Genomic DNA, 112,386 nt, shown 5'->3' with positions numbered 1-112,386 from the left:
AATACGCCTGTACCCAACCGGTTTCGCTGTATCCGTCGCTGCTCTGGTACAACCAGCCGGCCATCGGTGCCGAGTGGCTGTTCAACGGCACCGGGATTGGCGCCAGCAACCAGTTCGAGGCTGGCGGTTTCATCCGCACCCGTCCGGAATTCGATTGGCCGAACATCCAGTATCACTTCCTGCCGGTGGCGATTAACTACAACGGCAGCAACGGGGTGAAGGAACACGGTTTCCAGGCGCACATGGGTTCCATGCGCTCGCCAAGCCGCGGCCGGATCCGGGCCAAGTCCAAGGACCCACGCCAGTACCCGAGCATCCTGTTCAACTACATGGCGACCGAGCAGGACTGGCAGGAATTTCGCGATGGCATCCGCCTGACCCGCGAGATCATGCAGCAGCCGGCGCTCGATCCGTTCCGTGGCCGCGAGATCAGCCCGGGCATCGAGGTGCAGACGGACGAGCAGTTGGACCAGTTCATCCGCGAGCATGCCGAAACCGCGTTCCACCCGTCCTGCTCGTGCAAGATGGGCACCGACGACATGGCGGTGGTGGACGGCGAAGGCCGCGTGCATGGCATGCAAGGGTTGCGCGTGGTGGATGCCTCGATCATGCCGATCATCACCACCGGCAACCTCAACGCGCCGACGATCATGATCGCCGAGAAAATCGCCGACAAGATCCGCGGCCGCCAGCCTCTGCCACGCAGCACCGCACCGTACTTCGTGGCCGGCGATGCGCCGGTGCGTGGCAGGCCAATGCGTGAAGTCGGGCCTACCGCCCAGTAAGACTCAGGGCCGCATCGCGAGCAGGCTCGCTCCCACAGGGGATTGGTGGTGAACACAGATTTTGTGACCACCCAAGATCCACTGTGGGAGCGAGCCTGCTCGCGATTGCGTCCACCCTGACACCCCAAATGCCTATCTGCCTTGATCCCTCCCCCGCCCAGGCCTAATCTAGAGCCGCCGCGTCAACGCGCCGCACCTCGCTGCACCGCCACTCCAGACAAGGAGGTTCCATGTTCGACTTCCACCCCCAGCTCAAGCAGCGTTTTGCTGCCTTGCGCACGGGCGCTGAATTCTTTTCCCTGCGTTACGTGCGCGAGTCCGGCCAGCACCTGTCGGTGCGCAAGAATGTCGCCGAACCGCCCAGCCTGGGCCGTGATGAAGGGGCGATGCTCACCGTGCGGGTCAACGGGGTCGAGGCGTATGCCGCTACCAACGACCTGTCCCAGGCCGGCCTGCAAGCGGCACTGGAACGCGCCGAGCAACATGCCCGCGGCCTCAAGCCCCATGCCCTGCTGGACCTGCGCGAGCAAGCGGTGTCCAGCGACCGCGCCGATTACTTCTCGCCGAATTTCGACCAGGCCTTCCCGGCACTGAGCGATTGCTATCAATTGCTCGGTGACGAGTCAGCCGCAGTGCCTCAGGACGAGCGCCTGGTGAACTGGCAAGCCAGCATCGGCCTGACCCAGGTCGAGCAGATCTACCTCAACAGTGCCGGCGCTGAACTGCGCCAGGCCCAACGCTTCATCTACCCGGCCCTGGAAGTCACCGCCTTCGACGGCAACGACAGCCAGACCCGTACCCTGGGCCGGGAAAACTTCGGCCAGCAAGGCGGCTTCGATGTGATCAGCCGCAGCGGCCTGATCGGCGCCGGGCTGAAAATCGCCGACCAGGCCCTGCAATTGCTGCTGGCACCGAACACCCCGCAAGGCCCCCGCGACCTGCTGCTGATGCCCGACCAGATGATGTTGCAGATCCACGAATCCATCGGTCACCCGCTGGAACTGGACCGCATCCTCGGGGACGAACGCAATTACGCCGGCACCAGCTTCGTCAAGGCCAGTGATTTCGGCCACCTGCAATACGGCTCCAGCCTGCTGAACGTGACCTTCGACCCGAACATTCCCGAGGAGCTGGCGAGCTACAGCCATGACGACGACGGCAGCGCCGCCAGCAAGCAGTTCCTGATTCGTGAAGGCCTGTTGCTGCGTCCACTGGGCGGCGCGCTGTCACAATTCCGGGCTGGCCTGGACGGTGTCGCCAACAGCCGCGCCTGCGGCTGGAATCGTCCGCCCATCGACCGCATGGCGAACCTGAACATCGAACCCGGCGACCAGTCCCTGGAACAATTGATCCAAGGCACCGAGCACGGCGTGCTGATGCGCACCAACCGCTCCTGGTCCATCGACGACGCCCGCAACAAATTCCAGTTCGGCTGCGAGTGGGGCCAGTTGATCGAGAACGGCGAGCTCAAGGGCGTGGTGAAGAACCCCAACTACCGGGGTATTTCCGCGCAATTCTGGAAGAGCCTGCGCGCCGTGGGCGATGCCAGTACCTCCCGGGTCCTGGGCACGCCGAACTGTGGCAAGGGCGAACCGAACCAGGTCATCCGTGTCGGCCATGCGTCGCCGGCCTGTGTGTTCAGCAACGTTGATGTGTTTGGAGGGGATGCCTGATATGAGCACCGTCAATAATCAGGCCGAGGCATTCAAGGTATTGGTCGACTGGCTGCGCGATGCCCTGCATGAGCAGGAACAGTTCACCTTGGGTTACGCCGCCGAGTCCTCGGCCTTCGTGCGTTTCAACCACGCCAAGGTGCGTCAGGCCGGGCAGGTGCAGCAGGCCAATGTGAGTTTCAAATTGATCGACGACGGACGCCACGCCGACTTGCAGATCACCTTGTCCGGCGACACCGAGACCGACCTGCAACGCCTGTCCGAAGGCCTGCAACAACTGCGCGAAACCTTGCCGCTGCTGCCCCGCGATCCGTACCTGTTGCTCAACCACAACCACTGGCAAAGCCATAACGTGCAGGACCATCCGCTGCCGGACACCGAGCAGGCCGTGGCTGAAATCAGCCGCGCCGCCGAAGGCCTGGACCTGGTGGGGTTCTATGCGGCCGGGCCCATCAGCCGCGGTTTCGCCAGTTCGTCGGGAGCGTTCGGCTGGCATCAGGCCAACAGCTTCAACTTCGATTTCAGCCTGTTCCATGAAAACGGCCAGGCGGTAAAAGCCAGCTATGCCGGGCATGCGTGGAGTAGCGAAGGGTTTGCCCGGCGCTTCGAGCAGGCCCGCGAGCAGCTGGCATTTCTCGGCCTGCCGCTGCGCACGTTGCCGCCCGGCGAATACCGCGCCTACCTGGCACCGGCCGCCCTGGAAGAGATCATGGGCATGCTCAGTTGGGGCGGGTTCTCGGCCCGCGCGATTGCCAGCAAGCAGAGCCCGTTGCAGAAGTTCTACGCCAACGAAGCAAGCTTGAGCCCCAACGTGTGGCTGAGCGAGCAGGTCAGCGGTTCCTTGAGCCCGGCGTTTTCCGACGAAGGTTATCCCCGCGATGACCTGGGGCTGATCGCCAAGGGCACGGCCAATGCGCAGTTGGTCAACTCCCGCAGCGCCGCCGAATACGGCCTCACCGCCAACGGTGCCAGCAGCTACGAATACCCCACGGCGCTGGACATGCAGGGCGGGCAACTGGAGCACAAATACATCCTCGAACAACTTGGCACCGGGCTATACATCAGCAACCTCTGGTACCTGAACTACTCGGACCAACCGGCCGCCCGCCTGACCGGCATGACCCGCTTCGCCACGTTCTGGGTCGAGAACGGCCAGATCGTAGCGCCGGTCAGCACCATGCGCTTCGACGACAGCGTCTACAGCCTGCTCGGCTCGCAACTCGAAGGCCTGACCCGGGAGCGGGAACTGCTGCTCTCGGCCAGCACTTACAGCCAGCGGGCCACGGCCTCGATGTTGCTGCCGGGGGCGCTGGTCAAGCGGTTGACCTTGACGCTGTAAAAAAGCATCGCGGGCAAGCCTTGCTCCCACAGGATGTACGCCGTACATGTGGGAGCAAGGCTTGCCCGCGATGAAGCCAACAGACACCCGAACACAAACAAGAGGTCCCATGCCCAACCGTGCACCGCTCGACGCCGTCACCGCCCGCTGGCTTCCGTGGGTGGTGGCGATTGCCTTCTTCATGCAGTCCCTGGACGGGACCATCCTCAACACGGCCCTGCCCGCCATGGCCAGCGACCTGGCGGAAAACCCGCTGCGCATGCAGGGCGTGATCATTGCCTACATGCTCACCGTTGCGTTGCTGATCCCGGCCTCGGGCTGGATCGCCGACCGCTTCGGCACCAAGAAGATTTTCTTCGGGGCGATCCTGCTGTTCAGCTTCGGCTCGTTGCTGTGCGCCCTGTCCAGTTCGTTGAGCATGCTGATCGGCGCCCGGGTCATCCAGGGCCTCGGTGGAGCGCTGATGCTGCCGGTGGGCAGGCTGGTGGTGCTGCGGGCGTATCCGCGCTCGGAACTGGTGCGGATCATGGGCTTCATCACCATCCCAGGCCTGCTCGGCCCACTGATCGGGCCGACCATGGGCGGCTGGATGGTCGAGTACCTGACCTGGCACTGGATCTTCATCATCAACCTGCCGGTGGGCGTGCTCGGCTGTTATGCCGTGTGGAAGTTCATCCCCGACCTGCGGGGTAGCGAGCGCACGCGGTTCGATGGGTTGGGGTTCCTGCTGTTCGGCGCGGCGATGGTGCTGATCACCATCGCCATGGAAGGCCTGGGTGAACTGCACCTGCCGCACCTGCGCGTGATGTTGCTGCTGTTCGGCGGCATGGCCTGCCTGGCGGCCTATTGGCTGCGGGCCGGGCACGTCGAGAACGCGCTGTTCCCGCCGTCACTGTTCAAGACCCGGACCTTCGCCGTGGGCATTCTTGGCAACCTGTTCGCGCGCCTGGGCAGCGGTGCGCTGCCATTCCTGGTGCCGTTGCTGCTGCAAGTCGCCCTGGGCTATTCACCGTCCCAGGCCGGGATGAGCATGCTGCCCCTGGCGGCGGCGGCCATGGTCGCCAAGTCCGTGGCCCGGCCGCTGATCGAACGCCTGGGCTATCGCATCGTCCTGACCGGCAACACCCTGGCCCTGGGCCTGATGCTGGCGAGCATGGGCCTGGTCAGTGAACAGACGCCGTACTGGCTGCTGCTGGCGCAACTGGCGGTGCTGGGGGCGATCAACTCGCTGCAATTCACCGCGATGAACACCGTGACCCTGATCGACCTGGACGACGCCAGCGCCAGCAGCGGCAACAGCCTGCTGTCGGTGGTGGCGCAACTGTCCCTGAGCCTCGGCGTGGCCTGCGCCGGCGCCCTGCTCGGCGGCTTTACCGCCCAGGTGGGTAACGATGGGGTGGAGACCGTACTGGGGGCGTTCCAGCTGACGTTCGTCACGGTGGGGATCATGGCGATGCTGGCGGCGACGATTTTTTCCCAGTTGTCACGCGAAGACGGGCGACGGGTGAAACGCCCGGATGAGCATATCGAACACTAAGTCGCTTCGTGGCTTGGAGATTTTGTGGGAGCAAGGCTTGCCCGCGATACAGGCGACTCGGTTTTCCTGGGGGAAATGCGTCGCCTGCATCGCGAGCAAGCTTTGCTCCCACAGTTTCACAGTTTCACAGTTCCACAGTTCCACAGTTCCACAGTTCCACAGTTCCAGAGCTCCCACAGTTTCTGGAATTGCCAGCCCCCCAGGGCAGGCCCTGCCCTCACAGCTCGTCCAGAACTTTCGAAGAAAGTGGCACGAGACTGCTACACTGCGCGACATTTTGTTTTGCAGGCCAGTCCCGTGACCACCATTGCCACCGCTTTTAATACTTTGCCGCTGTCCGCCGCCATGCTGGCTAACCTCGAATCACTCGGTTATGCCCAGATGACGCCGATCCAGGCGCAAAGCTTGCCGGTGATCCTCAAGGGCATGGACCTGATCGCCCAGGCCAAGACCGGCAGTGGCAAGACCGCCGCCTTTGGCATCGGCCTGCTGAACCCGATCAACCCGCGTTTCTTCGGCTGCCAGGCCCTGGTGATGTGCCCGACCCGCGAGCTGGCCGACCAGGTCGCCAAGGAAATCCGTCGCCTGGCCCGCGCCGAAGACAACATCAAGGTCCTGACCCTGTGCGGCGGTGTGTCCTTCGGCCCGCAGATCGCCTCCCTGGAACACGGCGCCCACATCATCGTCGGCACGCCAGGACGCATCCAGCAGCACCTGCGCAAGGGTTCGCTGGTCCTGGACGGCCTCAACACGCTGATCCTCGACGAAGCCGACCGCATGCTCGACATGGGTTTCTACGACGCCATCGAAGACATCATCCAGCAGACCCCGGAACGCCGCCAGACGCTGCTGTTCTCCGCCACCTACCCGGTGGGCATCAAGCAACTGTCGTCCAAGTTCATGCGTAACCCGCAGCAAGTGAAGGCCGAGGCGTTCCACTCCGACGCGCAGATCGAGCAGCGCTTCTACGAGATCTCCCCCGAGGAACGCATGGACGCAGTGGTCAAGGTCCTGGCGCATTTCCGCCCGGCCTCCTGCGTGGCGTTCTGCTTCACCAAGCAGCAGGTCCAGGAAACCGTCGATCACCTGACGTCCAAGGGCATCTCGGCCGTCGGCCTGCACGGTGACCTGGAACAGCGCGACCGCGACCAGGTTCTGGCGATGTTCGCCAACCGCAGCACCTCGGTGCTGGTGGCCACCGACGTGGCGGCCCGCGGCCTGGACATCGATGCCCTGGACATGGTGATCAACGTCGAACTGGCCCGGGACTCTGAAATCCACATCCACCGCGTCGGCCGCACTGGCCGCGCCGGGGAGAAAGGCATCGCCATCAGCCTGGTGGCGCCGTCCGAAGCCCACCGCGCCCAGGCCATCGAGCAACTGCAGAAGTCGCCGCTGAGCTGGGACCAACTGGACAACCTCAAGTCTCAAGGCGGTGGCCCGCTGTTGCCGGCCATGAGCACCCTGTGCATCGGCGCCGGGCGCAAGGACAAAGTCCGCCCCGGCGACATCCTCGGCGCCTTGACTGGCGAGGCCGGCATCCCCGGCACCCAGGTCGGCAAAATCGCGATCTTCGATTTCCAGGCCTACGTGGCAGTGGAACGCGGCATCGCCAAACAGGCCCTGCAACGCCTGAACGATGGCAAGATCAAGGGCCGCTCGTTGCGGGTGCGGATCCTGTAACCGATCGCCTGAAGAACAGAGATCAAACTGTGGGAGCGAGCTGTGTGGGAGCAAGGCTTGCCCGCGATGAAAACGCCGCGGTCTCTTGAGGACCGCAGCGCCTGGATCGCGAGCAAGCTTTGCTCCCACAAAGCTCGCTCCCACATTCAGTTATGTGGGAAAACTGAGAGGACACCGTTTTGCGCTCTACCGAAGTCGTGATCATTGGCGCTGGCGCCGCGGGGTTGATGTGCGCGCTGACCGCGGCCGCGCGCGGACGGCAGGTGATGTTGCTGGACCACGCCAACAAGGCCGGCAAGAAAATCCTCATGTCGGGCGGTGGGCGCTGCAATTTCACCAACATGTACACCGAGCCAGGCAATTTCCTCTCGCAGAACCCGCACTTCTGCAAGTCGGCCCTGGCCCGCTACACCCAGTGGGATTTCATCGCGCTGGTGGCCAAGCACGGCGTGCCCTATCACGAGAAAAAGCTCGGCCAGTTGTTCTGCGATAACAAGTCCAGTGACATCCTCGGCCTGCTGTTGGATGAGTGCGACCAGGCCGGCGTCAGCCTGCATCTGGACACCTCGATTACGCAGATCGAAAAAGCCGACGGCGGCTACCTGCTGCAAACCACCCTCGGCGCCCTCGTCTGCCAGTCCCTGGTGATCGCCACGGGCGGACTGTCGATCCCGACCCTGGGGGCGACCGGTTTCGGCTATCAGGTGGCAAAACAGTTTGGCCATGAACTGCTGCCAACCCGCGCCGGCCTGGTGCCGTTCACCATCACCGATCAGCTCAAGACCCTCTGCACCGAACTCTCGGGCACATCGGTGGATTGCCTGGTGAGCTGCAACGACCAGAGCTTTCGCGAGAACATCCTGTTCACCCACCGCGGCCTGAGCGGTCCGGCGATCCTGCAGATTTCGTCGTTCTGGGAATCGGGGGACACGGTGCAGATCAACCTGTTGCCCGACCACGACGTGCCGCAATGGCTGCAACAGCAGCAGGCCGAACGCCCCAACAGCGAACTCAAGACGTTGCTGGGCGAGTTGTTCACCAAGAAAATGGCCAACCTGCTGGCGGACACCTGGTTCGTGTCCAAACCCATGAAGCAATACACCCATGCGGAGCTGGCAGACATCGCCGAAAAACTGGCGAGCTGGAACGTCGTCCCCGCCGGCACCGAAGGCTACCGCACCGCCGAAGTCACCCTGGGCGGCGTCGACACTCGGGAAGTCTCGTCCAAGACCATGGAATCGCTGAAAAGCCCCGGGCTGTATTTCATCGGCGAAGTGCTGGATGTCACCGGGCACCTGGGCGGGTTCAACTTCCAGTGGGCGTGGGCGTCGGGGTATGCGGCGGCGCAATACGTCTGACCCGACACGACTCGAATGCGGGCAATAACCCTGTGGGAGCGAGCTTGCTCGCGAAAGCGGTGTGTCAGCCACTATTGAATTGCCTGAGACACCGCTATCGCGAGCAAGCTCGCTCCCACAGAGGTTCGGGGGTATACCCCGGAACACTTTTTGCTGTCAGATGTGATCGCCGCCATTGCGTCGGCGTCATTACTGCCTCAATTTAGCGTCATTGCCCGTCAGGCCCGTGCACTTCATGTCAGCGAATTCGTTTAGCCAGTCTTTGCGTCGCCTTTGGGCGTTGGATAAGTTCAGTTATAGCGTGCGGGTCTTCATCGCCCTGACCGGCAGCATGGGGCTGTGCTGGTACCTGGACGAAATGGTGCTGCTGATTCCCTTGTTCCTGGGCATCATCGCCAGCGCCCTGGCCGAGACGGACGACAGTTGGCAGGGCCGCCTCAACGCGCTGGCCGTGACCCTGGTGTGCTTCACCGTCGCAGCACTGTCGGTTGAGTTATTGTTCCCCTACCCCGTCCTGTTCATCATCGCCCTGGCACTGGCGGCCTTTGGCCTGACCATGCTGGGCGCGCTGGGTGAGCGCTATGGCGCCATCGCCTCGGCCACGCTGATTCTTTCGGTCTACACCATGATCGGCGTGGACCAACGCGGTGGCGCAGTCAACGATTTCTGGCATGAACCCCTGCTGCTGGTCGCTGGTGCCGCGTGGTACGGCTTGCTGTCGGTGTTGTGGCAGGCGTTGTTTTCCAACCAACCGGTGCAACAAAGCCTGGCGCGGCTGTTTCGCGAACTGGGGCGCTACCTGAAACTCAAATCGTCGCTCCTGGAGCCGATCCGCCAACTGGACGTCGAAGCCCGCCGCCTGGAACTGGCCCAGCAAAACGGCCGGGTGGTCGCTGCGCTCAACAGTGCCAAGGAAATCATCCTGCACCGCGTGGGCAATGGCCGCCCCGGCTCGAAAGTCAGCCGGTACCTGAAACTGTACTTCCTGGCCCAGGACATCCACGAACGCGCCAGCTCTTCTCACTATCCCTACAACGCCCTGGCCGAGGCCTTCTTCCACAGCGACGTGCTGTTCCGCTGCCAGCGCCTGCTGCGTCAGCAAGGCAAGGCCTGCCAGGCACTGGCCGAGTCGATCCAACTGCGTCAGCCGTTCGTCTACGACGACACCTTCGCCGAGGCCCTCAACGACCTGCATGCGTCCCTCGAACACCTGCGCATCCAGAGCAACCCGGCCTGGCGCGGCCTGCTGCGTTCGTTGCGGGCACTGTCAGTGAATCTTGCCACCATGGACCGCCTGCTCAGCGATGCCAGCAACCCCGACGCCCTGGCCGACGCCACCGACAGCAGCCTGCTCGACCGCTCGCCGCGCAACCTCAAGGATGTCTGGCTGCGCTTGCGCACGCAGCTGACGCCCACTTCGCTGCTGTTCCGGCATGCCCTGCGTTTGCCCCTGGCTCTGAGCGTGGGCTACGCCATGGTGCATCTGATCCACCCGTCCCAGGGTTATTGGATCATCCTCACCACGCTGTTCGTCTGCCAACCCAACTACGGCGCCACCCGGCGCAAGCTCGGCCAGCGGATCATCGGCACCGCCATCGGCCTGACAGTGGCCTGGGCGCTGTTCGATCTGTTTCCCAACCCGCTGGTGCAATCGAGCTTCGCCATTGCCGCCGGGGTGGTGTTCTTTACCAACCGCACGACCCGCTACACCCTGGCGACGGCGGCGATCACCATCATGGTGCTGTTCTGCTTCAACCAGGTGGGCGACGGCTACGGGCTGCTGTTGCCGCGGCTGTTCGATACCTTGCTCGGCAGCCTGATTGCCGGGCTTGCGGTCTTCCTGTTCCTGCCCGACTGGCAGGGCCGACGGCTGAACAAGGTGCTGGCCAACACGCTGACCTGCAACAGCATCTACCTGCGGCAGATCATGCAGCAGTACGCCGCCGGCAAAAGCGACGACCTGGCCTATCGCCTGGCCCGACGCAACGCCCACAACGCCGATGCCGCGTTGTCCACCACGCTGGCCAACATGCTGATGGAGCCGGGGCATTTCCGTAAGGAAGCCGATGTTGGGTTCCGCTTCCTGGTGTTGTCCCACACCCTGCTCAGCTACCTGTCGGGCCTGGGCGCCCACCGGGGCACCGAACTGCCGGCGCAGGTACGCGAGCAACTGATCGATGGCGCGGGGGTGAAGCTGGCGACGAGCATCGACGAAATCGCCCAGGGCCTGGCGAGTAAAACGCCGATTGTGGTCCAAAGCGACGAGGAGGAGGCCCTGGCCAATGAGCTTGAGCAGATGCCCGATGAGATCGACGAAGGCCAGCGGCTGGTGCAGACACAGTTGGGGTTGATCTGCCGTCAGCTCGGTCCGTTGCGAACCTTGGCGGCGCATTTGGTCAAGGACACCAGCGAGGCTTGAGGGCTGTGGTGTTTACACTGTCGCCATCGCGAGCAAGCTCGCGATGAGGCCAGCCCGGGCACCCTACATCCCGTGAGCTTTCAATAACCGCGCGTAACTCCCATCCGCCTTCATCGCCGCGATCTCCCGGTCAAACCCCGCCACGATCTGCTCATGCTCCGGGTTCTTCAAGCTGACCAGGATGTGCAGGCTGTTTTCACTCAATGCCTTGGGCAAAAATTCCACGGCGTTACGCACCTTGGCGGATTCGCGGGCCAGGTAATAGCGGGCGACGTACTCGTCTTCCAGGGTCAACTTCACGCGATCGGCAGCCAGCATGCGCACCGCCATCGCGAAGTTATGCACCGGGACTTTTTGCATTTGCGGGTCTTCGTCGAAGTCCTTGGAATAGGCGTAGCCGCGAACCACGGCGATGGGATAGGCACGCAGCTGTTGCAGGCTGTCAAACTGGATCGCTTCGTCCTTGCGCTTGATGAAGCGCACACGGTTGAGCAGATACTCGGCCGAGAACTGGCCGATGTGAGTGCGCTCCTCGCTGTACCAGGCGTTGACCAGCACGTCATAGCGGCCCTCGCCGATGCCCAGCATCGCCCGGGCCCAGGGCACCTGTTCGAAGTCCGAGGCATAGCCGGCCCGTGCCAGGGCCGTGCTGACGATATCGGTCGCCAGGCCACCATTGATCAACGTGGAGTCGGTAAAGGGTGGCCAGCCATCGGCGACCAGACGCAGCTTTTGCGCGCAGGCCTCGTAGCTCAGTAACAACAACCCGATCAATGCAAGAGCTCGATGCAATCGCGGCATGCCAAACGTCCTTGACGGGTTCAAAGCCCGGTTTGTTTTTAGCCGAAACTCAACAGGCATCCTCAGACACCCGGTCCTAACATTAGCTCATTGGAACCGCTGCGCAGCGCTGTCACGAAGATTACACAAAGACGACAACGCCGCGACAGAGGAATGATGGCATTTTGGTATTTATCACAGATTTTCCGGTCGACCGAGAAAGAGACTTCCGGGCCAAGCACGCTTAATATCGGCATCAGGTTCTTCAGGAAATTCAAAAAAATGGATATCGAGTGGGTCTGTAAACATCACAGTGACCTGAGCAAGGAACAGCTGTATGCCATCCTCAAATTGCGTGCCGAAGTGTTCGTTGTCGAGCAGAACTGCGCCTACCCGGATGTTGACGGCCTGGACCTTGAAGGCGACACGTGCCATTTGATGGCCTGGCAGGACAACCACCTGATGGCCTACCTGCGCCTGCTCGACCCGCACTCGCAAAACAGTGACGTGGTGATCGGGCGCGTGATCATCGCGCCGCAAGCGCGCGGCCAGGGGCTGGGCCACACGTTGATGGAACAGGCGCTCAAGCAGGCCGAGAAATATTGGCCCGGTACGTCTATCTCATTGTCGGCCCAGGCGCATTTGCAGGGGTATTACGGGCGGTACGGGTTTGAAGTGGTGGGTGTGGAGTATATGGAGGATGGGATTCCGCACATCGGCATGCATCGGCCCTGAGGACGCCATCGCGAGCAAGCTCGCTCCCACAGGGATCTTCAGTGAACAACGATCAAATGTGGGAGCGAGCTTGCTCGCGATAGGGCCGGCCCAGGCAAATCCAATATTCAGGGATACTCCAGTACCGCCTTGATCCGCGGCAAATTCCCCTCGATCCACCCCCGATCGATCGCCCCCCAATCGCGAATCCGATACCGCCCGGCATGATTGCGAGCGCCGTCCTCTTGCTCGAACTCACAAACGATATCCAGGTCAGCCAGCGCGGCGATGGTGTCCTGGGCCGTACGCCGTGGCATGCCGGTGGTTTCGGTGAGGGCCGGGACGTTGCTGGCCACACCGCTGTCGATCAGGTAAGCCACGTACAAGCGACGGTAGAAGCTGGTCTTGGTCTTGCTGACATCCATTCGGTCATTCCTTGTGGGGTTGCAGGTCCCGCCAGGTCAGGTACACCCGCAGGTCGAATTCCAACTGGTGATACCCCGGAAGCATGTGCTCGCAGAGTTGGTAGAACGCCTTGTTGTGGTCCGACTCCTTGAAGTGCGCCAGCTCGTGCACCACGATCATCTTCAGGAACTCGGGCGCCGCGTCCTTGAACAACGCAGCGATGCGGATTTCCTTCTTGGCCTTGAGCTTGCCACCCTGCACCCGCGACACCGCGGTATGCAGGCCGAGGGCGCGGTGGGTCAGGTCCAGGCGACTGTCGAACAGCACCTTGTCGATGGCTGGCGCGTTACGCAAGTACTGCTGCTTGAGGTCCAGCGCATAACCGTACAGGGCCTTGTCGCTCTGGATCGGATGTCGGCCCGGATAGCGCTGTTGCAGGTAATCGCCCAGTCGGTCCTGGGCGATCAATTGCTGCACCTGGGCTTGCAGGGCGGCGGGGTAGGCCTGGAGGTATTTGAGCGCGGTCATCAAGGGGCAACACAGTCACAAGAGGCCACCAGTGTAGCGAATTCAAGCCTGCACCGCGCTCCAGTCAAACGGCGTGGCGAAGGCATTGGTGTCTTCGGCCATCAAGGGCCGCGCCACGAGGAACCCCTGCACGTACTCACAGCCATGGGCCTGCAGCCACTCATATTGCTCGCGGGTTTCCACCCCTTCGGCAATCACCCGCAAGCCCAGTTGTCCACACAGGTCGATCACCGAAGCGGCCAACGCGGCATCCCGGGGCGATCCCGGCACGCGGGCGATCAAGTGCCGGTCGAGCTTGAGGGTATCGAGCTCAAGGTCACGCAGATGCGTCAGCGAACAGGGCCCCGAACCAAAGTCATCCAATGCCACCCGCACTCCGAGGTGACGCAGCAGTCGCAGTTGCTTGTGGGTTTCATCGGGATTGCGCATCAGCGCATCCTCGGTCACCTCCACCTCCAGTTGCCGGGGCTTCAAGGCATGGCGTTCCAGGACCTGGCGCAACTCGGTCACCAGGTTGGGCATGCCGAACTGGGTGCTACTCAGGCTCACCCCCAACACCAGGTCGTCAGCGAACAAGCGTTCCCAGACTTTGCGCTGGGCGGCGCTGCGATGATAAATCCAGCTGCCCAACCGGCTGATCAACCGCGCCTCTTCCAGCAAGGGCAGGAACAGGCCCGGCGGAACATCACCGACACTGGGGTGCTGCCAGCGCAACAGCGCCTCGAACCCGCGGATCCGCCCATCGATGATGCTTACCTGCGGTTGATAGACCATATTGAAGTCGCGGTTCTCGATGGCCGAGCGCACGCTCTCTTCCAGCATCAGCCGTGAACGGGCTCGACCGTTCATTTCATGATCGTAAAAACGGTATTGCTGGCGGCCGGCACGCTTGGCTTCGTACATGGCGATGTCGGACGCCCGCAGCAACCCATCGAGATTGGCGCCGCAATCCGGGTACGTCGCGATGCCGATGCTGGCCCCCAGTGCCACATCCATGCCTTCAATCTGCTGGCAGATCGCGACTCGCTCGATGAGTTTCTCGGCGATCTTGGCCGCTTGCTCGGGGAACTCCAGGTCCAGCAGCGCGGTGAACTCGTCCCCGCCCAGCCGCGCCAGGATATCGAACGGGCGCAGGCACGCCTTCAACTGTTCCGACACCCAGCGCAATACCCGGTCCCCGGCATCGTGCCCCAGCGAGTCATTGACCCGCTTGAAACCATCGAGGTCCAGGTACAGCAGCACCCAGTTGCTTTCCAGGCGCTCGCTGCGCATCAACAGGTTTTCGGCGGTCTGGTAGAACCCCCGGCGGTTGAGCAAACCGGTCAGCGGGTCCGTGACAGCCTGGTATTCGAGTTGCTGATGCAAGTGGCGAACCACGGACATGTCCTGGAGTGTCACCACCATCGCCTTCTGCTCCGACGGCAACGGCGCACAGGACAAGGCCACCGACACCTGCTGGCCGGGCGCCGTGCGCAGGACCGCGTCATGCAATCGCCAGGTTTCACCCCGACGATAGGCGTTGTGGATATCGGAATCGAGCCACTCGGGGATATGCGGTTTCTGCAGGAAATCCAGGAACGGCATGCCCTGCAATTGCTCGGCGGTGGCATTGAGCAAGCGGCAGGTAGAGGGGTTGGCGAAGCGGATACAGCCATTCTCGTCCACCACCAGGATGCCTTCGGCGGCGTTGTCCAGCACCGAGGCATTGAAGGCCCTGGCCGCTTCGAGATCCTGGCTCAGGCGCTGCAAGGCCCGGCGATTGCGCTGGTGCTCGAGCAGCGCCTGGACCTTGGGCTTGAGGATTTGCGGATCGAAGGGTTTGAACAGGTAATCCACGGCGCCACTGGCGTAGCCCTTGATGACCGCGTCCTGGGATTGCTCATTGGCCGTCAGGAAAATGATCGGCGTGAGCCGCGTGCGCTGGCTACCGCGCATCAGGCGCGCCACTTCGAAACCGTCCATGTCGGGCATCTGCACATCCAGCAGAACCAGATCGATGTCGTGTTCAAGCAGCAGGTTAAGCGCCTCGACCCCCGAGGACGCGGTCATGACTTGCCAATCCTGACGCTGCAACAAGGCTCGCATGCTGAGCAGGTTTTCAGGGTAATCATCAACAATCAAAAGGACAGAGCTGTCTTCGCCGAGCGGTGGTTGCGCGCATTCCATGCTGCTTCTCTTATCGGGCGCCACGTCCGTTTTTACGTAGCAAAGCGGACAAATACTGTCCCCTCACTCTAGACCGGGATTGTGAAAAGCAGTAGGTGTCAACGCGCCATCATCCAGACAAAGCCCGAAATAGCCGACTAACGGTCACCCTCCTCGGGCACAAAAGCTGCACAGACGACTTCGACGGACAATTGACGTCAGCCATCCGCCGAAAGGTTGCCAGCCAGTTTCTTCCGTCGCTCATCCGTACGCCCCGAAAAGACCGGCCTAGAGCCTTGCTTTGTGGTGTGCAGCTTTTTCATCGAGTGACATAGGATCCCACCATGATCGATCTCTCAACCTGGAACCTGAGCATCCCCGAAGGCAGCCCTCCGGCCACCATCGAAACGTCTCAACTCGTGCAGGGGTTCCAGGACCAGTATTTCCACTCCGATTCCGGCACGGTTTTTTTCTGGGCACCGGTGACCGGCGCCACGACCACTAATGCTATTTATCCGCGCAGTGAACTCCGTGAAACCTATAGCAACGGCACCTTGCGCAATTGGCTGTACCCGGCGGCGGACAACAAGCTGGCAGCCACCCTGGCCGTCAGCCAGGTGCCCAGCACCGGCAAGGTCGTGATTGGTCAGATCCATGCCAAGGACAGCACTAGCCCCATGGTGAAGTTGGAATACCAATATAAAACCTACAGTTCCACCGGCAACATTGTCGCCAAGGTGCGCATGCGCCCGGACGACGAAACAGGCCAGGTCATCACCATCGCCACGGGCATCAAACTGAATCAATCCTTCTCTTACCTGATCCATCTCAGCCCCGCCGGCGTCCTGACCATCAATGGCGCGGGTTACCAGTGGAGCTCCCCCATCAGCTCCACTTGGAGCGACAAGCCGCTGTACTTCAAGGCGGGCGTGTACGTGCAGGACAACACCGGTTATCCCACCGAAGGCGGAACCGTGACGTTCAGCTTGCTGGATATCGATCACATCTAGGTGCTTTGCGTGACGCCAGGGCAGCAACGGAATGCCGCCCGCCCAACGCGACACTATCGATGCGCCATAGTTCATGTCTAGCTCGAAACTACCGACTAACGGTCATCCATCCAGGCATAGATGCTGCAATTGACATGTTTGACGAACAATTGACGTCAAACATCCGCCGGATGGTTACTCAAAAAGACCCCTTCCTGCGTGATCAACCCATTCCAAATGCTCGGAGTAGAGCCTCCCGCTTTGGTACTCAGCACTTTTACGCCCGTTACGCAGGATCCGACCATGATCGATCTCAACACTTGGAACTTGAGCATTCCCGAAGGCAGCCCCGCCACCACCATCGAAACGCCTCGGCTGGCCCAAGGGTTCAAGGATGAATATTTCCACTCCGACACCGGCACGCTGTTCTTCTGGGCGCCGGTGACCGGCACCAAGACTGCAAACGCGATCTACCCACGCAGCGAACTGCGCGAAACCTACAGCGACGGTACCCTGCGCAACTGGTTGTACCCGGCGGCGGACAACACCCTGCGTGCCGCCGTCAGCGTCAACCAGGTGCCCAGCTCCGGCAAGATCGTGATCGGTCAGATCCACACCAAAGACAGCACCAGCCCCATGGTGAAACTGGAGTACCAGTACAAAACCTATAGCTCCACCGGCAACATCGTCGCCAAGGTGCGCTTGCGCCCCGACGACGAAACCGGTCAAGTCATCACCATCGCCACCGGCGTGAAGCTCAACCAGAGCTTTACCTACATGATCCACCTCAGCCCGAAGGGCGCACTGGGCATCAGTGCGGCAGGCTACAACTGGAGAACCACTGTCGACGCTACCTGGAAGGTCAAACCGCTGTATTTCAAAGCGGGCGTCTACGTTCAGGACAACACCGGCTACACCACCGAAGGCGGCAAAGTGACGTTCAGCCTGCTAGAAATCAAACACGCCACCCTTTGAGCACTCCCCCGCCCGTATTAGCAGCATGGAACGCTGCTATCGACCCACCTTCGAAGCACCCATTCAGGGTGTTTTTTTGTCCGCGCATGGCGAAAGAGTCAAATAGCCATCGCACAAGGTTCCGAAAAAAATCGGAATAGTCGACCAACGGTCGTTTGTCTCGGGCACAAAACCGACAAACGCAACTCTGACGGACTGTTGACGCCAACCCTCCGCCAGACGAACGTGCCAAACATTCGCCTGCACCCCCTTCTGGCCTCAGCAAAAGCGCGTCTTAGAGCCTCCGGCTGTGGCGTAAATCATTTCTTCTTCTCAGAAAGGATCCGAACATGGTCGATCTTGCAACCTGGAACCTGAGCATCCCCGAAGGCAGTCCGCCGAAAACCATCGAAACCCCTCGGCTAGTGGATGGGTTCCAGGACAAATATTTCAACTCCGAAGGCAGCACGGTGTATTTCTGGTCACCGGTGACCGGCACCAAGACTGAAAACGCGATCTACCCGCGCAGCGAATTGCGTGAGACCTACAAAGACGGCACCTTGCGCAACTGGCTGTACCCCGATGCCGACAACCAATTGCGTGCAAACCTGGTCGTCAGCCAGGTGCCCAGTAGCGGCAAGATCGTGATCGGTCAGATTCATGCCAAGGACAGCAGCAAACCCTTGGTGAAGCTGGAATACCAATACAAGGATGCCACCAGCACCGGGGACATCGTCGCCAAGGTGCGCATGCGCCCCGATGACGATGAAGGCCGGGTCATCACCGTCGCCTCCGGCGTGAAACTCAATCAGTCCTTCAGTTACCGGATCCACCTTGATCGTACCGGCGACCTGGGCATTACTGCGGCGGGTCGTAGCTGGTACACCACCATCAGCTCCACTTGGCGGGTCAAGCCGTTGTACTTCAAGGCTGGGGTGTACGTGCAGGACAACACTGGCTACACCAGTGAAGGCGGGAAAGTGACGTTCAGCGTGCTGGATATCGATCACAACACCTGAAATTTCACTTCCGATAATCTCGTAGGAAACCCCCTCTTGTGGCGAGGGGGATTTATCCCCGTTGGGCGTGAAGCAGCCCCCTCTTTCCGTCAGCCCCACCGCATGTGCCGACTTTACGGCGGCTGCGCCCCCGAGCGGGAGCAAGCTCCCTCGCCACAGGGGGTTGTGGGCGTCCTACAGGTCGATTTTGGCTTCGAAAATCTCCTCTATAGTTCGGCTTGTCTGCTGGCTTTGGTCAGTGGGCAAGGGTTTCGCAGCCCGACAGAGAACAATGACTTTGCACCGCAAAATGAAAACTCAGGCAAAATTGCCGACATTCATTTTATGGCGGTTGCGCGTGGGAGGCCTTTGGGTCTGCCGGGTTTGGTCATTCTCGGTCTGCGAACCCGCGCGTAGCTGCCACCCACTTTGTTTCGCAGCAAAAAAGGTGGCAATTTTTTTTCTATAGGGAATTTCATCTATGACCACGCATCAATCGATTAACCGCTTCACGCCCTTGACCCCGATCGCCACCACACAACCTGTGCTGTTCATTGACAAGACTGCCCCGCTAACAGAGCTTCACGCCTGCGCCACCCTACGCGATTCGGCCGCCAGCGACTTCAATACCCTCACCAATGTTGCTCGGATCCTGGTTCAGGATGTCACCGACGTGTTCGGCGTCATTGAATAGCGTGGGCTCGAAGACCAAGCCCTCCCGGTGGGAGATGATCCCCTGTGGGAGCGAGCTTGCTCGCGATAGCGATCGATCAGCTTGCATCAGCGCTGGATGTGCCACCGTCTTCGCGAGCAAGCTTTGCTCCCACAGGTCCTGCTCCCACAGATCTGACGGGAGTACGACCGGGAGAGTCAGGTCGGCTATAAGGCCGCCTCGGGGCGGACGTTGATCTCGGCGCCCCGTTAACCACGATGGCTGAACGCAGGCATTGTGGAGTGGGCACCTCGGCATGGATGCCGAGGTAGCCGCGCTGGGCCATGGATGGCCCTTCGCGGCGGGCCCACGGAGCAATGCCTTCGTTCAGGCATGCCGAGCCCTAGCGAGGCACCGAGTGGTGGGGCAGGAGCGTTTTGCTTACTTTTGCGCTCTTCAAAAGTGAGCCGCCGTAAGGGCGGAACCATAAGCCGCCGTCACCCAAAAAAACGGATACACACACAAACCCCACTCATAAAAAAACCCGCATCACTGCGGGTTTCTCAAAACGCTAAAACATCAATTAACCTTAGCGTTCAACTCACCTTTCAGATACCGCTGATACATAGCCTCCAGAGAGATCGGCTTGATCTTGGAAGCATTACCCGCAGTACCAAACGCCTCATAACGCGCAATACACACATCACGCATCGCAGTCACGGTCGCACCGAAGAACTTACGCGGATCAAACTCGCTCGGATTGGTCGCCATCAAACGACGCATCGCACCAGTAGAAGCCAGGCGCAGATCGGTATCGATGTTGACCTTGCGCACGCCGTACTTGATACCTTCGACGATTTCTTCAACCGGCACGCCATAGGTCTCTTTGATGTCGCCACCGTACTGGTTGATGATCGCCAGCCACTCTTGTGGAACCGAGGAAGAACCGTGCATCACCAAGTGGGTGTTGGGAATGCGCTTGTGGATTTCCTTGATGCGGTCGATCGCCAGCACGTCGCCGGTTGGCGGCTTGGTGAACTTGTAGGCGCCGTGGCTGGTGCCGATGGCGATGGCCAGGGCGTCGACCTGGGTCTTCTTGACGAAGTCCGCGGCTTCTTCCGGGTCGGTCAGCATCTGGCTGTGGTCCAGCACGCCTTCGGCGCCGATGCCGTCTTCTTCACCGGCCATGCCGGTTTCCAACGAACCCAGGCAACCCAACTCACCTTCCACCGACACGCCGCAGGCGTGGGCCATGGCCACGGTCTGCTGGGTGACGCGTACGTTGTATTCGTAGTCGGTCGGGGTCTTGCCGTCTTCGCCGAGGGAACCGTCCATCATCACCGAGCTGAAGCCCAGCTGGATGGAGCGCTGGCAGACGTCCGGGCTGGTGCCGTGGTCCTGGTGCATGCACACCGGGATGTGCGGGAATTCTTCGATCGCAGCCAGGATCAGGTGACGCAGGAACGGCGCGCCGGCGTATTTGCGGGCACCGGCCGAAGCCTGGACGATCACCGGAGAGTCAGTCTTGTCAGCGGCTTCCATGATGGCGCGCATCTGCTCAAGGTTGTTGACGTTAAAGGCTGGAACGCCGTAGCCGAACTCGGCTGCGTGGTCCAGCATCTGACGCATGCTGATAAGTGCCATTGTGTCTCTCTCCCGGTCGAGGGTCGTTAATCGTGCCAGCCTGCCGGAGCGGCGGCGGCTATTCAAGTCATTGCGGATCGGGGGTCGGCCCGAGCTGCGTGTTCGGTATCGCTAAACGCAGATACTGACGCAATCCCTGTGGGAGCGGGCTTGCTCGCGATCAGGGTGGCACATGCAACATCACTGTCGCCTGATACACCGCTATCGCGAGCAAGCTCGCTTCCACATTGGTTCTGTTCCAGCCTCTGGATCCGTGTGGATCAATCTTGTCACTCGGCCTTGCAGCCACGCCCAATCAAATCATTGGTGGCGACCCAATACACCAGGCCTTCCTCACCCTTGACGTGAAACGCCAGCATGTCATCGCTGTACAGTGAACCTTCAGCACCCGGCTCAAGCTTGAGGCGATAAACCTTATCGGCGCCACCCAGGCGTACATCGACTTCCTTGTGGGCGGCGTCGGTGTAGCGCCAGAGCACTTTGGCCTCGCTGTCACAAGTCCAGGTCGTCCAACCTTCAACAGGTTCGGACGTGTGCAAAAAGTCCAACTGTGCACAACCGCCCAGCAATACCAACGCCACGACGGCGATCAAGCCTTTCATCCGTGTTCCTCGACTGACGGCACACGCCGCCAGCCATGAGTTAAGAGTCAGACCCGTCAAGGACAGCCATGTTCCTTGGTCGGGGTTTGCGTCTCGTATTTGTCCAGGCCGTCCGGTCCGGAACGCTTGTTCAGCACCGGGTTGGTCTCGGCCTGCCAGTCGGCCTGATAACAGCCGTCTTCAGGAGCCGGCGTGCCGGGTTGCGGGGCCGGAGCCTGCGGGCTGCTTGAGCAAGCCACCAGCATCGTCGCCGCCAACAGCAACGGGATCGTCTTGACCATCAGAACACTCCTTTGCCTGGTCAATGCAGCTTCAGGCCTTGGCCCGGCTTTCCAGGACTTCCACGGCAGGCAACACCTTGCCTTCGACGAACTCGAGGAATGCGCCGCCACCGGTAGAAATGTAGGATATCTGCTCGGCCACGCCATACTTGTCGATCGCGGCCAGGGTGTCGCCACCACCGGCGATGGAGAACGCAGCGCTGTCGGCGATGGCCTGGGCCAGTACCTTGGTGCCGTTGCCGAACTGGTCGAACTCGAACACGCCGACCGGGCCATTCCACAGTATGGTCTTGGAAGATTTCAGCAGTTCGGCGAAGTTGGCTGCGGTTTGCGGGCCGATGTCGAGGATCATGTCGTCCTCGGCTACGTCATCGATCAGCTTGACGGTGGCGGTGGCGCTTTCAGCGAACTCCTTGGCCACGACCACGTCCACCGGCAACGGTACGCTGACCTTGGCGGCGATTTCCCGGGCGGTGTCCAGCAGATCCGGTTCGTACAGGGATTTGCCGACCGGGTGACCCGCAGCGGCGAGGAACGTGTTGGCGATGCCGCCACCGACGATCAACTGGTTGCAGACCTGGCTCAGGCTGTTGAGCACGTCCAGCTTGGTGGAGACCTTGGAGCCGGCGACGATGGCAGCCATCGGCTGGGCCGGGGAGCCCAGGGCCTTGCCCAGTGCGTCCAGCTCGGCAGCCAGCAACGGGCCTGCGGCAGCGACTTTGGCGAACTTCGCCACGCCATGGGTCGAACCCTCGGCGCGGTGGGCGGTGCCGAAAGCGTCCATCACGAACACGTCGCACAGGGCGGCGTATTGCTGGGCCAGTTCGTCAGCGTTCTTTTTCTCGCCCTTGTTGAAGCGCACGTTTTCGAACAGCACGACATCGCCGGCCTTCACGTCCACGCCGCCCAGGTAATCAGCGACCAATGGCACTTCGCGGCCCAGGGCACGGCTCAGGTAATCGGCCACAGGCTTGAGGCTGTTTTCCGCCGAGAACTCGCCTTCGGTCGGACGGCCCAGGTGGGAGCAGACCATCACGGCCGCACCTTTTTCCAGGGCCAGCTTGATGGTCGGCAGCGAAGCCAGGATACGCGCGTCGCTGGTGACAACACCGTCCTTGACGGGGACGTTGAGGTCTTCGCGGATCAGTACGCGCTTACCTTGCAGATCGAGGTCGGACATCTTCAACACGGTCATGGGTCGCAATTCCTGGGTAACTGTTTAGAGAGCAGGTTTTTTAGAAGCGGTTTGCAGGTAATGCTCGGCAACGTCCAGCATTCGGTTGGCAAACCCCCATTCGTTGTCGAACCAGGCCAGGATGTTCACAAGCCGCGGCCCGGAAACACGGGTCTGGCTGGCATCGACGATGGCCGAATGTGGGTCATGGTTAAAATCACAACTGGCATGAGGCAACTCGGTGTAGGCCAGAAGGCCTTTGAGCGGACCGCTGGTGGCGGCTTCGCGCAGGATCCGGTTGACCTCGGTGGCGTCGGTATCGCTCACGGTCTGCATCGTAATGTCGAGGCAGGACACGTTGACCGTCGGCACCCGCACGGCTTTGGCCTGAATTCGCCCCGCAAGTTCCGGCAACAGCCGTTCGATGCCGCGCGCCAGACCAGTGGACACCGGAATCACCGATTGGAACGCCGAACGGGTGCGGCGCAAGTCCTCATGATGGTAGGCGTCGATCACCGGCTGGTCGTTCATCGCCGAGTGAATGGTGGTGATCGACACATATTCCAGGCCAATGGCTTGGTCCAGCAGGCGCAACAGCGGCACGCCGCAGTTGGTGGTGCAGGACGCGTTGGACACCAGCAGCTCTTCGCCGGTCAGGCAATCCTGGTTCACGCCATAGACGATAGTGGCGTCCACGTCCACTTCACTGGCCATTGGCTGGGAGAACAGCACCCTTGGCGCGCCGGCAGCGAGAAAACGCTGGCCGTCTTCGCGGGTGTGGTAGGCGCCGGAGCATTCGAGCACCAGGTCGACGTCCAGGGACGCCCAGTCGATGCCTTCGGGGGTGGCACTGCGCAGGACCTTCACGCAGTCGCCATTGATATGCAGACAATCGCCCTCGACCCGCACTTCGCCGGGGAACCGGCCGTGGGTGGAGTCAAAGCGTGTCAGGTATTCGATGCTGGCCATGTCGGCCAGATCATTGATCGCCACAATTTCGAAACCGGCCTTGGCCCCTCGCTCGAACAACGCACGCAAGACGCAACGACCTATCCGGCCGTAGCCGTTGAGTGCAACTTTGTAGGGACGCGGTTGGGGCATGGGGGGTTCTCTGACCAGAGTGAATCCATGGAGTACAGCGCTGAATGTTCCGCAGTCATCGCGGGCAAGCCTTGCTCCCACAGACTGGCACTTTCCCAGTGGGGGTATGCACATCCTGTGGGAGCAAGGCTTGCCCGCGATAGCGTCAGAACAGGCAATACATGCCTGGACTTAGTCTTCCAGCAGCTCTTCAGCCTGACCCAGGATGTTTTCCAGGGTGAAGCCGAATTCCTCGAACAGCGCCGGCGCAGGTGCCGATTCGCCGTAGGTGGTCATGCCGATCACGCGGCCTTCCAGGCCCACGTACTTGTACCAGTAATCAGCGTGAGCAGCCTCGATGGCGATCCGCGCACTGACCTGCAGCGGCAACACCGCTTGCTTGTAGCCAGCATCCTGGGCGTCGAACACGCTGGTGCAAGGCATGGACACTACGCGTACGTTGCGGCCCTGCTCGGTCAGCTTGTCGTAGGCCTGGACGGCCAGGCCGACTTCGGAACCGGTGGCGATCAGGATCAGTTCAGGCTCGCCGATGCAGTCCTTGAGCACGTAGCCGCCGCGAGTGATGTCACCGATCTGGTCGGCATCGCGGTTCTGGTGCTGCAGGTTCTGGCGGGAGAAGATCAGCGCCGACGGGCCGTCGTTACGCTCGATCGCGTACTTCCACGCCACTGCCGATTCCACGGCATCGCATGGACGCCAGGTGTCCAGGTTCGGCGTGCAACGCAGGCTCGCCAGTTGCTCGATCGGCTGGTGAGTCGGGCCGTCTTCGCCCAGGCCGATGGAGTCGTGGGTGAACACATACAGGATGCGTTTTTTCATCAGCGCCGACATGCGCACGGCATTGCGGGCGTATTCCATGAACATCAGGAAGGTCGCGCCGTAAGGCACCAGGCCGCCGTGCAGCGCCACGCCGTTCATGATCGCGCTCATGCCGAACTCGCGAACGCCGTAGTACATGTAGTTGCCGCTGGCATCTTCAGCGCTGACACCTTTGCAGCCTTTCCACAGGGTCAGGTTGGAACCGGCCAGGTCGGCCGAACCGCCCAGCAGTTCCGGCAGCAACGGGCCGAAGGCGTTCAGGGTGTTCTGGCTGGCCTTGCGGCTGGCGATGGTTTCGCCCTTGGCGGCGACTTCTGCGATGTACGCCGAGGCTTTTTCGGCGAAGTCAGCCGGCAGCTCGCCGCTGAGACGACGCACCAGCTCGTTTGCCAGCTCAGGGAATTCGGCGGAATACGCGGCGAAACGCTGGTCCCATTCGGCTTCAAGCGCGCGGCCTTTTTCCTTGGCATCCCACTCGGCGTAAATGTCGGCCGGGATTTCGAACGGGCCATGGTTCCACTTCAACGCGGCGCGGGTCAGGGCGATTTCCTCGGCACCCAGTGGCGCGCCGTGGCAGTCTTCCTTGCCTTGCTTGTTCGGCGAGCCGAAACCGATGGTGGTCTTGCAGCAGATCAGGGTCGGCTGCGCGCTTTTGCGGGCAGTCTCGATGGCGGTCTTGATCTCTTCCGGATCGTGGCCGTCGACGTTGCGGATCACCAGCCAGTTATAGGCTTCGAAGCGCTTGGGGGTGTCGTCGGTGAACCAGCCTTCGACTTCGCCATCGATGGAGATGCCGTTGTCGTCATAGAAAGCGATCAGCTTGTCCAGGCCCAGGGTGCCGGCCAAGGAGGCGACTTCATGGGAAATGCCTTCCATCATGCAGCCATCACCCAGGAATACGTAGGTGTGGTGATCGACGACGTTATGGCCGGGGCGGTTGAATTGCGCGGCCAGGACTTTTTCCGCCAGGGCAAAACCCACGGCGTTGGCCAGGCCTTGGCCCAATGGACCGGTGGTCGTTTCCACGCCTGGGGTGTAGCCGTATTCCGGGTGGCCCGGGGTGCGGCTGTGCAGTTGGCGGAAGTTTTTCAGGTCATCGATCGACAGGTCGTAGCCGGTCAGGTGCAGCAGCGAGTAGATCAACATCGAGCCGTGACCGTTGGACAGTACGAAACGGTCACGGTCGGCGAAGGCTGGGTTGCTCGGGCTGTGCTTGAGGTAGTCGCGCCAAAGCACCTCGGCGATATCCGCCATACCCATGGGGGCACCGGGATGGCCGCTGTTGGCTTTCTGCACGGCATCCATGCTGAGGGCACGAATGGCATTGGCACGCTCACGACGGCTGGGCATCGCTGTTCTCCTGCGGGTATTGAATCGAGAATGAATAAAAATGGAACTGAAAAAAGGCGAGCATTTTCCCTCACCCACCCACCCCGGGGCAATGACAGATAGTCATCCTCGGGCGTTTTTCCGGTGGATAAAGTCGCATTCGCCTGGTGAAACCTTTCCGCTGATGGCTTGTAGAGTCAAGCACAGGTTGGGAAGTGCCATTTATCAACCAATATCAAAACTTTTTGATATTGAACTTGCGGTGATCGAAACCCCTCACTAGACTGCCGCACTATGAACTTACCTGCGCCTTCCATTCGCCACGACGACTGCGATGAGCTGGCGGCCCTTTGCAAGGCCGGCGGCGATCCGTTGCGGCTCAATGTATTGCGCGCCCTGGCCAACGACTCGTTCGGCGTGCTGGAACTGGCGCAGATCTTCGGCATCGGCCAATCCGGCATGAGCCACCACCTCAAGGTCCTGGCCCAGGCTGACCTGGTGGCGACCCGCCGCGAAGGCAACGCCATTTTCTATCGCCGTGCCCTGCCCCACACCGACCTGTTGGGCGGCAAGCTGCACGCGGCGCTGCTGGACGAAGTGGACGCGCTGAACCTGCCGATCGACGTACAGGCTCGCATCGCCCAGGTACACGGGCAACGGGCCGCCGCCAGCCAGGACTTTTTCGCCCGGGTCGCCGAGAAATTTCGCGCCCAGCAAGACCTGATCGCCGGGCTGCCGCAATACCGCGAAAGCGTCGTGGCGCTGCTCGACAAACTAAGCTTCGAAGCCACGGCCACGGCGATCGAAGTCGGCCCCGGTGATGGAGCTTTTCTGCCGGAGCTGGCGCGACGCTTCAGCCAGGTGACGGCGCTGGACAACAGCCCGGCCATGCTCGAACTGGCGCGCCAAGTGTGTGAACGCGAGGCCCTGGCTAACGTCAGCCTGCAACTGGCCGATGCCCTGGATGGCATGAGCCTGCAGGCCGACTGCGTGGTCTTGAACATGGTGCTGCATCATTTCGCCGCGCCGGCCGACGCACTCAGGCACATGGCCGGCCTGCTGCAACCGGGCGGCAGCCTGCTGGTGACGGAGTTATGCAGCCACAACCAGAGCTGGGCCAGGGAGGCCTGCGGCGACCTCTGGCTCGGCTTCGAACAGGACGACCTGGCCCGCTGGGCCACCGCTGCGGGCCTCGTGCCCGGGGAAAGCCTCTATGTAGGCTTACGTAATGGTTTCCAGATCCAGGTTCGCCACTTTCAGCGGCCGACTGGCGACACTCACCAACGGTAACTTGTAGGAAAACATCGAGATGAGCGAATACTCCCTTTTCACCTCCGAGTCCGTGTCTGAAGGGCATCCGGACAAAATCGCCGACCAGATTTCTGATGCGGTGCTGGACGCCATCATTGCTGAAGACAAGTTCGCCCGCGTGGCGTGCGAGACTCTGGTGAAAACGGGCGTGGCGATCATCGCCGGCGAAGTCACCACGTCGGCCTGGGTCGACCTGGAGCAGATCGTCCGGGACGTGATCCTGGGCATTGGCTACAACAGCTCCGACGTCGGCTTCGACGGCGCGACCTGTGGCGTGATGAACATCATCGGCAAGCAGTCCCCCGACATCAACCAAGGCGTTGATCGGGCCAAGCCGGAAGACCAGGGTGCCGGCGACCAAGGCCTGATGTTCGGCTACGCCAGCAACGAAACCGACGTGCTGATGCCGGCCCCGATCACCTTCTCGCACCAGTTGGTTCAACGCCAGGCCGAGGCCCGCAAATCCGGCCTGCTGCCTTGGCTGCGCCCGGACGCCAAGTCCCAGGTGACCTGCCGTTACGAAGGCGGCAAGGTGGTGGGTATCGATGCCGTTGTCCTGTCGACCCAGCACAACCCAGAAGTGTCCTACAAAGACCTGCGCGAAGGCGTGATGGAACTGATCGTCAAGCACGTGCTGCCTGCCGAGCTGCTGTCCAAGGACACCCAGTTTCACATCAACCCGACTGGCCAATTCATCATCGGCGGCCCGGTGGGCGACTGCGGCCTGACCGGTCGCAAGATCATCGTCGACAGCTACGGCGGCATGGCTCGTCACGGCGGCGGCGCGTTCTCCGGCAAGGACCCATCGAAGGTTGACCGTTCGGCGGCCTACGCCGGCCGTTATGTCGCCAAGAACATCGTCGCCGCCGGCCTGGCCGAGCGCTGCGAGATCCAGGTTTCCTACGCCATTGGCGTGGCCCAGCCTACGTCGATCTCGCTGAATACCTTCGGCACCGGCAAGATCGGCGATGACAAGATCATCAACCTGGTCCGTGAAGTGTTCGACCTGCGTCCATACGCCATCACCACCATGCTCGACCTGCTGCACCCGATGTACCAGGACACTGCAGCCTATGGCCACTTCGGTCGTACGCCGCAGACCAAGACCGTGGGTGACGATACCTTCACCACGTTCACCTGGGAAAAAACCGACCGCGCCGACTCCCTGCGCGCCGCTGCCGGCCTGTAATACCCGCGTGTAAAGAAAAGCCCCTGGCGACCGGGTCGCCAGGGGCTTTTTCATGCCAGGCTCTTGAGGCGAGAGAATTTATCTGTGGGAGCAAGGCTTGCCCGCGATGAGGACAACGCGGTCCCTGCGGTAACGAGGTGCCTGTATCGCGGGCAAGCCTTGCTCCCACAAAATCCCCTCGTCATGGCGCTCAAGTCCGCCGCGCCACCAGCAAAAACGAAGCCGCACTGGCCAGCAGTCCCGCACACATTCGATTGAACAGGCGCTTGCCACTAGGCCGGGCGAACAGCCGTCGCGCGTAAATGCCCATGTAGCAATACAGGCCGATGGCGATGCACTCCAGTGCCAGGAACAAACCTCCCAGCACGGCGAATTGTTGGGTGACGGTGCCTGTACGGTCGACGAATTGCGGCAGGAACGCGGTAAACAACAGGATCGCCTTCGGATTGCCGATCGCCACCAGGAACTCCTGACGCGCCAGGCCGGCCCGGCTCATCGACGCGACCGCGGCTTCACTGCCGGCCTCAGGCTGGGCCCGCCACAATTGCACGGCCAAATAGAACAGGTAGCCGGCACCGACGAGCTTGATCCCCAGGAACAGCAACTCCGAGGTGTGCAGCACGGCGGTGAGCCCCACCGCTGCCAGGGCGATCATGATCGCAAACGCCAGCAATCGACCAATGCCGCCACTGCACGCCCGGACGAAGCCATAACGCGAGGCGTTACTGATGGACAGCAGATTGTTCGGCCCCGGCGCCATGTTCAGCGCAAAGCAGGCCGGGATGAAAACAGCGAGCGTCGACAGTTCCATCGGGAGCATTCCAGGCAGCGGTGAATCGAAAGCCCATTCTGCGCCGGCCGTTGAGGAGGGCAAGGCACAGTTGCACGGCTAAATCGCCTCGCACTGTACCGCCGCGATTTTGCCACCAGGCCCCGCAAAATCCGGTAACGCTCCGGGCCTCGCAACTTCCGGGACGGTGGCTAGCCTTCAGTACTCAACCAAGCAAGGATGCTTCGATGCCACCGTTTTTGTATGCACTCGCCTGTCTTGTCTTCATTGCCATTCCTGCGCTCGCCGCGCCCTGTCCCGACTGGCCCACTGAACGCGCCCGGGCCGAGATCGCCGCGCTGCAACAGCAAATCGACACCTGGGACGACGGCTATCACCGCCTCGGTCAATCGCCGGTGGCCGACGAACTGTATGATCAGTCCCGCGCACAGTTGGGCCAATGGCGCCGCTGCTTCAACCTCGCGGCACCCGACGATCCGCTGCGCTCAACGGGCGGAAAGGTTCCGCACCCCGTGGTCCATACCGGCCTGGAAAAGCTGAAGGACGCCGACGCCGTGGGGGCCTGGCTGCGCGGTCGGGAGGACGTCTGGGCCCAGCCGAAAGTCGACGGTGTGGCGGTAACCCTGGTCTATCGCAAGGGTCGCCTGCATCAGGCAATCAGCCGTGGCGATGGCGTCCAAGGACATGACTGGACCACGAATGCGCGCAAGATCGGCGCCATCCCCCAGCGACTGCACCAGTCCGTAGACCTGGTCGTCCAGGGCGAGTTGTACTGGCGCCTGGAGGCCCATGTCCAAGCCAGCAGCGGCAGCGTGAACGCCCGCGGGACCATGGCAGGCTTGATGGCACGCAGCAGTTTGACGGTGCACGATGGGGTGTATATCGGCCTGTTTGTCTGGGACTGGCCGGAAGGGCCGGACACCCTGCCCGAGCGAATGGCTGCGCTGAACGCGCTGGGCTTCGCTGACACCCTCGACTACAACCAACCTGTGCGGACATTGGCCGATGCCGAGCAGTGGCGCGATCACTGGTACCGCACGCCGCTGCCATTCGCCAGCGACGGAATCGTCCTGCACCAGAGCCGCCGCCCACCCGCCGACCGCTGGCAGGCCAGGGCGCCGTTCTGGAGCGTGGCCTGGAAATACCCGTATGCCCAGGCGCTGGCCGAAGTGCGCAAGGTGCACTTCAAGGTCGGTCGCACCGGACGCATCACCCCCGTACTGGAGCTTGAACGCATCCGACTCGACGACCGGTGGATTCGCCGGGTAAGTGTCAGCTCCCTCAAGCGTTGGGAAGAGATGGACATTCGCCCCGGCGACCGTGTCGCTATCAGCCTGGCCGGGCTGACCATCCCACGGCTCGACAGCGTCGTGCTGCGCAGCGTCGAGCGGCAGAACCTCAACGTCCCTGCGGAAACCGATCATCACTTCTTGAGTTGCTGGCAACCGACACCCGGCTGTGAAAGCCAGTTCCTCGCGCGACTGGGCTGGCTCAGCGGCAAACAAGGGCTTGCCCTGCCCCACGTCGGCCCCGGCACCTGGGAAAAGCTGCTGGCCGCCGGACGACTCGACGGATTGCTGGATTGGATGACCCTCGATGCCGCCGAGCTTGCTAACATTGCCGGCTTCGGCGAACACAGCAGCACCCGCCTGCTCGCCAGCCTGCACAGCGCCCGACAACGCCCTTTCGAGCAATGGCTCAAGGCCCTGGGCCTGCCGCCCGCTGGTGAGGCCCGGCTGGAGGGGCCGTGGCAGGCGCTGGCCGAGCGCAGCACCGAACAATGGCAAGCCGAGGCCGGCATCGGACCGGGACGCGCCGCGCAACTGAGCGCATTTTTTCGCGACCCGCGGGTGCTGGCCTTGAGTGACGTATTACACACTGCCGGGGTCGACGGTTTTTAATCCGGGCCCTGTGCGGTTGAACCCAAGGGGCAAGCATGCGTTCCAACAGCGCATCTGTACCGACCGCTCGCGATTTTTTACGGAGTTGCTATGAATTTCCTGTCCCCCGTTGCCCTGCTGGTCTTATGCAGTGCCATGGCCGCCCCCTTGATGGCGGACGAGCAAGCCCCGGAGCTCACCGGTTGCGCGGCCAAGCGCCAGGGCATCATCAACCAGATCGAACTGGCCAAGTCCCGTGGCAACCAGGACCAGCAGGCAGGCCTGGAAACCGCGTTGGACGAAGTCACCAGCCATTGCACCGATGCGTCCTTGCGCAAGGAGCGTGAAAACAAGGTGCTCGATGCCAAGCACGAGGTCAGCCGGCGTCAGGCCGACCTGGAAAAGGCCATGAAAAAAGGCGACGCCGAGCGGATCAACAAACGCAAGGACAAGCTGGCAACCTCCCGCAAGGAACTGCAGGAAGCGGTGGACGAGCTGGACAAGTGAACATTGAAAAGATCGCAGGCTCCTGCAGGATGAATGCGATCCCCTGTAGGAGCCTGCGATCTTTCAAGACATGTCAATGATCCCGAAACTCCTTATGACAGGCACTGCACGCATCCTCGACCTTTTGCACCGCCGGCCCCAAGTAACTGGCCTTGTAGGGTTGGACGTTGCTGGCGATCACCAACTCACCAGTGGCGGCTTCAAGGTTGCGGGCCATTTCCTGAAAACGCGCCTGCTTTTGCCAGACCTCATCCCGGGCGCTGGTGTGGTCTTGCTCGCGCACTTGCGGAAAGTGTTTCCACGGCTCATGGGAGAGTTGATCCAGTTGCGCCGCGCCTTCGGCAAATCGTGGGCCATCGAACGGGACTCGCCCACGCAACATGCCGCCCAACTCTTCGTTGGTCTTGAGCATCTGCTTGAAGATCGCCTTGCGCTGGCCAAGGGGAGAATTGGGATCGACGCCGCCACAGGCGGATAACATCAGGCAGGCCAGTACGGCCATGGAAAATCGTTTTACAAACATCTTGGCCTCGGGGCAGGAAACGGCAGTTAGTATCCTCGGGTCATCGGTAAAGACCAATGGCCCTATCAACAATACGGGTTGTTCGAGCGCCTGACAGCGTTCCGAATGACTGCAAAGGAAATCTTCATGAACAGCCGCATCAAGACCTGGCACAAAGGCCTGGCATTGACCCTACCGCTGATCGCACTGTTGGCCGGTTGTAATCGCGGCGAAAAGGTCGAAGAACCTCAGACCCACGCCCTCGCCACCTATGTCAGCGCACCGTGGGAGGCGTTGCCGTCGGTGTCCGATGCAGACCTGCTGGCCGGTTTCGGCTCCTGGCGCAGTGCCTGCACCCGGCTCAAGGCCGATGCGACCTGGGGCCCGACCTGCGCGGCAGCGGCCAATGTGCCGCAAACCGCACAGGATGTACGCAATTTCCTGAAACAGAACCTGGACGTCTATGGCCTGCGCTCGGGAGACAACAGCCCCAACGGCCTGATTACCGGCTACTACGAGCCGGTCTACCCCGGCAGCCTCACCCAGACCGCTACGGCGAATATCCCGGTCTACGGTGTGCCGGAGGACATGATCATTGTGTCGCTGGACAGCATTTACCCTGAACTCAAGGGCAAACGCCTGCGTGGCCGCCTCGAAGGCCGCGTGCTCAAGCCATACGACGACGCGGCCACCATCGAAACCAACGGAGTAAAGGCGCCGGTCATCGCCTGGCTGACCGACCCCATGAACCTGCAATTCCTGCAAATCCAGGGTTCGGGACGCATTCGACTCGCCGATGGCCGCCAACTGCGCATCGGTTATGCCGACCAGAACGGCCATCCTTACCGCCCCATCGGGCGCTGGCTGGTTGAACAGGGCGAGCTGAAGAAAGAAGACGTGACCATGGGCGCCATCAGTGCCTGGGCCAAGGCCAACCCGAACCGTATTCCCGAATTGCTGGGCAGCAACCCCAGCTACGTGTTCTTCAACCGTAACCCCGACAGCAACGAAGGCCCGCGAGGCTCGCTGAATGTACCGCTGACAGCCGGCTACAGCGTGGCGGTGGACCGCAAGGTGATTCCGCTGGGCAGCCTGCTGTGGCTATCCACCACGCGCCCCGACGGCAGCACCTTGAACCGGCCCGTCGCCGCCCAGGACACTGGCGGTGCAATTGCCGGCGAAGTGCGGGCGGACCTGTTCTGGGGCACGGGCGAGGCGGCCGGACAACTGGCCGGGGACATGAAGCAACAGGGCCAGATCTGGATGCTCTGGCCCAAGGGCATGGCGTTGCCGCAAGTGCCGCAGGTGGCGAATGCGGTGACCGCCAATCCCTAGGGCCCCGATCGCGAGCAAGCTCGCTCCCACATTGGATCGGTTGTGTACACAAAATATGTATTCACCGAGATCAACTGTCGGAGCGAGCTTGCTCGCGAAGAGGCCAGCCAAAACGCCAAAAATCCGAAACCAGGCTCAGACCGAAACGAAGAAGAAACTCAAGACCAACCCCACCCCCACGAACCACATCAGCGAACGTAGAATCGCCCAGTCAGCCAGGTAGCAAATGATGTAGAGCAGGCGACTGGTGATGAACAGCACTGCCAGCACATTGATGGTCACCAGCTCGGCATTGCCGGCCAGGTGCGCGACGATCACGGCGGCGGCAAAAAACGGGCTGATTTCAAAGCTGTTCAGTTGCGCGGCGTATGCCCGCCGAGGCGCACCTTCGAGTGAGTCCAGAAAGTCCCGAGGGTCGTGGTTATCTGCCAGCCTGTATCGTCCACCGATCTTGGCAATGGCGACGCACAGGTAAGGCAGGAGAAAGGCAATCAAAATACACCACAGGGCAACCGTCATTGACGCAGTTCCTTCTTTGAGTTTTATAGAATATCGCAAGTCCAGCGCCGGTCAGGACTTCATCACCAGCATGCCAACCAACACCAGCCCGCAGGCTAAGAGCCGCGGCAAGCCGAAAGGTTCTTTCAAGTAACGCATGCCGAACAGCACCACCAGGATCACGCTGATCTCCCGCAGCGCCGCCGCTTCGGCGATCGAGCCCAGTTGCATGGCCCACAGCACCAGAGCGTAGCTGAACAATACGCAGAATCCGACTGCCAACCCCAACCGCCACTGCTCACGCCAGAAGCGCATGAAGGCCGGCCGCTTGCTCACCAGCGCCAGCAACGGGAACGGCCAGGCACTGAGCAGCGTGACCCAGACCAGGTAATCCAGCGGATGGGACCAGCGCCGCAAAGCGTGACCGTCGATAAAGGTGTAGCAACCGATGCACAGGCCGATCAGCGCCACCACCGGCAGCATCGACCAGGGCAGCCGCTCGCCACCACCGCCCTGCCACAACAGGCAAAGCATGCCGAACGGGATCAGCAAAATGCCGATGACCTGCTGGGTCGCCAGGGTTTCACCAGCGAACATAAATGTCAGGGCCAGCACCACCAGCGGCGACAGGCCGCGCATCAGCGGATAGACCAGCCCCAGGTCACCGACCCGATAAGCCTGGATCAGCAAATAGCGGTAGAGCAGCTCGAACGCCGCCGACGCCAGGATCCACGGCCAGATCTCCAACGGCGGCAAGGCCACGAAACCCAGTGCCAACGCGACGAACAGCAAGGCGACGCTGTCCATGCACGCCACCACCAGCAAACGCTCGCCACTGAACTTGATCAGCGTATTCCACGCCGCATGCAACAGCGCCGCGACCAACACCAAGGCCGTTGCAAGCACGGCACGCTCCTTGTCTTATCCCCCGCCCGTAGGAGCTGCCGAAGGCTGCGATCTTTTGATCTTTCACTCCAGACTCAATTGTCGGCGGAAAGATCGCAGCCTCGTTGCACTCGGCAGCTCCTACGCTCAGTAAGGCTCATGAATTGATTCGCTATCGTTTATACTGCAAGCCGACCACGCCGCACTCAGTTGCGCATACACATATTCCAATAATCTCGCTGTTGCCCCGCTCATTCGAATGGGGGCGCCGGCATGCGTATGCCTGATCAGAGCGTCAAGACTACAGACAGAGACCTTGCGCATGCCACTCGCCTTGCTTGCTTTGGCCGTCGCCGCTTTCGGCATCGGCACGACTGAATTCGTCATCATGGGCCTGTTGCCCGATGTCGCCCGGGACCTGGCCGTGAGCATTCCCCAGGCCGGGCTACTGATTACTGGCTACGCCCTGGGCGTGGTGTTCGGCGCGCCGATCCTGGCGATTGGCACCGCCAACATGCCGCGCAAGGCCACGCTGCTGGGCATGACCCTGATGTTCATTCTCGGCAATGTGCTCTGCGCCCTGGCGCCGAACTATGCCACGCTGATGGCCGCCCGAGTCATTACTGCGCTGTGCCACGGAGCGTTCTTTGGCATCGGCTCGGTGGTGGCGGCCGGGTTGGTGGCGCCGAACAAACGGGCCCAGGCGATTGCCATGATGTTCACCGGCCTGACCCTGGCTAACGTGCTGGGCGTACCGTTGGGCACGGCGTTGGGACAATACGCCGGTTGGCGCTCGACGTTCTGGGCGGTATCGGTGATCGGCGTGATCGCCGCCATCGCCCAATGGGCCTGGCTGCCCAAGGAAATCCCCATGGACAAAGCCAACCTGGCCAGCGAGTTCAAGGTGCTGGGCAAGATCAACGTGTTGCTCGCCCTGGGCATGAGCGTGCTGGCCTCCACCAGTTTGTTCAGCGTGTTCACCTACATCGCGCCGATCCTGCAGGACATCACCGGGGTCAGCCCCCACGGCATCACCATCATGTTGCTGTTGTTCGGTGTCGGCCTGACAGCGGGCAGTTTCCTCGGCGGGCGCTTGGCGGACCGGCGCCTGCTACCTTCGCTGGTGGCCATGGCCCTGGCCGTGGTGCTGGTGTTGGCCGCGTTCAGCCAGACCAGCCAATCGGTGATTCCGGCGGCGATCACCCTGGTGCTGTGGGGGATCTTCGCCTTCGCCCTGTGCCCGATCCTGCAACTGCTGATCATCGACCAGGCCTTTGAGGCGCCGAACCTCGGCTCGACCCTGAACCAGAGCGCCTTCAACCTCGGCAACGCGGCCGGAGCATGGATTGGTGGGTTGGTCGTCGCCAGTGGTGCCGACTTGGCGGATTTGCCGTGGACCGGGGCCCTGGTGGGCGGGCTAACCGTACTGGCCGCGCTGTATTTTATTTATCGCCAGCGTCATCTCGGCGCTGCGGCAGGCCTTGCCGACTGAGGGGCGTATTGGTCTCGCTGCGCACCTGTGCGTGGCTGATCAGCGCAAAGATGAAACTGCCGCCGATGATATTCCCCGCCAACGTCGGCCCGGCAAACACCATCCAGAAATCCTCCCATGACAACTGGCCGGCGAACACCAGGTACGACACTTCGGCCGAGCCGACGACGATGTGAGTGAAATCCCCGAGCGCCATGAGGTAGGTGATCAGGATGATGATCCACATCTTGGCGCTTTCCATGGACGGGATCATCCAGACCATGGTGGCGATCATCCAGCCGGAGATGATGCCCTTGGCGAACATCTGGCCGGTGTCGTTTTCCATGACCTTGCGGCCGATCTCCAGGAAAGCCTGGTCAGTGCGCTGATCGAAGATCGGCAAGTGCAACATCACGTACGCCACCAGCAAGGTGCCGCACAGGTTGCCCACCAGCACCACGCCCCAAAGCCGCAACAGCCGGCCGAAATTGCCCAGCGTGGGCTTGCTCATGATCGGCAACACGGCGGTCAGGGTGTTTTCGGTGAACAGTTGCTGGCGGCCCAGGATCACCGCGAGAAAGCCGGCACAGTAACCGAAACTGGCGATCACCTTGAAGCCTTCGTGGTCCGGCAGCCGGGAGTTGAGCAATCCCATTGCCATCAGCGACAGGCCCATGGTCAATCCCGCCGCCAGGGCCGACCACCAGAGCGCGGCGATACTGCGCTCCAGCTCCTGGTTGCCCTGGGTGCGGATGATTTCATGCAACACGGCTGCCCGCGGTGGCTGGCTGCGGTCGACTTCATGCTGCTCCTGAGCCGAAAGGTCAGGGGTCTTGCCTTCTTCATGGGTGTCCATACAGCTCCTGAACCGGTGGCGTGATGTACCTACGACACGCGGCGTTCGGAGCTGTTCAGTTACCTCAGCCTGAAACCGCCATCGCGAGCAAGCTCGCTCCCACAGGGAGACGGCGGTGAGCACAAATCCCGTGAACACACCGAAATCAATGTGGGAGCGAGCTTGCTCGCGATAGCAGCGCCGTCGATCTCACTCGACGACAGCATCCTTGAACTGATCCTTGACGTACTTGATCTCGGTCCGCCCATGAGGCGCGGGCAGGCCGTCTTCGCCGAGATTGACAAAGACCATCTTCTCCACGGTCAGGATGCTCTTGCGGGTGATTTTGTTGCGCACCTCGCAGGTCAGGGTGATGGAAGTACGGCCAAACTCGGTGGCGGTGATGCCCAGCTCGATGATGTCGCCCTGGCGCGAAGCGCTGACGAAATTGATTTCCGAGATGTACTTGGTGACCACGCGCTGGTTACCGAGCTGGACGATGGCGTAGATCGCCGCCTCCTCGTCGATCCAGCGCAACAGGCTGCCGCCGAACAGTGTGCCGTTGGGGTTGAGGTCTTCGGGCTTGACCCATTTGCGGGTGTGGAAATTCATGATCACTCCTGAGTGTCTGGCCGTTGGATTGCTGCATCATGGCAGACCGCACGGTCAGGCTCTACGTCGCGGGCCCTATGACGGTCATCGGCATTTTCGATTTGCCGACAGAAACCCTTTTGGAAGATCCGATTAGCCCGTTATAATCGCAACCGCTTTACCTCGGTCCACCCTTTGGACCGTTCCCGCCACCTGTCCGAGGGGCGCTGCAGCAGGCTCGACCTGTCAGGCTCGGATGGGGCGTTGTTTGTACGGGGGCTCCCCGCACGGACACTAAACGCACAACGGCGCCCATTCGCATACATTACGAATGGAGGCTCTTCATGAGCGCTGTTATCACGCCTGCCGATTTTACCGACTACAAAGTCGCCGACATGTCCCTGGCTGCCTGGGGCCGTCGCGAAATCATCATCGCCGAATCCGAAATGCCAGCCCTGATGGGCCTGCGCCGCAAGTACTCTGGCGAACAGCCATTGAAGGGCGCGAAGATCCTCGGCTGCATCCACATGACCATCCAGACCGCCGTGCTGATCGAAACCCTGGTTGCCCTGGGTGCCGAAGTGCGCTGGTCGTCCTGCAACATCTTCTCGACCCAGGACCAGGCCGCTGCCGCCATCGCCGCCGCCGGTATCCCGGTATTCGCCTGGAAAGGCGAGACCGAGCAAGAGTACGAGTGGTGCCTGGAGCAGACCATCCTCAAGGATGGCCAGCCGTGGGACACCAACATGATCCTCGACGACGGCGGCGACCTGACCGAGCTGCTGCACAAGAAGTACGCAGCCGTGCTGGAAAACGTCCACGGCGTGACCGAAGAAACCACCACTGGCGTGCACCGCCTGCTGGACATGCTGGCCAAGGGCGAACTGAAGATCCCGGCCATCAACGTCAACGACTCGGTAACCAAGAGCAAGAACGACAACAAGTACGGCTGCCGTCACAGCCTCAACGACGCCATCAAGCGCGGCACCGACCACCTGTTGTCGGGCAAGCAGGCGCTGGTGATCGGCTACGGTGACGTGGGCAAGGGTTCGGCCCAGTCCCTGCGTCAGGAAGGCATGATCGTCAAGGTGTCCGAAGTCGATCCGATCTGCGCCATGCAGGCCTGCATGGACGGTTTCGAGCTGGTTTCGCCGTTCATCGACGGGATCAACGACGGCACCGAAGCCAGCATCGACAAGGCCCTGCTGGGCAAGATCGACCTGATCGTGACCACCACCGGCAACGTCAACGTCTGCGACGCCAACATGCTCAAGGCCCTGAAGAAGCGCGCCGTGGTCTGCAACATCGGTCACTTCGACAATGAAATCGACACCGCTTTCATGCGCAAGAACTGGGCATGGGAAGAAGTGAAGCCGCAGGTCCACAAGGTGCACCGCACTGGCACCGGCAGCTTCGACCCACAGAACGATGACTACCTGATCCTGCTGGCTGAAGGCCGCCTGGTTAACCTGGGCAACGCCACCGGCCACCCAAGCCGCATCATGGACGGCTCGTTCGCCAACCAGGTCCTGGCCCAGATCTTCCTGTTCGGCCAGAAATACGCCGACCTGTCGCCGACCCAGAAAGCCGAGCGCCTGACCGTGGAAGTACTGCCCAAGAAACTCGACGAAGAAGTGGCCCTGGAAATGGTCCGCGGTTTCGGCGGCGTGGTCACCAAACTGACCAAGCAACAGGCTGACTACATCGGCGTTACCGTCGAAGGCCCGTTCAAGCCGCACGCTTACCGCTACTAATAGGCGCCCTTCCCTTTGGGGGCAGGCCTGTGGGAGCAAAGCTTGCTCGCGATGCAGACACCTCGATCCAGCTATCGGACCGAGGCGATGCCAATCGCGAGCAGGCTCGCTCCCACATAAACCCGCTCCCACAAGGGATGTGCGAGCCTCTCCGGCTTACGAGCTTCCAAGGATATGACCATGTCCCAAGACCGTCGCTACAGCTTCGAGTTCTTCCCGACGAAGACCGATGCTGGACATGAAAAACTGATCGCCACTGCCCGTCAGCTGGCCAGCTACAACCCCGACTTCTTCTCCTGCACCTATGGCGCCGGCGGTTCGACCCGTGACCGCACCATGAACACCGTGTTGCAGCTCGAAAGCGAAGTCAAAGTTCCCGCCGCCCCCCACCTGTCTTGCGTGGGTGACAGCAAGGACGACCTGCGCAGCCTGCTGACCCAATACAAGGCCGCTGGCATCAAGCGCATCGTTGCCCTGCGCGGCGACCTGCCGTCAGGCATGGGCATGGCCAGCGGCGAGCTGCGCCACGCCAACGAACTGGTGAGTTTCATTCGTGAAGAAACTGGCGAGCACTTCCACATCGAAGTGGCTGCGTATCCGGAAATGCACCCCCAGGCGCGCAATTTCGAAGACGATCTGCGCAACTTCGTGCGCAAAGCCAACGCTGGCGCCAGCAGCGCGATCACCCAGTACTTCTTCAACGCCGACAGTTACTTCTACTTCGTCGAGCGCATACGCCAGTTGGGCGTCGACATTCCTGTGGTGCCGGGCATCATGCCGATCACCAACTACAGCAAGCTGGCGCGCTTCTCCGACGCGTGCGGTGCAGAAATCCCACGCTGGATCCGCAAGCAGCTGGAAGCCTACGGCGACGACTCCTCCAGCATCCAAAGCTTTGGCGAGGAAGTCATCACGCAAATGTGTGAGCGTTTGTTACAAGGTGGTGCACCGGGGCTGCATTTCTATACCCTTAACCAGGCCGAACCCAGCCTCGCGGTATGGAACAACCTCAAGCTGCCGCGCTGAATGACTTAATGCGGTGGTACAAAGAGGCCTTGGCGAAAACCAAGGCTTTTTTTTAAGCAAGGAAATCCGGAGGATTGCAATAGATGCCTAATGGTCACAGGCTAACGACCCCACAACTCATTTACCTGGTCTACGGGGCCGAAACCTATCACCAGGAAGCGTTGTTCAGCATCGCCAGCGCGGTGGCCGGCCTGCGCAAGACGCCGGACGAAGCATTGGATATCCAGGTATTCACCGACAATCCCGCGCCGTACGAAGGGCTGCCGGTGCGTTTGCGCCCGTTGGACAACGAGACCCGCCAGGCCTGGATCGAACCCTACGGTTATCACTTCCGCGCCAAGCATGTGGTGATGCAGAAAGTCCTTGAAGAAGCAGAAGTGGCGCTGCTGATCGACACCGACACTTTTTTCCACTACTCGCCCCTAGAACTGTTCCGCCGTGTGCAGCCTGGCACACTGCTGTGCAACGCCTTCGGCATGAATTATGGCGCCAACAAGGATGCCGGGTTGTACCAGACACTGGCCGACACACTGCGCCAGCGGCAATTGGCAGACGACGACATGCCCCTGTTGAACTCGGGGGTCATTGGGCTCAACTGCGCCGATGCGTCAGTCCTGGGTCGCTCGATCGCCCTGATGGATGAACTGTATCCATTGGCGCAGGGTGCCTACACACTCGAAGAGTTCTGCCTTTCGGTGGCAGCCTATCGCTCGGTGCAGGTGCGCGAATGCCCGGATCTGATCCATCATTACTGGAGTCGCAAGCAACTGTTCCGCGCCAAGACCAAAGCCTGGCTCGACAAACACCGTGACGCGCCGGTCTGCCAACAGGCTTTGGATGAAACCGGCCAAGTGACCGCAACGCTGCCCCGGCCGCCGGGCCTCCAGCGCCTGGCCTACAAGCTCATCACCCTGGCACTGCCCAGCCATAAACGCCAATTCATGCGCGAGATCCTCTACGGCTGCTATCGCCACACCAACCAGTTCGATCAAGCCTGCGCCCCGGTCTGGTGGGAAAAAGCCCTGGAGAACGTCGAACACCGGCTGAAAAAACCATTGCACGACCATGAGCTCAAACGCTGGCTCAATCATCCACTGATTCGCCTGGTACTGGGCGAGCGCCGCGAAACCATCTACGAGCACCTGATGCAGGCGAAGGGCAATTAGTGGCATGTGTGGTTGGCTCGTTAGTTGCCACCAGGGCGCAGGCCAGAGCGCTCTAGCTATTTGATGAGCTCTCGTCGTAACCTCAGGCCATGCCCGTCATTGTCCAGTTGCTGACCACCCTTCTTCTCTTGTGCCTGAGCATGACTGCCCGGGCCGAGAAGTTGCGCATTGTCACCGAACCCTGGGCGCCGTATGTCTACGAAGAGAACGGCAAGATGCTGGGCCTGGACTACGAAACCACGGCCATCGTGTTCAAGCGCCTGGGCATCGACGTGGAATGGCAGTTCCTGCCGTGGAAGCGCTGCCTGGTGATGCTGGAGCAAGGGTTGGCGGACGGTGCGCTGGACATTTTCCACAGCGATGAACGCGATGCCACGCTGCTTTACCCCAGCGAACCGCTGTCGGACGTGGAGTTCGTGATGTTCTACGCCAATGCCCGGCCCCATCCGTTTCGCACGCTCGATGACCTGGGCGGCCTGACCGTCGGCACCTCACCCGGCTATCTCTACAGTCAGGCCTTCAGTGAGTCGACCCTGTTCACCCGGGAAACAGCGCCGACCCACGAAGCCAATTTCGGCAAGCTACAGCTGGGACGCATCGACCTGCTCATCACCGACCGCAGGGTGGGACGACATGTGCTCGAACAAATGCAATTGGGCGACCAGATCACCGAAAACCCGATGGTCGTGAGCCGTCAAAGCCAATACCTGGCGGTGCGGCGCAACGCCGGGATGGATTTGCTGGTGCAACGCTTCAGTGCCGAACTCAAGCGTTTCAAGCGCGAACCCGCCTATGCCGAACTGAGCGCCCGCTACGGCGCCGGCCCAGTGGCCGAGGTCATCTCGCCCGGGCGGGTCAACGTTGAAATAAACCGTTGAGCAGCAGGAAAGCGGCGCACGGCGTTTGCTCTGTTATACTCCGGCCTTCCCGCCAGGCTCACGCCCGGACGCCCGGCCTTGCAAAAGGCATCCCGACACCGCTACAGCGCCGCCTACGGCCCGCGCGAGCCTTGTCCGGATCCGCCTTCTTGGCCCGGCAGGACCGGACGGGATGACGTCTTTTTGTTGAACGTCATTCGCGCCAGGCAAGACTATCCCATTGGGCCAGGCCCTCACTAAAACAGGATTACTCATGTCCTTTGCTTCCCTCGGTCTCTCCGAGGCTTTAGTCGGCGCCATCGAAGCCGCCGGCTATACCCAGCCTACCCCGGTGCAACAGCGGGCCATTCCCGCCGTGTTGCAAGGTCGCGACCTGATGGTCGCGGCGCAGACAGGTACTGGTAAAACCGGCGGTTTCGCCCTTCCGATCCTGGAGCGGTTGTTCCCCAACGGTCACCCAGACAAATCCCAGCGTCATGGCCCGCGCCAACCGCGCGTACTGGTCCTGACCCCAACCCGCGAACTGGCGGCCCAGGTACACGAGAGCTTCAAGGTCTACGCTCGCGACCTGAAGTTCGTCAGCGCCTGCATTTTTGGCGGTGTCGGTATGAACCCCCAGGTCCAGGCCATGTCCCGTGGCGTCGATGTACTGGTTGCCTGCCCCGGTCGCCTGCTGGACCTGGCCGGCCAGGGCAGCGTCGATTTGTCCCACGTGGAAATCCTCGTGCTGGACGAAGCCGACCGCATGCTCGACATGGGCTTTGTCCATGACGTGAAGAAAGTCCTCGCTCGCCTGCCCGCCAAGCGTCAGAACCTGCTGTTTTCGGCGACGTTCTCCAAGGACATCACCGACCTGGCTGGCAAGCTGCTGCATAACCCGGAGCGAATCGAAGTCACGCCACCGAACACCACGGTCGAGCGCATCGAGCAACGCGTCTTCCGCCTGCCGGCCAGCCACAAACGTGCCCTGCTGGCGCACCTGATTACCGCTGGTGCCTGGGAACAGGTCCTGGTGTTCACGCGCACCAAGCACGGCGCCAACCGCCTGGCCGAGTACCTGGACAAGCACGGCCTGCCGGCTGTTGCAATCCACGGTAACAAGAGCCAGAACGCCCGCACCAAGGCCCTCGCCGACTTCAAGGCCGGCGAAGTGCGCATCCTGGTGGCCACCGACATCGCGGCCCGTGGCCTGGACATCGACCAGTTGCCTCACGTGGTCAACTTCGAGCTGCCAAACGTCGATGAGGACTACGTGCACCGTATCGGCCGTACCGGCCGGGCCGGTCGTTCGGGCGAGGCGATCTCGTTGGTCGCACCGGACGAAGAAAAGCTGCTCAAAAGCATCGAGCGCATGACCAAGCAGAAAATTGCCGACGGCGACCTGATGGGCTTCGACGCCAGCACCATCGAGGCCGAGAAGCCTGAAGTACGCGAACGTCCGGACGTGCGCAATCCGCGCAATGCCCGTGGCCCGCGCGGCGACGGTCCGAATGGCGGCGGTGGTGGCGGTGGACGCAAGGACAAAGGCAAGGACAAGGGCAAGGAAAAACCGGCCAGCAACAGCAATGGCCGTGGCGAACGCCCAACCCGCGAGCAGAAGCCTCGCGAAGGCACGCCAGCCCGTGAACAGCAGCGTCCAGCCCCACGCGCCGCAGCCGATCGTGCCCCGGACGAGTTCCTGGACGACGATATCGATAACTTCGGTAACCGAGTCGACTACGTGCCACAGCAGAAACCGGCCCAAGGCCGTGGTCGTCGCCCGGGTGCCCCGGCACAGGGTGCAGCTGCAGGCGCGCCGCGCAGCGGCCAGCCACAAGGTCGCCAGAATGGTCCGCGCAACAGCAATGGCTCGTCCACCGGTACGCCACCGGCCAAGCGCAGCGGCCCACGCAACGGTGCCCCGCGTGACGGCCAGGCTCGCCGCGATGACACCCGCCCGCGCCGTCCGGCCCGTGACGACCAGCCTCGCCAGGAACCCGCCGTGCAGAACCCGCGCAGCAACCAGCCGAAGATCGTGCACAAGGAATCGAAAGCCGATCGCTTCCCGACGCCTGAACAGCTGGATCAACTGCCAAGCCGTCCACGGGGCGAAAAACCGGCATTGCTGACACGCAATCGCTGAGTTTTTCCAAACCTTGAAAAATGCCCCAGGTCTCGCGACCTGGGGCTTTTTTTTGGCCCAACACAATTCCAATGTGGGAGCGAGCTTGCTCGCGATAGCGATATATCAGTCAACATCGAAGTCGGCTGGCATGACGCCATCGCGAGCTAGCTAGCTAGCTAGCTAGCTAGCTAGCTAGCTAGCTAGCTCCCACAGGGTTCTCCGTGTTGCCCGAATCCGGGTAATAAAAAACGCCCCTGATCGCAAGACCAGGGGCGTTTTTTGTCAGGCGCGAAGGTTACTTCGCTTTGACACCTTCAAACGAGATATACAGCTCAACTGCGTCGGATTGTGGCCCCAGGTCCATCATCTTGCCGAAGTCGGAACGCTTGATGCTGGTGGTGCCCTCGAAGCCAGCACGGTAGCCGCCCCATGGATCCTTGCCTTCGCCCAGGAACGTGGCCTTGACCACGATTGGCTTGGTCACGCCGTGCAGCGTCAGGTCACCCGTCACGTCTGCAGTGTCTTTGCCATCAGCGTTCTTGCCGGTGGACTTGACGCTGGTGGACACGAACTTGGCATCGGCAAACTTGCCTACGTCCAGGAAGTCCTTGCTGGCGATGTGCTTGTCGCGCTCGGCGTGGTTGGTGAACACGCTGGCGGTACGTACGTTGAACTCGATCTTGCTGGCCTCAGGCTTGGCGGCGTCAAAGCTGAACTTGCCGTCGATGTCCTTGAATGTACCGGTAATGTAGCTATAGCCCAGGTGGCTGATCTTGAAGTCGACGAAGGCGTGCTGGCCTTCCTTGTCGACTACGTAGTCAGCAGCCATGGCCTGACCGGCCGACAGCAGGGCAGAACCGATTGCCAGGGCGGCGAGCGTCTTTTTCAACATGCTTTCTATTCCTTTGGAGTCGAGGTTGAACATCAGGCTTGGCGCCCCAGCATTCGCTTGAGGGTCGCGTCACGGTCGATAAAGTGGTGTTTCAATGCTGCCAACGCATGAAGGCCGGAGAAAATTACCAACGCCCACGCCAGGTAGAGGTGAATCTGGCCAGCGACGTCTGCCTGATCGGGCAGTCCGGACACCAGCGCGGGTACTTCAAACAAACCAAACACCGGGATCCCGACACCGTCTGCGGTGGAAATCAGGTAACCGGCAATCATCACCGCGAACAACCCGAGATACAGTGCGCTATGACCGAGCTTGGCACCGGCGCGGGTCAGGCGGCCATAGGTCGGCAGGGTCGGTGGCGGCGGGCTGACAACGCGCCAGATCACCCGCAGCAACATGACCGCCAGCAGCACCAGGCCAATGCTCTTGTGCAGGTCCGGTGCGTCTTTGCGCCAGGTGCTGTAGTAATCCAGGCCAACCATCCACAGGCCCAGGGCAAACAGCCCGTAGACCGCCAGCGCAACGCCCCAGTGCAAAGCGATACTGACCCAGCCATAGCGAGAAGAAGAGTTGCGTAGCTGCATTGCTCATTTCCTGTAAAAACTGCGATCAAGACTAGCGAGTTATCTATCGATTTAAAGCGGAAAATTTCGCTTTGAAATATCGAGAAATACGATCATCAGTCTGGAAGGGGTGGGTTAAGGAAAGATTAAAACCAATACAAGGCGTTATATCAGGAAGGGCCTCATCGCGAGCAAGCTCGCTCCCACACTGGCCAAGCGCAATTCCTGTGGGAGCGGGCTTGCTCGCGATAGCAGTTCTACAGGCAAAAAAAAGCGCGGCTGACACGTCGCGCTTTTTTCTGTCACCGAGCCTTACTGAGCCTTGGTCTCAGTCGCCGCCGGTGTTGTCGCTGCCGGCTTGGCCGCCGGTTTCTTCGTCGGAGTGGCTTTCTTCACTGGCGCTTTTTTAGCCGGAGCCTTGGCGGCTGGTTTTTTCGCCGCGGGTTTGGCCGCTGCTTTCTTGGCTGGCTCAACCTTCGCCGGGGCTGGTGCAGGTGGTTCCACCGGTGCCGGCGCAGGAGCGGGTGCAGGCACTGGAGCAGGCGCTACCGGTTCCGGTGCCTTGACCGGCTCTGGCTTCTTGTCGTCATCCGAGCCACCAAACAGGTTGGTGAAGAAGTTGCCCTTCTTCGCCGCCACTGCACCAGCAGCCGCCGCCGTTGCAACTGGCGCGACCTTGGCCGGCTCGAACGACTTGCCCGCCGCCAGGTCTTCAACCTGGCTGGCGGCCCGTTGACCGCTGCGCAGCGCGCCTTCAAGGGTGCCGGGATACAGGGTGTCGGTGTGTTCACCGGCAAAGGCTACGCGCTGCAATGGCTTTTCCCACAGGCGCCAGTACTTGCTGATCTGGCCCGGGCCAAAGGCCAGGTACGCACCGCCCATGGACGGGTCGGTGCTGTAGCGGCGGATTTCGTAGCCGGTGAACGCGCCACGGGCCTGTGGATAAAACGCGTGCAGACGGATCAGCACCTGATCGACCATCTGCTTGTCGCCGAAGGCCTGCATCACCCGGGCGTTGTCGCCGGACAGGTTGATGACTACGTTGGCACCGCCCTTCAAGGCCGGTTCGATCCACATCATGCCCAGGCCGGCATTGCTGTAGATCTCACCCGACATGCGCGCCTTGCTGTCCCAGACCGGGGTCTTGAACTTGAGCATGATCTGGTCGCGCCAGCCGTAGTTGGTGCCCTTGATCGCGCCTTGGTGCTGGGCGTCCAGGGCCGGGGTCAACTGGATCTTGTTCAGCGCCCGCAGCGGCACCGCCAGCACCACGTAGTCAGCCTGATAGCCAACGGCGCCAACCTTGACGGTCACCCCGTCCTTGTCCTGGGAGATGGCCGACACGGGCGAATTGGTCTTGATGGTTTTCAGTTGCTTGACGAACGCCTGGGCCAGGACCGGGCTACCGCCGAGCAGGCGCGAGGCCCGCAGGTCGCGGTCGGACACGCCGCGATAGACGCGATTCTGCTGGGCGAAATACAGCAGCGACAGACGCGAAGGTTCGTCATAACGGGTGCGAATCTCCTGGTTCACCAACTGCCGCGCCGTGGCCGGCAGTTGCAGACGGTCGAGCCAGTTGGACACAGTGATCTGGTCCAGCGCGTGCAGTGTGCTGGTCGCCGCCGGGTTCTGCGGGTCTTCGATGGAGCGCGCCAGGTCGTCCAGGGTGGTTTCGTAGCGCTTGAGGGCTTCGGCGGTGGCCGGCTGTTTGGTCGCCAGGTCCGCGGCGGTGAAGTAAGTGCCGTCGATCAGATAGCTGGGGGTACGCACGAACTCCGGCGCCGGCGTGGTGCTCAGCTTGAAGGTGGAGACGTACTTGTTCAGCACCGGCTGGGTCTTCTCGTTGCCGATCCACTCGCTGGTGGCCATGCCCGAACGACCGCCCAGGTCCGGCTTGGCTTCCAGCAACGTCACGAGCCAGCCTTTGTTCTGCAACTCATAGGCCGCCGTGAGCCCCGCCAGGCCGCCGCCGATGACGATGGCCGTCGGTTGTTTGTCCTTGGCCAGCGCCGAAACGCTGAACAGCCCTATCATCACCAGCGCACAGGCGCGCAGCCAACCAGCAGACATTCAACGAACTCCGGATTAAAACGTGGGAAATTTCAGTTTTCGAGCCAGGCGGCTCTCGGTTTTTCGAGCCAGTCGGCTCAGGGAACGGCGAAGAATACGTCAGCCATCAAAACGCCGCCAGCGACGTCTATCGCCTCGTTCAAAGTAGTGGGAATGACACAATGGGTTGTCCGCGGGGCCGCCATTGCATAGGCTTGCGCGATTGTTTTGCCCGCGCCCGCCGCGAGCCGCCTCGAGGAGACTGTAAATGGGCCTGAATAACCAGTGGATGCAACGCGACCTCGCGGTGCTATGGCATCCCTGCACCCAGATGAAAGACCACGAACAGCTGCCGCTGATCCCCATCAAGCGCGGTGAAGGCGTGTGGCTGGAAGATTTCGAAGGCAAGCGCTATCTCGATGCCGTCAGCTCCTGGTGGGTCAACGTGTTCGGCCACGCCAACCCGCGCATCAACCAGCGCATCAAGGACCAGGTCGATCAGTTGGAGCATGTGATTCTCGCCGGCTTCAGTCACCAGCCGGTGATCGAGCTGTCCGAGCGCCTGGTGAAGATGACGCCCGAAGGCCTGACCCGGTGCTTCTACGCCGATAACGGCTCGTCCTGCATCGAAGTGGCGATGAAGATGAGCTTCCATTACTGGATCAATCGCGGCCGGCCGGACAAGAAGCGCTTCGTCACCCTGAGCAACAGTTACCACGGCGAAACCATCGCGGCGATGTCGGTGGGCGATGTGCCGTTGTTCACTGAAACCTACAAGGCCTTGTTGCTGGACACGATCAAGGTGCCGAGCCCCGACTGCTACCACCGCCCCGAAGGCATGGGCTGGGAAGAACATTCACGCAACATGTTCGCAGCCATGGAACAGACCCTGGCCGAGCACCACGACACGGTGGCGGCAGTGATCGTCGAACCGCTGATCCAGGGCGCCGGCGGCATGCGCATGTACCATCCGGTGTACCTGAAGTTGTTGCGCGAGGCCTGCGACCGCTATGGCGTGCACCTGATCCACGACGAAATCGCCGTCGGCTTTGGCCGTACCGGGACGATGTTCGCCTGTGAGCAGGCCGGCATCACGCCGGATTTCCTCTGCCTGTCCAAGGCCCTGACCGGCGGTTACCTGCCGCTGGCCGCGTGCGTGACCACCGACGAGGTCTACAGCGCGTTCTACGACGACTACCCGACCCTGCGCGCCTTCCTGCATTCCCACAGCTACACCGGCAACCCACTGGCCTGCGCGGCGGCCCTGGCGACGCTGGACATCTTCGAAGAAGACAACGTCATCGAAAACAACAAGGCCCTGGCCCAACGCATGGCGAGCGCCACCGCGCACCTGGCCGACCACCCGAACGTCGCCGAAGTGCGCCAGACCGGCATGGTGCTGGCGATCGAGATGGTCAAGGACAAAGCCAGCAAAACCGCTTATCCGTGGCAGGAACGGCGCGGCCTGAGTGTGTTCCAGCATGCCTTGGAGCGTGGTGCCTTGCTGCGGCCGCTGGGCAGCGTGGTGTATTTCCTGCCGCCGTACGTCATCACCCCGGAGCAGATCGACTTCCTGGCCGAAGTGGCCAGCGAAGGCATCGACATCGCCACCCGGGACAAGGTCAGCGTGGCGGTGCCGAAGGACTTCCACCCGGGTTATCGCGACCCGGGCTGAGCCCTGAACTTCTCGTTCCCACGCTCTGCGTGGGAATGCATCCCGTGACGCTCCGCGTCACATCCACAGCGGACGCAGAGCGTCCATGGCGGCATTCCCACGCAGAGCGTGGGAACGATCGAGAGAACAAAACATGAGACTGTCCCGCTTCTTCATCGACGCGCCCCTGAGCCTCGGCGACCACGAACTGCCTGAAGCCCAGGCCCACTACATCGGCCGTGTGCTGCGCATGGCCGAGGGCGATGCGGTGCAGGTGTTCGATGGCTCGGGCCAGGAGTTTCGCGGCACCCTGGCCGAGGTCGGCAAGAAACGCGTGCGGGTGCAATTGGACGAGCAGTTCGCCGGACAACCTGAATCACCACTGCGCATTCACCTCGGCCAAGGCCTGTCCCGAGGCGAGCGCATGGATTGGGCGATCCAGAAAGCCACGGAGCTGGGGGTCAGTGAGATCACGCCGATTTTCAGCGAACGCTGCGAAGTGCGCCTCAAGGACGAGCGCGCCGACAAGCGCCTGCTGCACTGGCGCCAGGTGGCAATCAGCGCCTGCGAGCAATGCGGGCGCTCGAACGTGCCGGTCATCCACCCGCCCCTGCTACTGGCTGACTGGCTGAAACAGACCGAGGCCGAGCTGAGGCTGGTGCTGCATCCGGTGGCCGAGCCGCTGGTCAGCCATGACAAACCGTCGACATTGGCGTTCCTGATTGGTCCTGAAGGCGGTTTGTCGGACGCCGAAGTCGAACAGGCCAAGACCGCCGGCTACCACGCCGCCCGCCTCGGCCCTCGCGTGCTGCGCACTGAAACCGCGCCAGTAGTGGCGCTGGCGGTGGCGCAGCAGTTGTGGGGGGATTTCTAGAGTCGAATATAGAACCCATGTGGGAACGAGCTTGCTCGCGATAGCAGTGGGTCATTCAACATCGATGCTGACTGATCCGGCGCTATCGCGAGCACGCTCGCTCCCACAGGCCTACTGCACCGGCTCGCTGGTCGGCTTGGCGATGATCGCCTTCAACTCGCTGGTCATCGGGAATTCCAGGTTCAGGCCCTTGGGTGGAATCGGTTTCTGGAACCAACGGTCGTAAATGTCGTTGATCTCCCCCGACTTGTACAAATCAGCCAGGGTCGCATTGACCAGCGCCAGGAATTGCGGGTCGTCCTTGCGCACCATGCAGCTATAGATTTCCCGTGATTGCTCTTGCCCCACCACCACCCATTTGTGCGGGTCGCGGGCCTTGGCCCGTTCACCGTATAGCAACGCATCGTCCATGTAGAATGCCGCCGCCCGGCCTGTCTCGAGCATCTGGAAGGATTCGCCGTGGTCCTTGGCGCTGATGATGAACATCTCGGCGTTGTTGTCCTGGTTGTAGCTTTTCAGGAAGCGTTCGTTGGTGGTGCCGGCGGTGGTGACCACGTTCTTGCCGCGCAGGTCGGCGAAGCTGTGGATGCCACTGTCCTTGGCCGTCAGCAACTGGCCCTTCACATAGATGAAACCGTAGGAAAACGCCACTTGCTTCTGCCGCTCGGCCGTCACCCCGGTAGAGCCGCACTCCAGGTCCACGGTGCCGTTCTGCACCAGTGGAATGCGGGTCTGGGACGTGACTAGGTTGTACTTCACGTCCAGTTGCGGCAACGCCAGCTGGGTCTTGATCCGCTCGACAATCTTGCCCGCCAGTTCCACCGAGTAACCCATCGGCTGGCCGCCGCTGTCACCGACGTAGGAAAACGGTACCGAAGCGTCGCGATAGCCCAGGGTAATGCTGCGGGTGCTGGCGATCTTGTCCAGTGTGCCGGCCGGGGGTGCTTCATTGGCATGGGCCTGGACGCTTAACAACAGGCTCAGGGTGCAGCCGATCAACGTGATTTTTTGCATTGTTATTCTCCGTTGGGTGGGTCAGGCGGCGCGGGGCGTCAGGCCCTGCAAGTCGATGGAAGGCGTGTGCTGGCCGATCAGCTCGCTGAGCAAGCGAGCGCTGCCACACGCCAGGGTAAAGCCCAAGGCCCCATGGCCGAGGTTGAGCCACAGGTTACGGTAGCCGGTGGCGCCGATCAGCGGCACGCCGCTGGGGGTCGCCGGGCGCATGCCGGCCCATTCGACGGCGCGCGAGTAATCCCCACCTTGGGGGAAGGTTTCCAGGGCCTGGCGCTTGATCAGGGCCAGGCGCTTGGGGTCCGGCGTCGGGTCGAAACCGACGATGTCCACCATCGCCGCAACGCGCAGCTGTTCGCCGATGCGCGCGTAGACGACCTTGCGGTCATAGTCGGTGATGCTCAACTGGGGGGCCCGATGCTGTGGACCAATGGGCACGGTCAGGCTGTAGCCCTTGAGCGGATACAGCGGCATCCGCACCCCGGGCAATGCAAGCGCCGCGCTGCGATGGCCGGCGGCAATCACCAGTTGCTCCACCGGCAGCCGCTGACCGTCCAGCACAATGGCCTGCACCGCACCGTCGACGTGTTCGATGCCGCTGACCGGGTGCCCCAACAGGAACTCGCAGCGCCCCGAAGCTCGCAAACGTGCCGCCAATTGCTGGCAGAAGGCATGGCAATCGGCGACCTCCTCAGCCGGCGTGTAGACCCCGCCCACGTACGGCACGCCGGCCAGGGCCGGTTCCAGGTTCGCGCACTCGATGGGGCCAAGCACCTGCTGGTGGGCACTGTCCAGCAACCCCTGCCGCGCACGCTGGAAATGCCTCGCGTCGCGAAACGTCACTAGCTTGCCGTTGCGCCGCCAGTTGAAACCGTCGAGGCGGTCTTGCTCGCGCCAGTCCTGCAAAGTCGCCTGGCTCAACAGCGCCAGGCGCAACAGGTGGGCGCCGTTACGCCGGTTGACCGAGGTCCGGCAGGCGCCGATGAACGCGGCCATCCAGCGCCACTGCGCCGGGTCCAGGCGCGGTCGCAACTTGAGCGGCGAATCACCGCGCAGCATCCATCCCAGCGCCTGCCAGGGCACCCCGGCGTCCGCCAGCGGGGTGACGTAGCGATAGGACAACTGGCCACCGTTGGCGAAACTGGTCTCGCTGCCCAAGGTCTCCCGGGCCTCCACCAGCGTCACGTCGACGCCGTCGCGCACCAGTGCATAAGCCGTCGCCAGCCCGACCACGCCACCACCGATGATGCAAACCCGCTGTGCCATGTCCATCTCACATCCGTTTTCAGTGGCTTGAGGTTAGGGCCAGGTGACAGGCCTCGAACAATGAATAAAGATGGACTCCCTATAAACAAAGGTTATGGGCTCGCCATGCGTCTTCGCCATATCGAGATATTCCAGGCCATCCGCCAGGCCGGCTCCATCAGCGGTGCGGCCCAACTGCTGCATGTTTCGCAACCGGCGGTGACCAAAGTGTTGCAGCATGCCGAGCAGCAATTGGGGTTTGCGTTGTTTCTGCGGGTGCGTGGCAAGTTGCAGGCCACGCCTGAGGCGCTGGAGCTTGAGCGCGAAGTCGATAAGGTCAGCGAGAGCCTGCAAGGTGTCCGGCGCCTTGCCCAGAGCCTGCGGCGCGAGCCGGGCCACAGCCTGCGGATCGGCGCGACACCGGCCCTGGCCCTGTCGCTGCTGCCTGCGGCGGTTCATCAATGGACACAGCGTTATCCGGACATCGCCTGCGAATTGTCCAGCGCCCACAGCCGCGAACTGGTGCAGAACCTGTTGATGCGCGAAATCGACGTCGCCCTGACCCTGCAACCGCCCGATCATCCGGGACTCAAGGCCCAGGCCCTGGCCAGCGGTGTGCTGGTGGCCCTGGCGCCGAGCGGGCATTGGACCGACGCACAGGTGGGCCGGCCGATGCCCTTGCAGGCACTGGCCGGTGCACCGTTGATCGGCCTGTCCAGCGCCGACCCGCTGTCGGCCAGGCTGGACGGCTATCTCAAGGCCGTGGAACCGCCGCCGCGTATCAGCATCGCCGTACAGACGTATTCATTGGCCCGGGCCATGGTCGAGTCCGGTGCCGGGCTGGCGGTGATCGACCCGTTCACTGCCCTCGGTGCCTCGAACACCCGCACGGCCATCCGGCCGTTGTCGCCACCGCTGCCCATTTCCCTGTATGCCGTGACCCGGGCCAACGAGGCGCCGGTGCACACCCTCGGCGCGTTGCTGGACATTTTCGCCAGCCAGGCCCAGGCGCAACTGGATCGCCTATTCGCGGTGGCGGGACGTCGTTAGAGCACGTAGAGCAGGATCGCCACGAAGTGCAACAAGCTGCCGGCGATCACAAACAGGTGCCAGATCCCGTGGGCGTGGCGCAGCCGATGGTCGAGGGCGAAAAATATGATGCCCACGGTGTACAACACGCCGCCCGAGGCCAGCCAGGCAAATCCGGTGCTGCCCAGGGCCGCCAGCAGCGGCTTGACCGCCACCAGCACGATCCAGCCCATCACGGCGTAGATGACGATCGACAGGATCCGCGCTTCGGAACGCGGCTTGATCTCCTGCAGGATCCCGATCAGTGCCAGCCCCCAGACGATCCCGAACAAGGTCCAGCCCCACGGCCCGCGCAGGGTCACCAGGCAGAATGGCGTATAGCTGCCGGCGATCAGCAGGTAGATCGAAAAGTGATCGACCTTCTGCATGATGGCTTTTTTGCGACCGCGCACGCTGTGGTAAACCGTCGAAGCGCTGTACAGCACCAGCAAGGTGAACCCGTAGATCGCCACGCTGACGATCTTCCACGGATCGCCCGCCATCCCGGCAATCACCAGCAACCACACCGCCCCGATAAAAGCCGCCACCGCCCCGACCAAGTGCGTCCAGGCGTTGAGTCGTTCCCCGTGATACATCCAGTCCCACCTCACATTCCAGAACAGACGCCAAGGCTCAGGCCTGGCGCGTCAAAGTGCAATGCTTTGCTTGCTGTGGAAGCAAGGCTAATGATCGTTCCCACGCTCCGCGTGGGAATGCAGCCGGGGACGCTCCGCGTCCCGAAGCGGACGCAGAGCGTCCCTTGAGGCATTCCCACGCAGAGCGTGGGAACGATCACATCCCAAGACCGATTGGGGCACAATCGGGTAATACGAATAAGAGTCCGCCCCATGCTGATCGACGAAGAATTGACCCTGAAGAAACTCGAGGTATTCCTGGCCTTCATGCGCACCGGCAACCTGGCGCGAGCGGCGGCCGAGCTGCAGACCAGCAACGTCAGTGTGCACCGGGCCATTCACTCGCTGGAGAGCGCCCTGCGTTGCCCGTTGTTCAAGCACGAAGGCCGCAACCTCACGCCGCTGGAAAGCGCTTATGTGCTGGAGGAGCGGGCACAGAAGCTGATCCAGGACGTGATCGAAAGCGTACGCCTGACCCGCGAAGCCGCCGGCTTCTCCGCCGAACGCTTCAAGCTCGGCTCGCTGTATTCGTTGACGGTCAAGACCGTGCCGCAACTGATCATGGGCCTGAAAATCCGCCGCAGCGAGCTCAATATCGACCTGATCCTGGGTTCGAACATCGACCTGCTGTACAAGCTCAAGAACATGGAGGTGGACGCGATCCTGATCTCCCTGGACGACAGCGTGAACGATCCGGATTGCGAGCATATCGAGCTGTTTTCCGACGACATCTTCCTCGCCACACCGGCCGACTCACCCTTTGCCCAACGCACTGAAGTCGATCTGGCCGAGGTGCGCGACGAGACGTTCATCACTCTGACCCAGGGTTTTGCCACGCACCAGGACGGTATCCGGGTGTTCAAGCAGGCGGGGTTCGAACCGAAGGTGGCGATGCAGGTCAACGACATCTTCACCCTGCTGAGCATGGTCAGCTCCGGGGTGGGCTATGCGTTGTTGCCGGGGCGAATTGCGGCGGTGTATGAAAACCGGGTGAAATTGATCCCGTTGCAGGAAAGGTATCGGCTACAACAGCGCATTGGCGTGGTGTTCCTGAAAGCCAAGGAGCGTGATCCGAATTTGCTGGCGCTGTTGGCTGAGTGTCGGATGTATGCCAATCGCCAGGTTTGACACCGTGTTGCCTTCATCGCGAGCAGGCTCGCTCCCACATTGGATCGGTGTTCACAAATCCCCTGTGGGAGCGAGCCTGCTCGCGATGAGGACAGCCCGTTCAGCGCAAATTCAAAGCCCTACCCCATCAACCCCCGCATGATCAGAAACAACAACGAAGGCCCCAACAAGCACCCAAGCGCCGTATAGAACGCCGCCGTCAGGCAGCCATACGGCACCAGCTTCGGATCGGTGGCCGCCAGCCCGCCGGCCACGCCGCTAGAGGTGCCCATCAAACCACCGAAAATCACCGCACTGCGTGGATTATTCAGGCCAATCATCGGTGCCACGAACGGCGTCGCCACCATCACCAGGATCGCCTTGATCAACCCGGCGGCAATGGACAGCGCCATCACTTCGGAACTGGCACCTATCGCCGCCCCGGTCACCGGCCCGACGATGTAGGTCACCGCCCCGGCGCCAATGGTGGTCAGGCTCACCGCATCGGTGTAACCGAAAGCCATCGCGACCCCGACGCCAGCAATGAACGACGTACCGACTCCGACAAACAGCGCCAGCACCCCAACGAAACCGGCGCGCTTGAGTTCTTCGATACTCACGCCGAACGCCGTGGCGACGATGGCAAAGTCCCGCAGCATCGCACCGCCCAGCAAACCAATCCCGGACAGCAGCGGAATGTCCACCACGCCCTTCTGCCCGCCGGTCATTGCCCCGCCAATGTAGGAAAGCACCAGCCCCAGGAGAATGGCGATGGCCGAACCATGCAGGCGACCTTTGGTGAACGTGTTGCTGATCCAGTAGGACACCCACATGGTGATGCCGACAATGGCGAAACCGCTGATCAGGCCGTAGCCGGTGATCACTTTCATCATGGATTCGTACATGGCAATCACCCGACCGTCTTAACGGAAACGTCGGCCTGAGGCCCTTTGTTGCCAATGCGCACCAGCACCGGCACCAACGCAAAGGCAATCACCACCGCCAGGGTTCCGGCCAGGATCGCCATCGGCCCGCCCTTGAGCGCGCCGTAGACGTTTTGCTGCGCCGCCATCGCGACCACAATGGGGATGTAGACCGCGCTCCAGAATTCCACGCCGGCCTCGGATTTGCCCTTGAACAGGCCGCGCTTGCTCAGGTAGCTGCCCAGGCCGATCAACAACAGCATCGCAATGCCGACGCCGCCGACGTTGGCCGGCACGCCGATCAATTTGCCCAGCAGCTCACCGATAAAAATACCCGCCAGGGTACAAAAGGCCAAAAATGCCACACCGTAGATAATCATTGTTGTAGTCCTCAAAGTGCATCGTCGAAGTTGTTGTTTTTGTGCTTCGCCAGCTTGAGTCGGTGGTTTAGGGTTGGCGGTTTCCCTCCTCACGCAACAGCGCCTGCAAGGTGTCGAGCCGGGCGCCGTCGAAAGCCATGACAGTGCCCTGCTCGAACACCCGGCGCGCCAGGGCGGTCAGCACCGCACCGGGCGGCAGTTCGATCTGTAGCCGCACACCGCGTTCGTAAGCGCTTTGCACGGTACCGCGCCAATCCACCACGCGGCACATGTTGAGCGCCAGGTCGTCGCGCAAGGCCTCGGTGTTGATCACCGGTCGCGCGCGGCTACCGCTGAGATAACCCAAGGCTGGTGCTTTCAACGGCACGTCGGCAAATGCCTGGGCCAATGCCCGGGCCGGTGCTTCCAGCAACGGGCAATGGGACGGCACGCTCACCGCCAGCCGACAGGCCTTCCCGGCACCCAGGCTTCGCGCCTGCCTGGCAACGTTGTTCATGGCCTCGTCACTGCCGGCGATGACCACCTGATTATCCGCGTTGATGTTGGCCAGGTAGACCGGGGTGCGGTCGCTGTGCACCTGCGCCAGCAACGCTTCCACTGCCGCGAGGTCCAGGCCGATGATCGCGGTCATGCCATAGCCTTGCGGATACGCCCGCTGCATCAATTCGCCCCGCAGGCTGACCAGTCGCAACGCATCCTCGAACCCCAGCGCCCCGGCCACCACCGCCGCTGGATAAGCGCCGATGGACAGTCCCGCCACGTAGTCCGGCGCAGGCGCCTGTTCCAGCAATCGCCGCGACGCCGCCACGCCGGCAATCAACAGGCACAGTTGCACGGCGCGGGTCGATTGCAGCGCCTCGGCACTGTCCAACTGCAAGACGTCCTCACCGAGCACGTCACCCGCCTCGTCGAGGACTTGCGGCGCCAGGCCGTGGAGCATGCCCACGCGCTGCGCACCCTGGCCGGGAAAGACGAAGAGGCTGCTCACGCGACTTGCTCCAATGAAGGCTGCCAAGGATCGTTCACCAGCCGTGCCTGCACATCATCCTTGAGCAGGACCCGCCGCGACGAACCCGCCCACTCGCGCAAGGCGACGGCACCGCAGGGCGTTTGCAATTGCATATCCACGGCGCAAACCGAGGCATCCAGTTGCGCCAGCAATTCCCTGGCGTGGAGACGATCGAGAAAATGCGGCACCCGCAGAATCAGATCCAGGTCGCTGCGTTCATGCAGCGCCTCGACACCTGTGGCGAGCTCGAACCCGGCGCTGCCGCTGACGCCCCAGGCCCAGCCACTGGCATCGAGCAGCGGACGCAGGCAGGACAGCGCTTGCAGGGCTGGCAAGTCGCGAGTCGACGCAACGTGACAAAGGTCTTCCGGCCTGACGCGACGGGAAATCGCAGCAATCACCATCGACGTTGCATAACGCTGCTCGCGCGAACGCCCGCGCACGCCGACCGCGATTTGACCCGGCACCGTCAGCGAGCGTCGGACCACCACCGGTTGACCGGCGGCAATCGATTCGAGCACCCATGCCGGCGCACCCGCAGGCACCTGTTCCGGGGTCATCCCCCAGAGCAGGTCATGGGCCAGATACGTATTCACCACTGTGCTCTCAGCAGTTGGCGCACGGTGCTGGAAGCCGCGCGATAGGTCGCACCGAGGCGGCTGCTCAAGCCCCGAGGCGCCCCAGCCACATCGTTGATCGCCTGTTGCAGGCAATCCGTCACCCGGGCCAGATCCGCCGCCGTCGGTTGCTCGACCTGCTCCACCGACAAGGTTTCCCACAGCAGACCCAGGCTGGCAAAACTGTCGATGTCATAGGCCATCGGTGGCACGCTGGCGGCCAAGGCCTCAAGCTCTTCGACACTGCGCAGGGTGACTCGCGCCGCCGAGGCCTTGCCCATGGCGTGAACCATCACCCCCGGGTCGCGCAGCGCAATCAGGCGGTTGGCCTGGTAGCCGTGGGCCAGGAACGCCCCGGACATGGCCTTGCCCACCAGCAAACCGATCACCGGATGCCCGGCCAGCCGCGCACGGGCATAGCTGTCCGCCGCACCGGCCAAGGCCTGATGAATGCCCAGGGCTTCTTCACGCCGCCCATAGGCCTGGCTCGGTACATCGACAACGGCGATCAGCGGACGTTTGTTGACTGCATCGCGGTCGGCGTCGATGGCGTCATCCACCGCTTTAGCCAAACCCCAACCCTCCAGCAAACCGACTTCGCCATTGCGAGCACGGGGAAAACGACTGTCGGGATCAGCCACCACCGCCAGCAGGCGCACGGTTTGCTCGCCCAGCCTGACGTCAGTGACTTTCAACGAAGCCGGCAGGCCTTCCAGCGGTTTGGCGTCGCCAGCCAAGGCCTCGAACCAGCGCAAGCCTCTCAATGAATAGGCACTCATGGGCGTTCTCCCTGATACAACTGGCGAACCGTGGCCGGTTCGATTTGCACTTCAGTGTCCAAGCGGGCCAGGCGTTGCAGGAACAGCTCGGCCTGGCCGCTGCGGTGTTGCGCGGGAACGCCCAGGTGCAGCAACTCGCCGACCTGTTGACGGATCTGCGCCACATCATCGGCGACGTAACGGTCCACCAACCCACTGGCGAACCGTTGCTCGCCGCCGGTCAGGCTCCAGATGAACGGCCGGTCGCGGGAGTCGTATTCGTCGATCCCGGCCTCCTGTTCGATCACTTGCGGGCCGTTCAGGCCCAGCCGCGCTTCCTGGGTCACCAGCAGATAACTGCACAGCCCGGCGGCGATGGACATGCCACCAAAACAGCCGACGCTGCCGGCCACCACGCCGACCACCGGTTGGTATTGGCGCAGGTCGACAATCGCCGAATGAATCTCGGCGATCGCCGCCAACCCGAGGTTGGCCTCCTGCAAACGCACGCCGCCGGTTTCCAGCAGCAATACGGCACGGGTCGGGATGCCCTTGCGGTTGTCCTCGGCGGCCAGTTCCAGCGCACCGGCAATCTTCGCCCCGCCGACTTCGCCGAGGCTGCCGCCCTGGAACGCGCCTTCGATGGCGGCGATCACCACGGGCAGGCCATCGAGCGTACCCTTGGCGATCACCACGCCGTCATCGCTTTGCGGCACCACGCCTTGGCGCAACAGCCACGGCGACATGATCCGCTGGAACGGGTCGAGCAATTCGCGAAACGTACCCTCATCGAGCAAGGCCTTGGCCCGTTGCCGGGCACCGAGTTCGACGAAGCTGTGCTTGTTGAGCAACGCTGCACTGTCAGTCATGGCCGATCTCCTCGAAACCTTGCTCCAGGCGCAAACGCACCACGCCGGGGGTGGCGCCGAAATCGTGGATGTCGATAGACAAGGCCGGCGGTGTCTGGCCGTCGAACATGCGGGCGAACAGGTGCTGCCAGCGTTGTTCACTGCCGTTGACCGAGGTCTGCACCTGGATGGTCAGCTTGCCTGCCAGGCCGGGCTCGATCAGCACTTCCAGGTCGCCCGAGCCGACGCAGCCCACCAGCGCCCGCCCCCGTGGCGGCTGCCCGGCAGGGAATTCAAAGGATAAGGTTTCCATCAGCACACTCCTGGGAAGAGGCCATCGCCGCGCTCGATACGATCGAGGAACAGGCAGGCGGCGAGCAGGTCGGCAGCGCCGCCGGGCGAGGCGTTCAAGGCAATCAGTTGTTGGTCCAGCGCGTGCAATTGGCGACGACCGCCCAAGCTCGCACTGCCACCGGCATCGAGCACCGCCTTGGCGCCCTGTTGCATGGCCTGCAAACCCGGCTCGCCGGCGCGATAGAGCACGCAGGTATCGGCCAGGGTGGTCATGATCGCCAGCAAGGCATCGAGCCGGGCGTTCTGCTCTCCCGCGCCCGCCGCGCGACTGCGCTTGAGTTGCGGCAGGCCCAGGCCAGTCACCGCCGGGAACGCCAGTTGCGCTTCTTCCCGGGCACCGCGTACGCCGTAGCGTTGGGCTACCTGGGCGCCGTGGCTCAAGGGTTGGGGCGCATAGCGGTCGTTGAGCAAGGCCAGGCGGGCAGCGCGTAGAGCGACGGCGCTGGCGGCACTGGATTCAGGTTCCAGCGCCGTTGCAGCGACCAACAGGCCCAAGGCCCAGATCGCACCCCGGTGTGTGTTGACGCCGCCAGTGGTAGCGAGCATCGAGGCTTCCCCCTCACGGCCGATGCGCCCGAGGGCTTCGCGTAGCGGCAGCCCGATCTCGCCACAGTCGAGGGCGGCTTCGGCCATTTCCCTGAACGCCGGCCACAGCGACAGTGCCGAGGCGTGCATCAGGCCCAGGTGCAGGTCGGTGTGGGCGCCATTGCCACGACGATCCACCAAGGCCGGTTTAGGCGAGAGGTCGGCTTCGTCGATCAGCGCGTCCACCGCCATATCCGCCAGGTGCTCGGTCAAGGACAGTTTTTTCGGTTGCAGGTTGAAGACGTGCATTTACCAGCTCCTGAACTTGGCGGGCGGGTTGTAGAGACCACCGGACCACTCCACCAGGTCGGCCACGCTCTTTGCCGCGAGCAACTCGCGGGTGGCGTCGGTGCGGCGTATACCGAGGTCTTCGGGCAAGGCGATCAGCCCTTCGCGGCGCATGCGCGCGGTGTCTTTCGGGTCATGGCGCAGGCCAATGGCAGTAACGCCGGCCACCGCAGCAATCATTGCCTGGCGCTCTTCCAGGGAGCGGGCCTTGTACAGGTAGGCGATGCCCTCTTCGGTGAGCAAATGGGTGACGTCGTCGCCGTAGATCATGATCGGCGCCAGGGGCATGCCGGCTTTCTTCGCCACGTCCACCGCGTCGAGGGTTTCGACGAAGGTCGGTTTACCGCCCTCCTGGAACGTCTCGACCATCTGCACCACCAGCTTCTTGCCGCGTTCGAGCAACGGCGCCTCGCCATCGCCGTGGCGCATATCGAGCCAGGCTGGCGTGCCGTGACGACGACCGCGCGGGTCGTGGCCCATGTTCGGCGCCCCACCGAAGCCAGCCAAGCGGCCACGGGTCACGGTGGAGGAATGGCCGTCGCCGTCCACTTGCAGGGTCGCGCCGATGAACAGGTCCACTGCGTATTGCCCAGCCAGTTGGCAGACCATGCGGTTGGAGCGCAGCGAGCCGTCGTGGCCGGTGAAGAACACGTCCGGCCGGGCGGCAATATAGTTCTCCATGCCCAGCTCAGTGCCAAAGCAATGCACACTTTCGACCCAGCCGCTTTCGATGGCCGGGATCAGGGTCGGGTGCGGATTAAGCGTCCAGTTGCGGCAGATCTTGCCCTTCAGGCCGAGGGATTCGCCGTAGGTCGGCAGGATCAATTCAATCGCGGCCGTGTTGAAACCAATGCCGTGATTGAGGGATTGGACGTTGTGTTTTTCGTAGATCCCGCGGATCGCCATCATCGCCATCAGCACATGCACAGGCTTGATGTGGCGCGGGTCGCGGGTGAACAGCGGCTCGATGTAGAACGGCTTGTCGGCCACCACCACGAAATCGACCCAGGACGCCGGGATGTCGACTCGCGGCAGGTCACTGACGTCATCCACCAACTGGTTGACCTGAACAATGACGATACCGTCGCTGAAGGCCGCCGGCTCGATCAGCGCCGGTGTGTCTTCGGTGCTGGGGCCGGTGTAGATATTGCCAGCGCGGTCGGCCATGAAACCGGCCGAGAGCACCACGTTGGGAATCAGGTCCACCACCAGCCGGGCATAGAGTTCGATATAGGTATGAATCGCGCCGATTTCCAGCAGGCCATCTTCGAGCAACTGGCTGATGCGCAGGCTCTGGGTGCCAGCAAAGGAAAAATCGAGCTTACGGGCAATGCCGCGCTCGAACAGATCCAGGTGTTCGGACCGCCCGACGCTGGGCATGATCATGTGTAAATCGTGCAGCTTCGAAGGGTCGACTTTCGCCAGGGAGCGGGAAAGGAAGTCCGCCTGCTTCTGGTTATTGCCCTCCAGCACTACACGGTCGCCGGGCAGGATCAACGCCTCCAGCGCCGCGACGATCTTGTCGGTGGGCAGCACCACACCGTCGGCAAGCCCCTTCACCAGCCCGAGACGCCGCTGCTTTTCGCTGCGCCGCCGCGTCCAGCGCGAGTCGGGGGATATTGTTGTTGTCATGACCACTCCACGGGTTCGCTGTCGTGGGGGTCACCTTAGGAGTGTTGTGGCGCGGGCATCAATCAAGCTCGACGGCGGATCGTTACGGTTGGAGTAATGGTTGCCGGATTGGTACGAACCTTTGTGGTAGCGAGCAAGCCCGCACACAATTGGATTGGGGTACACCTGCAATCGCAGGTCGGCTGTCAGGCCGCCTCGCGAGCAAGCTTTGCTCCCACAGGTCCTGCTCACACAAATCTGGTTGGGGTACACCCGCAAGAGCCAGGCCGGCTGTCAGGCCGCCTCGCGATGGACGTTGATCTCGGCGCCCCGTTAACCACGCTGGCCGAACGCAGGCATTGTGGAGTGGGCATCCCGGCATGGATGCCGGGATAGCCGCGCTGGGCCATGGATGGCCCTTCGCGGCGGGCCCACGGAGCAATGCCTTCGTTCGGGCATGCCGAGCCTAGGCGAGGCACCGAGTGGTGGGGCAAAGCCTTTTTGGTTACTTTTTTGGCGTCTGAAAAAAGTGACCCGCCGTAAGGGCGGAACCCTAAGCAGCCGTTACCGCAGCAATGGATATGTACCCGATCAACAAAATTTTGGCCAGCTGTCAGGCCGCCATCGCGAGCAAGCTCGCACCCACATTGGAACTTCGTATGCCTCAGGGTTTGTGGGGCTGAATCAGGCCCACAGCCATCACCAACTCCTCCAGTGCCAACAAATCCGGCACTTTCGCCACGTGTTCCCCAACTTGCACCGCCGCCTGCTCCAACCCACACAGCGGCACATCGACGTAGCTCAATTGGCTGTCGAGCTTGTAGGAGCGCGGGATGCCTTGCACCAGCAGGGCAATGAAACGCAGCTCCGGCCGTCCGCCGAGGGCGTTGAGCACGACGATGCGCACTCGCTCGCCAATCACGGTCTTCTGGCCGCAGGCCGACTCGAAGCTCAGCAACGGGATTTGCCGTTCGCGCCAGCTCACCCAGCCCAGGAACCACGGCGGGGTGTCCATATCGAATACGCTGCTCTGGTAGTCGATCAGTTCGGCCACGGCCACGTTGGGCAACACCAGGTGCCGGTCAGCCAATGGCAACAACAGGCCGGTGAGTGGGCTGGTGCGCGAGTGAAGATGCAGGTCATGCATGGGTTTTGCTCCAGTACGCGATGCTGTCGAGCAGCACCGATTCCTGGTACGGCTTGCCCAGGTAGTCGTTGACGCCGATGGCCATGGCACGGTCGCGGTGTTTCTGGCCGGTGCGGGAGGTGATCATGATGATCGGCAAATGCGCCAGGCGCGGGTCGTTGCGCACTTGCGTGGCCACTTCGAAGCCGTCCATGCGCGGCATCTCGATGTCCAGCAGCATCAGGTCCGGGGCGTGCTCGGCCAGCAGCGCCATGGCATCCACGCCATCCTTGGCGGTCAGGACGTGCATGCCGTGGCGTTCCAGCAGGCGACTGGTGACCTTGCGCACGGTCACCGAGTCGTCCACCACCAGCACCAGCAACGGCCGTTGCGATTCGCCCTCGCCTTCTACCGGCACTTGGCGGCGCGGGACCTGGTGGGGCAAGGCGCGGATCGGCGCGAGCAGGTCGAGAATCAACACCACCCGGCCGTCCCCCAGGATCGTCGCCCCGGACAGGCCCTGTACCGCCGAGAACTGCGGGCCGAGGCTCTTGACCACGATCTCCCGGGTCCCGGCGGTAGCGTCCACCTGCACGGCGACGTGCCGCTCGTTGCACTGCACCAGCAGCACCGGCAAGGGCTGGCTCTGGCCCAGCAGTTTCGGCCGGGCGCCGGTTTTCAATAGCTCACCGAGGTAGCACAACTCGTAACGCTGCCCGGCGTAGGTGTAGGTCGGCGGATCAAGCTGGTAATAGCCGTCCAGCTCGGCGGGCAACACCCGGACAATGCTCTCGATGGTGTTCAGCGGGATCGCGTATTGGTCTTCGTGACAGTGCACCATCAACGCCCGGTTCACCGCCACGGTAAACGGCAGACGAATGCGGAAATTCACGCCCTGCCCCGGCGTGGAATCGATGACCATGCTGCCGCCCAGTTGCCGAACCTCTTCGTGGACCACGTCCATGCCGACACCGCGCCCGGATATCTGGGTGATTTTCTCGGCCGTGGAAAACCCTGGTTGCAAGATGAACTGCAGCACGTCGCGCTCGCTGATGTCGCTGTCCGGCGCCAGCAAGCCACGTTTGATCGCCTTGTTCCGCACAGCCTCCAGCGGCACCCCGGCACCGTCGTCGCGGATGTCGAAAATGATGTCGCCGCCTTCCCGGGACAGATCGAGGCTGATACGTCCTCGGGCCGGCTTGCCGGCGGCGATGCGCACGTCAGCCGGCTCCAGGCCGTGGTCGACGGCGTTGCGCAGCATATGTTCAAGAGGTGCAGCCATGCGCTCCAGCACGTTACGGTCCATCTCGCCGTCGGCGTTGCCGACCAGGAATTCCACGTCCTTGCCCAGCTCCTGCGCCACTTGCCGGACGATGCGCTTGAGCCGTGGCAACATGCGTTCGAACGGCACCATGCGCGTACGCATCAGGCCTTCCTGGAGCTCCGTGTTGATACGCCCCTGCTGTTGCAGCAGGACCTCGGCATCGTGATTGCTGCGGTCGAGGGTTTCCTTGAGCTCAAGCAAGTCCGAGGCGGACTCGAACAGTGCCCGGGACAACTGCTGCAACTGGGAGTGGCGGTCCATCTCCAGCGGGTCGAACTCTTCATAGCCCAGGCGCTCGGCCTCCACCTGTTGCCGGCTGAGAATCCGCCCCTGGGTTTCGGTATCCAGGCGCCGCAACTGATCGCGCATGCGCTCGATGGTGGTTTCCATTTCGCCCAGGGCCACGCGCCCGTCGTTGACCTGCTGTTCGATACGCCCACGGAAGATCGACGTTTCGCCCGCCAGGTTCACCAGGTCGTCGAGCAGTTCGGCGGATACCTTGACCATGTCCGCACCGTCGCCCGCTGCGCTGGGCTCCGGTCTTGCAGGCGCCGCAGGCGGGCTGACGATGGGAGTGGGCACCGGTTCCGGCGCCGAGACAGCCTGCGGTGCAGCATTCTCCTGGGGATGATTCACCGCCTGGATCTGCGCGATCAGTCGGTCCGCCAACGGGCACGGGTGGCCGGCGCGTACTGCATCGAGCATCTGCGCCAATCTGTCATGACTGCTTTGCAACAAAGTGAACAGCGCCGGGGTCGGCTGAAGCAGGCCTGCCGACAGGCCTTCGTAGAGATTTTCCAACTCGTGGGCCAGGTCGCCGATGGGCCCGATTTCCACCATGCGCGCACCACCCTTGAGGGTGTGCAAATCCCGCAGCAAGGTTTCCACGGCCTGGCGATTCGACGGTTCTTCCTGCCAGCGCAGCAGCGCCGCGCCCGAACTGTCGAGGATGTCGAAGCCTTCTTCAAGGAAGATTTCCAGCAACTCGGGATCATGGCCGGCGCCGTCGGCCTGGGCCGCTGCGTTCGTCTCGATGGCGTTCGGCTTGTCCTGGCGGAACCGTCGAATGGCGTCGATCAGCGCAACGGGATCGCCCAACGGCTGGCCCTGTTGCAACTGCCCGAGCAACAGGTCGAGGCGTTCGTGGCTGCTGGCGAGCAGCTGCACCAGTTCCTCGCTGTAGCTGTAGCGGCGGTCCACCAGTCCTTCGTAAAGGTTTTCCAACTCCTGGGCCAGGTCGCTCACCGGCCGGATGTCAGCCATTCGCGCACCGCCCTTGAGGGTGTGCAAGTCACGTTGCAGCGAGGACAGCGGCGCGCCGTTATCCGGATCGGCCAACCAGCGTTGCAAGGCCTGGGCGGCGCTTTCGAGGATGTCTTGGGCTTCTTCGAGGAAAATCGCCGCGAGGTCATCTTCCATCGAGGTATCGACGGGCGCGTCACGCTCCATTTCCGCCGTCGCGCGGCCCAGTTCGCGGATGCTCAGGGTGCGGCTGCCGTCGCTGCGGATCAGGCCGGTGGCCGACGGGTCGAGGCTCTCCTGGAGCAGGCGGCGCAAGGCCTGTACCCGCTCGGGCTGCGGATGCACATGCTGCCCGGCCGCCAATTCATCGAGCATGTCGATCAGCGCTTCATGGGCGCGCTGGGCCTCCTGGAAAAATTCATCGCTGACCGCCAGGCTGCTTTCCTCTACCGCACCGTAGAGGTCGAGCAAGGCTTCGCAGAGTTCGTCCACCGGGTGCAAGTCGGCCAGGTGCGCGCCTTCGCCGAGGGTGGTCAGCTCATCGAGCAGCGCACTCAGTTCCTGGCCTTCGCCGGGGTGCTGCTGCCAGCGCTGCAAGAGGCTTTCGGCGTCCAGCAGGATGTCCATGCCCTGGGCGAGGAAGTTGTTGATCAGTTGTGGGTCGCGCTTGGTCCGCAGCGCTTTGTCCGGCGCGCTGTTGGCGGCGTGCAGACGCTCGGCCAGCAGGGCCTGGGCGCGCTGGATCAGATCCTCGGCGCCAGGGATCGCTGCCAGCGGCTCGCTGTGCAACTGGCGCAGGCCCCGGCGCAGCAGCCCTTCGGCTTCCAGCAGCAATTCGACCTCATCCAGATCGAGGGCAATCAGATGCGCCCGGTATTCCCGGGCCAGCTCATCCATCGCCCCGGCCAGCTCGGCGATCGGCAGCACGCCGGCCATCGACGCGCTGCCCTTGAGCGTATGCAAGGCCCGCTGCAACTCATCACTGGCCTGCAGGGGCAGGTGGTCGGCCGACTGATCGAGAAAGCGATTGAGACTGGCGAGGTGGCCCTGGGCTTCGCTGTCGAAGATCTTCAACAGCAGCGGATCGAGGGCGGCCACGTCCTGCTCGTCTTCATCCTTCTCATCGCCGCCCTTGGCCAGGACATGCGCGCGGGCGGCCAAGCGGTCGACGTCGTCGCGCTGGCGCTGGTGATTGGCGGCGAATTCGGCCACCAGGGCCGGCAACAACTGCACCGTGTCTTCAATCAACTGACGGACCGAGGCCAACGGCTCGACGCTGCGCTCCAGGACCCGGTTGAGCAGGTTTTCCACGGCCCAGGCCAGTTCACCCAGCACCAGCGCCCGGACCATCCGGCCACTGCCCTTGAGGGTGTGGAAGGCCCGGCGCAGTTCGCTCAGGGCGCCGTGGTCGTCGGGATGCGCAATCCAGCGCGGCAGGTATTCACGCAGGACGTCCAGCACCTCGCCGGTTTCCTCGAGGAAGACCTCGCGCAACTCGTCGTCCACCGGACTTTCATCAAACGGTGGCGGCAACAGGCTGCCCGGGGTGCTCTTGGCCGGCGGATTGACCGCCGAGATCGGGCTGGCCAGCACCTCGGCCAAGGACTGCACCGTCTGCGGGTCGTCCCATTCCTGCAAGTCCTGCATGACCTGGGCTTCGTTGGGGCTCAATACATCGTCGAGCACCGGCACCCGCGCTTCGTCAGGAAAATAACCGAGCGCAGCCAAGCTCCGCTCGACCCCGTCGAGCAACGGCTCGCCAGGAGTTTCCGGGTCCTCGCTCAAGCGCTCCAAGTAGTATTCGAGGCCGGTGATCACGTCAGCCAGGTGGTCGAGTTCTTCCCAACCCGGCTGGGCCTGGTCCAGCAACAGGTGGTCGCGGATGAAACCGTTGCAGGCCTCCACCAGGCTGGCGGCACGGCTCAGGGGAATCATCGCCAGCGCGCCGCGCACCTGGGTCAGCAGCGCCGGCAAGGGCTGCAGTTGCTCGCGGTTCCAGTCCGCGTCGATGTAGTCGACGATCATGTCCTTGGCCTGTTGCAGGCAGGTGTGGGCTTCCTTGATGACGATCTGGTGGATCTGGGTCAGGTCGGTGGTGGGCAGGTGGGTGTCTTCGCGGCTCTCGGGCTCGACGGTGCCGACCATGCCGGCCAGCGTCGCCTCGACGTAGAGCAAGGCCCCGGCGACGTCCATGAGGGTCGCGTCATCCGGCTTGCGCTGGCCCTGGGCGAGGCTCAGGACCACCGCCAGTTGATCGATGATGACCTTGCGCGGCTGGCCGAAACCGAGCACCGCCAGGGTGTCGGCGATCTGCCGCAGCGGCGCCAACAGGCTGTCCAGCTCCGAGGCGTGCTGGCGATCGCTGCGCACGAACAGGTCCAGGCGCTCCTTGACCCGCACCAGTTCCTCGCACAGCGCGGCAAGCACCGAGCGCATGGCATCGCGGTCGGGCCCGGCCAGGCGCGCGCGTTCTTCGTCGACCATGGCGCTGTCGGGCAGCGCGTCGTCCAGTGAGTAGCGTTCTTTCATGATCTGCATCTGCCCGCTGGGATGTTCGGCCTTGGCAATATAGAACAACAAACTCTTGAGCAGGTGGGGCGGTGCCGGCTGATTGATGCCTGGCATGCCTTGGTCCAGCAGGCGCTTGAGTTCCTTGTCGGCTTCCTTGAACAGACTGCGCAGCGTCGGGCTGTTGGCAATACGTCCGTCACGCATGCCTTCGACCAGCGCCGAGGCCACCTGCCATAACGCATTGAGCGGTGCCCCAGTACACAAGGTTTCCAGGCGATGGAAGACCTTGGCCAGGTAACCGAGGTGGGTCGCGTCGTCCTGTTCGCGCAGCAGGCCCACCAGGGCCATTTGCAGGGTCTGGCGCAGTTTGCGCAAGGTGTTTGGCAGGTCAGCGGGTTCGAGGTGCTGCAAGGCCTCGTCGCTGAGCGGCGCAATATCGGGCAACTCGGGGCTGAACAGGCTGGTTTCCGACAACAGGCTCTCGCCCCGGGCACTGCGCAGGTCGTTGATCAAAGGCAGCACCACCAGCGGCAGGTCGCGACGGGCACCTTGTACGCGGTCCAGATAGATCGGCAACTGCCCCAGGGCCTGGCTCAACAGGCTGATGGCTTCGTCGCGATGGGTGACGCGGTTGTCCTGCAGGGCGGCGCACAGCTGCTCCATCTCCTCGGCCAGCAGCGCCGCACCGTAGAACTCGACCATCTGCAGGCCGCCGTGGACCTGGTGAATGCAGGCCAGGCATTGCCCGAGGGCATCCGACGCCTGCGGATCGTCCACCAGGCGGTTGAGGGCCAGATGAGCCTGCTTCAGCGTTTCGGCAATCTCGCCCTTGACCCATTCCAGGGCCACATAGTCGTGCCGATCACCCATAACCACTCCAATCAGGAGAACACAACACGCCCGCGGGGAAAGGATTTACCTGTGGGAGCAAAGCTTGCTCGCGATGCAAACACCTCGGTTCCCGAAGAACCGCGTTATCTTCATCGCGGGCAAGCCTTGCTCCCACAGAAACCTCCTCGCCACAAAAAGCCTTTTCCAACGGATGGATCCGGTTGGTCACCCCTTTTCCTCATCGCCAGCCGCTGCCGCCGGCAACGTGAACCCCGACACCGAACGACGCAGCTGGCTGGCCATTTTCGCCAGGTTGCCAATGCTCTCGGCAGTGGCGGTGGAACCGGATGAAGTCTGCGAAGTGATCTGCTGGATCACGTTCATGGTCAAGGAAATCTGCCCCGCCGAGGTGGTCTGTTGCTGCGCCGCGTTGGAAATGCTCTGGATCAGCGCCGCCAGGGTCTTGGACACGCCTTCGATTTCTTCCAGGGCAACGCCGGCGTCCTGGGCCAGTCGCGCACCGCGCACCACTTCGGTGGTGGTCTGCTCCATGGAAATCACCGCCTCGTTGGTGTCGGTCTGGATCGCCCGCACCAGGGTCTCGATTTGCCGCGTCGCCGCCGAAGAGCGCTCGGCCAGACGCTGCACTTCATCGGCCACCACCGCGAACCCGCGCCCGGCATCACCGGCCATGGACGCCTGGATGGCGGCGTTGAGGGCCAGGATGTTGGTCTGGTCGGCGATGTCGTCGATCAGGCTGACAATGTCGCCAATTTCCTGGGATGACTCACCCAGGCGCTTGATGCGCTTGGCGGTGTCCTGGATCTGCTCGCGAATGTTGTCCATGCCATGAATGGTGTTGTGCACCACCTCGTTGCCCTTGTTGGCAATCTCCACCGACCGCTCGGCCACCGCCGACGACTCGGCGGCATTGGCCGACACCTGGTCGATGGACTGGGCCATTTCATTAATTGAAGTCGAAGCTTCGGAAATTTGCTGGGCCTGGTGCTCGGAGGCCTGCGCCAGGTGCATCGCCGTGGCCTGGGTTTCCTGCACCGCAGCGGCGACCTGGCCGGCGGTGAGGTTGATGGTCGCCACCAGATCGCGCAATTGATCCACCGAGTAATTGATGGAGTCGGCGATGGTGCCGGTGAAGTCCTCGGTGACCGAAGCAGTAACGGTCAGGTCGCCATCGGCCAGGTCTTCGATTTCATCCAGCAACCGCATGATCGCGTTCTGGTTGCGCTCGTTCTTTTGTGCGGTTTCGTGCAACTGGCGGTTGGTTTCGCGGACCATCACCAGGCCAATCAGGATGATCGACATCAGCGCCAGCAAACCCAGCACATAGCCGCCGATGGTATTGACGGAACGCCCGCCGGCGAGGTTTTCGAAGGCGGTGGCCAGGTGCGAAGCCTCGTCGAGCAGGGTCTGCGACAGGTTGAAGATGTTGCCGGCCGATTCGCGGACCTTGAACAGCTCTGGGGAGGTCTCGAGGATTTCGTCCACCGAACCGGAGACGAACTCGAAGAGCTCGCTGATTTCGCTCAGGCGTGCCCGGGCATCGCGGTCCTGGACCTGGGATATCTTCAGGGCCGGGTCACCTTGCAACATGCCATTGAGCACCTGGCCAAAACGCGCGGCGTCGCGCCCGAAGGTGTCGGCGGCCTGGCTGGCGTTTTCGTCCCCCGCCAGCACGGTATTCACCGCGCCGAGGATCCGTTCGGCCAGCAGCGACTGGCGCTGGGCCATGGCCACCTGGGCGGCCGGCGCGCCGCGTTGCAGCAGGATCTCGACGACTTTTTCGTACTCGACCTGCAACTGCGGCACGGTTTCGGCCAGGGTCGCCGCCACCTGGTGTAGCGACAGCACGGTCTGTTCGCTGGAGAGGATGGCATCGGTGTTCTTGAGCAGGCGCTCCCAATCCAGCTGCACGGCGCGCATCTGCGGACGAAGGGTGGCCGGCGCAGGGGGCAGGCCGGTGACCGGGTCGCCCTGTTTCAGGGAGCCCCAGCGCTGGGCGAAGTCATTGCGCGCATCGCTCAGCAGCTTGAACGCCGCGGGCTTGCCGGCGGCGGCCTCGGTGGCGTTCTTGGCGATGCGCTGGGACAGCACCCGCAGCTCGCCGGCATGGCCGATGTACTGTTTGTCATAGGTGGATTGGGTGTTGAGGTAAGCGAAGTTGGCGAACAGCAGCACGATGAAGACGATCAGCGCGACGAACAGCACGATGATCTGCGAACGACTGCGCGACGCTTCCAGTGGCTTGCCTGTTTTTGCTTTGATCATCGGTTCTCGCCTGTACTGCCCAATCCAACTTACAGCTATTAACTGTAAGCAAGCCTTTGTCGTGCAGCCTGCTCAACCAGTGCGGCTCTGTGGGAGCAAGGCTTGCCCGCGATGAGAACGACACAGTTTTCTCGCCAACCGAGGCACCGCCATCGCGAGCAAGCTGTGCTCCCACCGGCTCGCTCCCACAAGGGGCCTGCGCTGCATCTCGTTAAATCGCCACATCCATGAACCCCGGCGAACGCGCCAGGGCAAACGGGCTGAACACTTGCCACTCGCGCTCACCGCCAAACCGGCCCTTGACGAAGGCCGCTTCCGGGCCGTCGAGGTCGTCCACCAGCGTCGGTTCCAGGCTGTCCTGGGCAAAATGCTGCAGCCCAAGGACCTCGTCCACCAACAACCCGGCGAACACCTCGTCGTGATCCACCACCAACACGCGCCGCTGCTTGCGCACGGTCGACAGCTCGTGGCCAAAGAACCCGCACAAGTCCATCAACGGCAACAAACGCCCGCGCAGGTTAGCCACTCCACGCACCCACGGCTTGACCCCGGGCAAATGCGTGTGACGTGGTTCGTGCAGCACTTCGCTGACTTCACCCATCGGCGCCACGTACCAGTGCTCGCCCAAGCGAAAGCCAATGCCGCTCCAACCGGCGCGATGGGTCGGCTGGGAGGGCAGGTCCGCCCCCAGCAACCGGCAGCGCCGGTCGATCTGCAGCAGCAGTTCGAATGCGGTCAGGGATTGGCTCATGGCCGCGCCGTCAACCCGCCAGCACTTTGTTCAGGGTCGCGATCAGGGTTTCTTCGTCCACCGGTTTGGTCAGATAGTCCTTCGCCCCTTGGCGCGTGCCCCAGACCTTGTCGGTGTCCTGGTCCTTGGTGGTGATGATGATCACGGGGATGTGGCCGGTGTCCGGGTCCTTGGTCAGCTGGCGCGTTGCCTGGAAACCGTTGAGGCCGGGCATGACGATGTCCATCAGCACCGCATCGGGTTTTTCCTGGCGGGCCAGGGCCACGCCATCGGCGCCATTCTCGGCCTTCAGGACCTGATGGCCGTGCTTTTCCAGCATGCCGGTCAGTTTGTACATTTCAGTCGGCGAATCATCGACGATCAGAACTCGTGCCATGGTGTTCCCCATTTTCTTGTTGACCCCAGGCCCGTTGGCCAAGTGTCATTAATGTGCCTGGTGCGGCTGGACAGCGGCAAAGCCCGGAACATGGGCCTGTATCGCGCCCAGCAGTTCTTCCTTGCTGAACGGTTTGGTCAAAAACTGATCGGAACCGACGATGCGTCCCTTGGCCTTGTCGAACAACCCGTCGCGGGACGACAGCATGATCACCGGCGTGGCCTTGAACGCGCTGTTGTTCTTGATCAGGGCACAGGTCTGGTAGCCATCGAGGCGCGGCATCATGATGTCGACAAAAATGATGCCCGGATGATGGTCGGCGATCTTGGCCAGGGCATCGAAGCCATCGACGGCCGTGATCACCTCGCAGCCCACGTTGCGCAGCAAGGTTTCGGCGGTGCGGCGGATGGTCTTCGAGTCGTCGATGACCATGACCTTCAAGGCGCTGGGTTGCTGCTGCGTGAGATGCTCTGCCATTGCCACTGCGAACCGGTTTTTAACGCGTAAGTGTGATCGACAGCGCAAACCCTTGATGTTCAAGGCCCGCACGTCACATGGCAGCCTTTTTAGCACAGTCTCCATCGCCGATCTATCGGCCGCTCGGCGCGGTGGTTTTTCCTTGACCGCCAATCTTCCGGGCGCCACTCTGACGCCACTTTTTCACGCCAATATGTGCCCATCACATTTCGAGGAACCAAGCCATGAGCGTACGCGTCGGCATTGTCATGGACCCTATCGCCAGCATTTCCTATAAAAAGGATAGCTCGCTGGCCATGCTGCTGGCCGCTCAGAAGCGCGGCTGGGAGCTGTTCTACATGGAACAGCGCGACCTCTACCAGGCCGAAGGCCAGGCTCGGGCGCGGATGAAACCGTTGAAAGTCTTCGCCAACCCCGAGAAGTGGTTTGAGCTGGGCACCGAGAGCGACGCGCTGCTGAGCGACCTGGACGTGATCCTGATGCGCAAGGACCCGCCGTTCGACATGGAGTTCGTGTACTCCACCTACCTGCTGGAACAGGCTGAAAACGCTGGCGTGCTGGTGGTCAACAAGTCCCAGAGCCTGCGCGACTGCAACGAAAAGCTGTTCGCCACGCTGTTCCCGCAATGCACGCCGCCGACCATCGTCAGCCGTCGCCCGGACGTGTTGCGCGAATTTGCCGACCATCACGGCGACGTGATCCTCAAGCCTCTGGACGGCATGGGCGGCTCCTCGATCTTCCGGCACACCGCTGGCCACCCGAACCTCTCGGTGATCCTGGAAACCCTGACCTTGCACGGCAAGCAGCAGATCATGATCCAGGGTTACCTGCCGGCCATCGTCGATGGCGACAAACGCATCCTGATGATCGACGGCGAACCGGTGGACTATTGCCTGGCGCGCATCCCGGCAGCCGGCGAAACCCGCGGCAACCTGGCGGCTGGCGGGCGCGGCGAGGCGCGGCCGTTGACCGACAAGGATCGCTGGATCGCCGCCCAGGTCGGCCCGACCCTGCGCGAAAAAGGCCTGCTGTTCGTGGGCCTGGACGTAATCGGCGAGCACCTGACGGAGATCAACGTCACCAGCCCGACCTGCATCCGCGAAATCGACAATGCCTTTGGCACCGACATCGGTGGCATGCTGATGGATGCCATCGATCAGAAGCTCAAGGCTCGTTGATCCAGATCTGCTGAAGGAAACCCACATTGCGTTATCATGCCCGGCCTGAAAAAAACGCGATGTTGGTTTCCTTGTCATGACACTCCCGTCCGATCTGCCCCAAGAGCTCGCCCATCGTAGCGTGCGCCCGGCTGATCGCCTCGGTTTTACCCTGTTCCTGGCGGCGTTGATCCACCTGGCCCTGCTGCTGGGCGTCGGTTTTGCCACGGTCGAGCCCAAGCAGATCAGCCAGACCCTGGAAATCACCCTGGCCACCTTCAAGAGCGAGACCAAGCCCAAGAAGGCCGACTTCCTCGCCCAGGAAAACCAGCAAGGCAGCGGCACCCTGGAAAAAAAGGCGATCCCCAAGACCACCGAGATCGCGCCGTTCCAGGACAATACGGTGCAGAAAGTCACCCCGCCGCCAGCGGCCAAGCCCGAAGTGCAGGAGACGGCGCCCAAGGCAGCCGTGACCACCGTGGCGCCGAAGCCGAAAAAGGCCCCGGTCAAGGAAGAGGTCAAGCCTGATCCCAAACCCAAGGCCCCCGAACCCACCTTCGACAGCTCACAGTTGTCCAGCGACATCGCCAGCCTGGAAGCCGAACTGGCCCAGGAGCAACAGCTCTACGCCAAGCGCCCGCGCATCCACCGCCTGAGCGCCGCCTCGACCATGCGCGACAAGGGCGCCTGGTACAAGGACGAGTGGCGCAAGAAGGTCGAGCGCATCGGCAACCTCAACTACCCCGACGAAGCCCGGCGCAAACAGATCTACGGCAACCTGCGGCTAATGGTCTCGATCAACCGTGACGGCTCGCTGTATGAAGTGCTGGTGCTCGAGTCTTCCGGCCAGCCGCTGCTGGACCAGGCGGCCCAACGGATCGTACGCCTGGCCGCACCGTTCGCGCCGTTTACCGGGGACTTGTCGGACATCGACCGGCTGGAAATCATCCGCACCTGGAAGTTCGCCCGCGGCGACAAGCTCTCCAGTAACTGAACCGCCGCCGAGCCCTGCAGGCTCACCCCAGATCGAATGTGGGAGCGAGCTGTCTGGGAGCAAGGCTTGCCCGCGATGAAAACGCCGCAGTCTCTTGAGGACCGCAGCGCCTGGATCGCGAGCAAGCTTTGCTCCCACAAAGCTCGCTCCCACAGGGGATTGGTGACAGTCTCAGGCATTTCCCGGCTTGTCAGTTCGCCCCCGCCCCGCCACACTAGCGCCTATGAAAAACGTCAGCCCCACCTACCTCAAGCATCACTTCCTGATTGCCATGCCGCACATGGCCGATCCGAATTTTGCCCACACCTTGACCTACATCGTCGAGCACACGGCCAATGGGGCCATGGGGCTGGTAATCAATCGCCCGCAGGAATTGAACCTGGCGGACATCCTGGAGCAGTTGCGCCCCGAAGTGGAACCGCCACTCTTGTGCCAGCATGTGCCGATTTTCATCGGCGGCCCGGTGCAGACCGACCGCGGTTTCGTGCTCCATCCGTCGGGCCCCAAATACCAGGCCACCGTAGATCTGGACGGGGTGTCGCTGTCCACCTCCCAGGACGTGCTGTTCGCCATCGCCGACGGCGTCGGCCCTGAGAAAAGCCTGATCGCCCTCGGCTATGCCGGTTGGGAACCCGGGCAACTGGAAGCCGAACTGGCCGACAACGCCTGGCTGACCTGCCCGTTCGACGCCGACATCCTGTTCAACACCAGCAGCGAATTGCGCCTGGAAGCGGCGGCCAGCCGGTTGGGGGTCAACCTCAGCCTGCTCACCAGCCAGGCAGGACACGCCTGATGGCCCTGCGCTTGCTGCTGGGCTTCGATTACGGCACCAAACAGATCGGCGTAGCGGTCGGCCAGGTCATTACCGGCCAAGCCCGCGAGTTGTGCACCTTGAAGGCGCAGAATGGCGTTCCGGACTGGAACCAGGTCGAAGCGCTGATCAAGGAGTGGAAACCCGATGCCGTGGTGGTCGGCCTGCCGCTGAACATGGACGGCACGCCCAGTGACATGTGCCTGCGCGCCGAGAAATTCGCCCGCCGGCTCAATGGCCGCTACAACCTGCCCTTCTATACCCATGACGAGCGCCTGACCACCTTCGAGGCCAAGGGCGAGCGCCTGGTGCGCGGCGGGCAGAAAGGCAGTTACCGCGACAACCCGGTGGACGCCATCGCCGCCGCCCTGCTGCTGCAAGGTTGGCTCGACGCCAACGCCGCCCTGTTCGAAACCTGATTTTTTGAAAGCGCCGCCAAGGCGCTTTCTCTTAGCGATAGACCGCGCCATTCACCACCGGCCCGGGAACCTGAAGGAGCCAGCATGAGCCTGCCCAATCCTGCCGAACTGATCAGCCAGATGGCGATTCGTCTCAAGGCACACCTGGAACACCGCGGCATCAGCGACCCGCGCTACATCGGTATTCGCACCGGTGGCGTCTGGGTCGCCCAGGCCTTGCTCGAAGCACTGGGCAGCCAATCGCCGTTGGGCACCCTGGACGTGTCCTTCTACCGCGACGATTTCAGCCAGAACGGCCTGCACCCACAAGTGCGCCCCTCAGCCCTGCCGTTCGAGATCGAAGGCCAGCACCTGGTACTGATCGACGACGTGCTGATGAGCGGCCGGACCATCCGCGCCGCCATGAACGAACTGTTCGACTACGGCCGCCCGGCCAGCGTGACACTGGTGTGCCTGCTGGACCTGGACGCCGCCGAGCTGCCGATCCGGCCGAACGTGGTCGGTGCGACGCTGACGCTGGCCGCCCACGAGCGGGTCAAGCTCTCCGGCCCGTCGCCGCTGCAACTCGAACTGCAAGACCTTGCCCTTTAACTGCCCTTGTAAGAGTCCATCGCGATGACGCCTCTCGAAACCAAGCGCCCGCTGCAGCTCAACGATCAGGGCCAGCTGCGGCACTTCCTGTCCCTCGACGGCCTGCGCCGCGAGCTGCTGACGGAAATCCTCGACACTGCCGACTCGTTTCTCGAAGTCGGTGCCCGGGCGGTGAAGAAAGTCCCGTTGCTGCGCGGCAAGACCGTGTGCAACGTGTTCTTCGAAAACTCCACCCGCACCCGCACCACCTTCGAACTGGCAGCCCAGCGGCTGTCGGCGGACGTGATTACCCTCAACGTGTCCACGTCCTCGGCGAGCAAGGGTGAAACCCTGCTCGACACCCTGCGCAACCTCGAAGCCATGGCCGCCGATATGTTCGTCGTGCGCCACGGCGACTCCGGCGCGGCGCACTTCATTGCCGAACACGTCTGCCCGCAAGTGGCAATCATCAACGGCGGCGACGGCCGTCACGCCCACCCGACCCAGGGCATGCTGGACATGCTGACCATCCGTCGGCACAAGGGCAGCTTCGAAAACCTGTCGGTGGCCATCGTCGGTGACATCCTGCACTCGCGGGTGGCCCGTTCGAACATGTTGGCTCTCAAGACCCTCGGCTGCCCGGACATCCGCGTCATCGCGCCGAAGACCCTGCTGCCCATCGGCGTCGAGCAATACGGCGTGAAGGTCTACACCGACATGACCGAAGGCCTCAAGGATGTGGACGTGGTGATCATGCTGCGCCTGCAACGCGAGCGCATGACCGGCGGCCTGCTGCCCAGCGAAGGCGAGTTCTACCGCCTGTTCGGCCTGACCACCGCACGCCTGGCCGGGGCCAAGCCGGACGCTATCGTCATGCACCCGGGCCCGATCAACCGCGGCGTGGAGATCGAGTCGGCGGTGGCCGACGGGCCGCACTCGGTGATTCTCAACCAGGTGACTTACGGCATCGCCATCCGCATGGCCGTGCTGTCCATGGCCATGAGCGGGCAAACGGCCCAGCGCCAATTCGACCAGGAGAACGCCCAGTGAAGCTCAGCATTCTCGGCGCACGCGTGATCGATCCAGCCAGTGGCCTGGATCAAGTGACTGATATCCATATCGATGCCTGCAAGATCGTCGCCCTTGGCGCGGCACCGGCCGGTTTCGTCGCGGTCGAGACCCTCGACGCCCAAGGCCTGGTGGCCGCTCCCGGCCTGGTGGACCTGAACGTCGCCCTGCGCGAACCGGGCTACAGCCGCAAAGGCAGTATCGTCAGCGAAACCCGGGCCGCCGCTGCCGGTGGCGTGACCAGCCTGTGCTGCCCGCCGCAGACCAAACCGGTGCTGGACACCTCGGCCGTGGCCGAACTGATCCTCGACCGTGCCCGCGAGGCCGGCAACACCAAGGTCTTCCCGATTGGCGCACTGAGCAAGGGCCTGGACGGCGAGCAACTGGCCGAACTCATCGCCCTGCGTGACGCCGGTTGCGTGGCGTTCGGCAACGGCCTGAACAGTTTCCGCAACACCCGTACCCTGTGCCGCGCCCTGGAATACGCGGCGACCTTCGGCCTGACGGTGATCTTCAACTCCCAGGACCACGACCTGGCCGAAGGTGGCCTGGCCCACGAAGGCCCGACCGCCAGCTTCCTCGGCCTGCCGGGCATCCCGGAAACCGCCGAGACCGTGGCCCTGGCCCGGGACCTGCTGTTGGTGGAACAAAGCGGCGTGCGCGCCCACTTCAGCCAGTTGACCAGTGCTCGCGGCGCGGCACTGATCGCCCAGGCCCAGGCCCGCGGCTTGCCGGTGACCGCCGATGTGGCGCTGTACCAGTTGATCCTGACCGACGAAGCGCTGATCGATTTCAACAGCGTCTACCACGTCCAGCCGCCACTGCGCACCCGCGCCGACCGCGATGGCCTGCGTGAGGCGGTGAAGTCCGGGGTGATTTCGGCCATCTCCAGCCATCACCAACCCCATGAACGCGATGCCAAGCTGGCACCGTTCGGCGCCACCGAGCCGGGAATCAGCAGCGTCGAACTGCTGCTGCCGCTGGCCTTGACGCTGGTGGAAGACGGTCTGCTGGACCTGCCGACCCTGCTGGCGCGCCTGAGCGCCGGCCCGGCCCAGGCGCTGCAACTGCCGGCGGGGAAACTCGCGGTTGGCGCCGCGGCGGACCTGGTGCTGTTCGACCCCGCCGCCACCACCGTGGCCGGTGAAGCCTGGCGTTCCAAGGGTGACAACTGCCCGTTCCTCGGCCATAGCCTGCCGGGGGTGGTGCGTTACACCCTGATGGATGGGCGGATCACCCACCAGGCCTGACAAGCTGCGTCGCTCTCATCGCGAGCAAGCTCGCTCCCACAGGGATCTTTGGTGAACACATGCCTCGTGAACACCTCGATCCAGTGTGGGAGCGAACTTGCTCGCGATGCAGGCGACCCTGTCTTACTGAAAAGCCCCACGCTTCTGCGCATTACGAATCGACACCTGATCATTCAGCGTCCAGAAGTCATACAGAACCCCCAGGAAAAACACCCCGCCGGTCAGCAGGTAGAGAATCCCGCTGAGCCATTTGCCCTGGTACATGCGGTGTACGCCCAGCACCCCGAGAAACGTCAACAGAATCCACGCCACGCTGTATTCGATAGGCCCCGGGGTGAAACGCAGGTCCGCTTCGCGATCCATGGCCGGAATCAGGAACAAGTCGATCAGCCAGCCAATGCCCAGCAGGCCGAAGGTGAAGAACCAGATCGTGCCCGTGACCGGCTTGCCGTAATAGAAACGATGGGCACCGGTGAAACCGAAAATCCACAGCAGATACCCAATGACCTTGCTGTGAGTATCGCGGATTGCATCCTGCTGATAGCTGTTCATGAATGGCCTCTTTTGCTTCGATAGATAAATTTTTTCGGAGTTTTTGTGACTTTTTCGTGTCCAGCCGACAAGCGGTCCTCGGCGACTCGAGCCGGCGAAAGCCCCGTGGTATAGGGGTTCTGTCAGACAATCAGGTCAATTTGTCGCATTTTGCTGGGTTTTGCGCTGCGTTTCGAATCGACAAACGGCCTCGGAAACGCAAAAAAAGCTGTTATAAAGTTGCGCGCTAACCTTTAAGAGCCTTGCCTAATGCGTCCATTTTTCAAGACATGGCTAACCATTTGCCTATTATTGCCACTGGCCGCCCACGCCACCAATCGTGAGCAACGTCTTCCCAACGTCAACGGCTATACCCCGAAATCCCATGTTTCTGCTTCCTTGAGCAAGAACAAGCCAGGCGCCCAGCGCGTGAGCACAGCCAACAGCAAGCTGGTCCCGCCGATGGCGACCAAAGCGAGCAGCAATGTGTTGAGCCGCGCCGTGAATGTACTCGGCACACCTTATCGTTGGGGCGGCAGTAGCCCAAGTAAAGGTTTCGATTGCAGCGGACTGGTGAAATACGCCTTCAATGACGCCACCTTCGACCTTCCGCGCACCTCCAACGCCATGGCCGCCGGTCATGGCGAGAAAGTCGAGCGCAAGGACCTCAAGCCCGGCGACCTGATCTTCTTCAAGCTCAAGAGCCGCCGGGTCAACCACGTGGCCATCTACCTGGGCAACGACCGCTTCATCCACGCCCCGCGGCGTGGCAAGTCGGTGAGCATCGACACCTTGAACAAGCCGTACTGGGACACTCACTACGTGGTGGCCAAGCGCGTGCTGCCGAAAGAGCCGGGTGCGATGCGCGTGGTTCAGCGCTGATTCCGGCACTTTTGCTGTAGCTGATGACCTCATCGCTAGCAAGCTCGCTCCCACACTGGATTTCCATTCGCTGAAAGTCCTGTGGGAGCGAGCTTGCTCGCGATGAGGCCTGCAAAAGCAGCACCCCTCTAGAAGTTATCCGGCGTACGCGCCCGCTCCCGCGCATGTTCGCGGCTGATCAGCCCCTTGTTCACCAAGTCCTTCAGGCACATGTCCAGCGTCTGCATCCCCAGCGAACCGCCGGTCTGGATGGCCGAGTACATCTGCGCCACCTTGTCTTCGCGGATCAGGTTCCGGATGGCCGAGGTACCCAGCATGATTTCATGCGCCGCGATCCGGCCGCCGCCGATTTTCTTGACCAGCGTCTGGGAAATCACCGCCTGCAACGATTCCGACAACATCGAGCGAACCATGGACTTCTCGTCACCAGGGAACACGTCCACCACCCGGTCGATGGTCTTGGCCGCCGACGTGGTGTGCAGGGTGCCGAACACCAGGTGCCCGGTTTCCGCGGCGGTCAGCGCCAGGCGAATGGTTTCAAGGTCGCGCATCTCCCCCACCAGGATCACGTCCGGGTCCTCCCGCAGGGCCGAACGCAGGGCCGTGGAGAAACCCTGGGTGTCGCGGTGCACCTCACGCTGGTTGATCAGGCATTTGCGCGGTTCGTGAACGAATTCGATAGGGTCTTCGATGGTGAGGATGTGATGGTGCTTGTGGCTGTTCAAGTAATCGATCATGGCCGCCAGGGTGGTGGATTTGCCTGACCCGGTCGGCCCGGTCACCAACACCAGCCCACGAGGCGCCTCGGTCACTTTGCGAAACACCTCGCCCATCCCCAGGTCTTCCATGGTCAGGACTTTCGACGGAATGGTCCGAAACACCGCCCCCGCACCGCGATTCTGGTTGAAAGCGTTGACCCGGAACCGCGCGACGCCCGGTACCTCGAAAGAAAAGTCAGTCTCCAGAAACTTTTCGTAATCTACTCGTTGCCGGTCGTTCATGATGTCGTAGATCAGTTCATGGACCTGCTTGTGGTCCAGTGCCGGCAGGTTGATGCGCCTGACATCGCCATCGACGCGGATCATCGGAGGCAGCCCGGCGGACAGGTGCAGGTCCGACGCGCCCTGCTTGGCGCTGAACGCCAGTAACTCAGTGATATCCATAGCGCTCCTCAATTCCAGTAGAATGCCGCGAACCTCACCGCTGGCGCTTCTTTATGTCCACGATAGCAGACAACATCGCTCAGGTTAGTTCGCGCATCCGCGCTGCGGAGCAGGCCGCCCAGCGTGCCGAACACAGTGTCAAACTGCTGGCCGTGAGCAAGACCAAACCCGTCCAGGCCCTGCGCGAAGCCTATGCTGCCGGCCTGCGGGACTTCGGCGAGAACTACCTGCAAGAAGCCTTGGGCAAACAGCTCGAACTGACCGACCTGCCCTTGATCTGGCACTTCATCGGCCCCATTCAATCGAACAAGACGCGCGCTATCGCCGAACATTTCGACTGGGTGCATTCCGTGGATCGCTTGAAAATTGCACAGCGCCTGTCCGAGCAGCGCCCGGCCGACTTGCCACCGCTGAATATCTGCATTCAGGTCAACGTCAGCGGTGAAGCCAGCAAATCCGGCTGCACCCCGGCGGACCTGCCCGCCCTGGCCAACGCCATCAGCGCCCTGCCCCGCCTGAAACTGCGCGGGTTGATGGCGATTCCCGAACCCACCGAAGACCGCGCCGCCCAGGACGCCGCCTTCGCCGCCGTTGAACGCCTGCAAGCCAGCCTGGCGCTACCGCTGGACACCCTTTCCATGGGCATGAGCCACGACCTTGAGTCGGCCATTGCCCAGGGCGCCACCTGGGTGCGCATCGGTACTGCCCTGTTTGGTGCCCGCGACTACGGTCAATCCTGAAACATGGCCGACTCATCTCTTTATAAGGACCTGTCATGAGCAACACGCGTATTGCCTTCATCGGCGCCGGCAACATGGCCGCCAGCCTGATCGGCGGCCTGCGGGCCAAGGGCCTGGACGCTTCCCTGATCCGCGCCAGCGATCCGGGCGAAGAGACCCGTACCCGGGTGAGCGCCGAACACGGTATCGAAACCTTCGCCGACAACGCCCAGGCCATCGACGGCGCGGACGTCATCGTGCTGGCGGTCAAGCCGCAGGCGATGAAAACCGTCTGCGCGGCCCTGCGTCCAAGTCTCAAGCCTCATCAACTGGTGGTGTCGATTGCCGCCGGCATCACGTGCGCCAGCATGAACAACTGGCTCGGCGAGCAGCCGATCGTACGCTGCATGCCCAACACCCCGGCACTGCTGCGCCAGGGCGTCAGCGGCCTGTTCGCCACTTCCCAAGTGTCCGCTGCACAACGCCAGCAGGCCGAAGAACTGCTGTCGGCTGTCGGCCTGGCACTGTGGCTGGACACCGAACAGCAACTGGACGCCGTCACCGCCGTCTCCGGCTCGGGCCCGGCGTACTTCTTCCTGCTGATCGAAGCCATGACCGCCGCCGGCGAGAAACTCGGCCTGCCCCGGGAAACCGCCGCCAGGCTGACCTTGCAGACCGCCCTCGGTGCCGCACACATGGCGGTGTCCAGCGACGTCGATGCCGCAGAGCTGCGCCGCCGCGTGACTTCGCCGGCCGGCACCACCGAAGCGGCCATCAAATCGTTCCAGGCCGGGGGCTTCGAAGCCCTGGTGGAAAAAGCACTCGGCGCCGCCGCGCACCGCTCGGCCGAAATGGCCGAACAACTGGGCCAATAAGGAGCCATTCATGATTGGATTGAACACTGCAGCGGTCTACGTGCTGCAAACCCTCGGCAGCATGTACCTGCTGATCGTGCTGCTGCGCTTCGTGCTGCAACTGGTGCGCGCCAACTTCTACAACCCACTGTGCCAGTTCATCGTCAAGGCCACCCAGCCACTGCTCAAGCCGCTGCGTCGGATCATCCCGAGCCTGTTCGGCCTGGACATGTCGTCGCTGGTCCTGGCGATCCTCGTGCAACTGGCGCTGATGGCCCTGACCCTGCTGCTGACCTACGGCACCACCGGCAACCCGCTGCAACTGCTGATCTGGTCGCTCATTGGCGTGACCGCGCTGTTCCTGAAGATTTTCTTCTTCGCCATGATCATCAGCGTGATCCTGTCGTGGGTCGCACCGAGCAGCCATAACCCGGGCGCCGAACTGGTGAACCAGATCTGCGAGCCGGCCCTGGCGCCGTTCCGCCGCATCCTGCCGAACCTCGGCGGTCTGGATATCTCGCCGATCCTGGCGTTCATGGTGCTCAAGCTGATCGACATGCTAGTGATCAACAACCTGGCGGCGATAACCATGATGCCGGAAATCCTGCGCCTGCTGATCTGACTCACGTGAGCTACTTTCGCTGGGATGGCGACGACCTGATCCTGGAGTGTCACCTGCAACCGGCAGCCCGCAGCGATGATTTCGCCGGGCTGCACGGTGACCGCCTGAAGATCCGCCTCACTGCCCCACCGGTCGAGGGCAAGGCCAACGCGTACCTGATGGCGTTCCTGGCCAAGGCGTTTGGCGTGTCCAAGAGCCAGGTCAGCCTGGTCAGCGGCGAATTGAACCGGCAGAAACGGGTGCGCATCCATTTGCCGAAGAAACTGCCGGAGTTGCCGGGTCTCGTCCCCCGCCAATGAGCGTTCCCACGCTCCACGTGGAAATGCATCCTGTGACGCTCTGCGTCACACCCTGAGCGGAACGCGGAGCGTCCCTGGCAGCATTCCCACGCAAAGCGTGGGAATGATCGGTGCGGTCTATGATTTCCTTGGTTGCCGCCTGCCACAGCGGTCTTTAGACTTACGCCTCATTTCAACGCGAGCAGGGTCGATGCCAGCTGCCTTTCCCCCCGATTCCGTTGGTCTGGTGACGCCGCAAATGGCGCATTTCAGCGAGCCCCTGGCCCTGGCCTGCGGCCGTTCGTTGCCAGCCTATGACCTGATCTACGAAACCTACGGCACCCTCAATGCCACGGCGAGCAATGCCGTGCTGATTTGCCATGCCTTGTCGGGGCACCACCACGCCGCCGGCTACCACAGCATCGACGACCGCAAGCCCGGTTGGTGGGACAGCTGCATCGGCCCGGGCAAGCCCATCGATACCAGCAAGTTCTTCGTGGTCAGTCTGAACAACCTGGGCGGCTGCAACGGTTCCACCGGCCCCAGCAGCCTCAACCCGGACACCGGCAAACCTTTCGGCGCCGATTTTCCGGTGCTGACCGTGGAAGACTGGGTCCACAGCCAGGCGCGCCTGGCCGACCGCCTCGGGATCGGCCAGTGGGCAGCCGTGATCGGTGGCAGCCTGGGAGGCATGCAGGCCCTGCAATGGACCATCACCTACCCGGACCGCGTGCGCCACTGCCTGGCAATCGCCTCGGCGCCCAAGCTGTCGGCACAGAACATCGCCTTCAACGAAGTGGCGCGCCAGGCGATCCTCACCGACCCGGAGTTCCATGGCGGCTCGTTCCAGGAACACGGCGTGATCCCCAAGCGCGGGCTGATGCTGGCGCGGATGGTCGGGCACATCACCTACCTGTCCGACGACTCCATGGGCGAGAAATTCGGCCGTGGCCTCAAGAGCGAAAAGCTCAACTACGACTTCCACAGCGTCGAGTTCCAGGTCGAAAGCTACCTGCGTTATCAGGGTGAAGAGTTCTCCGGGCGTTTCGACGCCAACACGTACCTGTTGATGACCAAGGCACTGGACTACTTCGATCCGGCGGCGAACTTCGACGATAACCTGGCGAAAACCTTCGCCAACGCCACCGCCAAGTTCTGCGTGATGTCGTTCACCACCGACTGGCGCTTCTCCCCGGCGCGTTCGCGGGAGCTGGTGGACGCGCTGATGGCCGCGCGCAAGGACGTCTGCTACCTGGAAATCGACGCACCCCAGGGTCACGACGCCTTTTTGATCCCGATCCCGCGCTACCTGCAGGCGTTCGGCAACTACATGAACCGTATAACGCTGTGAGGACGCCATGAGAGCCGATCTGGAAATCATCCAGGAATGGATCCCCGCCGGCAGCCGCGTGCTCGACCTGGGCTGCGGCAACGGCGAACTGCTGACCTGGCTGCGGGACAACAAGCAAGTCAGCGGCTACGGCCTGGAAAACGACCCGGACAACATTGCCGAGTGCGTCGCCAAAGGCATCAACGTCATCGAGCAGGACCTGGACAAGGGCCTGGGCAACTTCGCCAGCAACAGCTTCGACATCGTGGTCATGACCCAGGCGCTGCAAGCGGTGCACTACCCGGACAAGATCCTCGACGAAATGCTGCGGGTCGGACGCCAGTGCATCATCACCTTCCCCAACTTCGGCCACTGGCGTTGCCGCTGGTACCTGGCGAGCAAGGGCCGCATGCCGGTTTCGGAGTTCCTGCCCTACACCTGGTACAACACGCCGAACATCCACTTCTGCACCTTCGAGGATTTCGAGGCGCTGTGCCGCGAGCGTGAAGCCAAGGTCATCGATCGCCTGGCCGTGGACCAACAGCACCGCCACGGGTGGGCCAGCAAGCTATGGCCTAATCTGTTAGGTGAGATAGGCATCTATCGGGTCAGCAGCCCAGGCCTTACCGATTACCAGGTCGCGGTGTAAGCCCCCCGGCCTTACCAGGAGCACGACATGAACCGTCTAGCGTTGTTTCTCATCACCGCTTGCCTGAGCGTTGGCGCCATGGCCGCCGACGTTATCAAGGGCGAGCGCAAGGAAGTGTTCGGTGATATCACCGTGCACTACAACACCTTCAACTCCACCTTCCTGACACCGGACATCGCCAAGGCCGCCGAGCTGATTCGCAGCAAGCAGCAAGGCGTGATCAACATCTCGGTGCTCAAGGATGGCAAGCCCTTGATGGCCCAGGTCAGCGGCACGGTGAAAGACCTCACCAGCCAGAGCGTCCCGCTGCAATTCAAGCAGGTGAGCGAGCCAGGCGCGATCTACTACATCGCCCAGTATCCGGTGGATCAACAGGAAGTCCGGACCTTCGAAATCAAGGTGCAAACCGGCGACAAGATCAACACCATCAACTTCAACCAGGAACTGTTCCCGGGCCAATGATCAACTTCACCCAACTCGTACTGGCCAGCCACAACGCCGGCAAACTCAAGGAACTGCAAGCCATGCTCGGCGGGTCGGTGCAGTTGCGCTCGATTGGCGAGTTCAGCCAGGTGGAACCGGAAGAGACCGGCCTGTCGTTCGTCGAGAACGCCATCCTCAAGGCCCGCAATGCCGCACGCATCTCGGGCCTGCCAGCGCTGGCCGACGATTCCGGGCTGGCCGTGGACTTCCTGGGCGGCGCGCCAGGCATTTACTCGGCCCGCTACGCCGACGGCAAAGGTGACGCGGCGAACAACGCCAAGCTGCTCGACGCCCTCAAGGACGTGCCCGAAGCCGAGCGCGGCGCTCAGTTCGTGTGTGTGCTGGCCCTGGTCCGCCATGCCGATGACCCATTGCCGATCCTCTGCGAAGGCCTGTGGCACGGGCGCATTCTCACCGAAGCCAGCGGCGAGCACGGTTTTGGCTATGACCCGTTGTTCTGGGTGCCGGAGCGCAATTGCTCCAGCGCCGAGCTGGGGCCGGTGGAAAAGAATCAACTGAGCCACCGCGCCCGCGCCATGGCCCTGCTGCGTCAACGCCTGGGCCTGCAATGATCGACGACACTCCCGCACCGCTGATCCATGGCGGTGTACAAACACCTCGGGCGCCACTGCCAGTGCTGCCGCCCCTGGCGTTGTACGTCCACATCCCGTGGTGCGTGCGCAAATGCCCGTATTGCGACTTCAACTCCCACACCGCCAGCCCGCAGTTGCCGGAAGAGGAATATGTCGACGCCTTGCTGGCCGACCTCGACCAGGATCTGCACGCGGTTCATGGTCGCCCGTTGAGCTCGATCTTTTTCGGTGGCGGCACCCCGAGCCTGTTCAGCGCCCAAGCCTTGGGACGATTGCTCAAGGGTGTGGAAGCGCGGATACCGTTCGCCCAGGACATTGAAATCACCCTGGAAGCCAACCCCGGCACCTTCGAGCAGGAAAAATTCGTCGCTTACCGGGCCTTGGGCATCAATCGCCTGTCCATCGGTATCCAGAGTTTCCAGCAGGCCAAGCTCGAGGCCCTGGGCCGGATCCACAACGGCGACGAGGCGGTGCGCGCCGCCGGCATGGCTCGCCAGGCCGGTTTCGACAATTTCAACCTGGACCTGATGCATGGGCTGCCCGACCAGTCCCTGGAAGACGCCTTGAGCGACCTGCGCCAGGCCATCGCCTTGAAGCCGACGCATTTGTCCTGGTACCAGCTGACGCTGGAGCCGAATACGGTGTTCTGGAACCAGCCGCCGACATTGCCCGAAGACGACACGCTGTGGGACATCCAGGAAGCCGGGCAAGCCTTGCTGGCCGAACACGGCTACGCCCAATACGAAGTCTCGGCCTACGCCCAACCCGGCCGGGCGGCGCGGCATAACCTCAACTACTGGAGCTTCGGCGACTTCATCGGCATTGGTGCCGGCGCCCACGGCAAGCTCAGCCATCCGGACGGGCGCATCGTGCGCACCTGGAAGACCCGCCTGCCCAAGGACTACCTCAACCCGGCCAAGAGCTTCCAGGCCGGCGAGAAAACCCTGGCCAACGAAGAGCTGCCGTTCGAGTTCCTGATGAACGCCCTGCGCCTGACCGCGGGCGTGGAAGCGCGGCTGTACCCGGAGCGCACCGGGCTGCCCCTGCAAAGCCTGGCCGAAGGCCGGCGCGAGGCCGAACAAAGCGGGTTGTTGCAGGTCGAACCGACACGTCTGGCGGCCACCGAGCGCGGACAGCTGTTTCTCAACGACTTGCTGCAGACATTTCTGAGCTGATCAAAACAAGGAAATCGAATGGATCTGGTACTCGACCTGTTGGCCACCGTGTCCCGCTGGAGCCGCAGCAACCTGTCGGAAATCTCCCTGGCATTGGTAGGCTGCCTGTTGGTGCTGTTTGGTGCCGACATCAAGGGCTGGGTCGAACAACGCCTGGGCAGCATCGCTGGCGCCTTGCGCGTCCCGCTGATCGCCCTGCTGTGCATGATCGGCAGCGGCGCGGCACTGATCTACGCCACGCCGTGGGTCGTTCGGGGCTTGAGCCAGTTCAACAACTACAGCCTGGCGCCGGTGTTGTTGGTGGTACTGGTGTTGATAGGCGTAGTCGCGGATCGGCGCTGACCCGGTCACCTGAAACAACTGTGGGAGCGAGCTTGCTCGCGATGAGGCCATAACATCCAACATCAAGGTTGACTGTTATGCCGCTATCGCGAGCAAGCTCGCTCCCACAGGGGATCCCATTTCAGCAGGATCTTCGGGTGCTTACGCCACCTTCTCGAACTTCAAATCCCAAACCCCGTGCCCAAGGCGTTCGCCTCGGCGCTCGAACTTGGTAATCGGCCGTTCAGCCGGGCGTGGCACGCACTTGCCGTCTTCGGCCAGGTTGCGATAGCCCGGGGCGACGCTCATCACTTCCAGCATGTATTCGGCGTAGGGTTCCCAGTCGGTAGCCATGTGCAACACACCGCCGACCTTCAACTTGCTGCGCACCAGTTCAGCGAACGACGCCTGGACGATACGGCGCTTGTGGTGGCGGCTTTTGTGCCAAGGGTCCGGGAAGAACAGCATCAGCCGGTCGAGGCTGTTATCGGCCACGCAGCGACTGAGCACTTCGATGGCGTCGCAATCGTAGACCCGCAGGTTGGTCAGCCCTTGGGTCAGCACGCCATTGAGCAGTGCACCGACGCCCGGACGATGGACTTCCACCCCGATGAAATCCTGCTCCGGCGAGGCGGCGGCCATTTCCAGCAACGAATGACCCATGCCGAAGCCGATTTCCAGCGAGCGCGGGGCCGAGCGGCCGAAGACCTGGTCAAAATCCACCGGTGCATCGGCCAGCGGCAGGACAAACAGCGGCGCGCCCTGCTCCAGGCCGCGCTGCTGGCCTTCAGTCATGCGCCCGGCGCGCATCACGAAACTCTTGATGCGGCGGTGCTGGCGCTCTTCGCCTTCTTCCGGCAGGACCGGCGTGTCGTTCGATTCAGTCATCAATGGCTCTTACTTGATCAGACCATCCAGCGGCGAGGAGGCGCTGGCGTAAAGTTTTTTCGGCATGCGGCCAGCCAGGTACGCCAGGCGACCGGCGACGATGGCGTGCTTCATGGCTTCGGCCATGAGGATCGGCTGCTGGGCGTGGGCGATGGCCGAGTTCATCAGCACCGCTTCGCAACCCAGTTCCATGGCGATGGTGGCGTCGGAAGCGGTACCGACACCGGCATCCACCAACACCGGGATCTTGGCTTCTTCCAGGATGATCTGCAGGTTGTACGGGTTGCAGATCCCCAGGCCTGTGCCGATCAGGCCGGCCAGCGGCATGACCGCGATGCAGCCGATTTCCGCCAATTGACGGGCGATGATCGGGTCATCGCTGGTGTAGACCATCACGTCGAAGCCTTCCTTGACCAGGGTTTCAGCGGCCTTGAGGGTTTCGATCACGTTGGGGAACAGGGTTTTCTGGTCCGCCAGCACTTCCAGCTTCACCAGGTTGTGGCCGTCGAGCAGCTCACGGGCCAGGCGGCAGGTGCGCACGGCCTCGATAGCGTCGAAGCAACCGGCGGTGTTCGGCAGGATGGTGTAGCGGTCCGGCGGCAGGATATCCAGCAGGTTCGGTTCGCCCGGGTTCTGGCCGATGTTGGTCCGGCGCACGGCGACGGTCACGATTTCGGCGCCCGAGGCCTCGATGGCCAGGCGGGTTTCTTCCATGTCGCGATATTTGCCGGTGCCTACCAGCAAACGCGACTGGTAGGTACGACCGGCCAGGACGAAGGGCTTGTCGCTACGAACGATGCTCATGGGAAATCCTCTGTTGGGGTGAGGTTCTTGCGAAATGCTGCGAAACCGAGGCGACTAGCCGCCGCCAATGGCATGAACCACTTCGACGCTGTCGCCATCGTTCAACGTGGTTTCGGCGTGCTGGCTGCGCGGGACGATATCCAGATTGAGTTCCACCGCGACGCGGCGTCCGGTGAGTTCCAGACGGGTCAGCAGGGCCGCGACGGTTTCACCGTCGGGCAGATCAAGGGGTTCGCCGTTCAACTGAATGCGCATGCCGGATGCCGCCATCATTTTTAGGGGCTGGCATTCTAGCCCGATCAGTCTGGGCGACCCAAGCCATTCGTCATGAAATGGACCGCCCGGTCAGCCCAGCCGCCAGGCGGCAAGCCCCAGGCACACCCAGCCGATCAGGAACGCCACACCGCCCAACGGCGTGATGATGCCCAGCTTGCTGATGCCCGTGAGGGTCAGCAGGTACAGGCTGCCGGAGAACAACAGGATGCCGACCACAAATGAAACCCCGGCCCAGGTGACGATGCGGCCGGGAATGTGTGTGGCCAGCAGCGCAACGCCCAGCAACGCCAGGGTGTGCACCAGTTGGTAGGTGACGCCGGTGTGGAAAATCGCCAGGTATTCGGCGCTCAGGCGGCTTTTCAGGGCATGGGCGGCAAATGCCCCCAGCGCCACGCCTGTGAAGCCGAAAAAAGCGGCCAGCATCAGAAAGCTACGCAGCATGAGAACTCCAGTCAGACTCGATGGACAGGGTCTGTATAATGGCCCGCTCGACGGGTTCGGCCAAGCCATCTCTATGCTGCGTTTATTATTTCGACGATTCCTTAAAGCCCTGCTCTGGTTCGCCGTTGGCAGCGTTGTGCTCGTGCTGTTGTTTCGGGTGGTACCGCCGCCGTTCACGGCGCTGATGATCGAGCGCAAGGTTGAATCCTGGTTCGGCGGCGAACCCATCGACCTGCAACGCACCTGGCAGCCTTGGGACCAGATCTCCGATAGCCTGAAAGTGGCGGTGATTGCTGGCGAAGACCAGAAATTCCCCGAGCACTGGGGCTTCGACATCGGCGCGATCCAGGCCGCGTTCGCCCACAATGGGCGTGGCGGTTCGATTCGCGGCGCCAGTACCCTCAGCCAGCAAGTGTCCAAGAACCTGTTCCTGTGGTCGGGCCGCAGCTGGCTGCGCAAGGGGCTGGAGGCCTGGTTCACCGCACTGATCGAAGTGTTCTGGCCCAAGCAGCGGATCCTTGAGGTGTACCTCAACAGTGTCGAGTGGGATGACGGCGTGTTCGGGGCCGAAGCCGCAGCACGACATCATTTTCGCGTAGGCGCCGACGCCTTGTCCCGGCAACAGGCCAGCCTGCTGGCGGCGGTCTTGCCTAACCCGCGCAAATGGAGCGCCGGCCGGCCGAGCCCCTATGTGCTACGGCGGGCGGGCTGGATTCGTCAGCAGATGAGCCAGTTGGGGGGCGACAGTTATTTGCTGGAACTCAACAATTCGCGGCGAGCGCCTTGGGCCCAGTAGCTGCAACACTGAAGCCCCACCTGTGGGAGCGAGCTTGCTCGCGATAGCGGCGGGTCAGCCACATTGAAGTTGACTGATCTACCGCTATCGCGAGCAAGCTCGCTCCCACAGGGGATTGCAGCGCACAAACAAAAACGCCCCGATCATCACTGATCGGGGCGTTTTTTATGGCCGCTATCGCAGTCAGGCGGCGATCGACACCTTGAGCTTGTTCATCGCGCTCTTCTCAAGCTGACGAATCCGCTCGGCCGACACGTTGTACTTCTGCGCCAGGTCGTGCAGCGTGGCTTTTTCCTCAGCCAGCCAGCGCTGGTAGAGGATGTCGCGGCTGCGCTCGTCCAGCACTTCCAGGGCTTCGTGCAGGTTGGTGTTGGAGTTGTCACTCCAGTCGGCGTCTTCCAGTTGACGCGCCGGGTCGTACCGGTGGTCTTCCAGGTAGTTGGCCGGCGATTGGAAAGCGCTGTCGTCGTCCGCTTCGGCGGCCGGGTCGAAGGCCATGTCATGGCCGGTCAGGCGACTTTCCATCTCGCGCACTTCCCGAGGCTCTACGCCCAGGCTTTCGGCGACACGGTGGACTTCTTCGTTGTTCAGCCAGGCCAGGCGCTTCTTCTGGCTGCGCAGGTTGAAGAACAGCTTGCGCTGGGCCTTGGTGGTCGCGACTTTCACGATGCGCCAGTTGCGCAGGATGAACTCGTGGATTTCCGCCTTGATCCAGTGCACCGCAAACGACACCAGGCGCACACCCATTTCCGGGTTGAAACGCTTGACCGCCTTCATCAGGCCGACGTTGCCTTCCTGGATCAGGTCGGCCTGGGCCAGCCCGTAGCCGGAATAGCTGCGGGCGATATGTACGACAAAACGCAGGTGGGCGAGCACCATCTGCCGAGCCGCCTCAAGATCCTGCTCATAATAGAGACTCTCGGCCAGTTCACGCTCCTGCTCGGGGGTCAGCAATGGAATGCTGTTGACCGTGTGCACATAGGCCTCCAGGTTCGCACCCGGGACCAGAGCATAAGCAGGTTGCAAAGAAGTGGTCATACGAAAAAACCTCCGACTCACATAACTCGTGCAGTTCAGCACTGCGAAAATTGACCGGGAACCCTAGGACAAGTTCCCACAAAGACTGAAAGGTCAATACACGCAAAAAAACACTTATTTTGGCGCAAGCTCACGCAAGTGGCGTGCGACCGCAATCCATGCACCGATATAACCCAACAGCACCGCGCCAAGCAAGAGCGACAGACCGTCGGCGACTGGCACGCCGGCCAGCGAGAAATCACTGCCGTACAAACCGGCCAACCCTGTTACCGCATCGTTCAGCCAGTCCAGGCCGAACGCCAATACACCCCAGGACAGAATCCCGGCACCGAAGCCATACAGCGCGCCCATATAAAGGAAGGGCCTGCGTACATAACTGTCCGTACCGCCGACGAGTTTAATCACTTCTATCTCGGTGCGGCGGTTTTCAATATGAAGACGAATGGTATTGCCTATCACCAAAAGTAATGCAGAAACCAGCAGCACCGTCAGACCGAAGACAAACCGGTCGCCGAGCTTGAGGATCGCCGCAAGACGCTCGACCCAGACTAGATCAAGTTGCGCCTGTTGTACCTTCGGCAACTCGGAAAGTCTTTGTCTTAATGCTTCAAGGGTCGGTTTGTCGACCTCATTCGGCGTCACCAGCACCACGCCCGGCAGCGGGTTCTCCGGCAGTTCCTTGAGGGCTTCGCCCAGGCCGGACTGCTGCTGGAATTCTTCAAGCGCCTGCTCGCGCCCGATGTATTCGGCATCGGCCACGCCCGGCATGGCCTTGATCTGCTCGCGCAACGCCTGGCCTTCGCCGGGGCTCGCGTCCATCTGCAGGTACAGGGAAATCTGCGCCGCGCGCTGCCAGGAGCCGCCCAGGCGCTCCACATTGCTTAGCAATAATGACAGGCCCATGGGCAGGCTCAGGGCAACCGCCATCACCATGCAGGTAAAGAAGCTGCCGATGGGTTGCTTGCCCAGGCGCCGCAGGCTGTCCAGCAGGCTGGCGCGATGGCTTTCGATCCAGGCGCGCAGCAGCGTGGAAAAGTCCGGGCCGTCATCATCGTCGCGTTTTTTCTTTTGCGGCTGCGGATCGGAGGCCTTCGGGGCCACGCGTTCGGCCACTTTCGGGCTGCGAGTAGCACTCATACACCCGCCTCCCCGTCACCAATCAGGCGTCCGCGCTGCAATGTGAGCATGCGGTGACGCATACGTGCGATCAATGCCAGGTCGTGACTGGCAATCAGCACACTGGTGCCCAGGCGGTTGATGTCTTCGAATACGCCCATGATCTCCGCAGCCAGGCGCGGGTCGAGGTTACCGGTAGGTTCGTCCGCCAGCAGCAAGGCCGGGCGATGGACGATGGCGCGGGCGATGCCGACGCGCTGCTGTTGACCGGTGGACAGGTCGCCCGGGTACAGGTCGGTCTTGTCCGACAGGGCCACGCGCTCCAGGGCCGAGTCCACGCGCTTGATGATCTCGGCCTTGGACAACCCGAGGATCTGCAACGGCAACGCCACGTTGTTGAACACCGTGCGATCGAACAGCAATTGGTGATTCTGGAACACCACGCCGATCTGCCGTCGCAGGTAGGGAATCTGGGCATTGCTGATGGTGCTCAGGTCCTGGCCGGCCAGCAGCAGTTTGCCGGTGGAGGGCCGCTCCATCGCCAGCAGCAGGCGCAGCAAGGTACTTTTACCGGCGCCGGAATGGCCGGTGACAAACAGAAACTCGCCCCGACGGACCCGAAAGCTCAGCTCATGCAAGCCGACGTGACCGTTCGGATAGCGTTTACCGACCTGCTCGAAACGAATCATGAATGCTCCCGTTCGGCAAACAGTGCCTGGACAAAGGGCTCGGCTTCAAAGGTGCGCAAGTCGTCGATGCCTTCACCCACGCCGATATAGCGAATGGGCAGGCCGAACTGCTTGGCCAGGGCGAAAATGACCCCGCCCTTGGCGGTGCCGTCAAGCTTGGTCAAGGCCAGCCCGGTCAGTTCGACGGTCTGGTTGAATTGCTTGGCCTGGTTGATGGCGTTCTGGCCGGTACCGGCGTCCAGCACCAGCAGCACTTCGTGGGGTGCGTCGGCGTCGAGCTTGCCGATCACCCGGCGCACCTTCTTCAACTCTTCCATCAGGTTGTCTTTGGTGTGCAGGCGACCGGCCGTGTCGGCGATCAACACATCGATGCCACGGGCCTTGGCGGCCTGCACGGCGTCGAAGATCACCGAAGCGGAGTCGGCGCCGGTGTGCTGGGCAATCACCGGGATCTTGTTGCGCTCGCCCCACACTTGCAGCTGTTCGACCGCAGCCGCGCGGAAGGTGTCGCCCGCCGCCAGCATGACTTTCTTGCCTTCGAGCTGCAGCTTCTTGGCCAGCTTGCCGATGGTGGTGGTCTTGCCGGCACCGTTGACGCCGACGACCAGGATCACGAACGGCTTGTTCTGCGAGGCGATCACCAGCGGCTTTTCAACCGGCTTGAGCAGACTGGTCAGCTCGCCTTGCAGGGATTTGTACAGCGCATCGGCGTCGGTCAGTTGCTTGCGCGCGACCTTCTGGGTCAGGCTCTGGATGATCACCGAGGTGGCCTCGACACCGACGTCGGCGGTCAGCAGGCGGGTCTCGATATCTTCCAGCAATTCGTCGTCGATGACTTTCTTGCCCAGGAACAGGCTGGCCATGCCTTCGCCGATACTGGCGCTGGTCTTGGACAGGCCCTGCTTGAGGCGGGCGAAGAAGCCGACCTTGTTTTCCTCGGCGCTACGGACGGGCTCGACGGGGGCGACGGTTTCCAACAGGGCAGGTGCCGGCTCGGGCGCGGCTTGCGCAACCTGGGATGCGACAACGGCGACCGGCGGCTCAATGACAGCGTCGACGACTGGTGCCTCGACAATCTGCGGCGGCGCTGGAATCGGCGGGGTGATATGGGGCGTCGTTTCCTCGACCAGCGCGACCGGCTCTTCCGCCACCGGCAAGGTCAACCAGGGGGTTTGCTCGACGGGCGGGGTCAGCGGTTGCTCGGCCACCGGCTCAGCAACGGTCTCAGGCTCGACCGGTTGCAGCACCGGCTCGGCAATCGGCAGGACGATGGGCGCGGTTGCTTCGACCACTGCCTCGGCGGCGGGCTCAGGCAGCGGTTGTGGCTGTTCGACGACGGTTTCCTGCGGCTTCTTGCGCAGCCATCCGAACAGGCCTTTTTTCTCGCCAGCCGCAGCTGGGGTCTTCTTGTCGTCGTTGGAACCAAACATGGAGGACGGCTATCTCACGGTAGCGAAGCGCCACAAGGGCGCCTCGGTGATAAATATTCAATGCTGAACAGACTGCGTTTCATCCAGCTTGTTCACGCGCAACATTTTGTCGAGACGTCCCAAGGACACCCCAAAGTCGATTTTTTCGAAGGACTGGTACGGCATCATCGGCGAAAACGCTGGGATCAACGGGCAAACCCGACATTTCTCCGGGGAACCCAGACAACCCCGGGCCGATAAAAGGCCCGATAGGCGTGGCCGCCAGTAAAACGGACCGTTATCCTAGCACCCTCTCGCCCGCCGACGCTAAGACCTAGCGGGCAACCCAACAGGTTTAAACACGAATGAATGCTCTTGCCCGCCGCGCCGCAGGCCTGCTGCTCAGCACAGTTTGTCTGCCCTTTTCAGCCTTGGCTGCCGACCCACAACCCACCCACGAATTTACCCTCGACAACGGCTTGAAGGTCGTCGTGCGCGAAGACCATCGTGCGCCGGTGGTGGTCTCCCAGGTCTGGTACAAGGTTGGCTCCAGCTACGAAACGCCAGGCCAGACCGGTTTGTCCCACGCCCTTGAGCACATGATGTTCAAGGGCAGTGAAAAAGTCGGCCCCGGCGAAGCGTCGCTGATCCTGCGCGACCTCGGTGCCGAAGAGAACGCCTTCACCAGCGATGACTTCACCGCCTATTACCAGGTATTGGCCCGCGATCGCCTGGGCGTGGCTTTCGAACTGGAAGCCGACCGCATGGCCAGCCTGCGCCTGCCGCCGGAGGAGTTCAGCCGCGAGATCGAGGTGATCAAGGAAGAACGCCGCATGCGCACCGACGACAAGCCCATGTCCAAGGCCTATGAGCGCTTCAAGGCCATGGCTTACCCGGCCAGCGGCTACCACACGCCGACCATCGGCTGGATGGCCGACCTGGACCGGATGACCGTCGAGGAGCTGCGTCACTGGTACGAGTCCTGGTACACCCCGAACAACGCGACCCTGGTGGTGGTCGGCGACGTGACGCCGGACGAGGTCAAGTCCCTGGCCCAGCGATATTTCGGCCCGATTGCACGGCGCGCGGTGCCGGTCGCGAAAATCCCCCTGGAGCTGGGCGAACCCGGCGAGCGCCAGATCACCTTGCATGTGCAAACCCAACTGCCCAGCGTGATGCTGGCCTTCAATGTGCCCAGCATCGCCACCGCGACGGACAAGGGTTCAGTCAACGCGCTGCGGCTGATCTCGGCCCTGTTGGACGGTGGCTACAGCGGGCGGATCCCGACGCAGCTGGAGCGCGGCGAAGAGCTGGTGTCTGGTGGTTCGTCGAGCTACGACGCCTACACCCGTGGCGACACGCTGTTCACGTTGTCGGCGACGCCCAACACCCAGAAAAACAAAACCATCGCCCAAGCCGAAGCCGGCCTGTGGCGCTTGCTTGAACAGTTGAAAACCACCGCGCCGACTGCCGAAGAGCTGGAACGCGTGCGCGCCCAGGTCATCGCCGGCCTGGTCTATGAACGCGACTCGATCACCAGCCAGGCCACCGCCATCGGCCAGCTGGAGACCGTCGGTTTGTCCTGGAAGCTGATGGACACCGAACTCGCTGAACTGCAAAGCGTGACCCCGCAAGATATCCAGAAGGCAGCCCAACTGTATTTCACCCGCTCGCGCCTGAGCGTTGCGCATGTCCTGCCCGAGGAGAAAGCTCATGAGTGAGCGCAAATCACGGCGCCCGGTATTGATCGGCCTGGCGCTCATCGCCCTGGCCGGCTCCCTGGCGTTCTATCTGTCGCCGACCACCGACGTCACCGCCAGCCAGGCACTGGATAACGCCAAGTCCGGCAACAAGCTGCAATCATTGGCGGAACTGGACGGCAAGGCCCCCAGCCACCGCCAGCTCGACGTGCAAACCTGGAAAACCGCCGACGGCGCCAAGGTGCTGTTCGTCGAAGCCCGCGAATTGCCAATGTTCGACCTGCGCCTGACCTTCGCCGCCGGCAGCAGCCAGGACGGCGACGCTCCCGGCCTCGCACTGCTGACCAACGCCATGCTCAACGAGGGCGTGGCCGGCAAGGACGTCAGCGCCATTGCCCAAGGCTTCGAAAGCCTCGGTGCCGATTTCGGTAACGGCGCCTACCGGGACATGGCCGTGGCGTCCCTGCGCAGCCTCAGCGCAGCCGACAAGCGTGAGCCGGCATTGAAGCTGTTCGCCGAGGTCGTCGGCAAACCGACCTTCCCTGCCGACTCCTTCGCCCGCATCAAGAACCAGATGCTCGCCGGTTTCGAATACCAGAAACAGAACCCAGGCAAACTGGCCGGACTGGAACTGATGAAGCGCTTGTACGGCGATCATCCTTATGCCCACTCCAGCGACGGCACCGCCGACAGCATTCCGCCAATCACCCTGGCCCAGGCCCGGGCGTTCCACGCCAAGGCCTATGCCGCCGGCAACGCAGTGATCGCGCTGGTGGGGGATTTGTCCCGCGCCGAAGCCGAAGCGGTTGCCAACCAGGTGTCCGCCGCGCTGCCCAAAGGCCCGGCGCTGGCGAAAACCCCGCCACCGGTGGAACCCAAGGCGAGCATTGGCCACATCGAATTCCCGTCCAAGCAGACCAACCTGATGCTCGCGCAACTGGGCATCGACCGCGACGATCCGGACTATGCCGCCGTGTCCCTGGGCAACCAGATCCTCGGCGGTGGCGGCTTCGGTACTCGGCTGATGACCGAGGTTCGGGAAAAGCGCGGCCTGACCTACGGCGTGTACTCTGGTTTCACGGCGATGCAAGCCCGCGGCCCGTTCATGATCAATCTGCAAACCCGTGCGGAAATGAGCGAAGGCACCTTGAAACTGGTGCAGGACGTGTTCGCCGACTACCTCAAGAATGGTCCCACCCAGAAAGAACTCGATGATGCCAAGCGTGAGTTGGCCGGCAGTTTCCCGCTGTCCACCGCCAGCAATGCCGACATCGTCGGCCAGCTCGGCGCCATGGGTTTCTATGACTTGCCGCTGAGCTACCTGGAGGACTTCATGCGTCAGTCCCAGGAACTGACCGTCGAGCAGGTCAAGGCCGCACTGAACAAGCACCTGAGCACCGACAAAATGGTCATCGTCACCGCCGGCCCGAGCGTGCCGCAAAAACCGCTGCCGCCCCCCACTGACAAACCTGCCGAGCAGCCGCTCGGGGTTCCGGAGCACTAATGGCCCGCCCATCGAATTCCAGCAAGAAACCCGTGCACAACGGTGTGAACCAGTTGCGCATCATCGGAGGCGAATGGCGTAGCCGGCGCTTGAGCTTCCCTGACGCCCCGGGCCTGCGCCCCACTCCCGACCGCGTGCGCGAAACCCTGTTCAACTGGCTCGCACCCTACGTAGCAGGTGCCCGGGTGCTCGACCCGTTCGCCGGCAGCGGCGCGCTGTTTCTCGAGGCCCTGTCCCGTGGCGCCGCCATGGGCCAGGCGCTGGACGCCAGCAACCTGGCGGTCTCCAGCCTGAAAGAACACTTGGGCACCCTGCGCTGCACCGTCGGCCAGGTGCAGACCGCCGACGCACTGCGCTACCTGGACAGCCAACCGGCGACACCTTTCGACCTGGTGTTCCTCGACCCACCTTTCAACCAGAACCTGTTGCCGACGGTCTGCGCCTTGCTCGAGGAACGTCAGTGGTTGTCCGAGGATGCCTGGGTCTACACTGAAAGCGAAACCGCCCCGTCCACCCTGGGCTTGCCGGGCAATTGGCGCTTGCATCGCGAGCAGAAATCCGGACGGGTGTATTACGCGTTGTGGCAGCGTTTGGCAAAGGACATTGACTGAACGGCTGACCAGTGCATCGAGAATAATAATGATGTCCGCCGCATCTGAGCGTTTCGTCCCTGCCCCGGGCCTTGGCAACCCGCACTTGCAAACCCTGTGGGGCCCGTTATGGCGCCAGACCACCCACATCGAGCGCCAACGCGAGCGCTTGTGGCTGGAGGACGGTGATTTCCTCGACCTTGACTGGCACGGCCCCCACAGCGCCGAGGCACCACTGGTGCTGGTGCTGCACGGGCTGACCGGTTCTTCCAACTCGCCTTACGTGGCCGGGCTGCAGCAAGCGCTCGGTCGCCAGGGCTGGGCCAGTGCGGCCTTGAACTGGCGTGGCTGCTCGGGTGAGCCGAACCTTCTGCCCCGCAGCTACCACTCGGGCGTCAGCGAAGACCTGGCCGCCGCCATCGCTCACTTGCGCGCCCGCCGGCCCTTGGCGCCGCTGTTTGCGGTGGGTTATTCACTGGGCGGCAATGTGCTGCTCAAGCACTTGGGGGAAACCGGCCGCGACAGCCAGTTGCAAGGGGCGGTGGCGGTCTCGGTGCCGTTTCGCCTCGACCAGTGTGCCGATCGCATCGGCCAGGGATTCTCCAGGTTCTACCAGGCGCATTTCATGCGCCAGCTCGTGGCCTATGTGCGCAACAAGCAACGCCAGTTCCAGCACGACGGACGCCACGAAGGCCTGGCGACTCTCGCGGCGCTTGGCCCGTTGGAAAACATGCGCACCTTCTGGGACTTTGACGGCCGGGTGACCGCGCCGCTGCACGGGTTCTCCGATGCAGCGGATTACTACCGCCGTGCCTCCAGCCGTTATTTCATGGCCGGTATCAGCACGCCGACCCTGGTTATCCAGGCCGCCGACGATCCTTTTGTGTTTCCTCACAGCCTGCCAGAGCCGGGCGAATTATCCGCCTCGACCCGGATTGAACTGCACGCCCAGGGCGGGCATGTGGGGTTTGTCGACGGAACCCTGCGGCGCCCGGGGTACTACCTGGAGCGGCGGATTCCCGATTGGCTGGCCAACCTGGCGCACGACTGAGCGTGATGGTTCATGACCAATACACATCCCCTGTGGGAGCGAGCTTGCTCGCGATAGCGGTGGGTCAGCGACATTGAAGTTGACTGTCACACCGTCTTCGCGAGCAAGCCCGCTCCCACATTGGTTCCGGGTGTTTGTTATTCGCCCTTCGCCACGCCCCGCTGGGGATCATTGATCCACTCACTCCACGAGCCAGCATATAGCCGCCCCAACGGGTAGCCTGCCAGGCACAAGGCAAACAGGTTATGACACGCCGTCACGCCGGAGCCGCAATAGGCCACCAGGTCAGTGGGCGAGCGCTCGCCCAGTTTTTCGGCGAAGCGCTGCTTGAGCTGATCGGCCGGCAAGAAGCGGCCATCGGCGCCCAGGTTGTCGGTGAACGCCGCGCACTGGGCGCCCGGGATATGCCCGGCTATCGGGTCGATGGGCTCGACTTCACCTTTGAAACGCGGCAACGCCCGGGCATCCAGCAGGGTCATGTCCGCTTGGCCAAGGCGTTGGTGCAGCGCTTGGGCGCTGAGCACCAAGCTCGCATCCGGTGCCCCGCTGAAGGTCCCGCGACTGTTCTGCGGCGGATCCAGGCTCAAAGGCAAGCCAGCGGCGTGCCAGGCCTTGAGCCCGCCGTCGAGGATGTACACGCCATCGCGCTTGCCCAGCCAGGCCAGCAACCACCAGGCCCGCGCGGCATAGGCGCCGGGGCCGTCGTCGTACAGCACGACATCGCTATCGTTATCGATCCCCCAGGCCTTGAGGCGCTCGATCAATGCCCCCGACTCCGGCAGCGGATGACGTCCGGTCACACCTTTGGTCACCGGCCCGCTCAGGTCGCGCTCAAGGTCCGCGAACGCTGCACCGGCGATGTGGCCCTCGGCATAACTGCGCTGACCGTAATCGGGGTCTTCCAGGGCAAAACGGCAATCGAGGATGACCAGCCCAGGCTGTGATCGCCGCTGTTCGAGGGCTTGAGGGCTGATGAGTCGCGCAATGGGCATGATGAGCTCCTGTGGCTAAGTCGGGGATCGGTCCTACTGCCCTTCCTCCAGGGTCTGGGCCAGGGGGACGTAATACTCTTTGAACAGTGCATCCACTTCTTCGCGGGCCTGATCGGTCACGAAACCGGCCTCCAACACCAGCACCTGATACACGCCACGCTTGATGGCCTGCTCGCTCAGGTGGCTGAAGTTTTCCCGCGTGGTGCACAGGAACCGCACCCAGGACGTGAGGATGATCCAGGCATTGAGGGTCAGGGACTCGATCTGCACCCGGTCCATCTTCAGGATGCCGGCGGCAACGAAGCCTTCATAAATAGCGGTGCCGTGGATCAGGCTGCGCTGGGAAAACCGTCGATAGCGCGCCGCAAGGTCCGGATCGCTGTCGAGCAGATGTTCCAGGTCCCGGTGCAGGAAACGGTAGCGCCACATGGCTGCCAGCAGCTCCTGCAAATAGAAGCGCTTGTCCTCCACCGTGGCCGCACGGCCCTGGGGCGGGCGCAAGAAGCTGTCCACCAGGTTCTCGTATTCACTGAACAACACGGCGATGATCGCCTGCTTGTTGGGGAAGTGGTAATAGAGGTTGCCTGGGGACATGTCCATGTGGGCGGCAATGTGGTTGGTGCTGACGCTGCGCTCGCCTTGCTGGTTGAACAGCTCGAGGCTGTTTTGCACGATGCGCTCGCTGGTTTTCATTCGTGGGGCCATGGTTTGGGCTTTAATTCGACGAAGGCATTGATCGGCATCTTACGACCTATCGGTCACAGGAAAAACCCATCGCCGTTACGGATGCCATTGACTTTCTAGAGTATAAGCTCTAGAAAACATCCACTCTAATAATATCCGGTGCCCGACGATGCCTGCCGACGTTGCCTACCTGCACGAGTCTCAACAACAACTGGACGAGCTGCGGTCGCTCTTCGATGCCCAGCGCCAGGCCTACGCCGCCCATCCAATGCCCCCGGCCGAACAGCGCCGACAATGGCTCAAGGCACTGCGCGAGGTATTGAGCAACGAACGACAAGCCTTGATCGACGCCATCAGCCAGGATTTCAGCCACCGCAGCGCCGACGAAACACTGCTGGCCGAGTTGATGCCGAGCCTGCACGGGATCCATTACGCCAGCCGACATCTCCAGGGTTGGATGAAACCCTCCCGGCGCAAGGTGGGCATGGCCTTCCAGCCGGCATCGGCCAAAGTGGTGTACCAGCCGCTGGGCGTGGTCGGGGTCATCGTTCCGTGGAACTACCCGCTGTTCCTGGCCATCGGGCCGCTGACGGGAGCGCTGGCGGCGGGCAACCGGGTGATGCTCAAGCTCAGCGAATCGACACCGGCGACCGGCTTGCTGCTCAAGCAACTGCTGGCCCGGGTCTTTCCCCAGGACCTGGTCTGCGTGGTGCTTGGCGAGGCTGAGGTCGGCATGGCGTTTTCCAAGCTGCCCTTCGATCACCTGCTGTTCACCGGCGCCACCAGCATCGGCAAGCATGTCATGCGCGCCGCTGCCGAAAACCTGACCCCGGTCACCCTCGAGCTGGGTGGAAAGTCGCCGGCCATCGTGTCGACCGATGTGCCGCTCAAGGACGCCGCCGAACGCATCGCTTTCGGCAAGACCCTGAATGCCGGGCAAACCTGTGTCGCCCCGGACTACGTGCTGGTGCCACAGAATCGCGTCGGCGAGTTCGTTGAGGCGTATCGCGAGGCGGTTCGCGGGTTTTATCCGACCCTGGCGAACAACCCGGACTACACCGCAATCATCAACGAACGACAGCTGGCGCGACTCAACGGCTACATCAGCGACGCCACCAGCAAGGGCGCGCTGCTGATCGAACTGTTCGACCAGGGCCAGGACCGCCGCATGGCCCACAGCCTGCTGCTCAACGTCAGCGATGAAATGACCGTCATGCAGGACGAGATCTTCGGCCCGTTGCTGCCCATCGTGCCCTACGAGCATCTGGACCAGGCGTTTGCCTACATCAATCAGCGACCCCGCCCGCTGGCGCTCTACTACTTCGGCTACAACAAGGCCGAACAGAATCGCGTGCTCCACGAAACCCATTCCGGAGGCGTCTGCTTGAACGACACGCTGCTGCATGTCGCCCAGGACGACTTGCCGTTTGGCGGCATTGGTCCCTCGGGAATGGGGCATTACCACGGGCATGAGGGTTTCCTGACCTTCAGCAAGGCCAAGGGCGTGCTGACCAAACAGCGATTCAACGCCGCGAAGCTGATTTATCCGCCCTACGGCAAGCCTTTGCAGAAACTGATCCAGAAACTGTTTGTCCGCTGACGCGTCTCTTCCCGGGTAATCAAAATAATGAACCCAAGCCTCACCGATACACCCGCGCTGTCACGGCGCGGCCTGCTGAAGTTCAGCCTCGGCGCCAGCGCCTTCCTGGCCACCGTCGGTGTGGGCGCCAGCCTGAGCGGTTGCTCGCCAAGCCAACCGGCCAATGGCCTGGCGGCCCTGCGCGACAGCGACCTGCCATTTTTACGCAGCGTCATCCCCGTGATGCTGGATGGCGCAGTGGCCGTCGGACAGATTACTGCCGCCACTGACGCGACCCTGCGAAGCCTGGACAGCAGCCTGGCCCACCTGTCCCCCGCCATGCTCAAGCTCACACGCCAGCTGTTCGACGTGCTCACGCTGGGCATTACCCGCGGGCCGCTGACCGGTGTCTGGGGCTCGTGGGAAAACGCCAGCGCCGATGACATCCGCCAGTTCCTTGCGCGGTGGGAAAACAGCTCGCTGGACCTGCTGCGACAAGGCCATGGCTCGTTGCTGCAACTGGTGATGATGGCCTGGTACACCCAATCCGAAGCCTGGGCGCGTTGCGGATATCCAGGTCCGATCAAGATTTGAAAGCCAGTGAGATCCTGTGGGAGCGAGCTTGCTCGCGATTGCGGTGTGTCAGTCAATACAGTTGCTGCTGATCCGACGCCATCGCGAGCAAGCTCGCTCCCACAGGGGACATCGCAAACTCAAAACAATAAGAGACTCTCAACATGCCCGTACCCGATCCCTTCCGCGAAGGCCTGGCCCGTGGCTGGACCACCTACAACGGCGCGCAGCTGACCCAGGACCTGACCCTGGAAGCGGACGTGGCCATCGTCGGCAGCGGTGCTGGCGGCGGCACCACTGCAGAAATTCTCAGCGCCGCAGGCTACCGCGTGTTGCTGATCGAGGAAGGTCCGCTCAAGACCAGTCATGACTTCACGCTGCTCGAAGACCAGGCCTACAGCAGCCTGTATCAGGAAGGCCTCGGGCGCATGAGCAAGGACGGCGCCATCACCATTCTCCAGGGCCGGGCCGTCGGTGGCACGACGCTGATCAATTGGACCTCCAGCTTCCGCACGCCCGACCAGACCCTCGACCACTGGGCCGCCGAGCACAACGTAAAAGGCCACGGCCGCGCTGAAATGCTGCCCTGGTTTGCGCAGATGGAAAAACGCCTGGGCGTGGCGCCGTGGCTGATTCCGCCCAATGCCAACAACGACGTGATCCGCAAAGGTTGTGAACAATTGGGCTACGCCTGGCACGTCATCCCGCGCAACGTACGCGGCTGCTGGAACCTGGGCTATTGCGGCATGGGCTGCCCGACCAACGCCAAGCAGTCGATGCTGGTCACCACCATCCCGGCCACCCTGGACAAGGGCGGCGCGCTGCTTTACCTGGCGCGGGCCGAGCGTCTGACAATCAAAAACGATGCCGTCATAGGCCTCGAGTGCCAAGCCATGGACGAACGTTGCGTGGCACCGACCGGCCAGCGCATAACCGTCAAGGCGCGGCATTACGTGCTGGCGGGCGGCGGCATCAATACACCCGCGTTGCTGCTGCGCTCCGATGCGCCAGACCCGCACGAACGCGTGGGCAAGCGCACCTTCCTGCACTTGGTGAACATGTCCGCCGGGCAATTCGACGAGGTCATCAACCCGTTCTACGGCGCGCCGCAATCGATTTATTCGGATCATTTCCAATGGCAGGACGGCACCACCGGCAAAATGTCCTACAAGCTTGAAGTCCCGCCCTTGCACCCGGCCCTGGCCACCACGCTATTGGGCGGGTTCGGCCCCGAGAATGCCTTGCACATGTCCCGGCTGCCCCATACCCACGCCATGCTGGCGCTGTTGCGCGACGGTTTTCATCCGGACAGCCCCGGCGGCAGCGTCCAATTGCGCAACGACGGCACGCCCGTGCTCGATTATCCCGTTACGCCGTATGCCTGGGATGGCTTGCGCCGGGCCTTCCACAGCATGGCCGAGATCCAGTTTGCCGGCGGCGCCAAGGCGGTCATGCCTTTGCACAACGATGCCCGCTACGTAAAGACCCTGGCCGAAGCCCGCACACTGATCGACGGACTCGACCTGGCCTTGTACCGCACACGCCTGGGCAGCGCCCACGTGATGGGCGGTTGCGCCATGGGTGAAGATCCGAAAACCGCCGTCACCGACAGCCTTGGCCGCCATCACCAACTGGGCAATCTGTCGATCCATGACGGCTCGCTGTTCCCCACCAGTATCGGCGCCAACCCGCAATTATCGGTGTACGGGCTGACCGCGCAATTGGCGACGGCCCTGGCCGAACGCCTGAAAAATCCATGAATATCCGGATTATTCGCACCGTCTATAGTGCTTTCTTACGCAACAGCCGACTTGGCCGACCGAGAAGGCTGCGATACCATCCGACTCCCCAACGGACTCCCGCCAGGACGACGCGATGAACCGAGTGTTGTACCCAGGTACCTTCGACCCTATTACCAAGGGCCATGGCGATCTGGTCGAACGCGCCGCGCGCCTGTTCGACCATGTGATCATTGCCGTCGCCGCCAGCCCGAAGAAAAACCCGCTGTTCCCGCTGGAGCAACGTGTGGAACTGGCCCGCGAGGTCACCAAGCACCTGCCCAACGTGGAAGTGGTCGGCTTCTCGACGCTTTTGGCGCACTTTGCCAAGGAAAAGAACGCCAATGTGTTCCTGCGCGGCCTGCGTGCGGTCTCGGACTTCGAGTACGAGTTCCAACTGGCCAACATGAACCGCCAACTGGCACCGGACGTCGAGAGCCTGTTCCTGACGCCGTCGGAGCGCTATTCCTTCATTTCCTCGACCCTGGTCCGGGAAATCGCGGCGTTGGGCGGAGATATCACCAAGTTCGTCCACCCGGCCGTGGCCGATGCGCTGACCCTGCGCTTCAAGAAATAACCCGCGGGCTGCGACCCGCTTCGCAGCCCGGCACAGCGCAGTCCATCGCGCCCGCGTGCACTGCGCTCGCCAATGCGGCACAATTGCGCCCATACGTTTTTCATATGCCCGGGCCCAACGCCCCGGCAGGAGCCTGCATGTCCCTGATCATCACCGACGACTGCATCAATTGCGACGTCTGCGAACCTGAATGCCCGAACGAGGCCATTTCCCAAGGCGAAGAGATCTACGTCATCGACCCGAACTTGTGCACCCAGTGCGTCGGCCATTACGACGAACCCCAGTGCCAGCAGGTCTGCCCGGTGGATTGCATCCCTCTGGACGAGGCTCATCCGGAAACTGAAGAACAGTTGATGGCGAAGTATCGCAAGATTACTGGCAAGGCTTGAGCCAGGTAGTTCTTTAGCGTCTGTACCGGCCTTATCGCGAGCAGGCTCGCTCCCACAAGGGATTTGCGTCAGGCAAAAATGGTGTAGGCACCGCAGATCCCTGTGGGAGCGAGCTTGCTCGCGATGAAGCCATCAGCCGCACCGAACGCGTCACTCCTGCCGCTCAAACCCCTCCCCAATACACCCCAGGCACCGCATAAACGTGGCCTTCGCCGGGTCCACCACCAGCGCCTTGCCCGCATCGCCGACCCCGCCGCCCAGCGCGGTAAAGGGCAACGACACCACGAATGCTCCGGCGCCAATCACTGTGGCGGCCAGCAGCAACGGACGGGCGATCAGCAGGTCGCCGATCATGGCGAAGGCCGGCGGGTTCTGGATGGTGTAGCGCGGGTCGCCGCTGCCGTCGCTTGCCAAGGCAGGCAAACCGACACTCAGCAGCAGCGCGAGAACAGCAGGTCGAAACAGCTTCATCGGGCGATCCTTCGGCTAAATCAGTACGAAAGTGGCCTGTGTGGCTAGTTCTATTAGTCAACTTCGGATGCCAGAAGTTGAGCTAACGAACTAGCCACACAGGCCACTTGACTATAGACCGTAGGACAAATCAGCTCTGACAGCGTGGACACCAGACGCTCGCACGCTGGCCCAGGCGGATTTCCCGCAGCCCCGTGCCACAGACTTTGCACAGCTCCCCGCCCCGTCCGTAGACGAACAGTTCCTGCTGGAAATAGCCAGGTTGGCCGTCCCCGCCGATAAAGTCCCGCAGCGTGGTGCCACCGCGCTCGATGGCATGGGCGAGGATGCGCTTGATCTCGATCGCCAGCTTCAGGTAACGCGCCCGGGAAATGCCTCCGGCGGCCCGGCGTGGGTCGATCCCGGCGGCGAACAGGGCCTCGGTCGCGTAGATATTGCCCACCCCCACCACCACCGCGTTGTCCATGATGAACGGCTTGACCGCCATGGAACGCCCTCGCGAAAGCTGGAACAACCGTTCGCCATCGAACAGGTCGGTCAACGGCTCGGGACCCAGGCGAATCAACAGCTCGTGATTGAACGGGTCAAGGCTCCAGAGCATCGCGCCAAAACGCCGAGGGTCGGTGTAGCGCAAGGCCAGGCCGGACTCCAGCTCGATGTCCACGTGCTCGTGCTTGGCGGCCGGCATGCCGACCTCCACCAAGCGCAGATTGCCGGACATGCCCAGGTGGCTGATCAACGTGCCGACCTCGGCATTGATCAACAGGTACTTGGCCCGCCGCTCCACCTGCACGATGCGCTGGCCCGAAAGCCGCACGTCGAGATCTTCCGGGATCGGCCAGCGCAGGCGGCGGTCGCGGACCACCACGCGGCTGACCCGCTGGCCTTCAAGATGGGGCGCGATTCCGCGACGGGTGGTTTCGACTTCCGGCAGTTCTGGCATGAGGTTCTCGAGTCAGGCGAAGCCCCGCACTCAACGAGTGGCGAGGTCGCGAATTTCCTGTTTCTGGGTCTGGAAGTCGTATTCCGACAACCCGATGTAATCGAGCACAAGGCTCCCGACACTATCCCACTCGTGATCTTCGGCCTGATTGCCGAGCACCCGGTGGGACGCACAGATGTTCTCGGACATCTTCAGGATCGCCAGCAGGTTCTTCAACTGGCTGTTGTTGCGTGAAGACTCGTCGCTGAAGATCGCCAGAGCATTGTGGTGGTTGGCGATGGCCTGGCTGACGTGATCCGGCAGGCGCCAGGATTTGGAGGTGTAGTAACCGACCACGGCATGGTTGGTGTTGAACTCACGATTCTCGGTGTCCACCACCCGGCACTCGGCGCTGGCATTGGCGTAGGCCTCTTCCAGCACGCCCATGTAGTTGGGGAACTGCTTGAGCATCAACGGCACGCCGCAATCGTGGAACAGCCCCAGCGCATAGGCTTCGTCACCGTTCTCCAGGCCGACGCGCTTGGCCAGGGTCAGGCAAGTCATCGCCACATCCTGGGCGGTATCCCAGAAGCGGTTCAGGGTAACGATGGCGTCGTCGTGCAGTTCGCCCTTGATCGACTGCGCATTGATCAGGTTGATGATCGAACGGCTGCCCAACAGGTTCACCGCGCGCTGGATCGAGGTGATCTTGTTGCGCAGGCCGTAGTACGGCGAGTTGACGATCTTGAGCAAGGCCCCGGAAAGGCCCGGGTCGTGGGAAATCAGCTTGGCGATGGTCTCCAGGTCCGGGTCGGGCATGTACTGTTCCATCTGCAGATCCACCATGATCTGCGGTTGGGGCGGCACGCTGATGCCTTGCAAGGACTGTTGGATCTGTTCGGCGGAAAGTTCTTTGGACATGAGTACACACTCCGGTGTCAGGCGGGGATTCTAACCCTTAAAGATGGATCCGATACACCGCCGGGTAGATCGGCGGAACTTTCCTTCAGGCATCGGCTTCGGACTTTACAGGGCCGACAGCCAAGCCTGCATTAAGGCTTGAGTCGGCAACCCCGCCACTCAGCTTGAGGAGATTTTTCATGCATGGCTCCCTGAACAACAAACGTGTCGCCATCCTCGTGACCGACGGTTTTGAACAGGCCGAACTGACCGGCCCCCAACAGGCGCTGGAACAGGCCGGCGTCAAGGTTGACATCGTTTCGGCCCGCGAAGGCCAGGTCAAAGGTTGGAACCATGACCAGCCGGCCGACGACTTCCGGATCGACCTGACCTTCAAGGCCGCCAATGTCGAACAGTACGACGCCGTGGTGCTGCCCGGTGGCGTGCAGAACTCCGACACCATCCGCATCGACGCCGATGCCCAGAAACTGGTCAAGGGCTTCGAGGCGGCGGGCAAGCCCATCGCGGTGATTTGCCATGGCGGCTGGCTGCTGGTGTCGAGCGGGCTGGTCAAGGGCAAGACCATGACCAGCTACAAGACCCTCAAGGATGACCTGGTCAACGCCGGCGCGAACTGGGTCGATAAGGAAGTGGTCAAGGACGGCACGTTGATCAGCAGCCGTCAGCCCGATGACATTCCGGCGTTCAACCGCGAGCTGATCAGCGCGTTGTCCGCCTGAAGCCTGCCCGATACCGTGGTGAGGGAGCACGCTCCCCCACCACATGTCCACCACAAGCCCCGCCAAGGTTGCAACACGGTATACTCCCGCTCTTTTTTCCGGAGCGACGTCATGTCCCTGCCTAGCCTGCGCCTCAAAGCCAACGCCGACCGTCGCCTGCGCGCCGGCCACCTGTGGGTCTACAGTAACGAAATCGATGTAGCCGCCACCCCGCTGCACGGCTTCAAGGCCGGCGACCAGGCCATCCTCGAAGCTGCCGGCGGCAAGCCGCTGGGCATCGTTGCGATGAGCCCCAACAACCTGATCTGCGCCCGGCTGCTGTCCCGTGACGTGAAGCTGCCGCTGGACAAGTCCCTGCTGGTGCATCGCCTCAACGTGGCGTTGTCCCTGCGCGAGCGACTGTTCGACAAACCGTTCTATCGCCTGGTCTACGGTGATTCCGACCTGTTGCCAGGCCTGGTGGTCGACCGTTTCGGCGACATCCTGGTGGTGCAGATCGCCTCTGCCACCATGGAAGCCCACAAGGACGACGTGATCGCCGCCCTGACCCAGGTGCTCAAGCCCAGCGGCATCCTGTTCAAGAA

109 protein-coding genes, 1 pseudogene and 1 riboswitch (2 of these 111 only partly in view) are annotated in these 112,386 nt (G+C 62.4%); of the genes and pseudogenes, 58 read left to right on the top strand and 52 right to left on the bottom strand.

Translation table 11 applies throughout. From position 1 onward, the window contains the following. The 7 genes from betA to yccS form a co-directional block, all read left to right on the top strand. Positions 1-785: the 3' end of a choline dehydrogenase gene (betA, locus tag KGA89_RS17935; protein WP_223472171.1), read on the top strand. 919 nt of this gene lie to the left of the window's left edge; only the last 785 of its 1,704 coding nucleotides appear in the window; the start codon falls outside the window, past its left edge; its stop codon occupies positions 783-785. Between the two features lie 230 nt (positions 786-1,015). Next, on the top strand, positions 1,016-2,458 hold the full coding sequence (locus KGA89_RS17930) for a TldD/PmbA family protein (RefSeq protein WP_223472170.1): 1,443 nt from the start codon (positions 1,016-1,018) through the stop codon (positions 2,456-2,458). A 1-nt stretch (position 2,459) separates the two neighbouring features. Next, the gene (locus KGA89_RS17925; RefSeq protein ID WP_223472169.1) at positions 2,460-3,797 is read left to right on the top strand and encodes a TldD/PmbA family protein; all 1,338 of its coding nucleotides are present in this window, start codon (positions 2,460-2,462) and stop codon (positions 3,795-3,797) included. A gap of 70 nt (positions 3,798-3,867) precedes the next feature. Then, the gene (gene mdtD, locus KGA89_RS17920) at positions 3,868-5,334 is read left to right on the top strand and encodes a multidrug transporter subunit MdtD (RefSeq protein ID WP_155499109.1); all 1,467 of its coding nucleotides are present in this window, start codon (positions 3,868-3,870) and stop codon (positions 5,332-5,334) included. A 345-nt stretch (positions 5,335-5,679) separates the two neighbouring features. After that, the gene (gene dbpA / locus KGA89_RS17915) at positions 5,680-7,017 is read left to right on the top strand and encodes an ATP-dependent RNA helicase DbpA (RefSeq protein ID WP_230494465.1); all 1,338 of its coding nucleotides are present in this window, start codon (positions 5,680-5,682) and stop codon (positions 7,015-7,017) included. Between the two features lie 179 nt (positions 7,018-7,196). After that, a complete protein-coding gene (locus KGA89_RS17910; protein WP_223472168.1) occupies positions 7,197-8,375 on the top strand; it encodes an NAD(P)/FAD-dependent oxidoreductase in 1,179 nt (392 codons plus the stop codon). Between the two features lie 235 nt (positions 8,376-8,610). Next, positions 8,611-10,794, top strand: a complete 2,184-nt coding sequence (gene yccS, locus KGA89_RS17905; RefSeq protein ID WP_223472167.1) for a YccS family putative transporter — start codon at positions 8,611-8,613, stop codon at positions 10,792-10,794. A 63-nt stretch (positions 10,795-10,857) separates the two neighbouring features. On the opposite strand, the gene KGA89_RS17900 is transcribed toward yccS, so the two are convergent. Beyond that, positions 10,858-11,595: a substrate-binding periplasmic protein gene (locus KGA89_RS17900; RefSeq protein ID WP_003206372.1), complete on the bottom strand. Its 738-nt coding sequence runs from the start codon at positions 11,593-11,595 to the stop codon at positions 10,858-10,860. Between the two features lie 261 nt (positions 11,596-11,856). Between KGA89_RS17900 and KGA89_RS17895 the strand changes: the two genes are divergently transcribed. After that, positions 11,857-12,309: a GNAT family N-acetyltransferase gene (locus KGA89_RS17895; protein ID WP_027912929.1), complete on the top strand. Its 453-nt coding sequence runs from the start codon at positions 11,857-11,859 to the stop codon at positions 12,307-12,309. A 107-nt stretch (positions 12,310-12,416) separates the two neighbouring features. On the opposite strand, the gene KGA89_RS17890 is transcribed toward KGA89_RS17895, so the two are convergent. From KGA89_RS17890 to KGA89_RS17880, 3 genes are read right to left on the bottom strand one after another with little or no spacing between them, the layout of a single operon-like run. Then, positions 12,417-12,713 carry a helix-turn-helix domain-containing protein gene (locus tag KGA89_RS17890; RefSeq protein WP_223472166.1) on the bottom strand — a complete coding sequence of 99 codons (297 nt, stop codon included), beginning with the start codon at positions 12,711-12,713 and terminating at the stop codon, positions 12,417-12,419. Between the two features lie 4 nt (positions 12,714-12,717). Further along, positions 12,718-13,221 carry a M48 family metallopeptidase gene (locus KGA89_RS17885; RefSeq protein ID WP_003206376.1) on the bottom strand — a complete coding sequence of 168 codons (504 nt, stop codon included), beginning with the start codon at positions 13,219-13,221 and terminating at the stop codon, positions 12,718-12,720. 42 nt (positions 13,222-13,263) lie between these two features. After that, complete coding sequence (locus tag KGA89_RS17880; RefSeq protein ID WP_223472165.1) at positions 13,264-15,387, bottom strand: putative bifunctional diguanylate cyclase/phosphodiesterase; 2,124 nt, start codon at positions 15,385-15,387, stop codon at positions 13,264-13,266. Positions 15,388-15,710: 323 nt separating this feature from the next. Between KGA89_RS17880 and KGA89_RS17875 the strand changes: the two genes are divergently transcribed. From KGA89_RS17875 to KGA89_RS17860, 4 genes are all read left to right on the top strand, one after another. Then, the gene (locus KGA89_RS17875; RefSeq protein ID WP_003206381.1) at positions 15,711-16,376 is read left to right on the top strand and encodes a polysaccharide lyase family 7 protein; all 666 of its coding nucleotides are present in this window, start codon (positions 15,711-15,713) and stop codon (positions 16,374-16,376) included. A 282-nt stretch (positions 16,377-16,658) separates the two neighbouring features. Then, entirely contained in the window at positions 16,659-17,330 is a 672-nt protein-coding gene (locus KGA89_RS17870) for a polysaccharide lyase family 7 protein (RefSeq protein ID WP_223472164.1), read from the top strand. A 329-nt stretch (positions 17,331-17,659) separates the two neighbouring features. Continuing rightward, on the top strand, positions 17,660-18,328 hold the full coding sequence (locus KGA89_RS17865) for a polysaccharide lyase family 7 protein (RefSeq protein ID WP_223472163.1): 669 nt from the start codon (positions 17,660-17,662) through the stop codon (positions 18,326-18,328). A 460-nt stretch (positions 18,329-18,788) separates the two neighbouring features. Further along, positions 18,789-19,001, top strand: a complete 213-nt coding sequence (locus tag KGA89_RS17860) for a fructose-bisphosphate aldolase (RefSeq protein ID WP_223472162.1) — start codon at positions 18,789-18,791, stop codon at positions 18,999-19,001. 537 nt (positions 19,002-19,538) lie between these two features. On the opposite strand, the gene fba is transcribed toward KGA89_RS17860, so the two are convergent. The 6 genes from fba to tkt form a co-directional block, all read right to left on the bottom strand. After that, complete coding sequence (gene fba, locus KGA89_RS17855) at positions 19,539-20,603, bottom strand: class II fructose-bisphosphate aldolase (protein ID WP_003177554.1); 1,065 nt, start codon at positions 20,601-20,603, stop codon at positions 19,539-19,541. Between the two features lie 269 nt (positions 20,604-20,872). Continuing rightward, a complete protein-coding gene (locus tag KGA89_RS17850) occupies positions 20,873-21,205 on the bottom strand; it encodes an MliC family protein (protein ID WP_223472161.1) in 333 nt (110 codons plus the stop codon). Between the two features lie 56 nt (positions 21,206-21,261). Then, a complete protein-coding gene (locus tag KGA89_RS17845) occupies positions 21,262-21,486 on the bottom strand; it encodes a hypothetical protein (protein ID WP_223472160.1) in 225 nt (74 codons plus the stop codon). Between the two features lie 31 nt (positions 21,487-21,517). Then, a complete protein-coding gene (locus KGA89_RS17840; RefSeq protein ID WP_003206391.1) occupies positions 21,518-22,681 on the bottom strand; it encodes a phosphoglycerate kinase in 1,164 nt (387 codons plus the stop codon). 24 nt (positions 22,682-22,705) lie between these two features. Continuing rightward, the gene (gene epd / locus KGA89_RS17835) at positions 22,706-23,761 is read right to left on the bottom strand and encodes an erythrose-4-phosphate dehydrogenase (protein ID WP_013694439.1); all 1,056 of its coding nucleotides are present in this window, start codon (positions 23,759-23,761) and stop codon (positions 22,706-22,708) included. A gap of 171 nt (positions 23,762-23,932) precedes the next feature. Beyond that, positions 23,933-25,930 (bottom strand): transketolase, encoded by a 1,998-nt coding sequence (gene tkt, locus KGA89_RS17830; RefSeq protein ID WP_013694441.1) that lies wholly within the window; start codon positions 25,928-25,930, stop codon positions 23,933-23,935. 40 nt (positions 25,931-25,970) lie between these two features. Between tkt and KGA89_RS17825 the strand changes: the two genes are divergently transcribed. Genes KGA89_RS17825 through metK form a run of 3 tightly spaced genes read left to right on the top strand, consistent with a single transcriptional unit; the run spans position 25,971 to position 28,409 of the window. Continuing rightward, positions 25,971-26,192 (top strand): hypothetical protein, encoded by a 222-nt coding sequence (locus tag KGA89_RS17825; RefSeq protein WP_223472159.1) that lies wholly within the window; start codon positions 25,971-25,973, stop codon positions 26,190-26,192. Between the two features lie 11 nt (positions 26,193-26,203). Beyond that, complete coding sequence (locus KGA89_RS17820; protein WP_014340627.1) at positions 26,204-27,199, top strand: ArsR/SmtB family transcription factor; 996 nt, start codon at positions 26,204-26,206, stop codon at positions 27,197-27,199. A 19-nt stretch (positions 27,200-27,218) separates the two neighbouring features. Then, entirely contained in the window at positions 27,219-28,409 is a 1,191-nt protein-coding gene (gene metK, locus KGA89_RS17815) for a methionine adenosyltransferase (RefSeq protein WP_013694443.1), read from the top strand. A gap of 190 nt (positions 28,410-28,599) precedes the next feature. Here the strand turns inward: metK and KGA89_RS17810 are convergent, their stop codons facing one another. Beyond that, entirely contained in the window at positions 28,600-29,220 is a 621-nt protein-coding gene (locus tag KGA89_RS17810) for a LysE family translocator (protein ID WP_003206403.1), read from the bottom strand. A gap of 206 nt (positions 29,221-29,426) precedes the next feature. Here KGA89_RS17810 and ligB point away from each other — a divergent pair, with 206 nt between their 5' ends. After that, positions 29,427-31,100 (top strand): NAD-dependent DNA ligase LigB, encoded by a 1,674-nt coding sequence (gene ligB / locus KGA89_RS17805; RefSeq protein WP_223472158.1) that lies wholly within the window; start codon positions 29,427-29,429, stop codon positions 31,098-31,100. A gap of 90 nt (positions 31,101-31,190) precedes the next feature. Further along, positions 31,191-31,586: a DUF1090 domain-containing protein gene (locus KGA89_RS17800; protein WP_003206407.1), complete on the top strand. Its 396-nt coding sequence runs from the start codon at positions 31,191-31,193 to the stop codon at positions 31,584-31,586. Positions 31,587-31,659: 73 nt separating this feature from the next. Here KGA89_RS17800 and KGA89_RS17795 read toward each other — a convergent pair whose 3' ends face one another. Continuing rightward, positions 31,660-32,109: a c-type cytochrome gene (locus KGA89_RS17795; protein ID WP_223472157.1), complete on the bottom strand. Its 450-nt coding sequence runs from the start codon at positions 32,107-32,109 to the stop codon at positions 31,660-31,662. A gap of 126 nt (positions 32,110-32,235) precedes the next feature. On the opposite strand from KGA89_RS17795, the gene KGA89_RS17790 reads away from it, so the two are divergent. After that, entirely contained in the window at positions 32,236-33,423 is a 1,188-nt protein-coding gene (locus tag KGA89_RS17790) for a murein transglycosylase A (protein WP_053163537.1), read from the top strand. A gap of 135 nt (positions 33,424-33,558) precedes the next feature. On the opposite strand, the gene KGA89_RS17785 is transcribed toward KGA89_RS17790, so the two are convergent. Beyond that, the gene (locus KGA89_RS17785) at positions 33,559-33,942 is read right to left on the bottom strand and encodes an MAPEG family protein (RefSeq protein ID WP_013694446.1); all 384 of its coding nucleotides are present in this window, start codon (positions 33,940-33,942) and stop codon (positions 33,559-33,561) included. A gap of 51 nt (positions 33,943-33,993) precedes the next feature. Beyond that, complete coding sequence (locus KGA89_RS17780; RefSeq protein WP_223472156.1) at positions 33,994-34,827, bottom strand: EamA family transporter; 834 nt, start codon at positions 34,825-34,827, stop codon at positions 33,994-33,996. 301 nt (positions 34,828-35,128) lie between these two features. On the opposite strand from KGA89_RS17780, the gene KGA89_RS17775 reads away from it, so the two are divergent. Continuing rightward, positions 35,129-36,298, top strand: coding sequence for an MFS transporter (locus KGA89_RS17775; RefSeq protein ID WP_223472155.1), 1,170 nt, complete (start codon positions 35,129-35,131; stop codon positions 36,296-36,298). Here KGA89_RS17775 and KGA89_RS17770 read toward each other — a convergent pair. Both KGA89_RS17770 and KGA89_RS17765 read right to left on the bottom strand, forming a co-directional pair. After that, positions 36,249-37,133, bottom strand: a complete 885-nt coding sequence (locus KGA89_RS17770) for a formate/nitrite transporter family protein (RefSeq protein WP_223472154.1) — start codon at positions 37,131-37,133, stop codon at positions 36,249-36,251. The two genes, KGA89_RS17775 and KGA89_RS17770, sit on opposite strands and share 50 nt — an antisense overlap. Positions 37,134-37,322: 189 nt before the next feature. After that, positions 37,323-37,724, bottom strand: a complete 402-nt coding sequence (locus tag KGA89_RS17765) for an acyl-CoA thioesterase (protein ID WP_003206420.1) — start codon at positions 37,722-37,724, stop codon at positions 37,323-37,325. A gap of 192 nt (positions 37,725-37,916) precedes the next feature. Next, a riboswitch (S-adenosyl-L-homocysteine riboswitch) is annotated at positions 37,917-38,024 on the top strand. Between the two features lie 23 nt (positions 38,025-38,047). Between KGA89_RS17765 and ahcY the strand changes: the two genes are divergently transcribed. The 5 genes and pseudogenes from ahcY (at position 38,048) to KGA89_RS17740 (ending at position 44,649) form a co-directional block, all read left to right on the top strand. Continuing rightward, positions 38,048-39,457 (top strand): adenosylhomocysteinase, encoded by a 1,410-nt coding sequence (ahcY, locus tag KGA89_RS17760; protein ID WP_223472153.1) that lies wholly within the window; start codon positions 38,048-38,050, stop codon positions 39,455-39,457. Positions 39,458-39,637: 180 nt separating this feature from the next. Next, positions 39,638-40,483 carry a methylenetetrahydrofolate reductase [NAD(P)H] gene (gene metF / locus KGA89_RS17755; protein WP_223472152.1) on the top strand — a complete coding sequence of 282 codons (846 nt, stop codon included), beginning with the start codon at positions 39,638-39,640 and terminating at the stop codon, positions 40,481-40,483. An 83-nt stretch (positions 40,484-40,566) separates the two neighbouring features. Then, positions 40,567-41,649: a hypothetical protein gene (locus KGA89_RS17750; RefSeq protein WP_223472151.1), complete on the top strand. Its 1,083-nt coding sequence runs from the start codon at positions 40,567-40,569 to the stop codon at positions 41,647-41,649. A gap of 89 nt (positions 41,650-41,738) precedes the next feature. After that, positions 41,739-42,549, top strand: a pseudogene (locus tag KGA89_RS17745) (substrate-binding periplasmic protein); the annotation flags it as partial. Between the two features lie 231 nt (positions 42,550-42,780). Further along, positions 42,781-44,649 carry a DEAD/DEAH box helicase gene (locus KGA89_RS17740; protein ID WP_223472150.1) on the top strand — a complete coding sequence of 623 codons (1,869 nt, stop codon included), beginning with the start codon at positions 42,781-42,783 and terminating at the stop codon, positions 44,647-44,649. Between the two features lie 277 nt (positions 44,650-44,926). Here the strand turns inward: KGA89_RS17740 and KGA89_RS17735 are convergent, their stop codons facing one another. The 3 genes from KGA89_RS17735 to KGA89_RS17725 form a co-directional block, all read right to left on the bottom strand. Further along, positions 44,927-45,523: a YceI family protein gene (locus tag KGA89_RS17735; RefSeq protein WP_003206427.1), complete on the bottom strand. Its 597-nt coding sequence runs from the start codon at positions 45,521-45,523 to the stop codon at positions 44,927-44,929. A 32-nt stretch (positions 45,524-45,555) separates the two neighbouring features. Beyond that, complete coding sequence (locus KGA89_RS17730) at positions 45,556-46,107, bottom strand: cytochrome b (protein WP_214509960.1); 552 nt, start codon at positions 46,105-46,107, stop codon at positions 45,556-45,558. A gap of 291 nt (positions 46,108-46,398) precedes the next feature. Continuing rightward, positions 46,399-48,156, bottom strand: a complete 1,758-nt coding sequence (locus KGA89_RS17725; protein WP_223472149.1) for a flavin monoamine oxidase family protein — start codon at positions 48,154-48,156, stop codon at positions 46,399-46,401. A 247-nt stretch (positions 48,157-48,403) separates the two neighbouring features. Here KGA89_RS17725 and KGA89_RS17720 point away from each other — a divergent pair, with 247 nt between their 5' ends. Together KGA89_RS17720 and KGA89_RS17715 are read left to right on the top strand one after the other, a co-directional pair. Beyond that, positions 48,404-49,810 carry an adenosylmethionine--8-amino-7-oxononanoate transaminase gene (locus KGA89_RS17720; RefSeq protein ID WP_003206433.1) on the top strand — a complete coding sequence of 469 codons (1,407 nt, stop codon included), beginning with the start codon at positions 48,404-48,406 and terminating at the stop codon, positions 49,808-49,810. A gap of 133 nt (positions 49,811-49,943) precedes the next feature. Then, positions 49,944-50,663, top strand: a complete 720-nt coding sequence (locus tag KGA89_RS17715) for a 16S rRNA (uracil(1498)-N(3))-methyltransferase (RefSeq protein WP_223472148.1) — start codon at positions 49,944-49,946, stop codon at positions 50,661-50,663. Positions 50,664-50,774: 111 nt separating this feature from the next. Here KGA89_RS17715 and KGA89_RS17710 read toward each other — a convergent pair whose 3' ends face one another. Beyond that, positions 50,775-51,677 (bottom strand): transporter substrate-binding domain-containing protein, encoded by a 903-nt coding sequence (locus tag KGA89_RS17710; RefSeq protein WP_223472147.1) that lies wholly within the window; start codon positions 51,675-51,677, stop codon positions 50,775-50,777. Between the two features lie 21 nt (positions 51,678-51,698). Next, a complete protein-coding gene (locus tag KGA89_RS17705) occupies positions 51,699-52,940 on the bottom strand; it encodes a D-amino acid dehydrogenase (protein ID WP_223472187.1) in 1,242 nt (413 codons plus the stop codon). A gap of 105 nt (positions 52,941-53,045) precedes the next feature. On the opposite strand from KGA89_RS17705, the gene KGA89_RS17700 reads away from it, so the two are divergent. Further along, complete coding sequence (locus tag KGA89_RS17700; RefSeq protein ID WP_223472146.1) at positions 53,046-53,969, top strand: LysR family transcriptional regulator; 924 nt, start codon at positions 53,046-53,048, stop codon at positions 53,967-53,969. On the opposite strand, the gene trhA is transcribed toward KGA89_RS17700, so the two are convergent. Continuing rightward, positions 53,966-54,583: a PAQR family membrane homeostasis protein TrhA gene (gene trhA / locus KGA89_RS17695; RefSeq protein WP_003206441.1), complete on the bottom strand. Its 618-nt coding sequence runs from the start codon at positions 54,581-54,583 to the stop codon at positions 53,966-53,968. The two genes, KGA89_RS17700 and trhA, sit on opposite strands and share 4 nt — an antisense overlap. A gap of 252 nt (positions 54,584-54,835) precedes the next feature. Between trhA and KGA89_RS17690 the strand changes: the two genes are divergently transcribed. Beyond that, positions 54,836-55,750 carry a LysR substrate-binding domain-containing protein gene (locus tag KGA89_RS17690; RefSeq protein ID WP_223472145.1) on the top strand — a complete coding sequence of 305 codons (915 nt, stop codon included), beginning with the start codon at positions 54,836-54,838 and terminating at the stop codon, positions 55,748-55,750. 119 nt (positions 55,751-55,869) lie between these two features. Here the strand turns inward: KGA89_RS17690 and madM are convergent, their stop codons facing one another. From madM to KGA89_RS17615, 15 genes are all read right to left on the bottom strand, one after another. Continuing rightward, complete coding sequence (gene madM, locus KGA89_RS17685) at positions 55,870-56,634, bottom strand: malonate transporter subunit MadM (RefSeq protein WP_003206444.1); 765 nt, start codon at positions 56,632-56,634, stop codon at positions 55,870-55,872. A gap of 5 nt (positions 56,635-56,639) precedes the next feature. After that, positions 56,640-57,032 carry a malonate transporter subunit MadL gene (gene madL / locus KGA89_RS17680; protein ID WP_013694456.1) on the bottom strand — a complete coding sequence of 131 codons (393 nt, stop codon included), beginning with the start codon at positions 57,030-57,032 and terminating at the stop codon, positions 56,640-56,642. Positions 57,033-57,099: 67 nt separating this feature from the next. Beyond that, entirely contained in the window at positions 57,100-58,020 is a 921-nt protein-coding gene (gene mdcH, locus KGA89_RS17675) for a malonate decarboxylase subunit epsilon (RefSeq protein WP_003206448.1), read from the bottom strand. After that, positions 58,017-58,637 (bottom strand): malonate decarboxylase holo-ACP synthase, encoded by a 621-nt coding sequence (locus KGA89_RS17670; RefSeq protein ID WP_223472144.1) that lies wholly within the window; start codon positions 58,635-58,637, stop codon positions 58,017-58,019. Before KGA89_RS17670 ends, mdcH begins: the two co-directional genes overlap by 4 nt. Continuing rightward, the gene (gene mdcE, locus KGA89_RS17665; protein WP_223472143.1) at positions 58,634-59,437 is read right to left on the bottom strand and encodes a biotin-independent malonate decarboxylase subunit gamma; all 804 of its coding nucleotides are present in this window, start codon (positions 59,435-59,437) and stop codon (positions 58,634-58,636) included. Before mdcE ends, KGA89_RS17670 begins: the two co-directional genes overlap by 4 nt. Next, a complete protein-coding gene (locus tag KGA89_RS17660) occupies positions 59,434-60,285 on the bottom strand; it encodes a biotin-independent malonate decarboxylase subunit beta (RefSeq protein WP_223472142.1) in 852 nt (283 codons plus the stop codon). The genes mdcE and KGA89_RS17660 overlap by 4 nt, the downstream gene beginning before the upstream one ends. Further along, positions 60,278-60,577 (bottom strand): malonate decarboxylase subunit delta, encoded by a 300-nt coding sequence (locus tag KGA89_RS17655; RefSeq protein ID WP_003206454.1) that lies wholly within the window; start codon positions 60,575-60,577, stop codon positions 60,278-60,280. Before KGA89_RS17655 ends, KGA89_RS17660 begins: the two co-directional genes overlap by 8 nt. Further along, entirely contained in the window at positions 60,577-61,452 is an 876-nt protein-coding gene (locus KGA89_RS17650) for a triphosphoribosyl-dephospho-CoA synthase (protein ID WP_223472141.1), read from the bottom strand. The genes KGA89_RS17655 and KGA89_RS17650 overlap by 1 nt, the downstream gene beginning before the upstream one ends. Further along, complete coding sequence (gene mdcA / locus KGA89_RS17645; protein WP_003206457.1) at positions 61,453-63,123, bottom strand: malonate decarboxylase subunit alpha; 1,671 nt, start codon at positions 63,121-63,123, stop codon at positions 61,453-61,455. A 643-nt stretch (positions 63,124-63,766) separates the two neighbouring features. Beyond that, positions 63,767-64,249: a chemotaxis protein CheW gene (locus KGA89_RS17640; RefSeq protein ID WP_223472140.1), complete on the bottom strand. Its 483-nt coding sequence runs from the start codon at positions 64,247-64,249 to the stop codon at positions 63,767-63,769. Next, positions 64,242-70,175, bottom strand: coding sequence for an Hpt domain-containing protein (locus KGA89_RS17635; protein WP_223472139.1), 5,934 nt, complete (start codon positions 70,173-70,175; stop codon positions 64,242-64,244). The genes KGA89_RS17640 and KGA89_RS17635 overlap by 8 nt, the downstream gene beginning before the upstream one ends. 186 nt (positions 70,176-70,361) lie before the next feature. After that, the gene (locus tag KGA89_RS17630) at positions 70,362-72,422 is read right to left on the bottom strand and encodes a methyl-accepting chemotaxis protein (protein ID WP_223472138.1); all 2,061 of its coding nucleotides are present in this window, start codon (positions 72,420-72,422) and stop codon (positions 70,362-70,364) included. 211 nt (positions 72,423-72,633) lie between these two features. Continuing rightward, complete coding sequence (locus KGA89_RS17625; RefSeq protein ID WP_003206464.1) at positions 72,634-73,173, bottom strand: chemotaxis protein CheW; 540 nt, start codon at positions 73,171-73,173, stop codon at positions 72,634-72,636. A 10-nt stretch (positions 73,174-73,183) separates the two neighbouring features. Then, positions 73,184-73,549: a twitching motility response regulator PilH gene (gene pilH / locus KGA89_RS17620; RefSeq protein ID WP_003206465.1), complete on the bottom strand. Its 366-nt coding sequence runs from the start codon at positions 73,547-73,549 to the stop codon at positions 73,184-73,186. Positions 73,550-73,597: 48 nt separating this feature from the next. Then, a complete protein-coding gene (locus tag KGA89_RS17615; protein ID WP_003206467.1) occupies positions 73,598-74,026 on the bottom strand; it encodes a PleD family two-component system response regulator in 429 nt (142 codons plus the stop codon). 224 nt (positions 74,027-74,250) lie between these two features. Here KGA89_RS17615 and gshB point away from each other — a divergent pair, with 224 nt between their 5' ends. The 7 genes from gshB (at position 74,251) to KGA89_RS17580 (ending at position 80,295) form a co-directional block, all read left to right on the top strand. Beyond that, entirely contained in the window at positions 74,251-75,204 is a 954-nt protein-coding gene (gshB, locus tag KGA89_RS17610; RefSeq protein WP_223472137.1) for a glutathione synthase, read from the top strand. A 76-nt stretch (positions 75,205-75,280) separates the two neighbouring features. Next, entirely contained in the window at positions 75,281-76,177 is an 897-nt protein-coding gene (locus KGA89_RS17605) for an energy transducer TonB (RefSeq protein ID WP_003206470.1), read from the top strand. Positions 76,178-76,400: 223 nt separating this feature from the next. Beyond that, positions 76,401-76,970, top strand: coding sequence for a YqgE/AlgH family protein (locus KGA89_RS17600; RefSeq protein ID WP_003206472.1), 570 nt, complete (start codon positions 76,401-76,403; stop codon positions 76,968-76,970). Further along, positions 76,970-77,407 carry a Holliday junction resolvase RuvX gene (ruvX, locus tag KGA89_RS17595; RefSeq protein WP_003177497.1) on the top strand — a complete coding sequence of 146 codons (438 nt, stop codon included), beginning with the start codon at positions 76,970-76,972 and terminating at the stop codon, positions 77,405-77,407. Before KGA89_RS17600 ends, ruvX begins: the two co-directional genes overlap by 1 nt. Positions 77,408-77,491: 84 nt before the next feature. Continuing rightward, positions 77,492-77,998 (top strand): bifunctional pyr operon transcriptional regulator/uracil phosphoribosyltransferase PyrR, encoded by a 507-nt coding sequence (pyrR, locus tag KGA89_RS17590; RefSeq protein WP_003206474.1) that lies wholly within the window; start codon positions 77,492-77,494, stop codon positions 77,996-77,998. 24 nt (positions 77,999-78,022) lie between these two features. After that, entirely contained in the window at positions 78,023-79,027 is a 1,005-nt protein-coding gene (locus tag KGA89_RS17585; RefSeq protein WP_003177495.1) for an aspartate carbamoyltransferase catalytic subunit, read from the top strand. Next, positions 79,024-80,295, top strand: coding sequence for a dihydroorotase (locus KGA89_RS17580; protein WP_223472136.1), 1,272 nt, complete (start codon positions 79,024-79,026; stop codon positions 80,293-80,295). Before KGA89_RS17585 ends, KGA89_RS17580 begins: the two co-directional genes overlap by 4 nt. A 123-nt stretch (positions 80,296-80,418) precedes the next feature. Here KGA89_RS17580 and KGA89_RS17575 read toward each other — a convergent pair whose 3' ends face one another. Continuing rightward, a complete protein-coding gene (locus KGA89_RS17575; RefSeq protein WP_003206477.1) occupies positions 80,419-80,847 on the bottom strand; it encodes an NINE protein in 429 nt (142 codons plus the stop codon). Positions 80,848-81,096: 249 nt separating this feature from the next. Here KGA89_RS17575 and KGA89_RS17570 point away from each other — a divergent pair, with 249 nt between their 5' ends. Next, positions 81,097-81,708 (top strand): C40 family peptidase, encoded by a 612-nt coding sequence (locus KGA89_RS17570; RefSeq protein WP_223472135.1) that lies wholly within the window; start codon positions 81,097-81,099, stop codon positions 81,706-81,708. 128 nt (positions 81,709-81,836) lie between these two features. On the opposite strand, the gene KGA89_RS17565 is transcribed toward KGA89_RS17570, so the two are convergent. Next, positions 81,837-82,871 carry a type IV pilus twitching motility protein PilT gene (locus tag KGA89_RS17565; protein WP_003206482.1) on the bottom strand — a complete coding sequence of 345 codons (1,035 nt, stop codon included), beginning with the start codon at positions 82,869-82,871 and terminating at the stop codon, positions 81,837-81,839. Positions 82,872-82,924: 53 nt separating this feature from the next. Here KGA89_RS17565 and KGA89_RS17560 point away from each other — a divergent pair, with 53 nt between their 5' ends. The 10 genes from KGA89_RS17560 to KGA89_RS17515 all read left to right on the top strand — a co-directional run bounded on the left by KGA89_RS17560 (position 82,925) and on the right by KGA89_RS17515 (position 89,916). Next, positions 82,925-83,611 (top strand): YggS family pyridoxal phosphate-dependent enzyme, encoded by a 687-nt coding sequence (locus KGA89_RS17560; protein ID WP_003206483.1) that lies wholly within the window; start codon positions 82,925-82,927, stop codon positions 83,609-83,611. Between the two features lie 35 nt (positions 83,612-83,646). Beyond that, a complete protein-coding gene (gene proC, locus KGA89_RS17555; protein ID WP_013694466.1) occupies positions 83,647-84,465 on the top strand; it encodes a pyrroline-5-carboxylate reductase in 819 nt (272 codons plus the stop codon). Between the two features lie 10 nt (positions 84,466-84,475). Continuing rightward, positions 84,476-85,066, top strand: a complete 591-nt coding sequence (locus KGA89_RS17550; RefSeq protein ID WP_223472134.1) for a YggT family protein — start codon at positions 84,476-84,478, stop codon at positions 85,064-85,066. Positions 85,067-85,071: 5 nt separating this feature from the next. Next, positions 85,072-85,365: a DUF167 domain-containing protein gene (locus tag KGA89_RS17545; protein WP_223472133.1), complete on the top strand. Its 294-nt coding sequence runs from the start codon at positions 85,072-85,074 to the stop codon at positions 85,363-85,365. A gap of 190 nt (positions 85,366-85,555) precedes the next feature. Further along, positions 85,556-86,695 carry a homoserine O-succinyltransferase MetX gene (metX, locus tag KGA89_RS17540; protein WP_003206490.1) on the top strand — a complete coding sequence of 380 codons (1,140 nt, stop codon included), beginning with the start codon at positions 85,556-85,558 and terminating at the stop codon, positions 86,693-86,695. A gap of 7 nt (positions 86,696-86,702) precedes the next feature. Next, on the top strand, positions 86,703-87,323 hold the full coding sequence (gene metW / locus KGA89_RS17535) for a methionine biosynthesis protein MetW (RefSeq protein WP_003206492.1): 621 nt from the start codon (positions 86,703-86,705) through the stop codon (positions 87,321-87,323). A gap of 27 nt (positions 87,324-87,350) precedes the next feature. Beyond that, a complete protein-coding gene (locus KGA89_RS17530; protein WP_053163545.1) occupies positions 87,351-87,785 on the top strand; it encodes a DUF4426 domain-containing protein in 435 nt (144 codons plus the stop codon). Beyond that, positions 87,782-88,378, top strand: a complete 597-nt coding sequence (rdgB, locus tag KGA89_RS17525; protein WP_013694468.1) for an RdgB/HAM1 family non-canonical purine NTP pyrophosphatase — start codon at positions 87,782-87,784, stop codon at positions 88,376-88,378. The genes KGA89_RS17530 and rdgB overlap by 4 nt, the downstream gene beginning before the upstream one ends. After that, entirely contained in the window at positions 88,375-89,574 is a 1,200-nt protein-coding gene (gene hemW / locus KGA89_RS17520; protein WP_003206497.1) for a radical SAM family heme chaperone HemW, read from the top strand. The genes rdgB and hemW overlap by 4 nt, the downstream gene beginning before the upstream one ends. Before the next feature lie 18 nt (positions 89,575-89,592). Beyond that, a complete protein-coding gene (locus tag KGA89_RS17515; RefSeq protein WP_003177482.1) occupies positions 89,593-89,916 on the top strand; it encodes a DUF3392 domain-containing protein in 324 nt (107 codons plus the stop codon). Positions 89,917-90,057: 141 nt separating this feature from the next. Here KGA89_RS17515 and trmB read toward each other — a convergent pair whose 3' ends face one another. The 4 genes from trmB to KGA89_RS17495 form a co-directional block, all read right to left on the bottom strand. Continuing rightward, entirely contained in the window at positions 90,058-90,783 is a 726-nt protein-coding gene (gene trmB / locus KGA89_RS17510; protein ID WP_223472132.1) for a tRNA (guanosine(46)-N7)-methyltransferase TrmB, read from the bottom strand. A gap of 9 nt (positions 90,784-90,792) precedes the next feature. Next, positions 90,793-91,587: a thiazole synthase gene (locus KGA89_RS17505; protein ID WP_003177480.1), complete on the bottom strand. Its 795-nt coding sequence runs from the start codon at positions 91,585-91,587 to the stop codon at positions 90,793-90,795. Positions 91,588-91,641: 54 nt separating this feature from the next. After that, on the bottom strand, positions 91,642-91,842 hold the full coding sequence (gene thiS, locus KGA89_RS17500; protein ID WP_018609493.1) for a sulfur carrier protein ThiS: 201 nt from the start codon (positions 91,840-91,842) through the stop codon (positions 91,642-91,644). Between the two features lie 90 nt (positions 91,843-91,932). Next, entirely contained in the window at positions 91,933-92,304 is a 372-nt protein-coding gene (locus KGA89_RS17495; RefSeq protein ID WP_003206503.1) for a DUF423 domain-containing protein, read from the bottom strand. Positions 92,305-92,377: 73 nt separating this feature from the next. Here KGA89_RS17495 and mtgA point away from each other — a divergent pair, with 73 nt between their 5' ends. Next, complete coding sequence (gene mtgA / locus KGA89_RS17490) at positions 92,378-93,100, top strand: monofunctional biosynthetic peptidoglycan transglycosylase (RefSeq protein WP_028237457.1); 723 nt, start codon at positions 92,378-92,380, stop codon at positions 93,098-93,100. Between the two features lie 183 nt (positions 93,101-93,283). Here the strand turns inward: mtgA and rpoH are convergent, their stop codons facing one another. From rpoH to ftsY, 4 genes are all read right to left on the bottom strand, one after another. Then, positions 93,284-94,138, bottom strand: coding sequence for an RNA polymerase sigma factor RpoH (gene rpoH / locus KGA89_RS17485; RefSeq protein ID WP_003177476.1), 855 nt, complete (start codon positions 94,136-94,138; stop codon positions 93,284-93,286). Between the two features lie 114 nt (positions 94,139-94,252). Continuing rightward, positions 94,253-95,275, bottom strand: coding sequence for a permease-like cell division protein FtsX (gene ftsX, locus KGA89_RS17480; protein WP_003206508.1), 1,023 nt, complete (start codon positions 95,273-95,275; stop codon positions 94,253-94,255). After that, positions 95,272-95,943, bottom strand: a complete 672-nt coding sequence (gene ftsE, locus KGA89_RS17475) for a cell division ATP-binding protein FtsE (RefSeq protein WP_003177474.1) — start codon at positions 95,941-95,943, stop codon at positions 95,272-95,274. The genes ftsX and ftsE overlap by 4 nt, the downstream gene beginning before the upstream one ends. After that, complete coding sequence (gene ftsY, locus KGA89_RS17470; RefSeq protein WP_028237456.1) at positions 95,940-97,373, bottom strand: signal recognition particle-docking protein FtsY; 1,434 nt, start codon at positions 97,371-97,373, stop codon at positions 95,940-95,942. Before ftsY ends, ftsE begins: the two co-directional genes overlap by 4 nt. A gap of 344 nt (positions 97,374-97,717) precedes the next feature. Between ftsY and KGA89_RS17465 the strand changes: the two genes are divergently transcribed. Genes KGA89_RS17465 through KGA89_RS17450 form a run of 4 tightly spaced genes read left to right on the top strand, consistent with a single transcriptional unit; the run spans position 97,718 to position 102,197 of the window. Then, positions 97,718-99,073 carry a M16 family metallopeptidase gene (locus KGA89_RS17465; RefSeq protein WP_003206513.1) on the top strand — a complete coding sequence of 452 codons (1,356 nt, stop codon included), beginning with the start codon at positions 97,718-97,720 and terminating at the stop codon, positions 99,071-99,073. Continuing rightward, positions 99,066-100,556, top strand: coding sequence for a M16 family metallopeptidase (locus KGA89_RS17460; protein WP_060614208.1), 1,491 nt, complete (start codon positions 99,066-99,068; stop codon positions 100,554-100,556). Before KGA89_RS17465 ends, KGA89_RS17460 begins: the two co-directional genes overlap by 8 nt. After that, positions 100,556-101,167, top strand: a complete 612-nt coding sequence (gene rsmD, locus KGA89_RS17455; RefSeq protein ID WP_003206517.1) for a 16S rRNA (guanine(966)-N(2))-methyltransferase RsmD — start codon at positions 100,556-100,558, stop codon at positions 101,165-101,167. The genes KGA89_RS17460 and rsmD overlap by 1 nt, the downstream gene beginning before the upstream one ends. Positions 101,168-101,198: 31 nt before the next feature. Further along, positions 101,199-102,197, top strand: a complete 999-nt coding sequence (locus KGA89_RS17450; RefSeq protein ID WP_003206520.1) for a hydrolase — start codon at positions 101,199-101,201, stop codon at positions 102,195-102,197. 137 nt (positions 102,198-102,334) lie between these two features. On the opposite strand, the gene KGA89_RS17445 is transcribed toward KGA89_RS17450, so the two are convergent. Both KGA89_RS17445 and KGA89_RS17440 read right to left on the bottom strand, forming a co-directional pair. After that, positions 102,335-103,189 (bottom strand): sulfurtransferase, encoded by an 855-nt coding sequence (locus tag KGA89_RS17445; RefSeq protein ID WP_003206522.1) that lies wholly within the window; start codon positions 103,187-103,189, stop codon positions 102,335-102,337. Between the two features lie 33 nt (positions 103,190-103,222). Further along, a complete protein-coding gene (locus KGA89_RS17440) occupies positions 103,223-103,894 on the bottom strand; it encodes a TetR/AcrR family transcriptional regulator (protein ID WP_003206524.1) in 672 nt (223 codons plus the stop codon). A gap of 148 nt (positions 103,895-104,042) precedes the next feature. Here KGA89_RS17440 and KGA89_RS17435 point away from each other — a divergent pair, with 148 nt between their 5' ends. From KGA89_RS17435 to KGA89_RS17415, 5 genes are all read left to right on the top strand, one after another. Continuing rightward, positions 104,043-105,473, top strand: coding sequence for a coniferyl aldehyde dehydrogenase (locus KGA89_RS17435; protein ID WP_003206528.1), 1,431 nt, complete (start codon positions 104,043-104,045; stop codon positions 105,471-105,473). Between the two features lie 27 nt (positions 105,474-105,500). Further along, positions 105,501-106,046: a twin-arginine translocation pathway signal protein gene (locus KGA89_RS17430; RefSeq protein WP_223472131.1), complete on the top strand. Its 546-nt coding sequence runs from the start codon at positions 105,501-105,503 to the stop codon at positions 106,044-106,046. Positions 106,047-106,189: 143 nt separating this feature from the next. Next, positions 106,190-107,785 carry a GMC family oxidoreductase gene (locus KGA89_RS17425; protein WP_003206532.1) on the top strand — a complete coding sequence of 532 codons (1,596 nt, stop codon included), beginning with the start codon at positions 106,190-106,192 and terminating at the stop codon, positions 107,783-107,785. A gap of 115 nt (positions 107,786-107,900) precedes the next feature. Further along, positions 107,901-108,380: a pantetheine-phosphate adenylyltransferase gene (gene coaD / locus KGA89_RS17420; RefSeq protein ID WP_003177462.1), complete on the top strand. Its 480-nt coding sequence runs from the start codon at positions 107,901-107,903 to the stop codon at positions 108,378-108,380. Positions 108,381-108,517: 137 nt separating this feature from the next. Then, a complete protein-coding gene (locus KGA89_RS17415; RefSeq protein WP_003206534.1) occupies positions 108,518-108,769 on the top strand; it encodes a YfhL family 4Fe-4S dicluster ferredoxin in 252 nt (83 codons plus the stop codon). Between the two features lie 150 nt (positions 108,770-108,919). On the opposite strand, the gene KGA89_RS17410 is transcribed toward KGA89_RS17415, so the two are convergent. The 3 genes from KGA89_RS17410 to KGA89_RS17400 all read right to left on the bottom strand — a co-directional run bounded on the left by KGA89_RS17410 (position 108,920) and on the right by KGA89_RS17400 (position 111,029). After that, the gene (locus tag KGA89_RS17410; protein WP_223472130.1) at positions 108,920-109,240 is read right to left on the bottom strand and encodes a multidrug transporter; all 321 of its coding nucleotides are present in this window, start codon (positions 109,238-109,240) and stop codon (positions 108,920-108,922) included. 130 nt (positions 109,241-109,370) lie between these two features. Further along, positions 109,371-110,183: a bifunctional DNA-formamidopyrimidine glycosylase/DNA-(apurinic or apyrimidinic site) lyase gene (gene mutM, locus KGA89_RS17405; protein WP_003206537.1), complete on the bottom strand. Its 813-nt coding sequence runs from the start codon at positions 110,181-110,183 to the stop codon at positions 109,371-109,373. Between the two features lie 30 nt (positions 110,184-110,213). Beyond that, the gene (locus tag KGA89_RS17400) at positions 110,214-111,029 is read right to left on the bottom strand and encodes an HDOD domain-containing protein (RefSeq protein ID WP_172681424.1); all 816 of its coding nucleotides are present in this window, start codon (positions 111,027-111,029) and stop codon (positions 110,214-110,216) included. 233 nt (positions 111,030-111,262) lie between these two features. Here KGA89_RS17400 and KGA89_RS17395 point away from each other — a divergent pair, with 233 nt between their 5' ends. Together KGA89_RS17395 and KGA89_RS17390 are read left to right on the top strand one after the other, a co-directional pair. Then, positions 111,263-111,802 (top strand): type 1 glutamine amidotransferase domain-containing protein, encoded by a 540-nt coding sequence (locus KGA89_RS17395; protein ID WP_223472129.1) that lies wholly within the window; start codon positions 111,263-111,265, stop codon positions 111,800-111,802. A 111-nt stretch (positions 111,803-111,913) separates the two neighbouring features. Further along, positions 111,914-112,386, top strand: partial view of a class I SAM-dependent rRNA methyltransferase gene (locus KGA89_RS17390; RefSeq protein WP_223472128.1) — the beginning only. Its footprint extends 724 nt past the window's final position; only the first 473 of its 1,197 coding nucleotides appear in the window; it begins with the start codon at positions 111,914-111,916; the stop codon falls past the right edge of the window.

Origin of the sequence: Pseudomonas sp. A-RE-22, from assembly GCF_019956035.1 — a bacterium.
Classification (GTDB): Bacteria; Pseudomonadota; Gammaproteobacteria; order Pseudomonadales; family Pseudomonadaceae; genus Aquipseudomonas; species Aquipseudomonas brassicacearum.
The sequence above is the reverse complement of the archived record's forward strand: the minus strand, read 5'-3'. Positions and strand labels throughout refer to the sequence as shown.

Excerpts from the sequence above, each read along its gene's own strand:
- KGA89_RS17640 (WP_223472140.1), bottom strand. The coding sequence starts at position 64,249 with ATGCATGACCTGCATCTTCACTCGCGCACCAGCCCACTCACCGGCCTG.
- KGA89_RS17465 (WP_003206513.1), top strand. The coding sequence starts at position 97,718 with ATGAATGCTCTTGCCCGCCGCGCCGCAGGCCTGCTGCTCAGCACAGTT.
- madL (WP_013694456.1), bottom strand. The coding sequence starts at position 57,032 with ATGATTATCTACGGTGTGGCATTTTTGGCCTTTTGTACCCTGGCGGGT.
- KGA89_RS17725 (WP_223472149.1), bottom strand. The coding sequence starts at position 48,156 with ATGTCTGCTGGTTGGCTGCGCGCCTGTGCGCTGGTGATGATAGGGCTG.
- hemW (WP_003206497.1), top strand. The coding sequence starts at position 88,375 with ATGATCGACGACACTCCCGCACCGCTGATCCATGGCGGTGTACAAACA.
- KGA89_RS17880 (WP_223472165.1), bottom strand. The coding sequence starts at position 15,387 with ATGGAATGCGCGCAACCACCGCTCGGCGAAGACAGCTCTGTCCTTTTG.
- KGA89_RS17450 (WP_003206520.1), top strand. The coding sequence starts at position 101,199 with ATGTCCGCCGCATCTGAGCGTTTCGTCCCTGCCCCGGGCCTTGGCAAC.
- KGA89_RS17495 (WP_003206503.1), bottom strand. The coding sequence starts at position 92,304 with ATGCTGCGTAGCTTTCTGATGCTGGCCGCTTTTTTCGGCTTCACAGGC.
- KGA89_RS17810 (WP_003206403.1), bottom strand. The coding sequence starts at position 29,220 with ATGGAACTGTCGACGCTCGCTGTTTTCATCCCGGCCTGCTTTGCGCTG.
- KGA89_RS17570 (WP_223472135.1), top strand. The coding sequence starts at position 81,097 with ATGCGTCCATTTTTCAAGACATGGCTAACCATTTGCCTATTATTGCCA.
- ruvX (WP_003177497.1), top strand. The coding sequence starts at position 76,970 with ATGGCCCTGCGCTTGCTGCTGGGCTTCGATTACGGCACCAAACAGATC.
- tkt (WP_013694441.1), bottom strand. The coding sequence starts at position 25,930 with ATGCCCAGCCGTCGTGAGCGTGCCAATGCCATTCGTGCCCTCAGCATG.
- gshB (WP_223472137.1), top strand. The coding sequence starts at position 74,251 with ATGAGCGTACGCGTCGGCATTGTCATGGACCCTATCGCCAGCATTTCC.
- KGA89_RS17785 (WP_013694446.1), bottom strand. The coding sequence starts at position 33,942 with ATGACGGTTGCCCTGTGGTGTATTTTGATTGCCTTTCTCCTGCCTTAC.
- KGA89_RS17430 (WP_223472131.1), top strand. The coding sequence starts at position 105,501 with ATGAACCCAAGCCTCACCGATACACCCGCGCTGTCACGGCGCGGCCTG.
- KGA89_RS17415 (WP_003206534.1), top strand. The coding sequence starts at position 108,518 with ATGTCCCTGATCATCACCGACGACTGCATCAATTGCGACGTCTGCGAA.
- dbpA (WP_230494465.1), top strand. The coding sequence starts at position 5,680 with ATGCTGGCTAACCTCGAATCACTCGGTTATGCCCAGATGACGCCGATC.
- KGA89_RS17850 (WP_223472161.1), bottom strand. The coding sequence starts at position 21,205 with ATGAAAGGCTTGATCGCCGTCGTGGCGTTGGTATTGCTGGGCGGTTGT.
- KGA89_RS17690 (WP_223472145.1), top strand. The coding sequence starts at position 54,836 with ATGCTGATCGACGAAGAATTGACCCTGAAGAAACTCGAGGTATTCCTG.
- KGA89_RS17885 (WP_003206376.1), bottom strand. The coding sequence starts at position 13,221 with ATGACCGCGCTCAAATACCTCCAGGCCTACCCCGCCGCCCTGCAAGCC.
- mdcA (WP_003206457.1), bottom strand. The coding sequence starts at position 63,123 with ATGACAACAACAATATCCCCCGACTCGCGCTGGACGCGGCGGCGCAGC.
- KGA89_RS17515 (WP_003177482.1), top strand. The coding sequence starts at position 89,593 with ATGGATCTGGTACTCGACCTGTTGGCCACCGTGTCCCGCTGGAGCCGC.
- thiS (WP_018609493.1), bottom strand. The coding sequence starts at position 91,842 with ATGCGCATTCAGTTGAACGGCGAACCCCTTGATCTGCCCGACGGTGAA.
- KGA89_RS17795 (WP_223472157.1), bottom strand. The coding sequence starts at position 32,109 with ATGTTTGTAAAACGATTTTCCATGGCCGTACTGGCCTGCCTGATGTTA.
- yccS (WP_223472167.1), top strand. The coding sequence starts at position 8,611 with ATGTCAGCGAATTCGTTTAGCCAGTCTTTGCGTCGCCTTTGGGCGTTG.
- mutM (WP_003206537.1), bottom strand. The coding sequence starts at position 110,183 with ATGCCAGAACTGCCGGAAGTCGAAACCACCCGTCGCGGAATCGCGCCC.
- KGA89_RS17635 (WP_223472139.1), bottom strand. The coding sequence starts at position 70,175 with ATGGGTGATCGGCACGACTATGTGGCCCTGGAATGGGTCAAGGGCGAG.
- KGA89_RS17900 (WP_003206372.1), bottom strand. The coding sequence starts at position 11,595 with ATGCCGCGATTGCATCGAGCTCTTGCATTGATCGGGTTGTTGTTACTG.
- KGA89_RS17840 (WP_003206391.1), bottom strand. The coding sequence starts at position 22,681 with ATGACCGTGTTGAAGATGTCCGACCTCGATCTGCAAGGTAAGCGCGTA.
- ligB (WP_223472158.1), top strand. The coding sequence starts at position 29,427 with ATGCCACCGTTTTTGTATGCACTCGCCTGTCTTGTCTTCATTGCCATT.
- ftsE (WP_003177474.1), bottom strand. The coding sequence starts at position 95,943 with ATGATTCGTTTCGAGCAGGTCGGTAAACGCTATCCGAACGGTCACGTC.
- ahcY (WP_223472153.1), top strand. The coding sequence starts at position 38,048 with ATGAGCGCTGTTATCACGCCTGCCGATTTTACCGACTACAAAGTCGCC.
- KGA89_RS17575 (WP_003206477.1), bottom strand. The coding sequence starts at position 80,847 with ATGAACAGCTATCAGCAGGATGCAATCCGCGATACTCACAGCAAGGTC.
- KGA89_RS17735 (WP_003206427.1), bottom strand. The coding sequence starts at position 45,523 with ATGTTGAAAAAGACGCTCGCCGCCCTGGCAATCGGTTCTGCCCTGCTG.
- KGA89_RS17775 (WP_223472155.1), top strand. The coding sequence starts at position 35,129 with ATGCCACTCGCCTTGCTTGCTTTGGCCGTCGCCGCTTTCGGCATCGGC.
- mdcE (WP_223472143.1), bottom strand. The coding sequence starts at position 59,437 with ATGAGTGCCTATTCATTGAGAGGCTTGCGCTGGTTCGAGGCCTTGGCT.
- KGA89_RS17930 (WP_223472170.1), top strand. The coding sequence starts at position 1,016 with ATGTTCGACTTCCACCCCCAGCTCAAGCAGCGTTTTGCTGCCTTGCGC.
- ftsX (WP_003206508.1), bottom strand. The coding sequence starts at position 95,275 with ATGAGTGCTACTCGCAGCCCGAAAGTGGCCGAACGCGTGGCCCCGAAG.
- KGA89_RS17710 (WP_223472147.1), bottom strand. The coding sequence starts at position 51,677 with ATGCAAAAAATCACGTTGATCGGCTGCACCCTGAGCCTGTTGTTAAGC.
- KGA89_RS17550 (WP_223472134.1), top strand. The coding sequence starts at position 84,476 with ATGATTGGATTGAACACTGCAGCGGTCTACGTGCTGCAAACCCTCGGC.
- KGA89_RS17505 (WP_003177480.1), bottom strand. The coding sequence starts at position 91,587 with ATGAGCATCGTTCGTAGCGACAAGCCCTTCGTCCTGGCCGGTCGTACC.
- KGA89_RS17895 (WP_027912929.1), top strand. The coding sequence starts at position 11,857 with ATGGATATCGAGTGGGTCTGTAAACATCACAGTGACCTGAGCAAGGAA.
- KGA89_RS17585 (WP_003177495.1), top strand. The coding sequence starts at position 78,023 with ATGACGCCTCTCGAAACCAAGCGCCCGCTGCAGCTCAACGATCAGGGC.
- KGA89_RS17410 (WP_223472130.1), bottom strand. The coding sequence starts at position 109,240 with ATGAAGCTGTTTCGACCTGCTGTTCTCGCGCTGCTGCTGAGTGTCGGT.
- KGA89_RS17700 (WP_223472146.1), top strand. The coding sequence starts at position 53,046 with ATGCGTCTTCGCCATATCGAGATATTCCAGGCCATCCGCCAGGCCGGC.
- KGA89_RS17625 (WP_003206464.1), bottom strand. The coding sequence starts at position 73,173 with ATGAGCCAATCCCTGACCGCATTCGAACTGCTGCTGCAGATCGACCGG.
- KGA89_RS17865 (WP_223472163.1), top strand. The coding sequence starts at position 17,660 with ATGGTCGATCTTGCAACCTGGAACCTGAGCATCCCCGAAGGCAGTCCG.
- KGA89_RS17800 (WP_003206407.1), top strand. The coding sequence starts at position 31,191 with ATGAATTTCCTGTCCCCCGTTGCCCTGCTGGTCTTATGCAGTGCCATG.
- trhA (WP_003206441.1), bottom strand. The coding sequence starts at position 54,583 with ATGTATCACGGGGAACGACTCAACGCCTGGACGCACTTGGTCGGGGCG.
- KGA89_RS17720 (WP_003206433.1), top strand. The coding sequence starts at position 48,404 with ATGGGCCTGAATAACCAGTGGATGCAACGCGACCTCGCGGTGCTATGG.
- KGA89_RS17660 (WP_223472142.1), bottom strand. The coding sequence starts at position 60,285 with ATGACTGACAGTGCAGCGTTGCTCAACAAGCACAGCTTCGTCGAACTC.
- metX (WP_003206490.1), top strand. The coding sequence starts at position 85,556 with ATGCCAGCTGCCTTTCCCCCCGATTCCGTTGGTCTGGTGACGCCGCAA.
- KGA89_RS17460 (WP_060614208.1), top strand. The coding sequence starts at position 99,066 with ATGAGTGAGCGCAAATCACGGCGCCCGGTATTGATCGGCCTGGCGCTC.
- KGA89_RS17740 (WP_223472150.1), top strand. The coding sequence starts at position 42,781 with ATGTCCTTTGCTTCCCTCGGTCTCTCCGAGGCTTTAGTCGGCGCCATC.
- rpoH (WP_003177476.1), bottom strand. The coding sequence starts at position 94,138 with ATGACCACTTCTTTGCAACCTGCTTATGCTCTGGTCCCGGGTGCGAAC.
- metK (WP_013694443.1), top strand. The coding sequence starts at position 27,219 with ATGAGCGAATACTCCCTTTTCACCTCCGAGTCCGTGTCTGAAGGGCAT.
- KGA89_RS17565 (WP_003206482.1), bottom strand. The coding sequence starts at position 82,871 with ATGGATATCACTGAGTTACTGGCGTTCAGCGCCAAGCAGGGCGCGTCG.
- KGA89_RS17875 (WP_003206381.1), top strand. The coding sequence starts at position 15,711 with ATGATCGATCTCTCAACCTGGAACCTGAGCATCCCCGAAGGCAGCCCT.
- KGA89_RS17560 (WP_003206483.1), top strand. The coding sequence starts at position 82,925 with ATGTCCACGATAGCAGACAACATCGCTCAGGTTAGTTCGCGCATCCGC.
- metW (WP_003206492.1), top strand. The coding sequence starts at position 86,703 with ATGAGAGCCGATCTGGAAATCATCCAGGAATGGATCCCCGCCGGCAGC.
- KGA89_RS17765 (WP_003206420.1), bottom strand. The coding sequence starts at position 37,724 with ATGAATTTCCACACCCGCAAATGGGTCAAGCCCGAAGACCTCAACCCC.
- metF (WP_223472152.1), top strand. The coding sequence starts at position 39,638 with ATGTCCCAAGACCGTCGCTACAGCTTCGAGTTCTTCCCGACGAAGACC.
- KGA89_RS17750 (WP_223472151.1), top strand. The coding sequence starts at position 40,567 with ATGCCTAATGGTCACAGGCTAACGACCCCACAACTCATTTACCTGGTC.
- KGA89_RS17770 (WP_223472154.1), bottom strand. The coding sequence starts at position 37,133 with ATGGACACCCATGAAGAAGGCAAGACCCCTGACCTTTCGGCTCAGGAG.
- KGA89_RS17650 (WP_223472141.1), bottom strand. The coding sequence starts at position 61,452 with ATGCACGTCTTCAACCTGCAACCGAAAAAACTGTCCTTGACCGAGCAC.
- madM (WP_003206444.1), bottom strand. The coding sequence starts at position 56,634 with ATGTACGAATCCATGATGAAAGTGATCACCGGCTACGGCCTGATCAGC.
- rsmD (WP_003206517.1), top strand. The coding sequence starts at position 100,556 with ATGGCCCGCCCATCGAATTCCAGCAAGAAACCCGTGCACAACGGTGTG.
- KGA89_RS17820 (WP_014340627.1), top strand. The coding sequence starts at position 26,204 with ATGAACTTACCTGCGCCTTCCATTCGCCACGACGACTGCGATGAGCTG.
- KGA89_RS17715 (WP_223472148.1), top strand. The coding sequence starts at position 49,944 with ATGAGACTGTCCCGCTTCTTCATCGACGCGCCCCTGAGCCTCGGCGAC.
- KGA89_RS17845 (WP_223472160.1), bottom strand. The coding sequence starts at position 21,486 with ATGGTCAAGACGATCCCGTTGCTGTTGGCGGCGACGATGCTGGTGGCT.
- KGA89_RS17435 (WP_003206528.1), top strand. The coding sequence starts at position 104,043 with ATGCCTGCCGACGTTGCCTACCTGCACGAGTCTCAACAACAACTGGAC.
- pyrR (WP_003206474.1), top strand. The coding sequence starts at position 77,492 with ATGAGCCTGCCCAATCCTGCCGAACTGATCAGCCAGATGGCGATTCGT.
- epd (WP_013694439.1), bottom strand. The coding sequence starts at position 23,761 with ATGCCCCAACCGCGTCCCTACAAAGTTGCACTCAACGGCTACGGCCGG.
- rdgB (WP_013694468.1), top strand. The coding sequence starts at position 87,782 with ATGATCAACTTCACCCAACTCGTACTGGCCAGCCACAACGCCGGCAAA.
- KGA89_RS17445 (WP_003206522.1), bottom strand. The coding sequence starts at position 103,189 with ATGCCCATTGCGCGACTCATCAGCCCTCAAGCCCTCGAACAGCGGCGA.
- KGA89_RS17890 (WP_223472166.1), bottom strand. The coding sequence starts at position 12,713 with ATGGATGTCAGCAAGACCAAGACCAGCTTCTACCGTCGCTTGTACGTG.
- coaD (WP_003177462.1), top strand. The coding sequence starts at position 107,901 with ATGAACCGAGTGTTGTACCCAGGTACCTTCGACCCTATTACCAAGGGC.
- KGA89_RS17705 (WP_223472187.1), bottom strand. The coding sequence starts at position 52,940 with ATGGCACAGCGGGTTTGCATCATCGGTGGTGGCGTGGTCGGGCTGGCG.
- KGA89_RS17425 (WP_003206532.1), top strand. The coding sequence starts at position 106,190 with ATGCCCGTACCCGATCCCTTCCGCGAAGGCCTGGCCCGTGGCTGGACC.
- proC (WP_013694466.1), top strand. The coding sequence starts at position 83,647 with ATGAGCAACACGCGTATTGCCTTCATCGGCGCCGGCAACATGGCCGCC.
- KGA89_RS17730 (WP_214509960.1), bottom strand. The coding sequence starts at position 46,107 with ATGCAGCTACGCAACTCTTCTTCTCGCTATGGCTGGGTCAGTATCGCT.
- trmB (WP_223472132.1), bottom strand. The coding sequence starts at position 90,783 with ATGACTGAATCGAACGACACGCCGGTCCTGCCGGAAGAAGGCGAAGAG.
- KGA89_RS17440 (WP_003206524.1), bottom strand. The coding sequence starts at position 103,894 with ATGGCCCCACGAATGAAAACCAGCGAGCGCATCGTGCAAAACAGCCTC.
- mdtD (WP_155499109.1), top strand. The coding sequence starts at position 3,868 with ATGAAGCCAACAGACACCCGAACACAAACAAGAGGTCCCATGCCCAAC.
- KGA89_RS17600 (WP_003206472.1), top strand. The coding sequence starts at position 76,401 with ATGAAAAACGTCAGCCCCACCTACCTCAAGCATCACTTCCTGATTGCC.
- KGA89_RS17860 (WP_223472162.1), top strand. The coding sequence starts at position 18,789 with ATGACCACGCATCAATCGATTAACCGCTTCACGCCCTTGACCCCGATC.
- KGA89_RS17655 (WP_003206454.1), bottom strand. The coding sequence starts at position 60,577 with ATGGAAACCTTATCCTTTGAATTCCCTGCCGGGCAGCCGCCACGGGGG.
- KGA89_RS17925 (WP_223472169.1), top strand. The coding sequence starts at position 2,460 with ATGAGCACCGTCAATAATCAGGCCGAGGCATTCAAGGTATTGGTCGAC.
- KGA89_RS17530 (WP_053163545.1), top strand. The coding sequence starts at position 87,351 with ATGAACCGTCTAGCGTTGTTTCTCATCACCGCTTGCCTGAGCGTTGGC.
- KGA89_RS17630 (WP_223472138.1), bottom strand. The coding sequence starts at position 72,422 with ATGATCAAAGCAAAAACAGGCAAGCCACTGGAAGCGTCGCGCAGTCGT.
- KGA89_RS17605 (WP_003206470.1), top strand. The coding sequence starts at position 75,281 with ATGACACTCCCGTCCGATCTGCCCCAAGAGCTCGCCCATCGTAGCGTG.
- ftsY (WP_028237456.1), bottom strand. The coding sequence starts at position 97,373 with ATGTTTGGTTCCAACGACGACAAGAAGACCCCAGCTGCGGCTGGCGAG.
- fba (WP_003177554.1), bottom strand. The coding sequence starts at position 20,603 with ATGGCACTTATCAGCATGCGTCAGATGCTGGACCACGCAGCCGAGTTC.
- KGA89_RS17790 (WP_053163537.1), top strand. The coding sequence starts at position 32,236 with ATGAACAGCCGCATCAAGACCTGGCACAAAGGCCTGGCATTGACCCTA.
- KGA89_RS17395 (WP_223472129.1), top strand. The coding sequence starts at position 111,263 with ATGCATGGCTCCCTGAACAACAAACGTGTCGCCATCCTCGTGACCGAC.
- mtgA (WP_028237457.1), top strand. The coding sequence starts at position 92,378 with ATGCTGCGTTTATTATTTCGACGATTCCTTAAAGCCCTGCTCTGGTTC.
- KGA89_RS17825 (WP_223472159.1), top strand. The coding sequence starts at position 25,971 with ATGGAACTGAAAAAAGGCGAGCATTTTCCCTCACCCACCCACCCCGGG.
- pilH (WP_003206465.1), bottom strand. The coding sequence starts at position 73,549 with ATGGCACGAGTTCTGATCGTCGATGATTCGCCGACTGAAATGTACAAA.
- KGA89_RS17870 (WP_223472164.1), top strand. The coding sequence starts at position 16,659 with ATGATCGATCTCAACACTTGGAACTTGAGCATTCCCGAAGGCAGCCCC.
- KGA89_RS17615 (WP_003206467.1), bottom strand. The coding sequence starts at position 74,026 with ATGGCAGAGCATCTCACGCAGCAGCAACCCAGCGCCTTGAAGGTCATG.